At 64.7% G+C, this 112,907-nt stretch carries 110 protein-coding genes and 2 tRNA genes (1 of these 112 running past the window's edge); 45 read left to right on the top strand and 67 right to left on the bottom strand.

Translation table 11 applies throughout. The features are described 5' to 3' along the window. From rpoD to OU426_RS10390, 9 genes are all read right to left on the bottom strand, one after another. A protein-coding gene (gene rpoD / locus OU426_RS10430) for an RNA polymerase sigma factor RpoD (protein WP_267633922.1) crosses the window boundary here: on the bottom strand, positions 1 to 153 show its start. 1,836 nt of this gene lie to the left of the window's left edge; 153 of the gene's 1,989 nt are visible here — the first part of the coding sequence; it begins with the start codon at positions 151 to 153; its stop codon lies beyond the left edge, outside the window. A gap of 108 nt (positions 154 to 261) precedes the next feature. Next, positions 262 to 2,232: a DNA primase gene (gene dnaG, locus OU426_RS10425; RefSeq protein WP_267633921.1), complete on the bottom strand. Its 1,971-nt coding sequence runs from the start codon at positions 2,230 to 2,232 to the stop codon at positions 262 to 264. Positions 2,233 to 2,334: 102 nt separating this feature from the next. Continuing rightward, positions 2,335 to 2,883 (bottom strand): sarcosine oxidase subunit gamma, encoded by a 549-nt coding sequence (locus tag OU426_RS10420; RefSeq protein ID WP_267633920.1) that lies wholly within the window; start codon positions 2,881 to 2,883, stop codon positions 2,335 to 2,337. Then, positions 2,876 to 5,815 (bottom strand): sarcosine oxidase subunit alpha family protein, encoded by a 2,940-nt coding sequence (locus OU426_RS10415; RefSeq protein ID WP_267633919.1) that lies wholly within the window; start codon positions 5,813 to 5,815, stop codon positions 2,876 to 2,878. The genes OU426_RS10420 and OU426_RS10415 overlap by 8 nt, the downstream gene beginning before the upstream one ends. After that, entirely contained in the window at positions 5,812 to 6,141 is a 330-nt protein-coding gene (locus OU426_RS10410; RefSeq protein WP_267633918.1) for a sarcosine oxidase subunit delta, read from the bottom strand. The genes OU426_RS10415 and OU426_RS10410 overlap by 4 nt, the downstream gene beginning before the upstream one ends. A 12-nt stretch (positions 6,142 to 6,153) precedes the next feature. Next, a complete protein-coding gene (locus tag OU426_RS10405; protein ID WP_267633917.1) occupies positions 6,154 to 7,404 on the bottom strand; it encodes a sarcosine oxidase subunit beta family protein in 1,251 nt (416 codons plus the stop codon). Between the two features lie 177 nt (positions 7,405 to 7,581). Then, positions 7,582 to 8,976 (bottom strand): pilus assembly protein TadG-related protein, encoded by a 1,395-nt coding sequence (locus OU426_RS10400; RefSeq protein WP_267633916.1) that lies wholly within the window; start codon positions 8,974 to 8,976, stop codon positions 7,582 to 7,584. Position 8,977: 1 nt separating this feature from the next. Then, positions 8,978 to 9,379, bottom strand: a complete 402-nt coding sequence (locus OU426_RS10395) for a TadE/TadG family type IV pilus assembly protein (RefSeq protein WP_267633915.1) — start codon at positions 9,377 to 9,379, stop codon at positions 8,978 to 8,980. A 283-nt stretch (positions 9,380 to 9,662) separates the two neighbouring features. Next, positions 9,663 to 11,099: a Glu/Leu/Phe/Val family dehydrogenase gene (locus OU426_RS10390; protein ID WP_267633914.1), complete on the bottom strand. Its 1,437-nt coding sequence runs from the start codon at positions 11,097 to 11,099 to the stop codon at positions 9,663 to 9,665. Positions 11,100 to 11,534: 435 nt separating this feature from the next. Between OU426_RS10390 and OU426_RS10385 the strand changes: the two genes are divergently transcribed. Genes OU426_RS10385 through OU426_RS10375 form a run of 3 tightly spaced genes read left to right on the top strand, consistent with a single transcriptional unit; the run spans position 11,535 to position 14,531 of the window. After that, on the top strand, positions 11,535 to 13,256 hold the full coding sequence (locus tag OU426_RS10385) for a pilus assembly protein TadG-related protein (RefSeq protein ID WP_267633913.1): 1,722 nt from the start codon (positions 11,535 to 11,537) through the stop codon (positions 13,254 to 13,256). Between the two features lies 1 nt (position 13,257). Beyond that, the gene (locus OU426_RS10380) at positions 13,258 to 13,863 is read left to right on the top strand and encodes a TadE/TadG family type IV pilus assembly protein (protein WP_267633912.1); all 606 of its coding nucleotides are present in this window, start codon (positions 13,258 to 13,260) and stop codon (positions 13,861 to 13,863) included. A gap of 2 nt (positions 13,864 to 13,865) precedes the next feature. Continuing rightward, positions 13,866 to 14,531, top strand: a complete 666-nt coding sequence (locus OU426_RS10375; RefSeq protein ID WP_267633911.1) for a TadE/TadG family type IV pilus assembly protein — start codon at positions 13,866 to 13,868, stop codon at positions 14,529 to 14,531. A gap of 37 nt (positions 14,532 to 14,568) precedes the next feature. On the opposite strand, the gene OU426_RS10370 is transcribed toward OU426_RS10375, so the two are convergent. Beyond that, positions 14,569 to 15,153: a TetR/AcrR family transcriptional regulator gene (locus OU426_RS10370; RefSeq protein WP_267633910.1), complete on the bottom strand. Its 585-nt coding sequence runs from the start codon at positions 15,151 to 15,153 to the stop codon at positions 14,569 to 14,571. Positions 15,154 to 15,263: 110 nt separating this feature from the next. Here OU426_RS10370 and OU426_RS10365 point away from each other — a divergent pair, with 110 nt between their 5' ends. The 7 genes from OU426_RS10365 (at position 15,264) to OU426_RS10335 (ending at position 21,620) form a co-directional block, all read left to right on the top strand. Beyond that, entirely contained in the window at positions 15,264 to 15,515 is a 252-nt protein-coding gene (locus tag OU426_RS10365) for a hypothetical protein (RefSeq protein WP_267633909.1), read from the top strand. A 79-nt stretch (positions 15,516 to 15,594) separates the two neighbouring features. After that, positions 15,595 to 16,881, top strand: a complete 1,287-nt coding sequence (locus OU426_RS10360; protein WP_267633908.1) for a homoserine dehydrogenase — start codon at positions 15,595 to 15,597, stop codon at positions 16,879 to 16,881. A 401-nt stretch (positions 16,882 to 17,282) separates the two neighbouring features. After that, positions 17,283 to 18,248 carry a class II fructose-bisphosphatase gene (gene glpX / locus OU426_RS10355; protein WP_267633907.1) on the top strand — a complete coding sequence of 322 codons (966 nt, stop codon included), beginning with the start codon at positions 17,283 to 17,285 and terminating at the stop codon, positions 18,246 to 18,248. Then, positions 18,245 to 18,841 carry a cysteine hydrolase family protein gene (locus tag OU426_RS10350; RefSeq protein WP_267633906.1) on the top strand — a complete coding sequence of 199 codons (597 nt, stop codon included), beginning with the start codon at positions 18,245 to 18,247 and terminating at the stop codon, positions 18,839 to 18,841. Before glpX ends, OU426_RS10350 begins: the two co-directional genes overlap by 4 nt. A 13-nt stretch (positions 18,842 to 18,854) precedes the next feature. Then, the gene (locus tag OU426_RS10345) at positions 18,855 to 19,595 is read left to right on the top strand and encodes a sulfite exporter TauE/SafE family protein (RefSeq protein WP_267633905.1); all 741 of its coding nucleotides are present in this window, start codon (positions 18,855 to 18,857) and stop codon (positions 19,593 to 19,595) included. A gap of 67 nt (positions 19,596 to 19,662) precedes the next feature. Then, entirely contained in the window at positions 19,663 to 21,408 is a 1,746-nt protein-coding gene (gene recJ / locus OU426_RS10340; RefSeq protein WP_267633904.1) for a single-stranded-DNA-specific exonuclease RecJ, read from the top strand. 137 nt (positions 21,409 to 21,545) lie between these two features. Further along, a tRNA-Glu gene (locus OU426_RS10335) sits at positions 21,546 to 21,620 on the top strand. 173 nt (positions 21,621 to 21,793) lie between these two features. On the opposite strand, the gene OU426_RS10330 is transcribed toward OU426_RS10335, so the two are convergent. Continuing rightward, entirely contained in the window at positions 21,794 to 22,180 is a 387-nt protein-coding gene (locus OU426_RS10330; protein ID WP_267633903.1) for a hypothetical protein, read from the bottom strand. A gap of 357 nt (positions 22,181 to 22,537) precedes the next feature. On the opposite strand from OU426_RS10330, the gene OU426_RS10325 reads away from it, so the two are divergent. After that, complete coding sequence (locus OU426_RS10325) at positions 22,538 to 23,254, top strand: class I SAM-dependent methyltransferase (protein ID WP_267633902.1); 717 nt, start codon at positions 22,538 to 22,540, stop codon at positions 23,252 to 23,254. Between the two features lie 206 nt (positions 23,255 to 23,460). On the opposite strand, the gene OU426_RS10320 is transcribed toward OU426_RS10325, so the two are convergent. From OU426_RS10320 to hisA, 3 genes are all read right to left on the bottom strand, one after another. After that, positions 23,461 to 24,608 (bottom strand): IS3 family transposase gene (locus OU426_RS10320; RefSeq protein WP_420712589.1). Its coding sequence is split into 2 segments (ribosomal slippage): positions 23,461 to 24,333 and positions 24,336 to 24,608, totalling 1,146 coding nucleotides; the frame shifts between segments, so codons are not numbered across the junction. A 735-nt stretch (positions 24,609 to 25,343) separates the two neighbouring features. Beyond that, positions 25,344 to 25,811, bottom strand: coding sequence for a DUF2867 domain-containing protein (locus tag OU426_RS10315; RefSeq protein ID WP_267633900.1), 468 nt, complete (start codon positions 25,809 to 25,811; stop codon positions 25,344 to 25,346). 103 nt (positions 25,812 to 25,914) lie between these two features. Next, positions 25,915 to 26,634: a 1-(5-phosphoribosyl)-5-[(5-phosphoribosylamino)methylideneamino]imidazole-4-carboxamide isomerase gene (gene hisA, locus OU426_RS10310; protein ID WP_267633899.1), complete on the bottom strand. Its 720-nt coding sequence runs from the start codon at positions 26,632 to 26,634 to the stop codon at positions 25,915 to 25,917. 135 nt (positions 26,635 to 26,769) lie between these two features. On the opposite strand from hisA, the gene OU426_RS10305 reads away from it, so the two are divergent. Next, the gene (locus OU426_RS10305) at positions 26,770 to 27,165 is read left to right on the top strand and encodes a DUF2147 domain-containing protein (RefSeq protein ID WP_420712588.1); all 396 of its coding nucleotides are present in this window, start codon (positions 26,770 to 26,772) and stop codon (positions 27,163 to 27,165) included. On the opposite strand, the gene OU426_RS10300 is transcribed toward OU426_RS10305, so the two are convergent. From OU426_RS10300 to OU426_RS10245, 12 genes are all read right to left on the bottom strand, one after another. Further along, positions 27,166 to 28,077 (bottom strand): glutaminase, encoded by a 912-nt coding sequence (locus OU426_RS10300; RefSeq protein WP_267633898.1) that lies wholly within the window; start codon positions 28,075 to 28,077, stop codon positions 27,166 to 27,168. It lies immediately after the preceding gene. After that, positions 28,074 to 28,715 (bottom strand): imidazole glycerol phosphate synthase subunit HisH, encoded by a 642-nt coding sequence (gene hisH, locus OU426_RS10295; RefSeq protein ID WP_267633897.1) that lies wholly within the window; start codon positions 28,713 to 28,715, stop codon positions 28,074 to 28,076. Before hisH ends, OU426_RS10300 begins: the two co-directional genes overlap by 4 nt. Beyond that, positions 28,712 to 29,299 carry an imidazoleglycerol-phosphate dehydratase HisB gene (hisB, locus tag OU426_RS10290; protein WP_267633896.1) on the bottom strand — a complete coding sequence of 196 codons (588 nt, stop codon included), beginning with the start codon at positions 29,297 to 29,299 and terminating at the stop codon, positions 28,712 to 28,714. The genes hisH and hisB overlap by 4 nt, the downstream gene beginning before the upstream one ends. 155 nt (positions 29,300 to 29,454) lie before the next feature. Continuing rightward, positions 29,455 to 30,903 carry a mannitol dehydrogenase family protein gene (locus OU426_RS10285; protein ID WP_267633895.1) on the bottom strand — a complete coding sequence of 483 codons (1,449 nt, stop codon included), beginning with the start codon at positions 30,901 to 30,903 and terminating at the stop codon, positions 29,455 to 29,457. A gap of 1 nt (position 30,904) precedes the next feature. Beyond that, positions 30,905 to 31,672 (bottom strand): L-iditol 2-dehydrogenase, encoded by a 768-nt coding sequence (locus OU426_RS10280; RefSeq protein WP_267633894.1) that lies wholly within the window; start codon positions 31,670 to 31,672, stop codon positions 30,905 to 30,907. Beyond that, a complete protein-coding gene (locus tag OU426_RS10275) occupies positions 31,669 to 32,658 on the bottom strand; it encodes an ABC transporter ATP-binding protein (RefSeq protein ID WP_267633893.1) in 990 nt (329 codons plus the stop codon). Before OU426_RS10275 ends, OU426_RS10280 begins: the two co-directional genes overlap by 4 nt. A gap of 7 nt (positions 32,659 to 32,665) precedes the next feature. Further along, positions 32,666 to 33,496 (bottom strand): carbohydrate ABC transporter permease, encoded by an 831-nt coding sequence (locus tag OU426_RS10270; RefSeq protein WP_267633892.1) that lies wholly within the window; start codon positions 33,494 to 33,496, stop codon positions 32,666 to 32,668. Positions 33,497 to 33,508: 12 nt separating this feature from the next. Then, on the bottom strand, positions 33,509 to 34,381 hold the full coding sequence (locus tag OU426_RS10265) for a carbohydrate ABC transporter permease (RefSeq protein WP_267633891.1): 873 nt from the start codon (positions 34,379 to 34,381) through the stop codon (positions 33,509 to 33,511). 125 nt (positions 34,382 to 34,506) lie between these two features. Further along, a complete protein-coding gene (locus OU426_RS10260) occupies positions 34,507 to 35,820 on the bottom strand; it encodes an ABC transporter substrate-binding protein (RefSeq protein ID WP_267633890.1) in 1,314 nt (437 codons plus the stop codon). A gap of 107 nt (positions 35,821 to 35,927) precedes the next feature. Next, positions 35,928 to 36,875, bottom strand: a complete 948-nt coding sequence (locus OU426_RS10255; protein WP_267633889.1) for a sugar-binding transcriptional regulator — start codon at positions 36,873 to 36,875, stop codon at positions 35,928 to 35,930. After that, positions 36,872 to 37,552: an HAD family hydrolase gene (locus tag OU426_RS10250; RefSeq protein WP_267633888.1), complete on the bottom strand. Its 681-nt coding sequence runs from the start codon at positions 37,550 to 37,552 to the stop codon at positions 36,872 to 36,874. Before OU426_RS10250 ends, OU426_RS10255 begins: the two co-directional genes overlap by 4 nt. Before the next feature lie 183 nt (positions 37,553 to 37,735). Next, positions 37,736 to 37,812, bottom strand: a tRNA-Asp gene (locus OU426_RS10245). A 171-nt stretch (positions 37,813 to 37,983) separates the two neighbouring features. Here OU426_RS10245 and OU426_RS10240 point away from each other — a divergent pair. From OU426_RS10240 to OU426_RS10225, 4 genes are all read left to right on the top strand, one after another. Continuing rightward, positions 37,984 to 38,409: a Fur family transcriptional regulator gene (locus OU426_RS10240; RefSeq protein WP_267633887.1), complete on the top strand. Its 426-nt coding sequence runs from the start codon at positions 37,984 to 37,986 to the stop codon at positions 38,407 to 38,409. Between the two features lie 8 nt (positions 38,410 to 38,417). Beyond that, positions 38,418 to 39,299 carry a DMT family transporter gene (locus OU426_RS10235; RefSeq protein ID WP_267633886.1) on the top strand — a complete coding sequence of 294 codons (882 nt, stop codon included), beginning with the start codon at positions 38,418 to 38,420 and terminating at the stop codon, positions 39,297 to 39,299. A gap of 71 nt (positions 39,300 to 39,370) precedes the next feature. Then, positions 39,371 to 40,648 (top strand): phosphopyruvate hydratase, encoded by a 1,278-nt coding sequence (eno, locus tag OU426_RS10230; protein ID WP_267633885.1) that lies wholly within the window; start codon positions 39,371 to 39,373, stop codon positions 40,646 to 40,648. 5 nt (positions 40,649 to 40,653) lie between these two features. Then, positions 40,654 to 41,385 (top strand): sulfite exporter TauE/SafE family protein, encoded by a 732-nt coding sequence (locus tag OU426_RS10225; RefSeq protein WP_267633884.1) that lies wholly within the window; start codon positions 40,654 to 40,656, stop codon positions 41,383 to 41,385. Here the strand turns inward: OU426_RS10225 and OU426_RS10220 are convergent. After that, positions 41,372 to 42,460 carry an NAD(P)/FAD-dependent oxidoreductase gene (locus OU426_RS10220; protein ID WP_267633883.1) on the bottom strand — a complete coding sequence of 363 codons (1,089 nt, stop codon included), beginning with the start codon at positions 42,458 to 42,460 and terminating at the stop codon, positions 41,372 to 41,374. The two genes, OU426_RS10225 and OU426_RS10220, sit on opposite strands and share 14 nt — an antisense overlap. 162 nt (positions 42,461 to 42,622) lie before the next feature. Between OU426_RS10220 and OU426_RS10215 the strand changes: the two genes are divergently transcribed. After that, the gene (locus tag OU426_RS10215) at positions 42,623 to 43,048 is read left to right on the top strand and encodes a cupin domain-containing protein (RefSeq protein ID WP_267633882.1); all 426 of its coding nucleotides are present in this window, start codon (positions 42,623 to 42,625) and stop codon (positions 43,046 to 43,048) included. 59 nt (positions 43,049 to 43,107) lie between these two features. Then, complete coding sequence (rarD, locus tag OU426_RS10210) at positions 43,108 to 44,055, top strand: EamA family transporter RarD (RefSeq protein ID WP_267633881.1); 948 nt, start codon at positions 43,108 to 43,110, stop codon at positions 44,053 to 44,055. Here rarD and OU426_RS10205 read toward each other — a convergent pair. Further along, a complete protein-coding gene (locus OU426_RS10205) occupies positions 44,030 to 45,136 on the bottom strand; it encodes an anhydro-N-acetylmuramic acid kinase (protein ID WP_267633880.1) in 1,107 nt (368 codons plus the stop codon). The two genes, rarD and OU426_RS10205, sit on opposite strands and share 26 nt — an antisense overlap. Positions 45,137 to 45,198: 62 nt before the next feature. Here OU426_RS10205 and tyrS point away from each other — a divergent pair, with 62 nt between their 5' ends. Then, positions 45,199 to 46,449 (top strand): tyrosine--tRNA ligase, encoded by a 1,251-nt coding sequence (gene tyrS, locus OU426_RS10200; protein WP_267633879.1) that lies wholly within the window; start codon positions 45,199 to 45,201, stop codon positions 46,447 to 46,449. A gap of 70 nt (positions 46,450 to 46,519) precedes the next feature. Here the strand turns inward: tyrS and OU426_RS10195 are convergent, their stop codons facing one another. The 3 genes from OU426_RS10195 to OU426_RS10185 form a co-directional block, all read right to left on the bottom strand. Then, positions 46,520 to 47,497, bottom strand: coding sequence for a DUF3179 domain-containing protein (locus OU426_RS10195; RefSeq protein WP_420712586.1), 978 nt, complete (start codon positions 47,495 to 47,497; stop codon positions 46,520 to 46,522). An 86-nt stretch (positions 47,498 to 47,583) separates the two neighbouring features. Then, on the bottom strand, positions 47,584 to 48,198 hold the full coding sequence (locus tag OU426_RS10190; RefSeq protein ID WP_267633878.1) for a peptidylprolyl isomerase: 615 nt from the start codon (positions 48,196 to 48,198) through the stop codon (positions 47,584 to 47,586). Then, positions 48,191 to 48,697, bottom strand: coding sequence for a peptidylprolyl isomerase (locus OU426_RS10185; protein WP_267633877.1), 507 nt, complete (start codon positions 48,695 to 48,697; stop codon positions 48,191 to 48,193). Before OU426_RS10185 ends, OU426_RS10190 begins: the two co-directional genes overlap by 8 nt. A gap of 160 nt (positions 48,698 to 48,857) precedes the next feature. On the opposite strand from OU426_RS10185, the gene OU426_RS10180 reads away from it, so the two are divergent. From OU426_RS10180 to OU426_RS10150, 7 genes are all read left to right on the top strand, one after another. Continuing rightward, positions 48,858 to 50,048: a phosphoglycerate kinase gene (locus OU426_RS10180; RefSeq protein WP_267633876.1), complete on the top strand. Its 1,191-nt coding sequence runs from the start codon at positions 48,858 to 48,860 to the stop codon at positions 50,046 to 50,048. Between the two features lie 91 nt (positions 50,049 to 50,139). Continuing rightward, positions 50,140 to 50,928 (top strand): SDR family NAD(P)-dependent oxidoreductase, encoded by a 789-nt coding sequence (locus OU426_RS10175; RefSeq protein ID WP_267633875.1) that lies wholly within the window; start codon positions 50,140 to 50,142, stop codon positions 50,926 to 50,928. A gap of 177 nt (positions 50,929 to 51,105) precedes the next feature. Further along, positions 51,106 to 51,996, top strand: coding sequence for a fructose bisphosphate aldolase (locus tag OU426_RS10170; protein ID WP_267633874.1), 891 nt, complete (start codon positions 51,106 to 51,108; stop codon positions 51,994 to 51,996). A gap of 115 nt (positions 51,997 to 52,111) precedes the next feature. After that, the gene (locus tag OU426_RS10165) at positions 52,112 to 52,411 is read left to right on the top strand and encodes an FtsB family cell division protein (RefSeq protein ID WP_267634064.1); all 300 of its coding nucleotides are present in this window, start codon (positions 52,112 to 52,114) and stop codon (positions 52,409 to 52,411) included. Positions 52,412 to 52,586: 175 nt separating this feature from the next. Continuing rightward, a complete protein-coding gene (pdhA, locus tag OU426_RS10160) occupies positions 52,587 to 53,576 on the top strand; it encodes a pyruvate dehydrogenase (acetyl-transferring) E1 component subunit alpha (RefSeq protein ID WP_267633873.1) in 990 nt (329 codons plus the stop codon). Positions 53,577 to 53,591: 15 nt separating this feature from the next. Continuing rightward, positions 53,592 to 54,965: a pyruvate dehydrogenase complex E1 component subunit beta gene (locus OU426_RS10155; RefSeq protein WP_267633872.1), complete on the top strand. Its 1,374-nt coding sequence runs from the start codon at positions 53,592 to 53,594 to the stop codon at positions 54,963 to 54,965. 8 nt (positions 54,966 to 54,973) lie between these two features. Next, entirely contained in the window at positions 54,974 to 56,284 is a 1,311-nt protein-coding gene (locus OU426_RS10150) for a pyruvate dehydrogenase complex dihydrolipoamide acetyltransferase (RefSeq protein ID WP_267633871.1), read from the top strand. Between the two features lie 67 nt (positions 56,285 to 56,351). On the opposite strand, the gene cysE is transcribed toward OU426_RS10150, so the two are convergent. The 28 genes from cysE to OU426_RS10015 form a co-directional block, all read right to left on the bottom strand. Then, positions 56,352 to 57,161, bottom strand: a complete 810-nt coding sequence (gene cysE, locus OU426_RS10145) for a serine O-acetyltransferase (RefSeq protein WP_267633870.1) — start codon at positions 57,159 to 57,161, stop codon at positions 56,352 to 56,354. Then, entirely contained in the window at positions 57,154 to 57,531 is a 378-nt protein-coding gene (locus tag OU426_RS18185) for a DUF7742 family protein (RefSeq protein ID WP_506737135.1), read from the bottom strand. Before OU426_RS18185 ends, cysE begins: the two co-directional genes overlap by 8 nt. 2 nt (positions 57,532 to 57,533) lie before the next feature. Further along, on the bottom strand, positions 57,534 to 58,244 hold the full coding sequence (locus OU426_RS10140; protein ID WP_267633869.1) for a DUF2793 domain-containing protein: 711 nt from the start codon (positions 58,242 to 58,244) through the stop codon (positions 57,534 to 57,536). Next, entirely contained in the window at positions 58,237 to 62,160 is a 3,924-nt protein-coding gene (locus tag OU426_RS10135) for a baseplate multidomain protein megatron (RefSeq protein WP_267633868.1), read from the bottom strand. Before OU426_RS10135 ends, OU426_RS10140 begins: the two co-directional genes overlap by 8 nt. Next, a complete protein-coding gene (locus OU426_RS10130) occupies positions 62,161 to 62,607 on the bottom strand; it encodes a C40 family peptidase (RefSeq protein WP_267633867.1) in 447 nt (148 codons plus the stop codon). Continuing rightward, a complete protein-coding gene (locus tag OU426_RS10125; RefSeq protein WP_267633866.1) occupies positions 62,604 to 63,494 on the bottom strand; it encodes a phage/gene transfer agent baseplate hub protein in 891 nt (296 codons plus the stop codon). The genes OU426_RS10130 and OU426_RS10125 overlap by 4 nt, the downstream gene beginning before the upstream one ends. Further along, positions 63,491 to 64,123 (bottom strand): DUF2460 domain-containing protein, encoded by a 633-nt coding sequence (locus OU426_RS10120; RefSeq protein WP_267633865.1) that lies wholly within the window; start codon positions 64,121 to 64,123, stop codon positions 63,491 to 63,493. The genes OU426_RS10125 and OU426_RS10120 overlap by 4 nt, the downstream gene beginning before the upstream one ends. Positions 64,124 to 64,130: 7 nt before the next feature. After that, entirely contained in the window at positions 64,131 to 64,808 is a 678-nt protein-coding gene (locus OU426_RS10115; protein ID WP_267633864.1) for an RcGTA-type gene transfer agent tail tape measure protein, read from the bottom strand. Beyond that, a complete protein-coding gene (locus tag OU426_RS10110) occupies positions 64,795 to 65,007 on the bottom strand; it encodes a rcc01693 family protein (protein WP_267633863.1) in 213 nt (70 codons plus the stop codon). Before OU426_RS10110 ends, OU426_RS10115 begins: the two co-directional genes overlap by 14 nt. Next, positions 65,004 to 65,327 (bottom strand): gene transfer agent family protein, encoded by a 324-nt coding sequence (locus tag OU426_RS10105; RefSeq protein WP_267633862.1) that lies wholly within the window; start codon positions 65,325 to 65,327, stop codon positions 65,004 to 65,006. The genes OU426_RS10110 and OU426_RS10105 overlap by 4 nt, the downstream gene beginning before the upstream one ends. Continuing rightward, complete coding sequence (locus tag OU426_RS10100) at positions 65,327 to 65,737, bottom strand: phage major tail protein, TP901-1 family (RefSeq protein ID WP_267633861.1); 411 nt, start codon at positions 65,735 to 65,737, stop codon at positions 65,327 to 65,329. Before OU426_RS10100 ends, OU426_RS10105 begins: the two co-directional genes overlap by 1 nt. Before the next feature lie 86 nt (positions 65,738 to 65,823). Then, positions 65,824 to 66,231, bottom strand: a complete 408-nt coding sequence (locus OU426_RS10095; RefSeq protein WP_267633860.1) for a DUF3168 domain-containing protein — start codon at positions 66,229 to 66,231, stop codon at positions 65,824 to 65,826. Beyond that, on the bottom strand, positions 66,228 to 66,566 hold the full coding sequence (locus OU426_RS10090; protein ID WP_267633859.1) for a phage head closure protein: 339 nt from the start codon (positions 66,564 to 66,566) through the stop codon (positions 66,228 to 66,230). The genes OU426_RS10095 and OU426_RS10090 overlap by 4 nt, the downstream gene beginning before the upstream one ends. Then, positions 66,563 to 67,162 (bottom strand): head-tail connector protein, encoded by a 600-nt coding sequence (locus tag OU426_RS10085; protein ID WP_267633858.1) that lies wholly within the window; start codon positions 67,160 to 67,162, stop codon positions 66,563 to 66,565. The genes OU426_RS10090 and OU426_RS10085 overlap by 4 nt, the downstream gene beginning before the upstream one ends. Positions 67,163 to 67,320: 158 nt before the next feature. Then, on the bottom strand, positions 67,321 to 68,517 hold the full coding sequence (locus OU426_RS10080) for a phage major capsid protein (protein ID WP_267633857.1): 1,197 nt from the start codon (positions 68,515 to 68,517) through the stop codon (positions 67,321 to 67,323). A 37-nt stretch (positions 68,518 to 68,554) separates the two neighbouring features. Then, positions 68,555 to 69,097 carry an HK97 family phage prohead protease gene (locus OU426_RS10075; protein ID WP_267634063.1) on the bottom strand — a complete coding sequence of 181 codons (543 nt, stop codon included), beginning with the start codon at positions 69,095 to 69,097 and terminating at the stop codon, positions 68,555 to 68,557. Between the two features lie 24 nt (positions 69,098 to 69,121). Next, a complete protein-coding gene (locus tag OU426_RS10070) occupies positions 69,122 to 69,358 on the bottom strand; it encodes a GTA head formation protein, RCAP_rcc01685 family (protein WP_267633856.1) in 237 nt (78 codons plus the stop codon). Beyond that, complete coding sequence (locus OU426_RS10065; RefSeq protein ID WP_267633855.1) at positions 69,355 to 70,530, bottom strand: phage portal protein; 1,176 nt, start codon at positions 70,528 to 70,530, stop codon at positions 69,355 to 69,357. The genes OU426_RS10070 and OU426_RS10065 overlap by 4 nt, the downstream gene beginning before the upstream one ends. Positions 70,531 to 70,598: 68 nt before the next feature. Then, a complete protein-coding gene (locus OU426_RS10060; protein WP_506737136.1) occupies positions 70,599 to 71,957 on the bottom strand; it encodes a DNA-packaging protein in 1,359 nt (452 codons plus the stop codon). Continuing rightward, a complete protein-coding gene (locus OU426_RS10055) occupies positions 71,908 to 72,234 on the bottom strand; it encodes a hypothetical protein (RefSeq protein ID WP_267633853.1) in 327 nt (108 codons plus the stop codon). The genes OU426_RS10060 and OU426_RS10055 overlap by 50 nt, the downstream gene beginning before the upstream one ends. 273 nt (positions 72,235 to 72,507) lie before the next feature. Continuing rightward, positions 72,508 to 73,665 (bottom strand): endolytic transglycosylase MltG, encoded by a 1,158-nt coding sequence (gene mltG, locus OU426_RS10050; protein WP_267633852.1) that lies wholly within the window; start codon positions 73,663 to 73,665, stop codon positions 72,508 to 72,510. Continuing rightward, on the bottom strand, positions 73,665 to 74,927 hold the full coding sequence (gene fabF, locus OU426_RS10045) for a beta-ketoacyl-ACP synthase II (protein ID WP_267633851.1): 1,263 nt from the start codon (positions 74,925 to 74,927) through the stop codon (positions 73,665 to 73,667). The genes mltG and fabF overlap by 1 nt, the downstream gene beginning before the upstream one ends. 108 nt (positions 74,928 to 75,035) lie before the next feature. Continuing rightward, a complete protein-coding gene (locus OU426_RS10040) occupies positions 75,036 to 75,782 on the bottom strand; it encodes a 1-(5-phosphoribosyl)-5-[(5-phosphoribosylamino)methylideneamino]imidazole-4-carboxamide isomerase (protein ID WP_267633850.1) in 747 nt (248 codons plus the stop codon). A gap of 95 nt (positions 75,783 to 75,877) precedes the next feature. Continuing rightward, the gene (locus OU426_RS10035) at positions 75,878 to 76,264 is read right to left on the bottom strand and encodes a hypothetical protein (protein WP_267633849.1); all 387 of its coding nucleotides are present in this window, start codon (positions 76,262 to 76,264) and stop codon (positions 75,878 to 75,880) included. Next, complete coding sequence (locus tag OU426_RS10030) at positions 76,264 to 76,806, bottom strand: GNAT family N-acetyltransferase (protein ID WP_267633848.1); 543 nt, start codon at positions 76,804 to 76,806, stop codon at positions 76,264 to 76,266. Before OU426_RS10030 ends, OU426_RS10035 begins: the two co-directional genes overlap by 1 nt. Before the next feature lie 79 nt (positions 76,807 to 76,885). After that, a complete protein-coding gene (locus OU426_RS10025) occupies positions 76,886 to 77,119 on the bottom strand; it encodes an acyl carrier protein (protein ID WP_267633847.1) in 234 nt (77 codons plus the stop codon). 209 nt (positions 77,120 to 77,328) lie between these two features. Next, positions 77,329 to 79,017 carry an ABC transporter permease gene (locus OU426_RS10020; protein ID WP_267633846.1) on the bottom strand — a complete coding sequence of 563 codons (1,689 nt, stop codon included), beginning with the start codon at positions 79,015 to 79,017 and terminating at the stop codon, positions 77,329 to 77,331. A gap of 60 nt (positions 79,018 to 79,077) precedes the next feature. After that, positions 79,078 to 79,821: a cyclic nucleotide-binding domain-containing protein gene (locus tag OU426_RS10015; protein ID WP_267633845.1), complete on the bottom strand. Its 744-nt coding sequence runs from the start codon at positions 79,819 to 79,821 to the stop codon at positions 79,078 to 79,080. A 245-nt stretch (positions 79,822 to 80,066) separates the two neighbouring features. Here OU426_RS10015 and OU426_RS10010 point away from each other — a divergent pair, with 245 nt between their 5' ends. Genes OU426_RS10010 through OU426_RS09980 form a run of 7 tightly spaced genes read left to right on the top strand, consistent with a single transcriptional unit; the run spans position 80,067 to position 90,783 of the window. Beyond that, positions 80,067 to 82,790, top strand: a complete 2,724-nt coding sequence (locus tag OU426_RS10010; protein ID WP_267633844.1) for a nitrate/nitrite transporter — start codon at positions 80,067 to 80,069, stop codon at positions 82,788 to 82,790. A gap of 17 nt (positions 82,791 to 82,807) precedes the next feature. Continuing rightward, entirely contained in the window at positions 82,808 to 86,548 is a 3,741-nt protein-coding gene (locus tag OU426_RS10005; protein ID WP_267633843.1) for a nitrate reductase subunit alpha, read from the top strand. Next, on the top strand, positions 86,545 to 88,068 hold the full coding sequence (gene narH / locus OU426_RS10000; RefSeq protein WP_267633842.1) for a nitrate reductase subunit beta: 1,524 nt from the start codon (positions 86,545 to 86,547) through the stop codon (positions 88,066 to 88,068). The genes OU426_RS10005 and narH overlap by 4 nt, the downstream gene beginning before the upstream one ends. Beyond that, positions 88,065 to 88,763: a nitrate reductase molybdenum cofactor assembly chaperone gene (narJ, locus tag OU426_RS09995; RefSeq protein ID WP_267633841.1), complete on the top strand. Its 699-nt coding sequence runs from the start codon at positions 88,065 to 88,067 to the stop codon at positions 88,761 to 88,763. Before narH ends, narJ begins: the two co-directional genes overlap by 4 nt. 9 nt (positions 88,764 to 88,772) lie before the next feature. After that, on the top strand, positions 88,773 to 89,462 hold the full coding sequence (narI, locus tag OU426_RS09990; RefSeq protein WP_267633840.1) for a respiratory nitrate reductase subunit gamma: 690 nt from the start codon (positions 88,773 to 88,775) through the stop codon (positions 89,460 to 89,462). Positions 89,463 to 89,467: 5 nt separating this feature from the next. After that, positions 89,468 to 90,256, top strand: a complete 789-nt coding sequence (locus OU426_RS09985; protein ID WP_267633839.1) for a peptidylprolyl isomerase — start codon at positions 89,468 to 89,470, stop codon at positions 90,254 to 90,256. Positions 90,257 to 90,270: 14 nt separating this feature from the next. Next, a complete protein-coding gene (locus OU426_RS09980) occupies positions 90,271 to 90,783 on the top strand; it encodes a DUF2478 domain-containing protein (protein ID WP_267633838.1) in 513 nt (170 codons plus the stop codon). Positions 90,784 to 90,813: 30 nt separating this feature from the next. On the opposite strand, the gene OU426_RS09975 is transcribed toward OU426_RS09980, so the two are convergent. Continuing rightward, positions 90,814 to 91,572: a gamma-glutamyl-gamma-aminobutyrate hydrolase family protein gene (locus tag OU426_RS09975; RefSeq protein ID WP_267633837.1), complete on the bottom strand. Its 759-nt coding sequence runs from the start codon at positions 91,570 to 91,572 to the stop codon at positions 90,814 to 90,816. Positions 91,573 to 91,819: 247 nt separating this feature from the next. On the opposite strand from OU426_RS09975, the gene OU426_RS09970 reads away from it, so the two are divergent. From OU426_RS09970 to OU426_RS09940, 7 genes are all read left to right on the top strand, one after another. Next, the gene (locus OU426_RS09970) at positions 91,820 to 92,686 is read left to right on the top strand and encodes an FAD binding domain-containing protein (protein ID WP_267633836.1); all 867 of its coding nucleotides are present in this window, start codon (positions 91,820 to 91,822) and stop codon (positions 92,684 to 92,686) included. Further along, on the top strand, positions 92,683 to 93,162 hold the full coding sequence (locus tag OU426_RS09965; protein WP_267633835.1) for a (2Fe-2S)-binding protein: 480 nt from the start codon (positions 92,683 to 92,685) through the stop codon (positions 93,160 to 93,162). Before OU426_RS09970 ends, OU426_RS09965 begins: the two co-directional genes overlap by 4 nt. After that, positions 93,162 to 95,414 carry a xanthine dehydrogenase family protein molybdopterin-binding subunit gene (locus OU426_RS09960; protein ID WP_267633834.1) on the top strand — a complete coding sequence of 751 codons (2,253 nt, stop codon included), beginning with the start codon at positions 93,162 to 93,164 and terminating at the stop codon, positions 95,412 to 95,414. The genes OU426_RS09965 and OU426_RS09960 overlap by 1 nt, the downstream gene beginning before the upstream one ends. Before the next feature lies 1 nt (position 95,415). Continuing rightward, positions 95,416 to 95,661 (top strand): MoaD/ThiS family protein, encoded by a 246-nt coding sequence (locus OU426_RS09955; RefSeq protein ID WP_267633833.1) that lies wholly within the window; start codon positions 95,416 to 95,418, stop codon positions 95,659 to 95,661. A gap of 235 nt (positions 95,662 to 95,896) precedes the next feature. Then, a complete protein-coding gene (locus OU426_RS09950) occupies positions 95,897 to 96,766 on the top strand; it encodes a cyanophycinase (protein ID WP_267633832.1) in 870 nt (289 codons plus the stop codon). Between the two features lie 28 nt (positions 96,767 to 96,794). Then, the gene (gene cphA / locus OU426_RS09945; protein WP_267633831.1) at positions 96,795 to 99,599 is read left to right on the top strand and encodes a cyanophycin synthetase; all 2,805 of its coding nucleotides are present in this window, start codon (positions 96,795 to 96,797) and stop codon (positions 99,597 to 99,599) included. Between the two features lie 11 nt (positions 99,600 to 99,610). Further along, positions 99,611 to 101,356 carry a Mur ligase family protein gene (locus OU426_RS09940; RefSeq protein ID WP_267633830.1) on the top strand — a complete coding sequence of 582 codons (1,746 nt, stop codon included), beginning with the start codon at positions 99,611 to 99,613 and terminating at the stop codon, positions 101,354 to 101,356. Between the two features lie 9 nt (positions 101,357 to 101,365). Here OU426_RS09940 and OU426_RS09935 read toward each other — a convergent pair whose 3' ends face one another. The 3 genes from OU426_RS09935 to fabD all read right to left on the bottom strand — a co-directional run bounded on the left by OU426_RS09935 (position 101,366) and on the right by fabD (position 105,964). Beyond that, positions 101,366 to 104,161, bottom strand: coding sequence for a DUF4344 domain-containing metallopeptidase (locus OU426_RS09935; protein ID WP_267633829.1), 2,796 nt, complete (start codon positions 104,159 to 104,161; stop codon positions 101,366 to 101,368). 67 nt (positions 104,162 to 104,228) lie between these two features. Next, on the bottom strand, positions 104,229 to 104,966 hold the full coding sequence (gene fabG, locus OU426_RS09930) for a 3-oxoacyl-ACP reductase FabG (protein WP_267633828.1): 738 nt from the start codon (positions 104,964 to 104,966) through the stop codon (positions 104,229 to 104,231). Between the two features lie 71 nt (positions 104,967 to 105,037). Then, positions 105,038 to 105,964, bottom strand: a complete 927-nt coding sequence (gene fabD, locus OU426_RS09925) for an ACP S-malonyltransferase (RefSeq protein ID WP_267633827.1) — start codon at positions 105,962 to 105,964, stop codon at positions 105,038 to 105,040. Positions 105,965 to 106,175: 211 nt separating this feature from the next. Between fabD and OU426_RS09920 the strand changes: the two genes are divergently transcribed. Next, entirely contained in the window at positions 106,176 to 107,354 is a 1,179-nt protein-coding gene (locus OU426_RS09920; RefSeq protein ID WP_267633826.1) for a cytochrome b/b6 domain-containing protein, read from the top strand. A gap of 9 nt (positions 107,355 to 107,363) precedes the next feature. On the opposite strand, the gene OU426_RS09915 is transcribed toward OU426_RS09920, so the two are convergent. The 3 genes from OU426_RS09915 to OU426_RS09905 all read right to left on the bottom strand — a co-directional run bounded on the left by OU426_RS09915 (position 107,364) and on the right by OU426_RS09905 (position 109,847). Then, positions 107,364 to 107,876, bottom strand: coding sequence for a GNAT family protein (locus tag OU426_RS09915; protein ID WP_267633825.1), 513 nt, complete (start codon positions 107,874 to 107,876; stop codon positions 107,364 to 107,366). 96 nt (positions 107,877 to 107,972) lie between these two features. Further along, complete coding sequence (locus tag OU426_RS09910; RefSeq protein WP_267633824.1) at positions 107,973 to 108,548, bottom strand: YceI family protein; 576 nt, start codon at positions 108,546 to 108,548, stop codon at positions 107,973 to 107,975. A 147-nt stretch (positions 108,549 to 108,695) separates the two neighbouring features. Continuing rightward, positions 108,696 to 109,847 carry an acyl-CoA dehydrogenase family protein gene (locus OU426_RS09905; RefSeq protein WP_267633823.1) on the bottom strand — a complete coding sequence of 384 codons (1,152 nt, stop codon included), beginning with the start codon at positions 109,845 to 109,847 and terminating at the stop codon, positions 108,696 to 108,698. A 138-nt stretch (positions 109,848 to 109,985) separates the two neighbouring features. Here OU426_RS09905 and OU426_RS09900 point away from each other — a divergent pair, with 138 nt between their 5' ends. From OU426_RS09900 to rplI, 4 genes are all read left to right on the top strand, one after another. Then, positions 109,986 to 110,678: a winged helix-turn-helix transcriptional regulator gene (locus tag OU426_RS09900; protein WP_267633822.1), complete on the top strand. Its 693-nt coding sequence runs from the start codon at positions 109,986 to 109,988 to the stop codon at positions 110,676 to 110,678. Between the two features lie 137 nt (positions 110,679 to 110,815). Next, complete coding sequence (gene rpsF / locus OU426_RS09895) at positions 110,816 to 111,259, top strand: 30S ribosomal protein S6 (RefSeq protein WP_267633821.1); 444 nt, start codon at positions 110,816 to 110,818, stop codon at positions 111,257 to 111,259. Positions 111,260 to 111,285: 26 nt separating this feature from the next. Next, positions 111,286 to 111,513, top strand: a complete 228-nt coding sequence (rpsR, locus tag OU426_RS09890) for a 30S ribosomal protein S18 (protein WP_261494662.1) — start codon at positions 111,286 to 111,288, stop codon at positions 111,511 to 111,513. A gap of 13 nt (positions 111,514 to 111,526) precedes the next feature. Beyond that, entirely contained in the window at positions 111,527 to 112,096 is a 570-nt protein-coding gene (gene rplI, locus OU426_RS09885; RefSeq protein WP_267633817.1) for a 50S ribosomal protein L9, read from the top strand. Between the two features lie 141 nt (positions 112,097 to 112,237). Here rplI and OU426_RS09880 read toward each other — a convergent pair. Then, a partial coding sequence (locus OU426_RS09880) for an MSMEG_1061 family FMN-dependent PPOX-type flavoprotein (protein WP_267633816.1) occupies positions 112,238 to 112,907 on the bottom strand: 670 nt, incomplete at its 5' end.

Below are 112,907 nucleotides of genomic sequence, written 5' to 3'. Positions count from 1 at the left end.
GGGCGGCAGCGCCTGATTGAGCTGGTCATAGGTGATGTAGCCCCGCTCGCGCGCATCGGCGATCATCTTCTTGACCGCCGCCTGGCTCATGTCGAGCGAATGCTCGTTCTCTTCACCTTCCGGCTTCTGATCGTCGCTGTCCTTGGCGGCCATGGGCGCTCCCGTCTTCAGAGGGTGGTGATTCGGGCGGCGGCCCGAATCGCTTGTCCGGTTTGTACCGAATCGCGCGACTGATTCGAAGGGCCGCGCGTACGCTGTGTTTCAGTGTCGTTTCTTGTGCCAAACCTGATCATCGATCAGACGCTGCAATCCGGCCGAAAGGGCCGCGCGGTCCTCGCCCATGTCGCTGTCATCGTCGAGGCGCGAACGTTCGGCGCGGTGACGCGCCTCGGCGGCCTGACTGAGCCGCCAGGTAACGCCCTCATCGGCGAGGCCGGTCAGATCTTCCATCGCTTCCTCGACCTCCGCCCGGATGCCGCGCCGCGCCTCGAGCTTGGCGAATTCCTCAGCCAGGCACATGCGGGCCAGCGTATGATCCTTGGCATTGCGCACCGGCGGTGCGATCTGGACGTGGGGAAGGGAGAGCAGCTTTTCAAGATGTCCGATGGCGTCGGGCGGCAGTTTCCGGCGGAATATGTCGGGCGGGCAATGAGCCAGAAGCCCCTCATGCGCGGCATGGATCATCGCGTCGCGCAGGGCACCATGCCCCGGTCCGAACAGAGCGCACCGTTCGAGCTGGCTTTCGAATTCCACCACCAAATTGGGATGGGTGGCGCAGATCGCAAGGATGATCGCCTCGCGCAATTCCTCCTCCGCCCGCCCATCCGCCATGCGGGCCAGAAGCGAGGCACGGGTTCCGGGCAGCGGCGTCGCTGGCGGCGCAAAGCTGCCCCGCCCGCCACGGCCCATGCCCTGGCGCGGCGTGAAGCCGCGCGGTGCCGGCGCACCATGGCCGAAAAGCGTGTGGCGCAGGCGCTTGATCTCCTCGCCATAATGGGCGCGGATCGACGGGTCACCGATGCGCTTCAGGATCGCGCGCAAGTCCTTGTCGAGTGCCGCGCGGCGCTCGGGACTGTCGAGCACCTTGCCCTCGGTCTCGCGCCGCCAGAGAAGGTTCACCATCGGTTCGGCGGCGCCCAGCGCCTCCTTCATCGCCCCTGCCCCGCGCGACCGGATCAGATCGTCGGGGTCCATGCCCTCAGGCAGCGTGACGAACCTGAGGCCCTGCCCCGCCTCCATCACCGGCAGAGCAAGATCAATGAGCCGCAGCGCGGCACGGATGCCTGCCGTATCGCCGTCGAGCATCACCAGAGGCTCGGGCGAAAGCCGCCAGAGAAGGCGCAACTGATCCTCGGTGATCGCGGTGCCGAGGGGCGCCACCGCGCCCCCAAAACCGGCCTCCACAAGCGCGATCACATCCATGTAGCCTTCGGCGACAATGAGCGGCTGGCCCTTGGCGCAGGCCTCGCGCGCAGGCCCATGATTATAAAGGCTGCGGCCCTTGTCGAAGAGTTCGGTCTCGGGCGAATTCAGGTACTTGGCGCTTTCGCCCGGGTCCATCGCCCGCCCGCCGAAGGCGATGCAGCGGCCGCGCGGGTCGCGGATCGGATAGATGATGCGGTTGCGGAACGTGTCATAGGGCGCCTTACCCTTGGTCGATGGTTTCGCGAGGCCCGCATCAAGGATCAGATCGTCGGCAATCCCCTTGGCCTTCAGATGATCCCAAAGCCCCTGCCAGCCGTCGGGCGCGAATCCGATCTCGAACCGGTCGCGGCCTGCCTCGGACAGTTTCCGACCGTCGAGATAGGCGCGCGCCGCCGCACCCGCCGCCGTTTTCAGCTGCAGACGGTAGAATTTCGCCGCCTCTTCCATCACCTTCGCAAGCTCGGTCCGCCGGTCGGCCCGCTCGGCGGCCCTCGGGTCGGCCGCGGGCATCTGCATGCCTGCCTCGCGGGCCAGAACCTCGATCGCTTCCATGAAAGACAGGTTCTCGGTCTCGCGAAGGAAGGAAACCGCATCGCCCTTCTGATGGCAGCCGAAGCAGTAATAATAACCCTTCCGGTCATCGACATGGAAAGAGGCGGTCTTTTCCTGATGGAAGGGGCATGGCGCCCAGAGATCGCCCTTGGCCTGATTGGATTTCCGCTGATCCCACGTGACCTTGCGCCCGACGACGCGAGAGAGCGTCACGCGGGTGCGCAGTTCGTCGAGAAATCCGGGTGGCAGACTCATCCTCTCTCTATAGCCGCTGGCGCCGCCCTGCTAAAGCGCGCCTTTCATCTTGGCGCATATACCTCACGGGGGTGCGGGGGTGTGAACCCCCCGCTTCCGCCTTCAGAGGCTGGCGCGCGCCAGAAGGGCACGCATGACCGTTTCCAGCTCATGGATCGCAGTCGCGATCATCGAGCGGAAAAGGTAGAGGGCGAAGTTCTCCGCGCCCGTCCGGTGGAGAAGGATCGTGATATGCCCCAACGCCGTGCGTGCCGTCGCGCCTTCGGGAAAGGCGGCAAGCGACAGGTCGAGCGGCACGAGCCGCGCGAGTGCGGCCTCGACGCCCGGCCCCGAGAGGGCAAGACCCGCCCAGCCGTCGCTCTGATCCGTCTGCGCGGCAATCGGGCCAAGGCCCGCGGGCGGCGCTGCACCGATCAGGAAGGCAAGGTCCCGCCCGGCCCAGAGGATGCGCGCCTTGGCGGCCTGCTGCGAGGCGCCGGGCGCCGGGAAAGCCAGCCCGAGCCTTTCGAGCGCGTTCGAAACCGCCTCGATCTTGCCCGGATAGGGGGCGATCGCCGTGATCCGCTCCTGCGGCATGTCCGACAGGGTCAGAGAACCGATGGTGACGGGCAAAAGCTCGCCCGCGGCAGGTTTGGCGATGAGCTTAGCCACGGGCGCGTCCTCCGTCGGGGTCGAAGAAGACGGGATGGGTCACTTCGCACAGAAGGTCGATCCCGCGCAGATGGTCGACGAGGCGCACGGACTGGCCGTGCCGGGCGCGGCCGTTCTTCAGAAAACCGATCCCGAGGTGGGATTGCAACGTAGGCGACCAGCAGACCGAGGTCACATAGCCCTGATCATTCTCGCGGACCGGCGCAGCGCCCGGATCGAAGAGATGCGCGCCCGCCGTGACCGGCTTTTCCGCACCCAAGGGCTTCAGCCCGACAAGCTGCTCGCGTTCCGGCCCCGAAAGACCCGGCCGCTGGCTTGCTGCCTTGCCGATGAACTCCTTCTTTTCGCTCACCATCCCCTGAAGGCCTATGTCGAAGGCGGTGACCCGGCCATGGATTTCGGCGTGGGTGATGAAGCCCTTTTCGATCCGAAGCACATTCAGCGCCTCCATCCCGTAGGCGCATCCGCCGAAGCTTTCCGCTCGCGCCACCAGATCGCGATAGAGCGCTTCGCCATAGCGGGCGGGCACGGCAATCTCGTAGCCAAGCTCGCCCGAGAAGGAAATGCGGTAGAGCCGCGCCTGAACCCCGCCAATCTTCACCATGCCGCAAGACAGGAAGGGAAAGCTTGCCGCGTCGATCGGCTCGTCGAGCATCGAATTCAGAAGCTCGCGCGCCAAAGGCCCCGCGACCGCGAACTGCGCCCAGTGTTCGGTGACCGAAATGGCGCGCACCTGCCAGTCGGCGCAGAAGGCCTGCTGGACGAAGTCGATATGGCGCATGACCTGACCCGCAGCGGCGGTGGTGGTCGTCATCAGATAATGGTCACGCGCAAGGCAGGCGGTGGTGCCATCGTCCATCACCATCCCGTCCTCGCGCAGCATGAGCCCATAACGGACCCGTCCGGGCTTCAGCGTGGAAAAGCTGTTCGTATAGAGGAAATCGAGAAACCGGCCCGCGTCCGGCCCCTGAATGTCGATCTTGCCCAAGGTCGAGACATCGCAGATGCCCACCCTGTTCCTGACCGCGATCACCTCGCGGTCGCAGGATTGCCGCCAAGAGGTTTCGCCGGGCCTTGGGAAATAGGAGGGCCGGTACCAGAGCCCGGCCTCGATCATCGGCGCGCCGCGTTCCTGGGCGGCCTTGTGCGATGTGGTGAAGCGTTGGGGCGCAAAGCCCTTGCCCTGCCCGCCCGCGCCCATCGCGGCAATGGACACCGGCGTATAGGGCGGGCGGAAGGTGGTGGTGCCGGTTTCAGGGATTGCGCGTCCGGTCGCGTCTGCAAGGATCGCCAGCGCGGCCACATTCGAGTTCTTGCCCTGATCCGGCGCCATGCCCTGTGTGGTGTAGCGCTTCATATGTTCGACCGAGCGGAAGCCTTCCTGTGCGGACAGCTTCACATCCTTCACCGTCACATCATTGGCGAAGTCGAGCCAGGCGCGGCCTTCCGTATCAGGCACCTGCCAGTAGGCGTTGAAGTTCTGTGTGCCATTCTCCGCACGGGGCGCCTCGAGTTTCGCGGACTTGCGCCCGAGCGCCGCAAGCGCCTCCTCGGCGGCGGAAAGCCCTTCGGCCAGCGCGGCGGCGGTCGAAAAGGCGCCATTCGCGGCCCCCGCGACCATCATCCCTGGCACCATGCCCGGGCGCGGCACGAAGGCTGCGATCTCGTCCCGCCAATCGGGCCGGCCGTTCCGGTGGCAGGCAAGGTGCAGGGCCGGGTTCCAGCCGCCCGAGACGGCGAGGCAATCGGCAGCGATCTTCTCGACCGCGCCGCCCTCCGTCCGCACGCTGATCTCGCTGAGCCCCAGCCGCCCTTTCGTGCCCACGACCGCACCACCCGGGATCACCCGCCAGTCGGTCGCGGCGGGGGCATCGGCGCGTGGGTCGATGACGGCGGCGATCTCGATACCGGCGGCGGCAAGGTCGCGCGCGGTGCGGTGGGCCTGATCGTTCGCTGCGAAAAGCGCGACCTTCTGGCCCGCCGCGACGCCATAGCGGTTCAGATAGGCGCGCACCGCGCCCGCCTGCATCACGCCGGGCCGGTCGTTCATCGGGAAGGCGATCATCCGTTCCTGCGCGCCGGAGGCGAGGATCGCGCGCCTGGCGACGATCCGCCAGAAGCATTCGCGCGGCAGGTCCTTCGGCGCCCGCGCGACGTGCAGGCCCACGCGTTCCAAGGCGCCATAAGTGCCGTCATCATAGGCGCCGGTCACCGTGGTGCGGGTCATAAGGCGGACGTTCGGCAGGCTTCCCAGTTCCTCGGCAACGCCTTTCGCCCATTGGGCGCCGGGCTGACCGCCCACTTCCTCGACCTCGGCATTGAGCCGCCCGCCGGGCAGGAAATCCTCGTCCGCCAGGATCACCCGCGCCCCGGCCCGACCGGCGGCCAGTGCCGCCATCAGGCCGGCGGGCCCCGCGCCGATCACCAGCAGATCGCAGAAGGCATGGGCCTTTTCGTAATGATCCTCGTTGTGCTTGCGTGACAGGGCGCCAAGGCCCGCCGCGCGGCGGATCGCCGGTTCATAGAGCTTTTCCCAGAAGCTGCGCGGCCACATGAAGGTCTTGTAGTAAAACCCTGCGCCGAAGAAGGGCGCCATGAGGTCATTGACCGCCATCACGTCGAGCGAGAGCGAGGGCCAGCGGTTCTGGCTGCGCGCATCTAGCCCGCCGTGGATCTCGACCTGCGTGGCGCGCGCGTTAGGCACCTGTGCCGCGCCATGACCGATTGTGACAAGCGCGTTCGGCTCCTCCGACCCCGCCGACAGAAGCCCTCGCGGACGGTGGTACTTGAAGGACCGGCCGAACAGTTTCACGCCCGCCGCCAGAAGCGCCGAGGCGAGCGTATCGCCCTCGAACCCGGTATAGTCCCGCCCGTCGAAGCGGAAGCCGACAGTCTGGCCGCGGTCGATGATGCCTTTCCCGGCGAGCCTCATGCCTGCCCCTCCGCAGCCTTTCCGGCCGGTTTCCGGCGCGGCTTCTTCGCCCCGGTCTTGGACGTGCCCGACTGGTCCGCCACCAGCCGCACGGCGAAAATCTCGTGCGTGACCGTATCGCGCTCAATGCAGAGCCAGGCGGCGCAGCCCTGTTCGTGATACCAGAGATCCTCGGTCCGCCCCGCCGGGTTGTCGCGCAGATGCAGGTAATCGTCCCAGGCCTCGGGCGCCGCCTCCGCACCCGGCCGGTTGAGATAATCGCGCGCGCCGTAATAGGTGAACTCGCGTCGGTCGCGGGTGCCGCAGAGGGGACAGGTGATGCGCATCGTCTGCCTCCCTCAGTGCAGGTTATGTTGGCTGCCGGTCCCTTCCTCGTCGAGGAGGTGGCCGGTGGCGAAACGGTTCAGGCGGAAGCGGCGGGCGACTTCGTGGCTTTCGCCGGTGGCGATCAGATGGGCGAGGCACCATCCGCTGGCCGGCACCGCCTTGAACCCCCCGTAGTTCCAGCCGCAATTGAGGTAGAGCCCCTCGGTCGGCGTCCTGTCGATGATGGGCGAGCCATCGGGCGACATGTCCATGATCCCGCCCCAGGACCTGAGCACCTTCGCCTTGCCGATCATCGGCATCAGCGTCATTCCCGCCTCCATCACATGTTCGACCATCGGCAGGTTGCCCCGGGCGGCGTAGGAGGCGTAGAAATCGAGATCTCCGCCGAAGACGAGCCCGCCCTTGTCGGATTGCGAGATGTAGAAATGCCCCATCCCGAAAGATATCACATGGTCGATCACCGGCTTCAGCCCCTCGGTCACGAAGGCCTGCAATACATGGCTTTCGATCGGCAGCCGCATGCCCGCCATTGCCGCGACCTGGCTTGAGCGGCCCGCGACCACGATCGCCACCTTCTTCGCCCGGATCGCGCCGCGCGTCGTCCGGACGCCGCGCACCTTGCCGTTCTCGATATCGATCCCGGTCACTTCGCAGTTCTGGATGAGGTCGATGCCGCGCTGGTCCGCGCCGCGCGCATACCCCCAGGCCACCGCGTCATGGCGGGCAGAGCCGCCGCGCGGATGATGCAGGCCGCCGTAGATCGGAAAACGGGTCTGGTCGAAATCGAGGTAGGGCAGCAGGCGCCGCACGCCCTCGCGATCCAAGAGGATCGCATCGTCGCCCTGGTTGATCATCGCATTTCCGCGCCGGGCGAACGCGTCGCGCTGGCCGTCGGAATGGAAAAGGTTGATGAGGCCGCGCTGGGAATGCATCACATTGTAGTTCAGCTCGCCCTCGAGCTTTTCCCACAATTTCAGCGAATGGCTGTAGAATTCCTGATTGCCGGGCAGGAAGTAATTGGCCCTTACAATGGTGGTGTTGCGCCCGACATTGCCGCCGCCGAGATAGCCTTTCTCCAGGACCGCGACATTGGTGATCCCGTGGTTCTTCGCGAGGTAATAGGCGGTTGAAAGCCCATGCCCGCCGCCGCCGATGATCACCACGTCATACTCGGCCTTCGGGTCGGGCTCGCGCCAGACCGGTTTCCAGCCCCGATTGCCGAAGAGACCCTCGGTCAGGATCTTCAAACCCGAATAGCGCATTACCGCCCGTCCCCGCCCGCTGCGGGATCGCCGCGCCCCGCCTTTGGCCGATCTTGCGATGGGCGACGCGAAAGGCCAAGCGTTTTTGCGACGGAAATCTGTCGTTCCGCTCACATCGGCGCGACAAAAGCGAAACGGCCCGGACAGGATCCGGGCCGTTAGGGTGATGCGGTCGCCTCAGAGCGCGAGGCGGAAGTAATCGATCTCGAAATTATCGCCCATACCCGTGCCGCAGAAGCCGACATCAATGTTGGACGTACTGTCGATCTTGCCGCCCGAAATCAACGAAATCCCCTCGAGTCCATCGGCGTTCGCCGCAAACTGGATATCCTTGGCCGCGAGGAACTGCGACCCGTAGACGTTCAGGTTCGCGGCCGTCTTGATCCCGCCGAGGGTTACAAGATGGGCGCCGCCACCCTCTTCGCAACCATCGTCGTCGCCGAAGTTGATCGATCCGCCCGAATTTCCCGAGGGCGTCTGGATCGAGTAGGTGTCCGTACTTGTAGTCGAAAGGATCATATTCTTCAGCGTGACACCCGGCCGGACATCGACGGCACAATCGGTCAGGATCGCCAGGTTGCTAAAGACCGCGCCCGGTTCCAGATCCAGCCGCCCTTTCGATGAGCAGCTCACGATGTTCACAGCGTTAGCATTCAGGTCAGCCGGGCTGAGCACATCTTTACCTGATCCGGCCTTGGCGCCCACATCGACGGAATGGGTGGTCGAATTTGTCAGATATTGGATACCACCTGTCATCGACGTTTCAGTCTTGGCCGTCATCTCCCTGAGTTTGGTGAAATTGGCTGACCGCAGAGCATCATTGATATCCGTGATCCGGTTGATAATGCGGATCTTGTAGAACGACTCCCGCAACGCATCGACCAGACCATCGTTCTTGACAAATCCCGACGCGCTGACCTGCAGATCGTCCAGACTGGGCATCGAAACGATAGTGCCCGCTTCGAACACGTTGTTCTGGTTGATCTTGATTGAGTCGTTCGAGTGAACGCAGAAACCAGCGCCGAACCTGTTGTTCGACTGGATGTCGACTACCTGGTCGGCCACGAACCCCTCGCGCAGACAAGGCGGGCGGTAGGTCTCCATCACCGTGGCGACGTTGATGTCCCAGGCATCCAAGCCACTCATGCCGAGGAAGATTGTCCCAAGGCTGTTGTTTCTATCATGCGTACGTCCGGCCATCACGCGCACGGCGTTCACAGGCGTTGCGTGAGGGGTGAAGTGCCTTGTATCTCGGTCCCACTGTCCGAAGGTGATGTCGCTCGCCGTGATCGTCGTGGAAGCGGCCTTGGTCAGCGACAGATTGTGGTTCGCCACGGCAACAGCCTTGCTGATCGCAGCGTTGTTGCCTTCTTTGAGGCGAAGCAACAGCGCTGCATGCGCGGCAGCGTCGGCGGCGACCTGAATCTCGGACCGCGCCTTGTAGGCGTTGGCTACATCGAGCGTGAGACCAACCAGACAGCCCATCGTCAGGAAGATGAAGATGCCGTAGACCGTCATCGACCCTTCGGTTTCGGACCGGAAACGGCTGTGAGATTTGCGAAGGCTGAACATCTCAGAACTCCACATACTGCTGGGTCTTGACCTCGATGCTCTTGCCGAGCATCGGCTTGATCGCGCCCAGAACCACGAGGCTCGAGACCGGTACCGACACATCGCTGACGATGACATTGTCAACGATGGTGATCTTGCTTTTGACCCCCGTATAATCGCCAAGGCTTGATGCGATCTTGGATTCCCCTTCGCTGACCGTGGTGATCCGACCGATAGACAGTCCGCGGTTCACGTCCTCGACGACACGAATGACCCGGCTGTAGGCATGAAAAATCATTGATACGTCTACGCTGAGCGCGAGGACGTAGAAAAACATCGGCATCCAAAGCAAGGCTTCAATCGTAACGGCACCCTCTTCGTCACGCTCAAATTCGCGACGGGCGCGCAGAAAACGCAGGCCCATTTCGTTGCCCTTTCCCTAGACCCACCCCAGAACGCTGGCAGGCAGACTTCCCCCAAGAGCATTTGGGTAGCCCAGAATGTGGCAAGAATTGGGCGCAGACGTAAGCAAGGCTATAATACGCATGTCCAAGAACAAATGAACTCGTACGGACGTACATTGTGTCCAACTTCGCACAAAAGAGATGACCTCCGCCGGTCTGTCGTGGCGGAGGTCATACCTCGCGGCATTTTGACGGCGAAAACGATTCGCCTATTGGCAGTCAGCGGCGCAAGGCCTTCCGAAATCAGAGTCCCTTGGACCGATAGGTCGCCGCGACCCGGCTGATCGCCACGATATAGGCAGCGACCCTGAGATCCTCGACATCGTTGCGGCCGTGCCAGACCTCGCGCATCGACTGGTAGGCGCCGCGCATCGTATCATCGAGGCCGGAACGCACCAGCATCAGCTCGTCCGAGCCTTGCAGGAACTTCTCCTTGAAGTCGGCGGCAAGCGTCCAGCCAAGACCCTTGTCCGACGACAGCCGCTCCAATTCCTCGACGATGAGACGCGAGCGCGCCTCCTCTGCCCGGCGCTGCATGCGGCCGAAGCGGATGTGGCTGAGGTTCTTGACCCATTCGAAATAGGAGACCGTCACACCGCCGGCGTTCGCATACATGTCGGGGATGATCAGTATGCCTTTCTTGCGCAATATCTCGTCTGCGCCGAAGGTGATCGGCCCGTTCGCGGCCTCGATGATCAGGGGCGCCTTGATCCGTTCGGCATTGCCCTTGTGGATCACGCCCTCCATCGCCGCCGGAATGAGGATGTCGCATTCCTTTTCCAGCACGCTGGCGCCATCCTCGATGTAAGTCGCCTCGGGGTAGCCCTTGATCGTGCCATGCTTGGCGATCCACTGGCGCACTTCCTCGACATTGAGGCCCTTGTCGTCAACGAGCGCCCCGTCACGCTCGATGATCGCCGTGACGATCGCGCCATCTTCCTCGGTCACAAACTTCGCAGCGTGATAGCCCACGTTCCCGAGGCCCTGCACGACCACGCGCTTGCCTTCGAGGTCGCCGGACAGACGGGCGATCGCCGCGTCTTCCTTGTGGCGGAAGAATTCGCGCAGCGCATATTGCACGCCGCGCCCCGTCGCTTCGACCCGTCCCTGGATGCCGCCCGCATGCGGCGGCTTGCCGGTTACACAGGCCTTGGCATTGATGTCGGTGGTGTTCATCCGCGCGTACTGGTCGGCGATCCAGGCCATCTCGCGCTCGCCCGTGCCCATGTCGGGGGCGGGCACGTTCTGCGCGGGATGGATCAGGTCGCGCTTGATCAACTCATAAGCGAAGCGCCGGGTGATCTGTTCCAGCTCATGCTCGTCCCACTGGCGCGGGTCGATGCAGAGCCCGCCCTTTGATCCGCCGAACGGCGTTTCGACCAGAGCGCATTTGTAGGTCATCAGCGCCGCCAGCGCCTCGACCTCGTCCTGGTTGACCGAGGTGGCATAGCGGATGCCGCCTTTCACCGGTTCCATATGTTCGGAATGGACCGAGCGGTAGCCGGTGAAGGTTTCGATCTTGCCGCGCAGCCGCACGCCGAAACGCACCGTATAGGTCGAGTTGCAGACCCGGATCTTTTCCTCCAGCCCGGGGCTGAGATCCATCAGCCGCACAGCGCGGTTGAACATAAGGTCCACGGACTGGCGAAAACTGGGTTCGCCGTGGCCATTGGTCGACATGAGATCCTCCAGACTGTCGGAACCGGCGCCCGCCTCGCCGGGGCGCAGGGACAGAGCGCATCTGCTCTAAGGGCGCGCACTCTATAGTCGCTTGGTTAACGAGAAATGTCGCTTTCACAACCCCAGGCGGGGCCAATCGCGCCGGTTTGCCCGACAGAATCCTACAGTTTGACCGGGCCGGGACCGGCGCTCTGCAAGCTTTTGCGCTAACGGGCGGGCGCGTCGCGGAGTGGCCATGGCGATGCGTGAGGCGGTTATCAGGGCGAAATCCCCGCGACCAGCCGCGATTGTTCACGGGCCTTGGACTTTCCGCGTCACCGCCCGCAGTCCGCCCAATTTTCGCCACACTCGACGCGCCATGGTCGGTCCCAAATATTTCTCGTGCTGCCTGCGCCATTTTCGCGGGCAGGGTGCTGCTACGGAGAAGGAACGATCATGCCGGTTCAGGGGATGCCCGCGACGTCCGCGACGGGTTTGGTGCGCCGCGCCAGACAGTCGCTCATTCGGTACCACCGCGCGGACGAAGGGTCGATGCTGATTTTCGGCATGTTCCTGTTCGTCTCGATGCTTTTGATCGCGGGCATGGCGCTCGACCTGATGCGGTTCGAGGAACGGCGCACGAAGCTTCAGGCAACCATCGACCGCGCGGTTCTGGCCGCCGCCGACATGGACCAGACGCTTGATTGCAAGGCAGTCGTGAAGGATTGGTTCGTTAAGGCCGGGGCTGGCACGCCGAGCGATGATCAGATCACCTGCACCAAGGATGAGTTCGGCAGCGAGGTGAAGGTCACTGCCAGCACCTCGATGCCGACCTGGTTCATGAAGATGGTCGGTGTTCCGACGCTTCAGACCCCCACCGCCAGCACCGCGGAAGAGAAGATCGGCAGCGTCGAGATCTCGCTCGTGCTTGATGTGTCGGGTTCGATGAACTCGAACAACCGCCTCACCAACCTCAAACCGGCAGCGAAGTCCTTCGTCGACCAGATGTTCGAGTCGGTCGAGACCGGCAAACTGTCGATGTCGATCGTGAGCTATTCGACACAGGTCTCGCTCGGCCCCGATCTTCTTGAATATTTCTGGCACACTGCCGAGCATACGAACTCATCCTGCCTGGAGTTCGCCTCAGGCGATTTCACCAAGACGGGCGTCCAGCCCAAGTCGACGCCGATCGGCACTCCGCCCGGAGCGCTGGACCATCAATACCAACTGAATGGCCACTTCGACCCCTTCTATTCAGCGGCCAATCCGCCGCAACTGTTCAACTGCCCGGAAAACAGCGAGACCTCGCGCGCTATCCTGCCGCTCTCAGCGGATGCAAGCGCACTCAAGAACAAGATCAATGCGCTGTCCGCCAGCGGCAATACCTCGATCGATATCGGAACCAAATGGGGCGCGGCGCTGCTTGATCCGTCCATGGCGCCGGTGGTCGCCGCAATGATCGCCGATGGAAAGATCGGCGGTTCGGTGGCCGGTCGCCCATATGGCTTCACGCATGCGGACGGTTCGAAGAACAATGATGTTCTGAAAGTCCTCGTGGTCATGACCGACGGCGAAAACACAACCGAATACCGGCTGCGCGACGTTAACGGGAATGACTACGACTTCGGCCCGAGCCGGGTTTTCATGAGCGATACCAATAACTCTGGCTACAGCGGGTCAAGCTGGTACAAGCGCTTTTCGTGGTATGACCCGACGCGGTCCAGCAACAAATACTACAGCCTCTATACCGGAAGCTGGCGCTCCGAACCTTGGGGCATGCAGACCGGGGACATCTCTGGCAGTGACACGACGGTTCAGCTGACTTGGCCAGAGGTCTGGGCGTTGATGTCGCATCGCTGGCTGGCTGACAATATCGTCTATCGCGTCTATGGCTCGAGCACCGAGCGCAACAAATGGCGCACCGGCTATAGCAACTCGATCTCGACGAGCTATGTGTCTGGCAGCAAGGACTCGCTCACGCTCTCGATCTGCAGCGCGGCGAAGGACAAGGGCATCAAGGTCTATACGATCGCTTTCGAAGCGCCGACCGACGGACAGGCCCTACTGAAACAATGCGCCTCCTCTCCCGCGCATTACTACCTGACATCCGGCTCGAACATCTCGCATGTGTTCTCGGCCATCGCCAACTCGATCAACAAGCTGAGGCTGACGCACTGACATGGGACAGATATTCAGGTTCCTGACGGCGCGCGCGCGCCGCTATCAGAGAGACGAGGACGGGGCATCGACCATCCCCTTCATCATCATGGCGCCCTTCTTCATCATCCTCACGCTCTCTTCGATCGAGCTTGGCATGCTGATGGTGCGGCATGTGATGCTCGAGCGCGGGCTGGACATGTCGGTGCGCGAATTGCGGCTGGGTCTCTGGATCCCGGCGAGCGACGATGGCATGACCGACGAACAGCGTGCGGTCCTGCATCAGAAGCTGCGCGAGCGCATCTGCGCGAATGCAGCGATGATCCCCGATTGCGACAAGGTGCTCTCGGTCGAACTGCGGCCAGTCTCGAAGGAAACCTGGGCGCCCCTTGCTGGCGGTGCGACCTGTGTCGACCGGTCGGCCGACGCCCTGCCGGTCACTGAATTCAAGGTGGGTACGTCGAACGACATCATGCTGATCCGCGCCTGCGCGATCTTCGAACCGGTCTTCCCGACGGCGGGCCTCGGCGCGAGCCTGCGCGTCGCTGATCCGAACGACAAGGACGACTGGGCCTACGCGCTGGTCTCGACCACCGCCTTCGTCAACGAACCACGTCCGGGGACCTGATCATGCGCATCTTCCGTGCCCTCAAGAGCCGTCTCTCGGAATTTCACCACGATGATGAAGGGTCCGTCGTCGTTGAGGGAATTCTCATCACCAGTTTCCTGACCTGGTGGTATGTGGCGTCTTTTCAGTATTTCGACGCCTACAGGCAGAAAAACACCAACCTGAAGGCCGCCTATACGATCGCCGACATGCTGTCGCGCGAAACCGGCCCCACCAGCGACGATCCCGACGCGGCAGAGGTCAACCAGACTTATGTAAATGGCCTGAACCAGATGTTCGACTATCTGTCGAACGCGCGCGAGCCAACATGGATCCGGGTGTCGTCGGTCTATTTCGACGAGAATGACGACAAATATCATGTCGACTGGTCGTCGACCTCTGGCAGCGGCCACCCGATCATGACCACGGCCGCCATCCAGAACTACAAGAACAGCATTCCGGTTCTGCCGCGCGGTGGCAGCGTGATCCTAGTCGAGACCTTCATGGACTACGAGCCGATGTTCGCGATCGGGCTCGATGAACAGACCTTCTCGACCTTCATCACCACCGCACCGCGTTTCGCCTCCTGCCTGCCGTGGCAGACCTACGGCTGCGGCATCGACGCGAACGGGAACTGGACCAATCCGGACATTCCGGATCTGCCCGATCCCGAGCCCGACGGAACCTGATCGCTCCTACCGGTTTCATACTATCTGTCGGCGCCCCTCACCGGGCGCCGATCATGCTTTTGGCCATCGTTTCGTGAAGGGCGAGCACCTCTTCCCGGCTGAGCCGACCACTTTGCCGGTACCAAGTGTTCACCCCGTTCAGCATCGCAATGATTGCCATGGTGGCGAGCCGCACATCGGCGATTTGAAATGCCCCCAGCCCCGCCCCGTCGCGCAGAATCTGTGACAACTGGTCCTCGTAGCGGCGTCGCAGGCTTTCGATTACGGCGAAATTCGCGGGCTCGAGGTTGCGCAACTCCATGTAAGACAGAAACACCTCGTCGGCATGGTCGAGGTTATAGGCGATGTGGAAACGCACGAACTGCCGCAAGCGCGCCTCCGGCGGCCCGTCGGGCGTGCCGTAAGCGGCCAGGAGATCTTCCATATGACCGCGCAGAAGCTCGAAGAGCAGCGTCTGCTTGTCCGGCGTGTAGAGATAGAGCGCGCCGGCCTGCAGACCGACCTCGGTCGCGATCTGGCGCATGGAGACGGCAGCATAACCGTGGCGTGCAAAGAGCCTCAGGGCCGCCGCGCGGATGCGCGGGCCGGTGACTTCGGCAGAGGATCCGGTACGGCGTGCCATGGGCGTATGGTTATATGAACGCCCGTTCAATACAAGCGTCGCCATGCACCCTTGCGATGATCCGGCGCGGGACTATTGTGCAAGCCGGCGCCCGCTGCAAAGGAAGACCCGTGCGTGATAGACGGCAGATGATCCGGATCGTCCTTGTGGCTGTGACCTGCGTCAGCCTACTGGCCTGCGCCCCGCGCCCCGCCACCGAGGCGGCCGAGAGCGCCGCCGTGGCCCAGGCACCCTACCCCACGCTTCTGCCGTTCGAAAGTCTCACTCCACCGCCCCCTCCGCCGCCGGGGCTTGTGGCAGGGCTCCTCGCGGAAGGCGCGGCGCTTACGGCTGCCGCGACCGTGCAGCGGTCGCAACCCTAGTGCCATGCGGCGCGCACATGCGTTGCATGGCCGCCTGCCTTCGGCTAACACCCGCCAGACGAGGCAAAGAGGACGCAGTATGGCCGACCCGTTGAGACTTGGCATCGCAGGGCTTGGCACTGTCGGCACCGGCATCGTCCGCATCGTGCAGAGCCATGCAGCGCTTCTGGAAAGGCGCGCCGGGCGGCCCATTGTCATCTCTGCGGTTTCGGCGCGGTCGCGCACGAAGAACCGCCCCGTCGACCTGTCGGACTATGCCTGGGAGGACGATCCGGTGGCGCTTGCCCGCCGCGCTGACGTGGATGTCTTCGTCGAGGTGATGGGTGGGTCCGAAGGCCCGGCGAAGGCCGCGACCGAGGCTGCCATTGCGAGCGGCAAGGATGTGGTCACCGCCAACAAGGCACTACTGGCCCATCACGGCCAGGCTTTGGCCGAAGCCGCCGAGGCCAAGGGCCATGTCATCCGGTTCGAGGCCGCCGTCGCGGGCGGCATCCCGGTGATCAAGGCGCTGACCGAGGGGCTTGCGGGCAACGAGATCCGCCGGGTCATGGGCGTGATGAACGGCACCTGCAACTATATCCTGACCCGCATGGAAAGCGCGGGCCTGCCCTATGAGACGGTCTTCGAGGAAGCCCGGCAGCTTGGCTATCTGGAGGCCGATCCGAACCTCGACGTGGGCGGCGTCGATGCGGGCCACAAGCTGTCGCTCCTCGCCGCCATCGCTTTCGGCACCAAGGTTTCGTTCGACGCGGTGGAGCTGGAGGGGATCGGCCGGATTTCCATCGACGATATCCGCCGTGCCGCCGATATGGGCTATAAAATCAAACTGTTGGGTGTCGCCCAGATGACCGGCCGGGGGCTCGAACAGAGCATGTCGCCCTGCCTCGTGCCTGCCGACAGCCCGCTTGGCCAATTGCAGGGCGGCACCAACATGGTAGTGCTTGAGGGCGACTCTGTCGGTCAGATCGTGATGCGCGGCGCGGGTGCAGGCGAAGGGCCGACCGCTTCGGCGATCCTGGGCGATGTCATCGACATCGCGCGCGGCACGCGGCTTTCGACCTTCGGACAGCCCGCCGCCACGCTCGCCGAACCGGTCGCGGCCAAGGCCACATCGCCCGCGCCGCATTACTTGCGGATGGAGCTCGCGGACAAGCCGGGCGCGCTCGCCAAGGTGGCGACGGTCCTCGGCGACGAGGGCATCTCGATCGACCGGATGCGGCAATATGGCCATGCCGACACCTCGGCGCCGGTGCTGATCGTCACCCACAAATGTACCCGCGAGGCGATAGCGCACGCTCTGTCGCGTTTGCCCGCAACGGGGGTGATTGTGGGCGAGCCGGTGGCGATCCGGATCGAGAACGTCTGACAGGCTAACATATTGAGGACGCTGGATTAGCGCTGTCCGCCCGCCGACAGCCGGGCGTATGTCTGGACGTATGGCAGAACGTATGCCCGATCAGCACACCTTAGCGTAGCATTCGCGGCTTTAACCAAAGCGGGCGCGGCGGCGAATCGCCCGCTCCGGTCGTCGCGCAGCGCCCACAACATGTCATGCCCCGCCTGACCGTGAAGGCGGGGGCGCAGGTCGTGCGCAGACAGAGGAGCAGGCGAGGCAACGCACGCGGGCCTCCGGTCATCCGTCGCGGTGGCGCCCCGCATCGAAAAGAGGCCGCGAGCGCCGGGTGAGCGGCCCCGCCCTTTCGCCCCGCCTTGCCCGCCCCGCCTTCGGCAGGCTAGAAGAGCGGCAGAGACAGAACCGAGGGACAGATGGCCGACGTCAGGGAATTTCAGGATCGCATGCTTTCGCTGGGCCTCGCCCGCGTCAGCGAGGCTGCCGCGCATGCCTCGGCCCGCCTCATTGGGCGCGGCGACGAGAAGGCGGCCGACCAGGCGGCGGTGAACGCGATGCGCGACCAGCTGAACATGCTCGACATCAAGGGCGTCGTCGTGATCGGTGAGGGCGAGCGCGACGAGGCGCCGATGCTGTACATCGGCGAGGAGGTTGGCAGCGGGAACGGGCCGGAGGTCGATATTGCGCTTGACCCGCTGGAAGGCACCACGCTGACGGCGAAGGACATGCCGAACGCACTGACGGTGATCGCGATGGCGCCGCGCGGCACGCTGCTCCATGCGCCCGACGTCTATATGGAAAAGCTCGCCATCGGGCCGGGTTATGCCAAGGATGTCGTCAGCCTCGACATGTCGCCCGCCGAACGGGTCAGGGCGCTTGCCAAGGCCAAGGGCTGCGACACGAGCCATATCACCTGCTGCATCCTCGAACGGCCGCGCCATCAGGACCTGATCGCCGAAGTCCGCTCGACCGGCGCGGCGATCCGGCTGATCAGCGATGGCGATGTGGCGGGCGTGATCCATTGCGCCGAGGCCGAGATCACCGGCATCGACATGTATATGGGATCGGGCGGCGCGCCGGAGGGTGTGCTGGCGGCATCGGCACTGAAATGCATGGGCGGGCAGATCTGGGGCAAGCTTCTCTTCCGCAATGACGACGAGCGGGGCCGGGCGGCCAAGGCCGGGATCACCGATCTGAACCGTATCTATTCGCGCGACGAGATGGTGCGCGCCGACGTGATCTTTGCCGCGACGGGCGTCACCAACGGATCGATCGTGCAGGGCGTGAAGCGCGAGCCGGGCTTTGTCACCACCGAGACAATCCTGATGCGGTCGAAGACCGGATCGGTCCGGCGGATGATCTACCGCAATCCGGCGAAATGAACGGGGCGGCGGGCGCTTCGCCTGCGGCCCTCCTCCTCGTGGATTTCCAGCGTGCTTTCCTCGATCCGCTCTGGGGGGCACGCAACAACCCCGGCGCCGAGGCGCGGGCGGCCGACCTGCTGGCCCATTGGCGGGCGCGGGGCTGGCCGGTGATCCATGTGCGGCACGAGGGCACCGCCCCTGACAGCCTGTTCCGCCCTGGCACTGAGGCTGTTGCCTTCCTGCCGGGACTGGAGCCTCTGGCCGGCGAGGTGACCTTCACCAAAGCGGTCAACTCCGCCTTCATCGGCACCGGCCTTGAGGCCCATCTGCGCGCCGCCGGGATCGGGGATCTGGTGCTCTGCGGCCTGACGACGCCGCATTGCGTCTCGACCTCGGCGCGGATGGCGGCGAACCTCGGGTTCGGCGTCACGCTCGCCCATGATGCCTGCGCGGCCTTCGCCGCCACCGCGAACATGGGCTGGGCGGCGGGGCTTCCGGGCCCGGATGCCGAAGCTGCCCACCTTTACGCGGTCTCTCATCTGCATGGCGAGTTCGTCACGGCGCGCGCGAGCCACGAGATCATCGGGGCAGGCCCGGCGCATGTTGCCTGACGCCGGAACGGATATGTTGTCGATCGGCCTTCTGGTCGCCATCGCCTTCGCGGCAGCGCTCGCCCGCGGTTTCTCGGGGTTCGGGGCGGCGCTGATCTTCATCCCGCTCGCGAGCGCGATCCTCGGGCCCCGGTCCGCGGTGCCGTTGCTCTTGGTGGCGGACGGGGTGATGACGGCGGGCATGATCCCCGGCGCGGTCAGGCGGGCCGACCGGCGCGCGGTCCTGACGATGGCAGCGGGCGCCCTTGTGGGCGTGCCCGCCGGGGTCTGGCTTCTGAACAGCCTGCCGCCCCTCACGCTGCGCTGGGGGATCGCGGGCCTCGCTGCCCTGATGCTGGCGCTTCTCCTCTCGGGCTGGCGCTATCACGGCCGCCCGAAGCAGGTGCTGACAGTGCTGGTGGGGGCGCTTTCGGGCCTTTTCTCGGGCGCGGCGCAGATCGGCGGGCCGCCGGTCGTGGCCTACTGGCTGGGCGGCCCCTCCCCGGCGGCGGTGGTCCGGGCAAACATCATCTTCTTCTTCGCGGTCACCACGGTGTTTTCGGCGGCGGGCTATGTCTGGAACGGGCTGATCAGCTGGCAGATACTCACGCTCGCCGCGATCATCGCGCCGGTCTACGGGCTTGGCGCCTGGGCAGGCAGCCGGATGTTCGGGCTGGCAAGCGAGCGGACCTTCCGCCGCATCTGCCTATGCATGATCTTCTTCGCGACGATTGCCAGCCTGCCCGCATTTGACGGCTGGCTGCGCGGCGGCTGATGGCCGGCGTCTGCCGGGCCTGAGGTTCGGCCTTGCAAGAGCCCTGCCATTGCGGCACCCCTGCCCCATGACACATGCTTTCCTGAATGTCGAAACCTCGCTGACCGGCCGCCGCTGGGTCGGCCCGGATGCGATGGCCGACCGGCTGGCAGAGGCGATGGTGCAGGAAACGCGGCTGCCCCTGGCCCTTGCCCGCATTCTCGTCTCGCGTGGCGTGGAACCGGCAGAGGCCGCGCGCTTTCTGGAACCGCAGCTCCGCGACCTTCTGCCCGATCCGCGCGGGCTGAAGGATATGGGGGCCGCTGCCGGGCGGTTCCTGAAGGCGGTGAAGGGGCGCGAGCGGATCGCGGTCTTTGCCGATTATGACGTCGACGGCGGGGCCTCGGCGGCGCTGCTGATCACCTGGCTCAGGCATTTCGGCCTGCGCGCCACGCTCTATATCCCCGACCGGATCGACGAGGGCTATGGCCCGAACGTGCCCGCGATGGAGGCTTTGGCCGAGGCGCATGACCTGATCCTCTGCGTCGATTGCGGGACGCTGAGCCACGAGCCGGTAGCGGCGGCGAAAGCGGCCGATGTGGTGATCCTTGACCATCACCTGGGCGGTGAGACGCTGCCCGAGGCTCTGGCCGTGGTGAACCCCAACCGGCAGGACGAGGATGGATCGCTCGCCCATCTCTGCGCGGCCTCGGTCGTGTTCTTGATGCTGGTGGAGGCCAACCGGCTGTTGCGAGAGGACGGGTTGCAAGGCCCCGACCTGATGGCGATGCTCGACCTCGTGGCGCTGGCCACGGTTGCCGATGTGGCGCCCCTGACCGGGGTCAACCGGGCGCTGGTGCGGCAGGGGCTGAAGGTGCTGGCGCGGCGCGAGCGCGCGGGCCTCAGGGCGCTCGCTGACGTGGCGCGGGTGAACGAAATGCCCAATGCCTATCATCTGGGCTTCATCCTCGGGCCGCGCGTCAATGCCGGGGGCCGGATCGGCGCGGCGGATCTTGGCGCGCGCTTGTTGGCGACGGATGATCCGCGCGAGGCGGCGGCTTTGGCCGAACGTCTGGATCATCTGAACAGCGAACGGCGCGAGATCGAGAACCGGGTACGCGAGGAAGCGCTGGCGCAGGCCGAAGCACGCGGGGTGGACGGCCCCTTGGTCTGGGCGGCGGGCGAGGGCTGGCATCCGGGTGTCGTAGGCATCGTGGCCGCGCGGCTGAAGGAGGCCACGAACCGGCCTGCGGTGGTGATCGGGCTTGAAGGCGGCATCGGCAAGGGCTCTGCCCGGTCGGTTTCGGGGGTCGATCTCGGCGCGGCGGTGCAAAGGGTGGCGGCGGAGGGCCTGCTCCTGAAGGGCGGCGGTCACCGGATGGCAGCGGGCCTGACGGTCGAGGCCGGGCAGATCGAGGCGGCGATGGTGCGGTTGGGCGATCTCCTCGCCCGTCAGGGCGCGGGCGCGGGCGGCCCGCGCGATCTGCGGCTTGACGGGCTCTTGATGCCGGGCGCCGCCACGCCCGCGCTGATCGAGGAGATCGATAAAGCGGGTCCCTTCGGTCAGGGGGCCCCTGCCCCGCGTTTCGCCTTCGGCTCGGTGATCGTGACCTATCTCAAGCGCGTGGGCGAAAGCCATCTGCGCTTCGGCTTTTCGGACGGCACCGGCCCGGCGATCGAGGCGATCGCCTTCGGCGCCTTCGATGGCCCGCTCGGCCCGGCGATCGAGGCGCATGGCCGCCTGCCCCTGCATCTGGCGGGGCGGCTCGAGCTGAATGTCTGGGGCGGCCGTGCACGGGTGCAACTGCGGCTGGAGGATGCGGCGAGACCCTGATGGTCAGCCCCCCGTGTGCCGCGCCCGGCACCGCCTGAAAAATCTGCCGAAGGGCCGCAAAAAGCCCCTTGCGCAGCTTCGCCGCCTGCCATAAACACCGCCCACGCCACGCGAGAGCAGCTCGCTGCACCAAGCGCGGCCCGTTCGTCTATCGGTTAGGACACCAGGTTTTCAACCTGGGAAGAGGGGTTCGACTCCCCTACGGGCTGCCACTCACCCCGCCATTTTGGAGACATGTGACCTTAGCCGGGTATTGTCGCGCGTTATCCGTGGCTTACGCGACATGGTTCAGTCCAGAGACCGCAAACCTGCCGCGCAGACCGCGCAAATGCGCAGCGTGTCTCTGATCGCGGATTTCGTATTTCCAGTTTGGGAGTGATCCCGATCAGGCGGTGCGGAAGAGCAGGTCCTGCGCGACCCAGTCGGCCGGGATCTCGTTCTTCAGGCACCAGTCGGCCGTCAGGAAAGAAGGATGTCGGCCCTCGATGACCCGCCGCACCGAGTGCGGCGAAAGGAACGCGAACTCGACGATCTGCTGAACTCGTTTGACGGACAGCGCGTTGGTGTCGGCAATCTCCTGGAAGCACCGACCGGCCATGGCGTCAGCTAGCATCGCCTGCCCTTTGGCAATGTTGGCGATCAGCGTCTGATCCCGGGGAAGTGTATCACCATCGAGCATCAGCCGGGTCTCGACGCCGCGTCTGCGCAGGGTGATCGGCGCTTCGAAGTGCAGGCTGTCGGTGTTTATGCGATGAGGTGCGATGCCGAGCATTCGTCCCACATCCTTCCGCGACAGCGTGACCCTGAGTTGAGCGGCCCCCAGCACAACGCACTCGACCGTCGGTAAAGTCCAGAGAAACAAGGCGGGAAGCGGAATCTCGCTGCACGCCGCTACCGACGGCTGCTTTGCGGTACAATGCGGACGTTCGGTTCGCAGGCCGTCTGATGCCGGTTCACAACCGCTTCCGTTGAGACGATATTCAATTCAGTGCGCAATAACGCTAGAATTTTAGGCAAGTCCCGAGTGGCTGGTCCGGTTCAGTTCTTGGTGCACCACTGTTTCGGGCCTTGCGGCCGGCGAGACCGCTTCGGATGGCAAAGATGCCTCGTTCGCCTGGAGATGGCTGCGATGAGCGTTAAAACTCACGACTACGAAAAACAAGCCGGCGCTTTTGCCGAACTCGAGATGCAAGGCACACAGTACCTGGCGTTTCGCGACATACCCACCCTGATCGCGAAGTACGCGGGCGCAGTTGAATCTGTCCTTGATTACGGTTGCGGGGCCGGGCGCTCAACACGATTTCTGAAGCGTCTTGGATATGATGCAATCGGCGTAGACATTAGCCAAGACATGCTTGAGCAAGCTCGCTCAAAAGACGAAGTCGGTCAGTATCTTCATATACCCAGCGGGCGCTTGCCGTTCGACGCCGCCGCTTTCGATCTGATTTTTGCCAGCTACGTGTTCCTCGAAGTCTCACGGATCGAGGAGATCGAGAGAATCCTGACGGAATTGAAGCGGGTGCTCAAGAAGCATGGAATTATCATCCTGGTGACGTCCTCGACGGAGGCGACGGAGGGAAGTTGGGTTTCATTGTCCTATGCGTTTCCCGAGAACGAGAAAGCGCTTCAAAGCGGCGACACTGTGAAACTCCTGATCGAGGGCGTCGACGTCGTTTTGTATGACTACTTTTGGACCGAGGAAGACTATGTCAGAGCCGCAGAAGACGCCGGTCTGGCCCTCGCCAAGCTTCACAAGCCGCTCGGATTGCCAGACGAAGGAATTGAATGGCGCGACGAAACGAAGATGTCACCTATCGCAATATACGTCCTCAGGAATCGAGCCTAGAAGTACTAGCTGTTTGGCGTCAGCACCCTTGGGACATTTGACTTGATTTCGTAACGGAGGGTTTCAGGCTCATCGTAACCACCAAGGAGTGGAGATGAGACAGAAACTCGGAACAGTAAAGCCGACGGCGGAGTCGGTTGAGGAGGACATCCGCCTGCGCACGCGGAAGCATCATTCTAGACTTGCCCGGCTTTGGTGGAGAGCGTTTAGCTCACTTCCTGGGCCTTTCGCTCGAAGGCGATGGTGCTTAGGAAGCCGAGCGACGAATGCCGTCTGACAGGGTTATAAAACCCGTCGATGTATCTGGCGATGGCGTTTTCGGCCTGATTGCGGGTTTGCCATGCGACCGGCCAGATCAGTTCCGACTTGATGGTCTTGAAGAACGTTTCCACCATCGAGTTGTCGTAGCAGTTTCCTCGCCCACTCATGGAGATCAGGATGCCGCGTTTTCGAAGCTCGGCCTGGTAATCGACAGAGCAATACTGACTGCCGCGATCGCTGTGATGAACCAAGCCGGGCGCAGGGCTGCGGTTCGCGATGGCGCGCCGCAGAGCCTCGACGGCGAGGCCGCGCTTCAGCCGGTCACTTGTTGCCCAGCCGACGACGCGCCGCGAGTGGAGATCGAGCACGACCGCGAGGTAGAGCCATCCCTGTGCCGTCCAGATGTAGGAGATGTCAGCGCCCCATTTCCGGTCCTGTTGTTCGGCTTGGAAGTCCTGAGCGATCAGGTTTGGCGCAACTGGCCAAGCGTGCTCGCTGTCCGTGGTTCGCTTGAACCGCCGTTTCTGCCTTGCCACGAGGCCGTTCTCGCGCATCAGCCGTGCCGTGCGGTGACGCCCGATCTGATGGTCTTCATCGATCAGGTCGCGATGCATGCGCGGACTGCCATAGGTGCCGTTCGACAGGGCGAAGACCGTGCGAATGTGGGCGAGATGGACCATGTCCTGCCGCTGGCGCTGGCAGGCCGGGCGGTCGCGCCAGGCGAAGAACCCACTCTGGCTGACCTCCAGTACCCGGCACATCCTGTGAATGGGGAAGCTTGCCTTCTCCGCCTCGATGAAGGCGAAGCTCATCGACTTGCGTCTTTCGCGAAGAAGGCGGCCGCTTTTTTTAGGATGTCGCGCTCCTGCTTCAGAACCGCGTTCTCGCGTCGCAACCGCTTCAGCTCGGCATGCAGATCGACCGATGCCTCAACCGGCTCACCGACATCGCGCTCGCGACTGAGCCATCGCGTCAGTGTCGAAAGTCCGATGCCCAGATCTTCCGCGATCTCGCGCCGCGTCCGGCCGCTCGTCAGCGCCAACCGAACCGCTTCACGCCGAAACTCCGGCGTCGGTCTGTTTCCGTTTCCCATAGAACACCTCCTGGTTCCTCAGTTGGTGCTCTCCACTTTTCTCGGGCAAGTCCATTTCACAGGGGGCGGGCTTTGTGGGATCCCATCGGAATGGTCGGTCCTGGCGAAGCGGCCTTGTTCTCCCGGGTTGTCCCGCAGTGAATTCCCGGTCCAGGGGCAGGCCTCGGAGGCGGCGCCTTTCGCGGAATTGTTCACCGGTTCATCTGCAAATGGCAGTATTGAGTCGTTAGAACATGACATGAACAATGCCAGCTTCCACAGCATGCTGCGGTTCGAGGAGGCGACGACACCAAGATGTTGCCTCGACGCAACGCCTCTCCACCCAGGTCTGACTGGCCGGATCGAACGCAGCCCTTCCCAGATCGTCTGCTGGGTTCCCTGATCCGCCCGCAGTTTACCCTGATCAGGTCATTTGAATTCCCTGTTATCACGCAGAGGGAAACTGCCCCCAATGCATTGAAACGACGCGGTCAATCAGGACACAATCGCTGAAGCAGGCCCAAAACGCGCCGAATTCCTTGTGATTTCCCTGCAAACAGGGATTTGCGCGGCAGAGACGGGCTATCCCTTGGCTACCAGCACTGCCACTTTTCCCACATTCCTTCAGGAAACGGACGGTTGCGAGACCGTTGGCGAGTGGCCGGGTCGAGGCGTTCGAAGATTTCTCAGCGGCGCCGGCGCTCTGGCCAAGCGGGTCGGCGCGTTCGACAGGTTGATGGCCACAGCCGCGGGCGGCTAGGCCGTGGCACGACCGATCCGTGCCATCGCGTTTCGCACGATCAGAATATGGAACGGCATCACGCAGGCCAGATAGAGGCGACCGGCAATATTGTGCGGGCGCACCCAGGTGCCCATGCGGATCATGGTGCCGTCGCCCAGAATGCCGATGCGGAAGTTCAGGTGGCGGTCGTCGAAGCCAAGGACGATCTCGCCCGACCTCTCATGTTCGATTGGAAACAGCCCGATCCCCGCCATGTCCTCCGGCCGTTCGGTCCGGAGACCGAAGGGCCGGACGGCAAGGTTGCGCAGCTTCAGAAGCGCCGTCGCCCAGCCCGGCATGCGGAAGCCGATATCGGCTGCGTCACGGGCGGACAGCGGCGAGGCCACGGCATAGCCGTCGATGAAGTCGCCCGCCTTGAAATACTGCCAGAGCCACGCGGTTCTGGGCAGCTTTTCCTTTAAAATTCTGGGCTTTGTGGTCATCTGTTTCTCGCTCGAACGGCGTCCCCCGGAGCCAAGCCGGACCGGCCATCCGCGTCAAGCGCGAACCGGGTTGCATGGCAGGCATATTGTCGCAGGACGGCGCCTATGCCCGCAGGGCCGCGATGGCAGCGCCAAGATCGATCGCCCCATCATAAAGCGCCCGGCCCGAGATCGCGCCGGCAATCACGCCGGTGTCGCGAAGGGCGATGAGGTCGGCGAGCGAGGAGACGCCGCCGCTGGCAATGACCGGGATGGTGACGGCGCGGGCCAAGGCCTCGGTCGCTTCGATGTTCGGGCCGCCCATCGCGCCGTCGCGGTTGATGTCGGTATAGATGATGGCCGCTACTCCCGCGTCCTCGAACGAGCGGGCAAGGTCGGTGACCATCACGTCGGTTTCCTCGGCCCAGCCCTTGGTGGCAACGCGACCGTTCCGCGCGTCGATGCCAACGGCCACCTTTCCCGGGAAGGTGCGGGCGGCTTCGCGGACGAGGGCGGGGCTTTCGACGGCAACGGTGCCGAGGATGACGCGGGCGAGGCCTTTTGAGAGCCACATCTCGATCGTCGCCATGTCGCGGATACCGCCGCCAAGCTGGGCGGGGACCTTCAGGCGGGCGAGGATCGCCTCGACCGCCGCGCCGTTCACCGGCTGGCCCGCAAAGGCGCCGTTCAGATCGACGAGGTGGATCCAGTCGCAACCAGCGGCCTCGAACGCGGCGGCCTGGGCGGCGGGGTCGGTGCCGAAGACCGTGGCCTTGTCCATCTCGCCATGTACGAGTCGGACGCAATTGCCGTCCTTGAGATCGATGGCGGGGTAGAGGATCATCGCTCGTCTTCCTTTGAGGTCGCGCGCCTCTTGCCACAGGGGTTTTCCCTTGCCAAGACCGCTGCTACGCGACGTAAATCTTGCCAGAGGGCAAAGCGCCGGGAATCATCGCGGCAAAACCCTTGGGAGGACAAGATGATCAGAAAACTGGCCCTTGCGGCGGTCATGAGCTTCGCGGCAGGTGCGGCATTCGCCGACCCGGTTGAAGGTGTCTGGAAGACCAAACCGGACGACAATGGCAATTTCGGCCATGTCCAGATCGCGCCCTGCGGCGCGAAACTGTGCGGTGTGCTGATCAAGGCCTTCGACAGCGCAGGCGCCGAGGCGGCTTCGGAAAATGTCGGCAAGCAGATCGTCTGGGACATGAGCGCCAATGGCGACGGTTCCTACGGTGGCGGCAAGGTCTGGGCGCCGGACCGCGACAAGACCTACAAGTCGAAGATGTCCTTGTCTGGCGAAACGCTTTCGGTGTCGGGCTGCGTTCTGGGCGGGGCGATCTGCCGCGCCTCAGAATGGACGCGGGTGAAGTAGTCAGCCGAAGATCGACCAGCCGAGGCGGCGGGCGAGCATCTCGACCGCCTCGGTGCCGAGTTTCGAATTGCCCTGGGCATTGAGGCCCGGGGACCAGACGGCGATTGACGCCCGTCCCGGCGCGATGACCAATATTCCGCCGCCGACGCCCGACTTGCCGGGCAGGCCGACGCGGAAGGCAAAATCGCCCGAGCCGTCGTAATGGCCGCAGGTCAGCATCAGCGCGTTGATCCGCCGCACCCGGTCGGCCGAGATGAGGCGCGGCCGGGCGCCCATGAGGAAGCGGCCGGCGCGGGCGAGCTGATCGACCGTCATCTCGATGGCGCATTGGTGGAAATAGGCGCCGAGCGTCAGTTCGGGCGCATTCCTCAGATTGCCGTGGGCGCGCATGAAATGCGCGAGCGCGAAGTTGCGGTGACCAGTTTCGGTTTCAGACCGGGCGACATCGGCGTTGATATGGATCTCTTCATCACCCGCCGCCGCGCGGATGAAGGTCAAGAGTTCGCCCAGATATTCGCGGGGCGCGTGGCCCGCGAGCGCCGCGTCGGTCACCACGATGGCGCCTGCGTTGATGAACGGGTTCCGGGGAATGCCCTTTTCATGTTCAAGCTGCAGGATCGAGTTGAAAGCAAGGCCCGAGGGTTCGCGCCCGACCCGCGCCCAGAGCCGGTCGCCGTGATGGCCAAGGGCGATGGCCAGCGCGAAGACCTTGGAAATCGACTGGATCGAGAAGGGGATCGCACCGTCGCCCGCCGAATACTGGCTGCCGTCGGCTGTGACCACGGAAATGCCGAACTGGCCGGGGTCGATTTCGGCAAGTTCCGGAATATAGCCGGCGGGCGCGCCTCGGTCGGTCCGGGCCGCCATCTCGGCCCGGATCTCTTCGAGAATCGCGGGCAAGTCGTCGGTCACGGCGCCCAACTCAGGAAATTGGCGATGATCCGAAGGCCGGTCGCCTGGCTTTTCTCGGGATGGAACTGGGTGCCGAAGATATTGTCGCGCCCCACGATGGCGGTGATGTCGCCCGCGTAATCGCAATGGGCCAGCCGGTGAGCAGGGTCGGTCACGCGGAAATGGTAGGAATGGACGAAATAGGCGTGGTTCCCGGTTTCCACACCCGCAAGGCAGGGGTGGGGGTGGTCGATGACCAGATCGTTCCAGCCCATGTGCGGCACTTTCAGGCTGCGGTCGGCGGGGTCGATGCGCACGACCTCGCCACCGATCCAGCCGAAGCCTTCGGTCGGGCGGTATTCGAGACCGCGCGTCGCCAGCATCTGCATGCCGATGCAGATGCCCATGAAGGGGCGGGCCTTCCGGGTCACGGCTTCGTCGATCGCCTCGAAAAGCCCGGTGAAGCGCGAGAGCGCTTCGCGGCAGGCCGGAAAGGCACCGTCGCCGGGCAGGACGATCCGGTCCGCGCGCGCGACATCCTCGGGGCGAGAGGAGACGATCACCTGCCCGGCGCCGGTTTCGGTCGCCATCCGCTGAAAGGCTTTCTCGGCCGAGTGCAGGTTGCCGCTGTCGTAGTCGACGAGGACGGTCAGACTCACAGCGCCCCCTTGGTCGAGGGCAGCGCGTCGCCCAGACGCGGGTCGGGCTCGACCGCCATGCGCAAGCTGCGCGCGACCGACTTGAAGGCGGCTTCGGCAATGTGGTGGCTGTTCAGCCCATGGCGCTTGGTCACATGCACCGTGATGCCGCCATGCGTCGACAAGGCCTGGAAGAATTCGCGCACGAGTTCAGTGTCGAACGTGCCGATCTTCGCCGTCGGCATGTCGAGCGCCCAGACGAGGTAGGGGCGGCCGGAAAGATCCAGCGCGCAGTCTACCTGCGCATCGTCCATCGCCAGCGCAAAATGGCCGTAACGGCGGATGCCGCGCTTGTCGCCAAGCGCCTTGGCCAGCGCCTGGCCGATGGCGATGCCACAATCCTCGACCGTGTGGTGATCGTCGATATGCAGATCGCCCTTGGCCGTGACCTCGAGGTCAATCAGCGAATGGCGAGCCAGCTGATCGAGCATATGATCGAAGAAACCGATACCGGTTTCATTCCGGTACTGTCCGGTTCCGTCGAGGTTCAGGCTGACCGATATGTCGGTCTCGGCGGTCTTGCGGGCGATCGTGGCCTTGCGCATCTGGCTCTCCTTGATCCGCGGGCCTTATAGGCGCGCGCGGGCCGGACGCCAAGCGCGGAGCGTCTCAAAACCGTCGGAATGCGGCGCAACCGACACGTTTGCAACCGTGCGACCGGTCGCATTGGCGTGGTGGGCGGCAGCATTGACAGGCGCAGCTATCGGGCCTGGCCCAGATAGCGTTCCAACGATGTGCGAACGCCACCCGCCCAGACCTGATCCAGCGCCCGGGCAAAGGCCTTCGCGAAGGTCTCGTCGCGGCCAAGATCTCCGTAGATCGCCGCCATGCCGAGCCAGGCGTCGGGCCGGTCGCGCGCCGCTTTGGCGAGGTCGGTGAGTTTGGTCCAGGACGGGTCGTTCGGCGCGATGGGCGCGCCGCTGTCGGTTTCGCCGTGGCAATAACGGCACCAGAGAGCGGAGACGAGGGCGAGCCCGTCGATGGAGCCCCCCGCCGCCAGAGCGTCGCGGAGCGAGGGCAGGATGAATTTCGGCTGGCGGTTCGAGCCGTCGAGGCAGAGCCTGCGGGTGGTGTCGGCGACCTCGGGGTTCGAGAAGCGGCCACGGACGGTCCGGTAGTAGCTGCTGATGTCCGTCCCCGGCACAGGCGGGACATAAGGGACGATCTCTTCGGTTTCGACCTTGTCCAGGAAGGCCGAGACCAGCGGATCGGCCATTGCCTCATGTACAAACTCGATGTCCATCAGCGCGGCCGGATAGGCGATGGTCGCGTGCCCGCCGTTCAGGATGCGGATCTTCATCGCCTCGAACGCATGGACATGGGGGGTGAAGGTGACGCCCACTTTTTCAAGCGCCGGGCGGCCTGCGGGGAACGTATCTTCGACGACCCATTGGCGGAAGGGTTCACAAGTCACCGGCACGGGGTCGTCGAGGCCGAAATCCTGCGCCATGCCGCGTTCGCGCGGGCCGGTGGCGGGGGTGATCCGGTCGACCATGCCGTTGGGGAAGGCGACATGCGCCTCGATCCAGTCGGCAAAGGCGGGGTCCGATAGCCGGGCGAGGCCCACGACCGCCTCGCGCGTGACCGTGCCGTTGCCGGGAAGGTTGTCGCAGGACATGACGGTGAAGGCGGCAAGACCTGCGTCGCGGCGCGCCTTCAATGCGGCGATGATGGCGCCGAAGGCAGTGGCAGGATGGCCGGGACGGGCGGCATCTTGCCTGATCTCGGGCGCGTCCGGATCGAACCGGCCGGTGGCGGCGTCGATGAAATAACCGCCCTCGGTGACGGTCAGGCTGACGATGCGAATCTCGGGACGCGCCATCGCGGCGATGAGCGAGCGGTTGTCGGGCTCGACGGGCAGGAAATCCACCATTGCGCCAACCCGGCGGGCCCGGCGGCCGGAGGGGTCAAGTTCGATCACGGTCGAGAGACAGTCCTGCGACAGCATCGCCTCGCGCATCCTGGCGTCGCCCGCGCGGACGCCCGCGCCGAGGATCGCCCAGTCATGGCCTTCGCCCAGATTGAACAGGTCGTCGAGATAGACGGCCATATGGGCGCGGTGGAAATTGCCAAGCCCGATATGGACGATGCCGGGGGTCAGGCGGGACCGGTCGTAGGCCGGAAGGGAAAGGTTCGGGGCAACAGTCATCTCAGGCCATCCAGTTCCCGCCGTCGACGCCATAGCATTGCGCGACGACATAATCGGCCTCGGGCGAGGCGAGGAAGATGGCCATGCCGGTCAGGTCGGCCGCCGTTCCCATGCGGCCGAAGGGCACCGCCTCGCCCACCAGCCGTTTCTTCTCGCCGGGCGCGCGGCCCTCGTAGCGGGCAAAGAGGCTGTCGACATGGTCCCAGTGTTCGCCATCCACGACGCCGGGTGCGATGGCGTTCACGTTGATCCCGTGCTTGATGAGGTCGAGGCCTGCCGACTGGGTCAGCGAAATGACGGCGGCTTTCGTTGCGCAATAGACGCCCACAAGCGCCTCGCCACGGCGCCCGGCCTGGCTGGCCATATTGATGATCTTGCCACCGCGTCCTTGGGCGATCATCGCCTTCGCCACTGCCTGCATCATGAAGAGCGTGCCCGCGACATTGATAGAGAACAGCCGGTCATAACTGGCCCGGCTGATCTCGACGATGGGCGCCATGTCGAAGAGCGCGGCGTTGTTCACCAGAATGTCGAGGCCGCCCGTGGCCGAGACTTCGGCCATCGCCTTGTCGATGCTTTCCTGTTGGCTCACGTCGAGTTCCACCGCGTGAGCCTGCCCGCCGATCTCGGCTGCCGCGGCTCGTGCCGCGGGCAGGTTGATGTCGGCAATCCAGACCTGCGCGCCTTCCGCCGCATAGGCGGCAGCAAAGGCGCGGCCGATGCCGCGTGCGGCGCCGGTGATCAGCGCAGTCTTTCCTTGAAGTCTCATAGAGCGTTGCCGCTTTCATCGAAGCGATGGATCTTTCCGGCGGGCGCCAGGCGAATGCGGTCGCCGTGATGGGCGCCAACCTCGCCCGGGGCGCGGACGGTCAGGGTGCCGATCCCCTCGACCGCCACTTTCAGGAAGCTGTCCGATCCCAGATGTTCCGAAAGGCCGACCACCCCTTCCCACGGGCCGTCACCGACCGTGATATGTTCCGGCCGGACGCCGATCGTGTGGGCCTTGTGTTTGGCCGCCTCGGCGCCTTCGATGAAATTCATCTTCGGGCTGCCGATGAAACCGGCAACGAACTTGTTGCGGGGGTTGTTGTAAAGCTCGAGCGGCGCGCCCACCTGCTCGATCCGGCCCGCGTGCAGGACGACGATCTTGTCGGCCATCGTCATCGCCTCGACCTGATCGTGGGTCACGTAGATCATCGTCGTTTTCAGCGACTGGTGCAGTTCACTGATTTCCTGCCGCATGCCGACGCGCAGGGCGGCGTCGAGGTTCGAGAGGGGTTCGTCGAAGAGAAAGGCCGCCGGTTCGCGCACGATGGCGCGGCCGATGGCCACACGCTGGCGCTGGCCCCCGGACAGCTGGCCGGGGCGGCGGTCGAGGTAGGAGGCGAGGTTCAGGACCTTGGCCGCCCGTTCGACGCGCTTGTCCTGCTCGGCCTGATCCATCCCGGCCATTTTCAGCGGGAAGGCGATGTTCTTCCTGACGGTCATATGCGGGTAAAGCGCGTAGCTTTGGAACACCATCGCGAGGCCGCGCTTGGCGGGCGGCAGGGCGGTGGCGTCCTTGCCGTCGATCTCGATGGTTCCCGAGGTCGTGTCCTCAAGCCCGGCAATGAGCCGCAGCAAAGTGGACTTGCCGCAGCCCGAAGGGCCGACGAAGACGACGAATTCGCCATCATTGATCGTCAGGTCGATACTCGGGATGACGTGGACATCGCCGAAGGACTTGCGGACTTTGGTCAGTTCTATCTTGCCCATGTCTTCCTCACTTCACCGCGCCGAAGGTCAGGCCGCGGACGAGTTGCTTCTGGCTGAACCAGCCAAGGATCAGGATCGGCATGATGGCCATGGCCGAGGCCGCCGAGAGTTTTGCGTAGAAAAGGCCCTGAGGCGCCGAGAAAGAGGCGATGAAGGCCGAGAGGGGTGCGGCCTTGGTCGTCGTCAGGACGATGGTCCAGAAAGCCTCGTTCCAGGCGAGGATAATGTTGAGAAGCATGGTCGAGGCGATGCCGGGGATCGCCATCGGCGTCAGGACATAGAGGATCTCGTTCCAGAGGCTGGCGCCATCCATGCGCGCGGCTTCGAGGATCTCGCCGGGGATTTCCTTGAAGTATGTGTAGAGCATCCAGATGATGATCGGCAGGTTCATCAGCATCAGCGCGATGACCAGACCGATCTTGGTGTCGATCAGACCCGTCCAGAGGAAGATCAGATAGAGCGGGATCATGACGGCAACGGCCGGCATCATCTTGGTGGACAGCATCCACATCAGAAGGTCCTTGGTGCGCTTGCCGGGCACGAAGGCCATGGCCCAGGCCGAAGGGATCGCGATGACGAGCCCCAGAAGGGTGGAGCCGACCGAAATCACGACCGAATTCCAGAAGAACCGCGGGTAGTCGGACCGCGCCCAGACCTCGGCATAATTCTCCAGCGTCCAGTCGGCGGTGAAGAGCTGCGGCGGGCTTGCGACGGCGGAGACTTCGGTCTTGAACGACGTGAGGATCATCCAGAGGACCGGGAAGAAGATGATCAGCGCAACGGACCAGGCAGCGAGGGTGGTCAGGAATTTGCGGCGGGGGGAAACGGCACGTGCCATCGGTTTTCTCCTTCACGCGTCGAGGTTGCGGCCGATGCCGCGCATCAGGAAGTAGGCCACGATATTGGCAAGGATCACCGCGATGATGCCGCCGGCTGCCGCGCGCCCGATGTCCTTGGCGGCGATCGCCTGCTTGAAGATCATGTAGGGCAGCGTGGTCGAGGCAGATCCTGGGCCACCTTGAGTGGTCGTGAAGATCTCGCCGAAGATTCCCAGCAGGAAGATCGTCTGGATCAGGATCACGACGGTGATCGCCCGTGTCATATGTGGCAGAATGATATAGCGGAACCGGCTGAAGGCGCTGGCGCCGTCCATCTCGGCCGCCTCAAGTTGTTCGGAGGAGAGGGACTGCAGCGCGGTGAGAAGAATGAGCGTCGCAAAGGGCAGCCATTCCCAGGACACGATAAAGATGACCGAGGCCATCGGATAGTTTTCCATGAAGAGGATGGGCTTCATGCCAAGCCCCAGCGCCAGCGAGGCGAGCATCCCGTTCTGGGGGTGCATGAACAGGTTTTCCCAGATCGAGGCCGCGACGGGCGGCATCACGAAGAAGGGCGAGATGACCAGAATGCGCAGCGGGCCCTGACCCCAGACCGGCTGGTCAATGAGAAGCGCGATGAGCGTGCCGAGAACGATGGTGATGATCAGAACGCCGCCGACCAGCAGGAGCGTGTTCGAGATCGCCAGCCAGAATTCGGGAGAATTGACGAACCAGCTGTAGTTGCGGAACCCGACCCAGCCGGTCCGGTCCGGCGAGATCAACCGATAGAGCCGGAACGAATAGTAGATGGCCATCGCGAGCGGGATGATCATCCAGATGAACAGGACGGTCACGGAGGGTGCGACCATAAGACGTGCCGCAAAACGTGAGGATTGCGTTGCCACGGGATGTCTCCGATTCAAGAATTGCGCTGATCCGGCCGCAGGGTACCTACCGGGCAAGCTCTGCCGCAAACGCTGATTTTGCGAGGAGCGAGGGCCCCGGCCCGAGGACGGGCCGGGGCCTGATCTTACTTGATGTAGCCAGATGCGGTCATTTCATCCAAGGCCAGGGCCTGAGCCTCGGCCAGGGCATCATCGACCGATTTCTGCCCGGCCAGAGCCGCCGAGAAGATCTCACCCACGCTGGTTGCAAGACCGGCGAACTCGGGGATCGCGACGAACTGCACGCCGGTGTAGGGAACCGGCTTCACCGTCGGGTTGGTCGGGTCAGCCGCGTTGATCGAGTCGATGGTCATCTTCGCGAACGGCAGGGCCGCATAGTCCGGGTTCGAATAAAGCGAGGTCCGGGTGCCGGGAGGAGCTGCGCCCCAGCCTTCCTTGGAGGCGACAAGCGCGATGTAGTCCTTGTTGGTCGCCCAGTTGATGAAGGTCTTGGCCGCGTCCTTGGCATCCGACGAGGCCGGGATCGCCAGTGACCAGGCCCAGAGCCAGTTCGCCCGTTTGCCGAGGCCCGCGTCAGGTGCCAGAGCGAAGCCGACCTTGTCGGCAAACTCTGACTGTTTGGGATCGGTCAGCGCGCCCGCCGAGACGGTGGCGTCCATGCGCATCGCGCATTTGCCCTGCAGGGACAGCGTCAGGTTTTCGTTATAGCCGTTGTTCGACGCGCCGGGCGGGCCGTACTTGGTCAGCATCTCGACATAGTCGGTCATCACGGCTTTCCATTCCGGCTGGTCGAACTGGGGCACCCAGTTTTCGTCGAACCAGCGCGCGCCATAGCTGTTGGCCATGGTGGTCAGGAACGCCATGTTTTCACCCCAGCCGGCCTTGCCGCGCAGGCAGATGCCGTAGATGCCGTTGGCCTGATCGGTCATCGCGGCCGCGGCGGCCTTGATGTCGTCCCAGGTGGGCGCGTCCGGGATAGTGATGCCGGCCTTCTCGGCCAGGTCCTTGCGGTAGTTCACGAAGGACGATTCCCCATAGAAGGGCGAGGCATAGAGGTTGCCGTCCACCGTCAGGCCGCCACGGATCGGCGGCAGGAGATCGTCGACATCAAAGTCGGCGGGCATGTCGTTCAGGCTTTCCAGCCAGCCCTGCTTGCCCCAGATCGGAACTTCGTAGGTGCCGATGGTGATCACGTCATACTGACCGCCGCCGGTGGCGATGTCGGTCGTGACGTTCTGGCGCAGGACGTTTTCTTCCAGCGTCACCCACTCGACCTTGATGTCGGGGTGCTTGGCATAGAAATCGTCCATCAACCCCTGCATGCGCACCATGTCGCCATTGTTCACGGTGGCAACGGTGATGGTGGTTTCCGCCGCGGCTGCCGTGCAAATGGCGCCAACGGCACAGGCGCCGAGAAGCGCCCGGATTGAGACAGTCATGATATCCTCCCTAAGAATGAGCATTTGCCCATTACATGAGTAATTATTCATGTTAGCGGACGTCAGGTCAATCGGGAAAATGCGAGCAAACTCAGGGGTGCCCGGTGTCAGACCTGGGAGAGAAGCGCGCTCGCGGTCGGCTCGTCGGTCACGAGACAGTTGACGATTCGGCCCGTGAGCGCGGCGCGGATCGCCGAGACTTTTGTCGGCCCGGCCGCCACGGCGATGACCGGCCCGGCGCGGCCCGGCTCGACCCGGACCCCGCCCACAAGCGCCGAAATGGGCGTCTCGATATAGCGCCCGTCGCGATCAAAGACGCCGCCGACGATCTCGCCCGCCGCGCCCTTGGCCTGCATGTCCTGAAGCTGGGCACGGGTCACGAACCCGTCCTTGTAGAGCGGCGCATCCTCGCCCATCTGGCCGACGCCGACGAAGACCACATCGGCCTCTTGCGCGAGTGTCGCGACGGTCTGGACAGGCCGGAGCGCGTGGAACATGGCGCGTTCCTGAGGCGTTTCGGAAATCAGCGGCACGGGCATCGGATAATGCGGCGCGTGCAGTTTGTCGGCCAGACGCATGATCACGTCGTAGAAAGAGGCCGAACCATCGGGGGCGATATTGCCGATGAGCGAGACGATCTTGTGGCGCTCGTTCGGCTGGGTGGCGATCTCGGCGACCATGGCGCTGAGCGCCCGGCCGGTGCCGAAGGCGATGGTCAGGCTTTCGGGGCGTGCCAGATAGCTTTCCAGAAGCGAGGCCGCCGCCCCTGCCGTTGCCCGCGCCGGATCGGCGCCTTGCCCGAGATCGGGCGCGACGCGGGCCTGCTGCAGGCCGTAGGTGCGGATAAGGCCCGCCTCTAGTTCGAGACAGCGGCCGATCTTGTGATCGAGCCGTACTTTCACCAGCCCCTCGGCCATCGCCTTGCTGACAAGCCGCTGCGCGCGCTGGCGCGACACGCCGAGTTCCGCCGCGATCTGATCCTGCGTCATGCCCGCGACATGAGACAGCCAGCCCGCGCGGGCCGCCTCGTCAAGCAATGTCGGTTCGCCTGTCATGCCGCCGGTTCGCCTTTCGCCAGATCCGGTGCAATCTGAAAGAAGTTCGCGAATGACACAAGTCTGCGGTGCGGGCGGGCGCCGTCCGGCTCGTCCGGCGTGTCGGGGCCGAGGTGGCTGGCGCCGACGAACCGCCAGACCGTCATGCCGGCCGCGAGCCCGGCGCGGATGCCGGTCAGGCTGTCCTCGATCACCAGGGTACGGGCGGGATCGGCCCCCATCGCGGCGGCGGCATGCAGGAAAAGATCGGGTTCAGGCTTGCCGCGCGCGACCTGCGAGGAGGTGAAGAGCCGCTCGCCCACCAGACCGCGAAGCCCGACAAGGTCAAGCGACATGTCGGCCCGGCGCGGGCTGGACGAGGTGGCGACACAGAAGGGAACGCCGATCCGTTCCAGCACCCCGCGGACATGCGGCACGATCCTTAGCCCGCCCCGGAAGGCATCGAGCAGGTTCTCACGGTAGCTCGCCTCGAAAGTCTCGGGCAGGTCCACCCCGAATTCCGCCCGGATCTGACGGATCACCGTCGGATAGCTGCGGCCGAGGAAATGGCGCGTGACATAATCCATGTCGATCACCAGCCCGAGCTTCGCCAGCTCGGCGATCAGCATGCGCGCGCTGATGATCTCGCTGTCGATCAGCACACCGTCGCAATCGAAGATCACCAGCGAAAAGGTCATCCAGTCACCCCGATTTGGCCCAGCGGTGGGCGTGCGCGGCCCTACGCGCGCACTATGGGGCGGCTGACACCGGTCATCAATGGTCGGCCGAAACAGGTGCGGCCGGAAGGCAAGGCGCGATCCTCGGTCGATGAACGCGCCCCGAAAAACCAAAAGCCCCCGTTGCCGGGGGCTTTAGAAAAGTGGCGCGGTGGACGGGGCTCGAACCCGCGACCCCCGGCGTGACAGGCCGGTACTCTAACCAACTGAGCTACCACCGCGCATCGGGCGATCCGGGCCGGGGCCCGAAGCGTGGGGGGTGACATAGGGCCATGGGCGGGCGGCGTCAAGCGGGCTCTGGCGGCGGGTGAGAGGAAATTTGGCGAAGCTCTTCGGGCGGCTGCTTTCATCGCCGGTGCAAATCGACTAAGGCGGAGGCGAAGAGGATGCGCATGGGCCAGACCGCCGCAAAAACGATCACCGAACGCTGCGAGGCACGGGGCCTGCGGATGACCGGCCCGCGCCGGGTGATCGCGCGTGTTCTGGAAGAATCGCCTGACCATCCGGATGCCGATGTGCTTTACGCCCGCGCGACCGCGATCGATCCGCGCATCTCGCTTGCGACCGTCTACCGGACGGTGAAACTGTTCGACGAAGCAGGCATCCTCGACAAGGTCGAGTTCGGCGACGGGCGGGCGCGCTACGAGGACGCCGAGCGCAAGCACCACGACCATCTGATCGATACCGAAACCGGCAAGGTCATCGAATTCGTCGAGCCCGAAATCGAAGCGCTGCAAGAGCGAATCGCGGCAAGGCTCGGCTACCGGCTGACCGGCCACCGGCTGGAGCTGTTCGGCACCCGCCTGAAGAAGGACTGAAGGCGGACATGACGGACGGCAATCTGCGCGGCATCCTGCTGGTGCTTTATGCGATGGCGATCTTCGCCGTCGAGGATGCGTTGATGAAGCATCTTTCCGCCGCGATGCCGGTCGGGCAGCTTCTGTTGATCATCGGGTTCGGCGGCATGGCGGTCTTTGCGCTGGCCGCCGGGCCGCGTGGCCGCGCGGGCCTCTGGGCGGCGCTTGGCAACCGCGCGGTCCTCTGGCGGTCGCTGGCAGAGGCGGTCTCGGCCCTCACTTTCGTCACCGCCCTGTCGCTGATCCCGCTGTCGACCGTCGCGGCAGTCTTTCAGGCGACGCCCTTGGCCGTCACGGCGGGCGCGGCGCTGTTCCTGGGCGAAACCGTGGGCTGGCGGCGCTGGACGGCAGTCGCGGTCGGCTTCGCCGGCGTTCTGATGATCATCCGGCCGGGGCTCGAAGGGTTCCGCCCCGAGGCGGGGCTCGTGCTGATCACGGTCTTTTCCATCGCGCTCCGCGATCTGGTAACGCGGGCGGTGCCTGCGAGCCTGTCGTCGCAGGTGGTTTCCTTCCACGGCTTCCTCGGCGTGGTGGCGGCCGGGCTGATCCTGATTGCGGCCGGCCAGCGCCCGGCGATGCCGGACGGGGCGGGCATTGCGCTTCTGGTGCTGACGCTTTTCTGTGCGACGACAGGGTATCTGGCCATAGTCGCCTCGATGCGGGCGGCTGAGGCTTCGGCGCTGATGCCCTTCCGCTATGCGCGGCTGATCTTCTCGCTCGCCATCGGCGTCCTCTTCTTCGCCGAGCGGCCTGACGGGCTGACACTTGCCGGGGCGGCGCTGATCCTTGCCGCCGCCTTCTACACCTATCTGCGCGAGCGGGCGCGAAAACGGGTTACCGCGGGCGCGTGAGGGCCTTTCCCTTAGGGAGATGACGGCGTAAAGGACGCGCGAGAGCATCTCCCCCGCGAAAGGACCGGCCCATGAGCACGATCATCGACATCCATGCCCGCGAAATTCTCGACAGCCGGGGCAACCCGACGGTGGAAGTGGACGTGACGCTGGAGGATGGCACGCTTGGCCGCGCCGCCGTGCCCTCGGGCGCCTCGACCGGCGCGCATGAGGCGGTCGAAAAGCGCGACGGCGACAAGAAGCGCTTCCTCGGCAAGGGCGTCCTGGAGGCGGTTGCGGCCGTCAACGGCGAGATCGCGGAAAACCTCGTGGGCGAGGATGCGACCGAACAGGTGGCGATCGACCGGCTGATGATCGAGCTGGACGGCACGGCGAACAAGGGCCGTCTGGGGGCGAATGCGATCCTCGGCGTGTCGCTGGCGGTCGCGAAGGCCGCCGCCGATTTCACCAGCCAGCCCCTGTACCGCTATGTCGGCGGCACTTCGGCCCGCGTGCTGCCGGTGCCGATGATGAACATCATCAACGGCGGCGAACATGCCGACAATCCGATCGACATCCAGGAGTTCATGATCATGCCGGTCGGCGCGGAAAACATCCGCGAGGCGGTGCGGATGGGCTCGGAAGTCTTCCACACGCTGAAGAAGGAACTGTCGGCGGCGGGCCTGTCGACCGGCATCGGCGACGAGGGCGGGTTCGCGCCCAACCTCTCGTCCACCCGCGATGCGCTCGACTTCATCCTCAAGGCCATCGAGAAGGCGGGCTACAGACCCGGCGAGGACATGTACCTTGCGCTCGACTGCGCCTCGACCGAATATTTCAAGGGCGGCAAGTACGAGATGAAGGGTGAGGGCAAGAGCCTGACCTCGGCGGAGAATGCCGAGTACCTTGCCAAGCTTTGCGCGGACTATCCGATCATCTCGATCGAGGACGGGATGAGCGAGGACGACTGGGACGGTTGGAAGATCCTGACCGACATGCTCGGCGGCAAGGTGCAGCTGGTGGGCGATGACCTGTTCGTCACCAATCCCAAGCGTCTGGCCGAAGGGATCAAGAAGGGTGTCGCCAACTCGATGCTGGTGAAGGTCAACCAGATCGGGTCCCTGACCGAGACGCTGCAGGCTGTCGATATGGCCCACCGCGCGCGCTACACCAACGTCATGTCGCACCGGTCGGGCGAGACAGAGGATGCGACCATCGCCGATCTGGCGGTCGCCACCAACTGCGGACAGATCAAGACCGGCTCGCTTGCCCGGTCGGACCGGCTGGCGAAGTACAACCAGCTGATCCGGATCGAGGAAATGCTGGGCGAGACGGCGGAATTCGCGGGCCGTTCCATCCTGAAGGTATAAGGTCGATGCTGCCCCTCGCCGATCTTCTGATGATCGGCGGGGCAGCTTTTTTCGCGGCGCTTGTCGGCGGGGTAACCGGCTATGGCACGGGGCTTCTGCTGCCGCCAGTTCTGGTGCCGCTGATCTGGGCAGAGGCGGTGGTTCCGGTGATCGGCCTGTCTGCGCTTTTCACCAATGCGAGCCGGGTGGCGGCCAATCGGCCGGACCTTGACCCTGAGCTTTTGCGCCGGATCGCGCCGGTCGCGCTGCCTGCGACGCTTCTGGGTGCCTATGGGTTCACGCTTCTGTCCGGGCGTGGGGCCGCGATGCTGATCGGGGTGATGCTGATCCTCATGGTCCCGCTGCGGACGCTCGCGCGGCGGCGGGGGCTGGTTCTTTCGGGGCGCGGTCTGACAGCGGCATCGGCGGGATATGGCGTGGTGAATGGCGGCACGTCGGGGTCGGGTGTGCTGCTATTGACGCTGCTGATGGCGGCGGGGCTGACCGGGCCGCAGGTGATCGCCACCGATGCGGCGATTTCCTTCCTGCTCGGGCTTGGCAAATCGGCGATGTTCGCGGCGCGCGGCGCGCTTGATCTCAGGCTTGCGGGGCTCGCCTTGGTGATCGGCCTGACGGCGATCCCGGCGACCTTCCTTGCGAAGCGCCTTTCCTATCGCCTGCCCGGCCACTGGCATCTGCGCGTCCTCGATGGCGCCGTGCTGCTGGGCGGGCTTCTCCTGATCTTCAGAGCGGGCTGAGAAGTCTGTCCGACCGGAAGGGCGCGAGAAGGGCATGGGCGCCCTGCCCTGTCAGTTCATCCGCCAGAGATGCGGTGACGAGGGGCGCCAGAGTGACACCGGAATGCAGGACCGCAAGCGCGAGACCGGGGCGGACGGTTATGGGGCCGACGACGGGGAGGCCGTCGCCCGGGACCGGACGGTCGGCATGGAGGATGGCGGCGGGCTGGAGGTTTGCGCCGGGCAGGAGGCGCGAGAGGCGGGCAAGCGTGGCGCGGGCGAGGTCGCCGGGGCTTTCCGTCACCGCCTCGGTCTTGTCGGACTGGTGGCTGGCGGAAGCGGGCGCGAGGAGCGCGCCGGTCGCGTCCTGCCGGACCTCCTGATCGGGGCTGGCGAGGATATGGTTGACGAGCGGTGGCAAGGGCCGCGTCCGCAGGATGAGACCGGGACGGGAGAGCATCGGCAGATGCAGGCCTGCGCTGGCAAGAAGCGCGGGCGTCGCGTTGCCTATGGCAAGGATCGTCTGGTCTGCCTCGATGCGGCCCATGGGTGTGGCGGCGCCGGTGACGCGGTCGCCGTCCGTCATGAGCCTGAGCGCCGGACAACCCGACCAGACCTCGGCGCCAAGGGCCGCGGCCGCGTCGAGCAGGTGATGGGTCAGATGGGCCGCATCGACCGCGCCTTCGGCGGGGAAATGCAGCGCCCGGGCGGGGGGTTGGCCCAGGGCGGGTTCGCGCGCGGCGATCTCGCGCGCCGAGAGTTCATTGAGGTCATAGCCGAGGCGAGTGAGCGTCGCGGCGGTTTGGTCGAAAGCCTCGCCCGTCTCCTCCCACCAGAGGGTGCCGGTCCAAAGGTGGCCGCTATCTGGAAGGTCACGCTCAAGACGCCGGTGCGCCGCCATCGCGGCATGGCGCAGGTGGAAGTGATCCTCGTTGAGAAAGAAGCTCGCATTGATCCAGCCGAAGGACCGGCCAGAGGCTGCATTCGCCGGAAGGCCCGCATCGAGGATGGTGACCTGCGCCTTGCGGCGGGCAAGCTCGAAGCCAAGCGACGCGCCGATCAGCCCGGCGCCGAGGATGAGGAAGCGGTTTGTCATTGGCCAATGCTGGCATTGCCCCACGAAAAAGGGAAGTGCGGCGGCGAACGCCCGGCGCCCGGCGGGGGGAGCCGATTTCCTGCAAAGAAATCGGACCGAAATCCTTGAAGGATTTCGGCTGCGGGCGGTAAGTTTGGTCCTGTCCCAACCGAGAGGAGTGCCATGACCGCTGACGAGATCATCGCGGCGCTTGGGCTGGCGCCACATCCCGAAGGCGGCTGGTACCGGCAGACCTGGGTGGCGGCGGCACCGGAGGGCGAGCGGCCGGCGGGGACTTGTATCTATTTCCTTCTGAAGGCGGGCGAGCGGAGCCACTGGCACAGGGTCGATGCGGCGGAGATCTGGCATTTCCATGCGGGTGCGGCCCTGATCCTGTCCGTTGCCGCCAGCGATGCGGGGCCCGCGGTTGAGGTAGGGCTCGGGCCAAACCTCGCGGCGGGCGAGCGGCCGCAGGCGATCGTGCCCTTGGGTCACTGGCAGGCGGCGCGGACAACGGGTGACTGGACGCTCGTCAGTTGCACCGTCTCGCCGGGTTTTCGGTTCGAGGGGTTCGAGCTGGCGCCGCCGGGGTTCGACATCCCGCGCTGAATGTATCCCTTACAAGTTCCGGGGTGGCGCAGCCGCGCGGCGGAGCGTAGGAGGCTGGTATGACCGAGACGAATGCCCCAACAGCCCCCCTGCCCCAATCCGGGCCCCAGAACGAGGATTCGCTGCGCGGCTTCCTTTTCGCGCTGGCGGCCTACCTGCTCTGGGGCTTCCTGCCCCTCTACATGAAGGCTATGGCCCATATCCCGACGCTGGAGGTTCTGGCGCATCGGGTGATCTGGTCTGTGCCAGTGGCGCTGCTGATCCTTCTGTGGCTTGGCCGGACGGCAGACCTTAAGACTGCACTGAGAACACCCCGGATGCTTGGCATGGCGGCGGTGACGGCTGGACTCATTTCGATCAACTGGGGCATCTACGTCTGGGCGGTCCAAACCGGGCATGCGCTTGATGCCGCACTTGGCTATTACATCAACCCGCTCTTCAGTGTGTTCCTAGGCGCGGTCCTTTTGGGCGAACGGCTGGATGGACTGCAGAAGCTCGCGATCCTTCTGGCCACGCTGGCGGTTGGGGTTCTGACCTGGGAGGCGGGGCGGCTGCCATTGGTGGCGCTCAGTCTGACGCTGACCTGGGGTATCTATGCCTATTTCAAGAAATCGCTGCCAATCGGCCCCAATCAGGGCTTCGCGCTGGAAGTGATCCTGCTTCTGCCGCTCGCGCTAGGTTATGTCATTTGGCGAGTGGCGAGCGGTGCGCCGGTGGCCTTTGGCGGCACGGTATCTGATACCGCGCTTCTAGCGGGCTGTGGCATCGTCACGGCGGTGCCCTTGATGGTCTATGCCAATGGCGCGAAGCTTCTAAGGCTCTCGACCATCGGCATCATGCAATATATCGCGCCGACGATGATCTTCCTGACCGCCGTGTTCTTGTTCGGCGAGCCGTTCGGGCGCGGCAAGGCGATTGCCTTTCCGATGATCTGGCTAGCTCTGGCGATCTATTCCACCGCGCTGATCCGGCAGGCGGGCGTCAGGCGGGCACGGTCGGGCGGCTGATCTGGCCGCCGCCGACCGCGACGCGGGCGCCGGTGGTTTCCGGGCAGGAGGTCGGCAGACCATTGAGCACCCGGACCGCGAGATAGCCGAAGGCCTGCGCTTCCAGCATGTCGCCGTTGAGGCCCGCCGCCTCGACCGGCTTGACCGGACAGGGCAGCCGCTCGGCCAGCATCTTCATCAGCGTCCTGTTGTGGCGGCCGCCGCCACAGACGAGCACCGCCTCGGGCGGGCTTGGAAACTGGGAAAAGCCCGCCGCCACGGCGGCGGCGGCGCAGGCGGTCAGCGTTGCGACGGCGTTCGGGATGGTGCGGGTGCGGACCGATTTGAGGAGGCTGTGAAAGTCGTTCCGGTCAAGCGATTTCGGCGGGACTTTGAGGAAATAGGGATGGGTGAGGAAGGTGCGCACGATCCGGGCATCCACCCTGCCCTTCGCGGCCAAAGCGCCCGCCTCGTCGCGTTCCTTTCCGAGGCGCAGGCGCATGTAGTCGTTGATCGGGGCGTTCGCGGGGCCGGTGTCGAAGGCGACACAGGCGCCCGGTTTCTCCGGCTCCGCGATCCGGGGATCGACCCAGGTGACATTGCCGACGCCGCCGAGATTGAGAAAGACCACCGGCCTTTCGGCGCCGGTGAGGCGGGCGAGCGCATGGTGGAAGAAAGGGGCAAGCGGCGCCCCCTGCCCGCCGAGGCCTACGTCGGCCGAGCGGAAATCCCAGATGACGGGCAGGCCCAAAGCCTCGGCCAGCATCGCGCCGTCGCCCGCCTGATGCGTGCCGCGCCGGGCCGGGTCATGGGCGAGCGTCTGGCCGTGGAAACCTATGAGATCGGCCCCGGTAAAGCGGGCGAGCAATTCCGCATGGGCGGTCTCGACCACTTCCGCCGCCTCGGCCACCCCTGCCTCGCCCGACCAGCGGCCGAGGGCGGCGCGCAAGCTCGCACGCTCGGCCTCGGTATAGGGGCGGTAAGCGGTCTGGCCGAACTCGAAAATCTCGCGCCCGTCGGTCCGGATCATGGCCGCATCGACCCCGTCGAGCGAGGTCCCTGACATCGTGCCCAAGGCCCAAAGCGCCCGCCCCTTCATCATCCCTTTCCTCGCGCCCAAGGCGCCGGTATACCGCCACTGTCAACAGAATGGACGATCGGACGATGACCTACCACCCGAAATCGGATTTCATGCGCGTGATGATCGAGCGCGGCTTTCTGGCCGACTGCACCGATTATCAGGGGCTGGACGAGGCTTTGGTGAAGGGCGTCGTGCCGGCCTATATCGGCTTTGACGCGACGGCGAAGTCTTTGCATGTCGGATCGCTCATCCAGATCATGATGCTGAGATGGCTGCAGAAGACCGGGCACAAGCCGCTTGTTCTGATGGGAGGCGGGACGACCAAGGTGGGCGATCCCTCGTTCCGCGCCGAAGAGCGCCCCTTGCTGACGCCCGCGCAGATCGACGACAATATTGCGGGGATCAAGCAGGTCTTCTCGGCCTATGTGACCTTTGGCGACGGCGCGTCGGACGCGCTGATGCTGAACAATGCCGAATGGCTGGACGCACTCAACTACCTCGACTTCCTGCGCGACATCGGGCGGCATTTCTCGGTCAACCGGATGCTGTCGTTCGAAAGCGTGAAATCGCGGCTGGACCGCGAGCAGTCGCTCAGCTTCCTTGAATTCAACTACATGATCCTGCAGGCCTATGATTTCCTTGAGCTGAACCGGCGCTATGGCTGCCTGTTGCAGATGGGCGGCTCGGACCAGTGGGGCAATATCGTCAACGGGATCGACCTGACGCGCCGGGTGCTCGACCGGGAAATCTATGGCCTGACCTCGCATCTGCTGACCACGTCGGATGGCAAGAAGATGGGCAAGTCGCAGTCGGGGGCGGTGTGGCTCAACCCCGACATGTTCTCACCTTACGAATTCTGGCAGTACTGGCGGAACACGACGGATGCCGATGTGGGCCGGTTCCTGAAGCTTTACACCGAACTGCCCATCGCGGAATGCGACCGGCTGGGGGCGCTTGGCGGGTCCGAGATCAATGCGGCCAAGATCGTTCTGGCCAATGAGGTGACGAAGCTTGCCCATGGCGCCGAGGCAGCGGCGGCGGCCGAAGCCACCGCGCGCGAGGTGTTCGAGAAGGGCGGCGTGGGCGATGACCTGCCGACGCTGCGGGTCAGCGCCGAGGAGGCGGCGGAGGGGCTGGGGATCGTCCAGCTGTTCGTGCGCGCAGGTCTTGCGGCCTCTGGCAAGGATGCGAAACGGCTGATCCAGGAGGGCGGTGCGCGGCTGAACGACGAACCGGTCACGGACGCGGGCCTCAGGCTTGGGGCGAGCCATCTGGCGGAGCCCCTGAAACTGACGGCGGGCCGCAAGCGCCATGCTTTGGTGGTGATGGACTGACCGGGGCCGAAGGGCGCCGAAATCTTGCAAAGATTTCGGTCCGGATTTCGTGACGAAATCCGACGCCCGCCTAGGGCCCGAGCATCCATTCGCCGTCCGGGTGGAAGGCGTGGAAGGCAAAGGCGAAGGGCAGATCGTGGACGAGGTCGCGGCCGGTCGCGGCAGCGGTGACGCGCACGCTGCCCACGTCGCGCCCCTCGCCGATCGACACCGCGTCGAGCGCCGAGGCCTGACCTGCCGTCCAGGAGAGGGTGACACCTGCCTCGGTCAGGGTTCCGGCCACCACCACCCGTTCCAGCGGCCAGGCGCGGTTGCCGACCCGCACCACGCGGGCAAGCGACGCGATACCGTGTGGCGGGTCCTCGCCCGTATAGAGGAAGGGGCGCGCGGCGCTGTCATAGCCCACGTAAGGATTGCTGCCATAGGCGCGCGACCAGTCGGGCTCATCCATCACCAGCCCGTCCGGATGGGCGCGGCGAAAATCGCCCCAGCTTTCCATGCGGGCGGGCAGTTGCGTCAGGCGCCTGCCGGCCATCTGCCCGACGATCCCCTCGCCCAGCGCCTGCTGCCACCAGCTTTCGGTCTCGCGGTCGTACATGATCATGTCGGAATGCCTGAGAAGGCCCGAGACGCCGAAACTGTAGGTCCGCCCGCCGAGGCGGCGGTCGAAGATCATGCCCGTGTTGCAGAGCGGGCAGAAGGTGACGGCGACGGGCATGTCGCCCACCTGATCGTTCACGATTTCATGCCAGATCAGATAGCGGATCGGCCAGGCGCGCGGCGCCTCGCCCGGATGCACGAGCGTCATCACCGGCTCTGCCTCGGCCAGACGCGTCTCGTCCGCGACCGCAATCATCTGCGGTGCGTCGATCGCCGGAATGCCGTCCTTGGGCGGACCGCCGGACAGGATCTCGTCAAGATCGATGGTCGTCTGGCTGAAATCGGTCGCGGGCCAGAGCGCGCGCCAGCGCGCTTCGTCGCCAGCGGCCGGCGGTGCCATCAGGAACGGCGCAAGCGCCAGACAGAGGGCGAACGGGAAGCGGATCATCGGCGGCCTTCCTCCGGCGGCCAGACTGCCGGAAGAGGTGGCGGGAGGCCAATCAAAAGGCCGCCGATCACCGGATTATGAACGGCCTATTCGGTGACCGAAACCCGCGCCATCACGTCGGGCTTGTCGGTGACCGCGCCGCCGAGGTTGACCTCGCCGCGCTTGATCTTGTCCACGACCTCCATCCCCGAGATCACATGGCCGATCACGGTATATTCGCCGTTCAGATGCGGGGCGGAGCCGAACATGATGAAGAATTGCGAATTGGCGCTGTCGGGCGAATTGGTGCGCGCCATGCCGACCACGCCTCGTTCGAACTGCACTTTGGAGAATTCTGCCGGAAGATCAGGAAGATCGGAATTGCCCATGCCCGCCTGCGATGTATCCCCGCCGGAGCGGCCATATTGCACATCGCCGGTCTGGGCCATGAAGCCGTCGATCACCCGATGAAAGACCACACCATTGTAGAGCCCGCCCTTGGCAAGCTCGACCACCTGTGCGACGTTTCTCGGCGCAAGCTCGGGCTGAAGGTCGACGACGACCGTGCCGTTCGCCTGACCGGCAACCTCGATCACCAGGTTCGGCCCCGGGCCGTCCGCGTCGCTGACGGAGCTTTGTGAAAGTTGCCCGAAGAGCCACCAGGCGGCGGCTATGGAAGCGAGTGCGGCAAGTCCTCCGGTCATGAAGATACGGTCAGACATCCGCCGCCACCTTGACCGAAACCATCCGGTCGGGGTTCACCGGCGGTTCGCCACGAGTGATCTTGTCGACATGTTCCATGCCCGAGATCACGCGGCCATAGACGGTGTACTGTCCGTTCAGGAAATGGTTGTCCTTGAAGTTGATGAAGAACTGGCTGTTGGCCGAGTTCGGGTTCATCGAGCGCGCGGCGCCAAGCGTGCCGCGGTCATGGGGAAGCTTGGAAAACTCCGCCGGAAGGTCGGGCAGGTCCGAACCGCCGGTCCCGGCGCGGCCGGGGTTCCAGCCCGCTTCCATATTCGCGTGCTGCACGTCGCCCGTCTGGGCCATGAAACCGTCGATCACCCGGTGGAAGGCCACATTGTCATACTTCCCCGCGCGGGCGAGTTCCTTCATCCGTTCGGCGTGCTTGGGCGCCACGTCTTTCAGAAGCTCGATGACGACGGGGCCGTCCTTCAGCGTGATGATGATCGTGTTCTCGGGATCCTTGATGTCGGCCATGATCGCCTCCTTAATTCATTCGCGCGGGAACCTAGGGCTTGACGGCGAGCAAGAAAAGCGAAAAGCGGCCAGAAAGGCGGGGCTCGGCAGAGATCGGTTGATCTGAGCCGGGCGCGGCTGCGAGACTGGCCGTGCGGCAGGTGGCGGGAAAGGACGGATCATGGGGTTCAAGACGATCGACGACATGGATGTCGCGGGCAAGGTCGCGCTGGTGCGGGTAGATATCAACGTGCCGGTGGAAGCGGGCGTGGTGACCGATGCGACGCGGATCGAGAAGATCGTGCCCACGGTCAAGGACCTGATCGCCAAGGGGGCGAGCGTGGTGCTTCTGGCCCATTTCGGCCGCCCCAAGGGCAAGGTTGTGCCCGAGATGAGCCTGCGCGTCACCCTGCCCGCCCTCGAAAAGGCGCTAGGACTGCCGGTGGCCTTCGCCGAGGATTGCGTGGGTGGCCCGGCCAAGAAGGCGGTGGCGGCCCTGCCCAAGGGCGGCGTGCTGCTTCTGGAGAACACCCGCTTCCATGAGGGCGAGGAAAAGAACGACCCCGCCCTTGCCGCCGGAATGGCGGCGCTCGGCCATATCTATGTGAACGATGCGTTTTCGGCCGCGCACCGGGCCCATGCCTCGACCGAGGGGATAGCAAGGCTTCTGCCCGCCTGTGCGGGGCGGCTGATGGCGGCGGAGCTGAAGGCGCTGAATGCAGCGCTTGGCGAGCCGGAGCGGCCGGTGGCGGCGGTGGTGGGCGGTGCGAAGGTGTCGACCAAGCTCGACCTTCTGGGCAACCTGATCGAAAAGGTCGATCATCTGGTGATCGGCGGCGGCATGGCCAACACGTTCCTTGTGGCCAAGGGCGTGCAGGTCGGCACCTCGCTGGCCGAGCACGAGATGGCCGATACCGCGAGCGCGATCCTTGCCAAGGCCGAGGAAACCGGCTGCGCCATCCATCTGCCGATCGATCTGGTGGTGGCGCGCGAATTCAAGGCGGGCGCGGATCACGAGGTGGTGCCGGTCTCGCACTGTCCGCCGGATGCGATGATCCTCGATGCCGGGCCCTCGACGGTTGCGGTGCTGGACACGGTATTTCAGTCGTGCCGGACGCTGATCTGGAACGGACCACTGGGCGCGTTCGAACTGCAGCCGTTCGACGCGGCCACCAATGCCGCGGCGGCGAAGGTGGCGGAGCTGACGCGGGCGGGCAAGCTCGTCTCGGTCGCGGGGGGCGGCGATACGGTCGCGGCGCTGAACAAGGCGGGCGCGGCTGAGGATTTCACCTTCATCTCGACGGCCGGGGGCGCTTTCCTCGAATGGATGGAAGGCAAGGACCTGCCCGGTGTTGCCGCATTGATGGACTGAAACGGGCCGCGCCTGCCGTGACGGTAGGGAAGGCTTGCAAGCGTGCACGAATGTCCTACCTTCGGGGAACGCGCGGACAGAGGAGGTCACGATGGCGGCTGGCAGTGGCCTGAAGGGCTGGACCCTGATCACCGGGGCCTCCGAAGGGCTGGGACGGGAGTTCGCGATCATCGCCGCCGCCGAGGGGCGCGACCTGATCCTTGCCGCCCGGCAGGAGGCGAAGATGGAGGCGCTGGCCGAAGAGCTGCGCGCCAAGCACAAGATCGCGATCGAGGTCATTCCGACCGATCTGGCCGATCCCGACGCGGTGGAGCTTTTGTGGCGCAAGGCCTCGTCCCGGCGGCGGATCGACGTTCTGGTGAACAATGCGGGCCTTGGCTACAACGGGCCCTTCGGCGGCGAGGATTTCATCCGCGAGGAAATCTCGATCCTTGTGAATGCCCTCGCGCCCACGATCCTGATGAAATATGCGATCCCGCATATGCAGGCGGCCGGTGGCGGGCGGATCCTGAATGTCGCCTCGACGGCGGCCTTCATGCCGGGGCCGAACATGGCGGTCTATCATGCGACGAAGGCCTATCTTCTGTCGCTGAGCGAGGCGGTGGCGGAGGAATTGCGCGGCGGGACGGTGAAAATCTCAGTCCTCTGCCCTGGCCCGACGGCGACCAATTTCCAGAAGGACGCGAAGATGGAGGAAGTGACGCTGTTCAAGCGCGCCCCGGTCCAGTCGGCGCGGGCGGTCGCGAAAGCGGGCTGGCGGGCGATGAAGCGCGGCAAGCGGGTGAAGGTGACGGGGCTGTCGAACAAGTTCTTTGCCTTTGCCCCACGCTTCGCGCCCCGCTGGCTGACGACGCGCATTGCCGCGAAATTCCTGAAATAGCGGGCTTTGGAGCGTTTCCCGGCGGGGCCTGTCCGGCGGATTGCGGCCGAATTGGCGCCGGGCGGGAACCGCATCGCGGCTGTTAGCGCCACCAGATTTGCAAGCCCGCCTGCCCTGTCCTAAGAGCGGAGGAAAGGGTGGCGCTTCCTGCCGCCCGTGAAGCGGACGGAGAGAGAGATGGCACGTCAGAGCCAGGCCGAACAGATGCGCAAGGGCAAGGGGTTCATCGCCGCGCTCGACCAGAGCGGCGGGTCGACGCCCAAGGCGCTGAAGCTTTATGGCGTGCCGGAAAGCGCCTATGCGGGCGATGCGGAAATGTTCGCGCTGATCCATCAGATGCGGGCGCGGATCGCCCAGTCGCGGGCCTTCGACGGCAGCCGGGTGATCGGGGCGATCCTGTTCGAGCGGACCATGGATGGCGAGATCGGCGGCAAGCCCGCCGCCGATTACCTCTGGCTGGAAAAGCAGGTCGTGCCGTTCCTGAAGGTCGACAAGGGTCTGGAGGACGAGGCCCACGGCGTGAAGATGATGAAGCCGATCGGCGGGCTGGATGCGCTGTTGAAGCGCGCGCTGGACAAGGGGATTTTCGGCACCAAGATGCGCTCGGTCGTCGATGCGGCGAATGCCAAGGGGATTGCGGCGAACGTCGCCCAGCAGTTCGAGGTGGGCGCGCAGATCCTTGACGCGGGGCTCATGCCGATCATCGAGCCGGAAGTGACGATCTCGATCGCCGACAAGGCCGAGGCGGAAGAGCTGCTGAAGGCCGAGATACTGCGCCAGCTGGACCAGCTGCCCGAGGGCCGCGAAGTGATGCTGAAGCTGACGCTGCCCACGGTCGAGGGCCATTACCGGGCGCTGATCGACCATCCGAAGGTCATGCGCGTCGTGGCGCTGTCTGGCGGCTATTCGCGCGACGAGGCCAACCGCATCCTGGCCCGCAACCCCGGCATGATCGCGAGTTTCTCGCGGGCGCTGACCGAGGGGCTTTCGGCCCAGCAGGACGATGCGACTTTCGACCGGGCGTTGGATGCGGCGGTGCAGGGCATTTACGACGCCTCGATCACCTGAGCCAAAGGGCTGAAATTTCGGCGGGAATCCCCCGGGGGGGATTCCCTTCGCGAATCGGATATGCCATGATTCGCCCATGACCGCCCGTGAGAGGCGGCATGGAGTGCATGGGCAGATGCTGGCGACATTGAAACCTGCGGTGGGCATGGCCACCCTTGCCGGGCTGTTCCTGGCGACGGCGGCCTATTTCACCTTCGCCGCCGTGCAGGGCGATTACGGCGTGGTGAAGCGCGTGCAGATCAGTGCCGAGAAGCAGGAACTGACGGCCGAGCGCGACCGGCTGAAGGCCGAGGCCGCGCGGATGGAAAACCTCACGCGGCGCCTCTCGGACGATTACCTCGACCTCGACCTTCTGGACGAGCGGGCCCGCAACGTGCTGGGCTATGTCCGCTCCGACGAGCTGGTCATCCAGTAAGAGAAAGCCCGATCCGGAAGGAAACCGAAATCTTTCAAAGATTTCGGACCGGATTTCGTGCCGAAATCCGGCACCTTCCCTTCCCCGGGGGAAGTTTTTGCTCGCAATGCGAGGGCAATTGCGCTATATATAGTTTAACGTTGAACTATCTTACCGCCAGCGGGAGGTCGCCAGGATGGCAGCGCGTAAAAGTTCCGAAAAATCAAACGTCTCCAGGGATGAGCTTCTCAAATATTACCGCGAGATGCTGCTGATCCGGCGATTCGAGGAAAAGGCGGGCCAGCTCTATGGCATGGGCCTGATCGGCGGTTTCTGCCATCTCTACATCGGGCAGGAAGCGGTGGTGGTGGGGCTTGAGGCCTGCACCAAGGAGGGCGACAAGCGCCTGACCTCCTACCGCGACCATGGCCATATGCTGGCCTGCGGCATGGAAGCCCGCGGCGTGATGGCCGAACTGACGGGCCGCATCGGCGGCTATTCCAAGGGCAAGGGCGGCTCGATGCACATGTTCAGCCGCGAGAAGCATTTCTACGGCGGCCATGGCATCGTCGGCGCACAGGTGCCCTTGGGCGCGGGCCTTGCCATGTCGGACTGGTACAAGGGCAATGACAATGTGACCTTCGTCTATTTCGGCGACGGGGCGGCGAACCAGGGCCAGGTCTACGAGACCTACAATATGGCCGAGCTCTGGGGCCTGCCGGTGGTGTTCGTGATCGAGAACAACCAATATGCGATGGGCACCTCGATGAAGCGCGCGACCAAATCGACGACGCTGTTCGGCCGCGGCACGGCTTACGGCATTCCGGGCGAACAGGTCGACGGAATGGATGTGCTGGCCGTCAAGACCGCGGGCGAGAAGGCGGTGGCGCACTGCCGGGCGGGGAAAGGCCCCTATATCCTCGAGATGATGACCTACCGCTATCGCGGCCACTCGATGTCGGACCCGGCGAAATACCGGACCCGCGAGGAGGTGGAGAAGATCAAGCAGGAGAAGGACGCGATCGACCATGTGCGCGACCTTCTGGTCGGCGCGGGTCACGCGAGCGAGGACGATCTGAAGGCGATCGACAAGGAGATCAAGGCGATCGTCAACGACAGTGCCGATTTCGCCAAGGAAAGCCCCGAGCCGCCGCTGAGCGAGCTCTGGACCGATATCTACGCCTGAGGGGGGACAAGAGAGATGGCAACCGAAATTCTGATGCCGGCCCTGTCGCCCACGATGGAAGAGGGCACGCTGGCGAAATGGCTGGTCAAGGAAGGCGATGCGGTCAAGTCCGGCCAGATCATCGCCGAGATCGAGACCGACAAGGCGACGATGGAGTTCGAAGCGGTCGATGAAGGAACCGTGGGCAAGATCCTCGTGGCCGAGGGAACGCAAGGGGTGAAGGTCAATACGCCCATCGCGGTTCTTGTCGAAGAGGGTGAGGCCGTTCCGGCGGCCGGTACTGCCCCAGCGCCCGCTGCGGCCCCGAGTGCGGCACCGGTGGAGGCGGCGTCCTCCGCGCCTGCGGTCGCGGCGGCGCCGGTTGCTGTCGTTTCCAACGCCTCGCCCGACTGGGCCGAAGGCACGGCGATGAAGACGATGACGGTGCGCGAGGCGCTGCGCGAGGCGATGGCCGAAGAGATGCGCGCCAATGGCAATGTCTTCCTCATGGGCGAGGAGGTCGGCGAATATCAAGGCGCCTACAAGATTTCCCAGGGGCTTCTGGACGAGTTTGGGCCGAAGCGGGTGATCGACACGCCGATCACCGAGATCGGTTTTGCGGGCATCGGCGTCGGCGCGGCCTGGGGCGGGTTGAGCCCCATCGTCGAGTTCATGACCTTCAACTTCGCCATGCAGGCGATCGACCATATCATCAACTCGGCCGCCAAGACGAATTACATGTCGGGCGGCCAGCTTCCCTGCCCCATCGTCTTCCGCGGCCCGAATGGCGCTGCGGCGCGGGTGGCAGCACAGCACAGTCAGGATTACGCCGCCTGGTATGCGGCGATCCCGGGCTTGCGGGTCGTGATGCCCTATTCGGCGGCCGATGCGAAAGGCCTTCTGAAAAGCGCGATCCGCGATCCAAACCCGGTCGTGTTCCTTGAAAACGAGATTCTTTACGGTCGGTCGTTCGAAGTGCCGGACCTGCCCGATTTCACCATTCCCTTCGGCAAGGCGCGCATCTGGCGCGAGGGCTCTGACGTCACCCTCGTGTCGTTCGGCATCGGCATGGCGCATGCGCTGGAAGCGGCCGATCAGCTGGCCAAGGACGGGATCAGCGCCGAGGTCATCGACCTTCGGACACTGCGCCCCATCGATTATGACACGGTGCTGGCATCGGTGATGAAGACCAACCGCTGCGTCACGGTCGAGGAAGGCTTCCCCGTCGGTTCGATCGGGAACCATCTGTCGGCGGTGATCATGGAGCGGGCGTTCGACCATCTCGACGCGCCGGTCGTGAACTGCACCGGCAAGGACGTGCCGATGCCCTATGCGGCGAACCTTGAGAAGCTGGCGTTGATCACGCCCGCCGAGATCGTGTCCGCCGTCAAATCCGTCTGCTACCGGTGAGGTGACCCATGGCAATCGAAATTCTCATGCCCGCGCTCTCGCCCACGATGGAAGAGGGCACTTTGGCCAAATGGCTGAAGAAGGAAGGCGATACGGTCAAGTCGGGTGACATCATCGCCGAGATCGAGACCGACAAGGCGACGATGGAATTCGAAGCGGTCGATGAAGGCACGCTTGGCAAGATCCTGATTGCCGAAGGCACGCAGGGCGTGAAAGTGAATACGCCGATTGCGGTGCTGGTCGAGGAGGGCGAGGCGGTTCCGGCCGCTTCCGCCCCTGCCGCCGCGCCCGTTGCGGCTGCCCCGGCCGCCGCTCCGGTTGCCGCCGTCGCACCGGCTGCGGTCGCTGCGGCACCTGCGCCCGCAGCCCCGGTCAAGGCCGGCGCCCGCGTGATCGCCTCGCCGCTTGCGCGGCGGCTGGCCAAGGAAAAGGGCGTCGATCTGACTGCCATCGCAGGCAGCGGCCCGCACGGGCGGATCATCAAGGCCGATGTCGAGAAAGCGGTTCCGGGCGCCAAACCGGCTGCTGCTCCCGCTGCAACTGCTGCCCCGGCGCCAGCCGCCGCTGTACCTGCGGCGATGCCGACCGGCCCTGCGACCGCGACGGTCCTCAAGATGTACGAGGGCCGCACCTTCACAGAAGTGACGCTCGACGGAATGCGCCGCACGATCGCCGCGCGCCTGACCGAGGCCAAGCAGACGATCCCGCATTTCTACCTGCGGCGTGAGGTGCAGCTGGATGCGCTGATGGCTTTCCGCGAACAGCTGAACAAGGGGCTGGAAGCGCGCGGCGTGAAACTGTCGGTCAACGACTTCGTCATCAAGGCCTGCGCGGTGGCGCTGCAGGCGGTGCCGGACGCCAATGCCGTCTGGGCGGGGGACCGGATCCTGAAGCTGAAACCCTCGGACGTGGCCGTCGCGGTCGCGGTCGAAGGCGGGCTTTTCACGCCGGTTCTGAAGGATGCCGAGGCGAAAAGCCTTTCGGCTTTGTCGGCCGAGATGAAAGACCTCGCCACCCGCGCCAAGACCAAGAAGCTCGCGCCGCACGAATATCAGGGCGGCAGCTTCGCCATCTCGAACCTAGGCATGTTCGGCGTGGATAATTTCGACGCGGTGATCAACCCGCCGCATGGTGCGATCCTTGCCGTTGGTGCGGGAGTGAAGAAGCCGGTTGTGAAGGCGGATGGAACGATCGGCGTGGCGACCGTCATGTCGATGACGCTCTCGGTCGATCATCGGGTGATCGACGGCGCGCTCGGGGCGGAGCTTCTGAAGCAGATCGTGAACAATCTGGAAAATCCGATCGCGATGCTGGCCTGATCGAAGAAATGCAAAATGGCCGGGGCGCGCGAATGCCCCGGCCTTTTTCTTTCGCTCAGGCTGAAGATCAGCCCTCGTCGTCGAAATTCTGATCCATCGTCAGCGAGGGCTGTGAACAGCCCGCTTCACCGACGATCCTCGCCGGAACGCCTGCGACCGTCTTGCAGGAAGGGACATCGTGAAGAACCACGGATCCTGCGGCGACGCGCGAGCAATCGCCCACGTGAATATTTCCAAGGATCTTGGCCCCCGCCCCGATCAGCACGCCGTTGCCGATCTTGGGATGGCGATCACCGTCTTCCTTGCCGGTCCCGCCCAGCGTCACCGAATGCAGCATCGAGACATTGTCGCCCACCACCGCTGTCTCGCCAATGACGATCGAATGGGCATGGTCGATCATGATCCCTTTGCCGACGCGGGCATTGGGATGGATGTCGACGCCGAAGACCTCGCTCACCCGCATCTGCACGAAGAGCGCCAGGTCGCGGCGCCCAGTGGTCCAGAGCCAATGGCCGATCCGGTAAGCCTGGATCGCCTGATAGCCTTTGAAGAAGAGGATGGGCTGGAGGAAGCGATGGCAGGCCGGGTCGCGGTCATAGACCGCCACGCAATCCGCGCGCGCCGCTTGCCCAAGTTCCGGCGCCGAGGCATAGGCCGTATCGGCGATCTCGCGCAAGAGCTGCTCGCTCATCTCGCCCGAGGCGAGTTTCAGCGAGAACCGGTAGCCGAGGGCGCGTTCCAATGTCGGATGGTGAAGGATACCGGTGTGGAAGAACCCGCCGAGCAGTGGTTCGTCCCGCACCGCGGCGCGGGCTTCTTCGCAGACATGGGTCCAGACCGGATCGACCTGCGCGACTTTTGCAGCAACTTCAGCCATCTGCATCTCCCTGACTTCTGCGCCTCAGGGTAGCAGATAAGGTGCGGGGAGAAAACGGCAAGCGGGCGGCTGGCCATTTCACATTTTGGCGGGTGCGCCATTCCAGAATGCCATGGCGGACCGCCAGCAAGGCCGCGCAATAGAGAGCGTCGTCCTTGTCTGGCGGAGCGCTGATGTCGCCGCCAACAAGAGCTGACGCCAATCCACCGTTTCCCCAGCGCGGATGAAGGCGACCCGTGCGCTTCCGATGCAGATCAGCGGCCTTCACCTGATCCATGTGGAACTGTAGTACCGTGGGCCAGCCGACCGGCGCACTCGCCAAGAGAGCCAGAGCAAGAAGATCCACATCACTCGAGGTAATCGCGCGCATGCTCAGAGGTCGGGCAGACCGATCTCGAAATAATGGACGGCAATGCGAACACTTCCCCCTGCAAAACTCCCCCCCGTCGCATCAAGCTGCATTGGCGTCGCGGAATAGAAGGCCGTCGGCTGACCGAGGACGCCGCGCGCGAAAGCGTTGGCCGTGGTTCCAAGGCCCGACCCGTATCGGCCGACAGCACCGGGATTTCCAAGCTGCCAGCTGGTCAGCGTGCCGGTAATTGTGGCCAAGACGCGCGCGGTCGCGCCGAGAACGACCGCGTTCGGCGGGATCAGGTTCGCCGTCGTCGAGAGGGTTCCCGCAGTCACCGTATGGTCGATCTCCGCAACCTTCGCGAGCATTCCGGCATTGTTGGACGAAAGCGTGAGCATGCCGGCCCGCCAAACCGTCCCGTCATGAATAGCCTGAATACCCTCGTCGAGCAGCAGGGCGCGCCAGCCGCGCTTGGGTGAGACGAAATCCCAGCCGCCGTTTCGCCCGACCGCCAGCGCCCCGTCCTGCCCCGACCATTCGTTGACCGCGCCCGCCGGAACCGACCAGACAAGACCGTCACCGATCACGACAGGTGGAACCGCAAGCGTCCGCGACTGGATGGTGAGCTGCACGAGTCCGTCGAGCCGCGACAGCGCCTCGTTCATTGTTACATGCTTTTGGGCCTGTGCAGCCTGCAGCAGCGGAAGGCCAAGTTGCGCAGTGTCAGTCATTGATCGTGATCTCCGTGAAAGGCCCGGGCCCGAATGCGTCGGACAATTGAGCGACAAGAAGCCTGAAGGTCTGTCCGCTGGTTCCGTCGGCCGTCCGCATAGAGCCCGAGTAGATCCAGTCGGGGCTGCCAAGCGTCACCTCGCGAACCATCGCGCTGCCGAGCACCACACGCAGCAGATATCGCTCGCGCAGCTCGCCCAACGGCACGTCATAGGCGGACCAGCTGTCGCCATCGATCCGCGTCCGCCGGATCCAGTCGACCGCATAGTCGCCGAGAGATGATCGACGCGCCCGCAAGTGACAGGGCGAAAGCGGTCGAAGACCTATCCCGGAGAAAGCCTCCGCGACATGCACGTAGGAGGGGTCAGTATAGGGGCGCTTTGCCGCGCCGATCCGGTAGTGCCTGAGAAGGTCGCGCTCTGCGATCGAAATCGACAGCTGCTTCGGCGCCCCGTTCATTAGCACGACCCGGCTGCCTGGAGGCCAACCGCCGCCAACTGCGGTATCGGTGCCCGCCTGCCCACGAAGCCGCATCGACAGATCATACGTGTCGGGTGCTACTAGAACCGCGTCGCGGAACTGCAGAAGCTCCCAATTGCCGGCGCTCCCGTCGCCGATCGCTAGAAGATTGGCGCCGTTGAAAAGCTGATCACCAGTTACCGACGCGGGCGCACCGCCGGTTACCCTGACCCTGAGCGCCGGACCGCGATCCCACACGCCATGATGAGCTGGATCGAGCGTTGATAGCGTTTCACCGATGACGGATCGTGCACTGATCTGCCTGTTTAGCCGGTAACCCGCGTCCAGATCCGATGAATAGACCGCGACCGCGCCGGGCCAAGGCGTGGCCGTGACAGCGACATGCGGCTGATGTTCCACCTCGTTGCCGGACATCAGCGGCAGATCGAGAATGGAGAACGTGACCGGGACCGGCGGAACGAACGCTCGAGGCGTTACCCGCGCCTCGGGTTCATCGGAAGGCAGATAGACCGCCGGTTCCACCCGGACGGCCTCGACTGCTATAGCGCCGGCGCGTTCGATCCGGTCGATCCGGTAGGCGCCGCTTGTGCCATCGGTCAGTTGGACGACATCACCGGTGCCGATATCTCCGAGCGACGGCGGCAGCGCGAATTTCGCCCCGTCTCGCGCGACACGCGCCTCAATCAGCCAGCGCTCGACCATTCGTCGCGCTTCCGGCTGGGTGAGCGAGAGGTTCACCTCTGACTGCGATACGCTTGTCGTCTCTTCGTCGGGAAAGATCGCCTCGACCGCCCGCGCCTCATAATCGGCTTCGGCCTCGACGAAAGACAGCCGCACCCGCCCGGCGACCTCCGCCTCCATCGCTCTCATGGTCTCGACAAAGCCTGACAGGTCGTCGGTCGTAGCAAGACCGTCTTCTCCGACCACATGGTCGGGTCGCCCGTCCCGCATCCGGAAAACGAGTGTCCCGTCGCGCTCAAGTGCCTCGAAGCCATAAGCAATCATCAAGGGCTGTATCGCCTGCCGCGCGGTGCTGACGTCCGGAACCGCATAACCACGGACAAGACCATATAGACCCGACACGTCGAACGCGGTCAGACCGGCACGACCGCATATCTCTGCGACCACACTGGACAGGGGCTGCACCGTGGTACGTCCGCTCACCCAATGGCCGCGACGATAGTTCGGGCCGTCCGACCAAGCGGTATCGTTGCCTGGAAACTGCGGGAAGGGCCGCGCGTCCCAGCACCAGACATGCGCACGATCCATGTCGACCATGGACGCGCCGTACACGCCGGAAATCGGATTATTTACGGGATCCGCCCAGAAATCGATCATCGCGCGCAGATATTGCATCTGGATCAGATCGTCGCGCCGCCCATTCGAATGCACTGGCAGCACAGATTCCGATGATTTGGGATCAAGGAACTTGTTCGGTTCGTTCGTGCCCTTGTCGATCGCCGCACAGCCATATTCTGTGAACCAGATCGGCTTCGAGCCCGGCACCCAATCCGTCGCAACTGCCTGGCGGACGCCATTCAGCCGATTGTGGTGCGCATTCTCCCACCAGCCACGAATATCTTTGACCCGCCAGACCCAGGGTTCGCCATACGCTCCATCGGTGATCGGGGTCCGGCGCTGCGCTGCGCGCTCCTCCGGCGATCCATAATACCAATCGTAATATTCGCCGCCCGCGACATTCGCCTTCAGATAGTCGATGTCGTAGATGGACCCCCAACTCTCATCCGTATGCCCCTCCTCGTCGCGCCAGTCTGACAGCGGCAGGTAATTGTCGATGCCGATGAAATTTATGTTCGGGTCGGACCAGAGCGCATCGAGTTGGAAGTAGAGATTGCCCTGACCGTCGTCGTAACTCCCATATTCCGACCAGTCAGCGGCATAGGAGATCTTCACCGAAGGCCCGAGGATCGATCGTACGTCCGCAGCAAGCGATCTTAGCTCGTCCACCGTCGGGAAGCTGTCAGACGCGCCGCGGATCTGTGTCAGACCGCGCAGTTCCGATCCGATGCAAAAGGCCTCGACCCCGCCCGCCGCTGCGCAGAGCTTCGCGCAATGCAGGATGAACCGGCGGTAGGACCATTCGTTCGGGCCGATGTAGCTTATCGTGCTGCCGGAACTGGAAAAGTTGCCCGGTGCGGCGGCACCGAAGAAGCTTTCAACCTCGGCAGTGGCGGCGGCGGTCCGGTCCGGCGTCCCGGCGCGCCCCGGCGCAACCGACAGGGTGATCCGCCCACGCCAGGGCAACGCCGGTTGATCGCGCGCACCCGTCCAAGGGTCAGGCAGGCCGTTACCCGCGAGCTGATCCATCAGCACGAACGGGTAGAACATCACCTCCTTGCCCGACGCATGAATAGCCTGAATCGCCTCGACCACCGACGCGTCCGAAGGTGTCCCGCCATAGGCCGGACGCCCCGAAATCCGCACCACCTCTTCGGCCTCCGAACGGTCGATCCCGCCCGCGCGCCAGGCCAGCGGCACACCATCGACGCTTGCATCCTCGACCTTGGGCTTGATCGTGCATTGCCCTGCCCGGAGGTCGCTACCGAACCAGCTGACGACCAATGACACTGACTGGCACGCCGGCAGCTCGACGCCAAGCGTCCGGAGCGAAACCGCCATGTCAGTCCCGCCCGCCGGGCTGTGGATATTGGCCGACACATTCTGGCCAAGCGCGCGCGGATAGTGGACAGGCGTCGTCGCAAGTGCATATTCCCCGGTGCCGGGAATAAGTGCCACCCCCTTGATCCCGCGCGAAAGATCGGGCGCCTTGTCGATCAATGGCCCCTGGGCTTGCCGGAAGACCTCGAAGGAGAACTGCGGCACCCGGTTGCCATAGGGCGCAAGTTCCAGATCCTCGAACACCACATAGGCCGTGCCGCGATAGGCGGGCACCTGCCCCGCTCCTTCAATCGCCTCGATCTTGGGGTCGGGAAGTTGTGTCTCGCTGCCGGTGTAGACGCGCATGTTCAGGCTGCCCGGCGCGATCTCTACCCCATCGGCCCAGACGCGATTCACCGCAGCGATTTCGCCTTCGCATAACGCAAGCGCAAGGCTGACCGAGTAACTATATTCCTTAACAGTGGTCGAAGGCTGCGGCGCGCCCTTACCCCCACCGGTTTCAGTCGTCGTCGTCTTCTCCAGAAAGCGCGAGGCCCAGATCACCTGCCCCGCAACGCGCATCCGACCCCAGACCTGACCGACCGGCGCGCCCTCGCTTGCACCGCTCAATCGGAAGCGGTCGATCTTTCCGGTTTCGACAGTTTGTGAACCGGGGCCCATCAGCCGCTGATCGATCGCCCGCCCAATGGTCGCGCCGATCACCCGGCCGATCACCGCGCCTGACAGCCCAAAGATGGTGCCGCCAAAGCCCGCGCCAATCGAGGCGCCGGCAGCCGACAGTAAGATCGTCGCCATTCATCTTTCTCCCTCGGGGAAGGTAAAACGCGCCACGATCCGGCGCGCCCAGGGGGCGGAAAGCGGGCTTTCGACGACCGCATGCCCGCTATATGCATGGATGAAACCCGGCCCATCCGACCCGCGGCTAAGGATGCCCAGATGCTTGGCCACCCCGCCATCTCGCATGCGGAAAAGCGCGACCTGCCCCGGAAGCACATCCGCACCATTTGCGACGGGAAGCAAATGCCTCAAGGCCGCGGCCCAAAGCAGTTCCTCCCCACTCGGCTCGGACCAGTCTGCCGTATAGGCCGGCGGCAGTTCCGGCTCGCACCCGTAAAGGTCTCGCCAAACCCCACGGACCAGCCCCAGACAATCCGCACCTGCGCCGCGTGCCGATGCCTGATGGCGATAGGGCGTCCCGATCCATTTCCGCGCCGCCAGAACAGCACGTTCGCCTACCTTCATCCGTTCAGGCTCCCGCCATCGTTCAGGCTCCCGCTCGTCGGGAAAGACATGAGCCAGTCCTCACCCGGTATGTCCGGAAAGCCTCGGAAATTTAGAAAATTCGCGAATTTCAGCCGGCAGGTATCTTCGCGCTTGTTGCAGCCCGCCTCGATCCTGACCTGATCGCCCGCTTCCGGTGAAAGCCCGAAAGCCTGCCACACTTCCACCACCCGCGACCCGTCTACGCCAAGGCGATCGTTCTTCACTACGCCGACCAGGCCCGCAGCCTGCCCGCCCAAAACGACCAAGCGCCCCTTTTCGAAGAAACGATCCTCATATCCCGTAAAGGACGCGAATTTGAATATCCGCGCACCCGTTACGACCTCGACCGGACGTTCATCGCTGTATCCGGGCTGGTTCAGATCGAATCCGCAACGCGCGTCACCCAAGATGGCCGAGCAGTGCCCGTGATAGATACGCCCCTGCGGCTGATTGAGCCTCTCTGACAGGCCGCGCAACTCTGCCGTAAACGACCCGCCTGACCGGTTGACCTCGCCGATGGTACCCGTGAATTCACGCGCCCGCACCGCAACATCCGCCCAGTTGACGATCCAGGCCGTCACCTCGGCGCCATCATAGCGACCGGCAAGAATATCCTCTTCGGTGATCGCGTCCGACCGGAGCGCACCAAACGCCTCGCTGTTATCGACCGACAGGCCGGTGCCCATCTGCAGCGCCCGCGCCGTCAGTCCGGTGTCCGCGCGATAAGTCACACCGCCAAAACTCAGATCGCGGTCATGGTCGGTAAAGCCAAACGTCAGGCCATCCCTGCGCCTCAGCGCGAAGCAGCGCGCAATCGTGGTCGAACCACTGGCAAGATGGGTTTTGAGTGCATCCGGATAACTCAAAGCCGCACCTCCACCACCGGCACATGCGGCACATCCCCCGCCTGGAACGAGGCGACTGAGACCTGGATCCGGTCAACATCGAAGCGCACCGGCACATCAAATTCGAACCCCGCCGTCACCTGCTCGCTGACGGCGGGCGGCGTGGCGAAGGTCACGACCCCGCTCGCGTAATCGACTGTGTACTGCAGGCTTTCCTTCACCTCGTCGCCCTGCAGCCCGACACGCACCGTCCCGACGACGGGTTTGGTGATCCGCCGCACCTGCGCCGACGGGCCGGACGAATAGGTTTTGCTCAGCTGGAAATCGGTCACAACCCCGTCGCCGACGCCGATCAACTGATCCTCGTATCCAACCGCAACGGAAGACCGGCAGCTCTTGTAGTCCGCCCAATCCTTCCAGCGGAAGGCATGTAGCTGCCCCTGCCGCGCTTCGAAAAAGGCGATCAGCTCCTCGATATCATCGAGGCTCCTCAGCGACACACCCGCATCATAGCGCCGCCGTGCCTCGGCCCAGGGGGTGTTGCGTTCTTCGAAGCCGTTGGTCAGCGTCACCACCTCCGTGCGCCGCTCCGGCCCGCCGACCGACCCGAATGACAGGTTCGCCGGAAATCTGACTTCATGAAAGGCCATGCGTCCCTCACCTGTTTCTGTCGCCACGCGCAAGCGCCCGCGCCATCTGAGCCGCGATCTGGCTCTGGCTTCGCTCGAAACCCTTCACGTCCGGTGTGGTGACATTCACCGTCACATTCACGGGCCGTCCCCCGCCTGCCGTCTGCACGCCAAGACGCCCGTCGGCACCACGCGCCAAGGGCATGATCGCCTCCGGCCCCGCCTCGCCCATCAGCCCGCGCCCGTTCCGCATCGTAAACACGGTCGGACTCGACACCACGCCGCCCCGCGCGAAGGGCATCACCCGACCCTGCGCAAACCCGGCCCCGTTCGCGAACGGGAAAAGGCCCGACAGCATGTTGTTCATTCCGGTCGCAATCGCCCCACCCACCGCAGTCTGGATCGGCCGCATCGCGACATTGTAGACATTGTCGATGATCGACTGGCCGAGGCTCTTTAGCGCATCCGACAGTTTCATCCCATCGAAGATCACGCCGTCAAACGCACTCCTCAAGCCCCGCCCGATCCCCAGCGACAGGGTATTCACCTCGCGAGAGGTGAAGATTATGCTGTCCTTCATCCGCACGAGTTCGCTGTCAAAGGCGGCGGCCACAGCCTGCGCACCGCCAAGCGACTGCTCCAGCGCCTGTACCTGCGCCTGAAACCCGTCGATACCATCCGTCCCGAACGGTCTATCTTCCGCCATCACCATCCTCCTTTCGTCCATCCGGCCAGGCTGCGATCAGCGCCTCAAGCCGGCTGCGCCCCATGGGCTTCACCGCGCCCGGATCGCCGAGCATCAGCGCCAGCTCTGCGGGTGTCAGTCGCCAGAACTCCTCGGGTCGAAGGCGCAACCCCTGCATCCCCGCCCGCATCAGGCCGGGCCAGTCGAGCCCAGCCCTCATGCCTCCGCCTCTGGCAAGGTGAAGGCGCGCGCCAGCAGCTCTGCCGCGATCCTGATTGCTGCGAGCGGCCCGCCACCGATCTCGGCACCGCTCAGGTCGGCGGCGCTGCCGCGCCATCCTCCGCCCCTCAGTCCTGCCAGCAGCACGGCGATCACGTCACGGGTGGAAAAGCGCCCGCTTTCGAACCTTTCAACGAGATCGAGAAGCGAGCCCGTTACCAAACCCGCCTCCAACTCCGCCAGCGCGCCCAGTGTCAGCTTTGCAACCAATGGCGCCCCGTTCAGAACAACCTCGACCTCGCCCGCCCAGGGGTTCGCCATCAGATTGCCGTGAAGCTCAGGACACCGGCTGAGGCGAGCGACAGCTCGTAGGTCGCCTCGCCGTTATAGCTACCTGCGTATTCGATCGCGGTGATCTGAAAAGGCCCTTCGACGATGCCGAAATCCGGGATGATCACCTGAAAGACCTCGACCGTGCCCGCGAAGAAAATCTGCCGCGCCCGATCGTCGGTATTGGCGTCAACGAACACGCCGGAACCGGAAACGCTTGCCGAACGCACCCCCGCGCCCGACAGAAGCTCGCGCCAGCCGCCCTGACTTTCCAGGCTCGTCACATCGACCGTTTCCGCATTGAAACTGATCCGCGTCGCGCGAAGCCCGGCGACCGTCGCGAAATTCGCGCCACCGAGATCGAGCTTTATCAACAGGTCCTTGCCGTTTTGGGCCACCATGTCCATTCTCCGAATTGTGAAGGAAAGAGGCGGCAGGACCCCGCCTTGAACCGTTCATTGGTTCGATTTATGATATTTTTTCGCGCCTAGTCCTCGATGCGCGCCCGGAAGACCAGGTCGATCCGGCGCACATCCGCGTCCTCGACCCGCCGCGCCCGCGCCCGAAGGAACCAGAGCCCGACAAGATGCCCGCGCGCCAGTACCAGCGTCGCGCCGGTCAGCGCATCCGACACGGCCGCAGCGACCGCCTTTGCGTTCTGAAATCCCGCCGCATCGGTCACCACGGAAATGGTGAACTCATGCTGCGCGCCGCCTTCGGTTTGGCTGGACGCATCCTTAGCCACCTCTGGCCCGATCGACACATAGGTGCCCGCCGTATTGCCCGGCGGCACGGAATCGTAGATCGCGCCAGCGACCAGCGCATACAGCGGACTATCCGCCACCAGCCGCTGATAGATCGCCGCCTGCAAGGCGGCGGCCGCACCGTAGCTCATGACAGCACCTCTTCGTTGGCGTAGCAGGTCAGATAGTGCCCGCGCAGATCCGCCTCGGCCACAGCCGTGATCCGGTAGACCCGCCCACCCTCGCTGAAGCGCTGTTCGGGTCGTGGCCGTGAAGGTGCGCCTTCCGGTGCCCCCCTGACCGTGATCCGGTAGGTAACCTGCGACACGGTGACGGATTCCCCCGCCCTCTCGCGCCCGGTCACCGGCTCCACCGCCGCCCAGAGCGTGCCGCGCGCCGTCCAGATCAGAGAAAAGCCGCCCGCACCGTCCGACACCCTGACAGCCTCTTCCAGCGTCAGCCTGCGATTGAGACGCGGCGTCGTCATGCCTCACCCCCGCCCAAGACTCGCACTGTGCGCCAACGTTCGATCAGCGCCATCACCCCGAAGGGCAGCGCGGTCGCCCGGTCGCCCACCTCATGCCGGTTCTCGTGGTAGTGCGCGGCCAACAGGAAGACCGCCTGCGCCAGATCGACCGGCACATCGGCCCAGGCGGGGCCGAACCCTGCGGTGAAGGCGATCTCCACCGTTCCGTCGGTCGGGATCGACGGCAGCGACCCGCCAACACCCGCGATCTTCGGCCGGTGCGCGTCGCGAACCAGCCGATAGGCGGTGCCGGGAAGCACGGTCGGTGCACCGGCTGCGTCCTTCAGCGTAAGCGAGGCGATCAGTGTCACCGGCGCGACCGGCAGCGCCTCGGCCGACGCCCCGCGCCAGCCGTCCAGCACCCACAGGAAATCCCGCGCCAAAAGCGCCTTGCCGATCCGCCCCTCGATCGCGGCGATCGCCGCGCGCAGATAGGTCTCGGCCAGGGCATCCTGCACCCCGTCGTCGGCAAACCCGCTGCCCAGACGCAGATGGTCCTTGAACGCCTGTACCGGCAGCGCCGATCCGGGCACCACACTCGTCTCTGTCAGCATCATCAGGGTTTTCTCCGAATTCCAGGCCCCGCCCGTGGGCGCGGGACCCCGCCTTGCGGCCAGGGACCCACATTGCTCGGACGGAGGGAGCAGCTAGACAATGCGGGCCGGGGCCCGCGCCCGGGGGTACGGCCAAAAGGGGCCGCCCCCATTCGGCGTGATCAGGTGGTCGCGAACTTCAGAAGCTTGATCGCGTTGAAGTCTGTGACATCGCCGCCCACGCGCTTGGTCGCGTAGAACAGCACGTTCGGCTTGGTCGAGAACGGATCGCGCAGGATGCGCAGGTCCGGGCGTTCCGCCACCGTATAGCCCGCATGGAAATCGCCGAAGGCGATCGCATAGGCATTGGCGCCGATGTCAGGCATGTCCTCGGCGATCAGTACCGGATAGCCCATCAGACGCGACGGCTCGCCCAGCGCCAGCCCGTCCGACCACATGAAGCGGCCATCGGCATCCTTCATCTTGCGCACCGCACCTGCGGTCTTCGAATTCATCAGGAACGTGCCGTTCGCCCGATATTCGGCGCCAAGCGCATAGACCAGATCGACGATCGAGTCCGACGCATTGGTCGCCGCGAAATCGCCTGCCGCGCCCGTCGGGATATAGCCGAGCTGTCCCCAGGCCCAGGAAACGTTGGTGATCTTGTTGTAGTTCAGGATACCCTTCGGCTTGTCGATCCCGTCGCCGTTGATAAAGGCCGCCGCCTCGGCGCGGGCGAACTTGTTGGCGATCCGCTCGGAAAGCCAGCCCTCGACGTCGAAAGCCGCGTCATCCAGCAGGCGCTGGCTGATCTTCGGCATCGCCGCAAGCTCGTGCAGCTTGATCGAGATGCGCTCGATGGTCGGCGTCGCGGTTTCAGCGAAGGCGGCAAGTTCCGTTGCCCAGCCCGAACCAAGGTCGGTGCGGTCGATCACCACATCGAAGGATCCGCTTTCGACATTCACCACATTGGCGACGGCGCGTACCGACACGGTCGAACGCAGCACGCCCTGGATACGTTCGGCCATCTCGGGATTGATGAGGTAGCCGCCGTCGGCGCTCACCGCCGTGTTCATCGCCTTGCCTTCCAGGCTCAGGCCGCGCAGGCCGTCATCCTCGCCATGGCGGACATAGGCCGCGAAGGCTTTCTGATGCGGCGCGTCCGTATCGGCTGTGACAGACAGCGCCGGACGCCCGGCGGCATAAGTTTTGCGATCCAGCATGGTCAGTCGCTCTTCCTGTTGTTGAAGCTTCGATTTCAGTTCGTCCTGAAAGCCTTTGAACTCGCTGACAAAACCAGCGATCGCGGCCTTCACTTCCTGGGCCGGAGCGTCGGACACGCCTTCCCCGGCCCGAGATTTCACCTCGGTCTTCGTCATACCCATCACCTTCGTCAGGGGTTGCGTTCAGCGGGCCCTAGCGGCCCGCCAGCCTCCGGCGCGCGTCGGCAAAGACCGCCGCCAGGTCTTTCAGGTCGGCCACCAGCGCGTCCGCGCCCTTCGCGCCGATCCTCGCCTCGGGAAGCATCGGGAAGGTGACAAGCGACACTTCCCACAGCTCCACCTCACGCAGGAGCCTCTGCCCCTTCGCGTCCTTCTCGGCCCTCACCGTGCGATAGCCGATCGACAGGCCGTCTATCGCCCCCGCCGCGATCAGCGCCGCCGCCTCGCGGCCCTTCTCCACGTCCGACAGAAGCCGCCCGAGCACCCGCAGGCCCTTGCCATCCTCGCGGATCTCGTCCCAGACGCCGATCGGCTGCGCGGGGTCGTGCTGCCACAGCATCTTGACCTGCCGCCCCTCGGCCTTCAGCCGGGCAAGCGACCGGCCATAGGCGCCTGCCACCACGACGTCTCCACCTTGATCGCCCACGCCGAACAGCGAGGCGTAACCCTCGATCCGCACACCGCCTTCGACCGTCACCGCCTCGCCGAGGCGCGCGAACTTGGTCTCTAGCCCCATCCATTCCGTCTGCATTCCCGCCCCCTATTTCGGAGTAAACTCAAGGATCGACTGCGCCGCCTGGGCAAGCATCACGCCCACCACGCCGAAAACGGTCATCCAAAGCCGCTTCTCGACGCCGCCGATCATCGCCTCGATCCGTTCAAGCCGCCGCTCGACCGTCTCGAACTGCAACGACATGATCTTCTCGGTCGCCTCGAACCGGTGCTCATGCGCGCATTCGAATGGCTCTTTGAGGTAACGCGACCCCGCCCCGCTCATGCATCGCCCTCGTCGCTCAAGCGCGGCAGGCCAAGGATCGCGCGCTTCTCGGCATCGGTCAGGAAACTCGCCGCCCCCACGCGCGCCCACTGTTGGTCGCGCTCGACCGCAAGTGCAGGAACCTGATCGAGGTCGGGCTTCATCTCCACCCGCTCCCCCAGATGCGTCGACAGCCAGTAGGCCACCGCCGCCGTCACCCGCGTCGCCAAAGGCAGAACCGTCAGCCGGTAGAAGGCGCGGTTCGCCTCCTGATAATTCGCGTAAGTCGCATCCCCCGGAATGCCCAAGAGCATCGGCGGCACCCCGAAGGCCGTCGCGATCTCGCGCGCCGCCGCCTCCTTGGTCTTCTGGAATTCCATGTCCGACGGGCTGAACCCCATCGGCTTCCAGTCAAGCCCGCCTTCCAGAAGCATCGGACGCCCGGCGTTGCGCGCGCCCTGATGATGCATTTCCATCTCGCCGATCAGCCGGTCATACTGGTCGGGCGACAATTGCCCCTGCCCGTCCACGCCCTTGTAGACAATCGCGCCGGATGGCCGCGCGGCATTGTCCAGAAGCGCTTTAGACCAGCTCGATGCCGAATTATGGACATCGATCGCCACCGCCGCCGCCTGCAAGGGCGACAGGCCATAATGGTCGTCCTGCGGATGGAAGGCCTTGATATGGCAGATGGGATCGACCGGCCCCCGCATGTCGAACCGATGCTTGCGGCCCGAGACCGTATAGTCATAGGCCACCGGCCAGCCATCCGCCCCCGGCACCAGGCTCATCCGGTCAGAGCGCAGCACATGCAGCTCGACCGGCAACCCCTGATCGCCCACCGCCTCCACATAGCCATTCCCGGTCAGAAGGATCTGGCCGTAAAGCGCCTCGAACAGCTCCGCCCGCCCCTGCCCCGGATTGGGACGGCTGATCAGATCCTGCAGCGGATGGATGTCGAACCGCCGCTCCTGATCCTGACAGACGAGCGGCAAGGCCGCCGCCGCCTCGGCGATCAGCTTCACCGCCCGGAACCCGACCGGATTGCCGGAAAAGCCGGTCTTCGTCAGACTCACCACATCGCGCGGGCTCCAGGCCACGCGTCCCGACGACCCCCAGGCGATCACCCGGCCGGTGGCCGAGGCCTTGGCCTCGGGCGCACCCGTGCCGCGGCGGAAAATGTTCCAACCCATGCCCAACTCCATGTTCCTGCTTGTCGCCCCGGCGCCGATCCCGGCGCACGCGGTGGAAATGACGGCGATCAGATCGCCCGCACCTGCGGGCGAAGCGCCCCGAACCGCGCCGCATCGATCATCAGATCGGTCAGCGCCCACACGAGCGCATCGACGCGGTCGGGACTGCCCTTGCCCTGATAGCCCTGCCGGGTGACCAGACACATCTGGTCCTCCAGCACGCCAAGATGCCGCCCCGGCCCCGTCGCATGCCCGACGCGGCCCTGTTCATACAGCGCCGCGACCGGCTCGGCCCGCGCCACCTTGTTGGTACTGGCCGACACCTTCCTGACCGGCAGGAACGGATCGACCGCCCTCAGCACATCCTCTACCAGCGCACCGCCCTGATTGACCTCGGCCACCACGCGCGAGGCGCCATGCCGGTGATAGGCCGACACCACGGCCTCCGCCCATTTCTGCGGGCTGCCGCCGGTAACTGTCGCATCCTCCAGCACCCAGGCTCGCCAGTCCTTCGGCGGCCCCTCGGTCACCGCTCCAACCACCACGATCCCGCATTCGTCCGACCCGGGCTTTCCGGCAACCGACGGATCGACCCCGACCACGATCCGGCTGAAACTCTCCGGCGGTTCAGCCCGCGCCGTCTCGATCATCTCGGTCGTCCAGAGCGCGCCCTCGAAATCCTCCAGAAGCACCCCGTCCAGTTCCTGCCGGCCCAGCCGCGTTCCGTCATAGCGCGCCCGGATCTCCTCAAGGAACGAGGCGGCCAGATAGGCCTTGTTCGCCTCGGTCGGCGCATGGGTCACGACCGTCGAAGGGTTCTTCAGGATCGTTTTCAGAACCCCCACATTCTTCGGCGTCGTCGTCACCACCTGCCGGGGATGGCTGCCGAGCCTCAGGGCAAACTGCAACATGTCCCAGGTCTCCTGCCCCTTTTTCCATTTCGCCAGTTCGTCCACCCAGGCCGCATCGAATTGCGGACCCCGCAGGCTCTCCGGTTCATGCGCCGAGAAAACATATGCCATCGCTCCGTTAGGCCAGACGAGCCGCCGCCGCCCCGCCTCCCAGACCGGGCGCCGGTCGGGCGGCGAACAGGCAAGGATGCCGCTCGGCCCGAAAACCATCACCTCGCGCACCTGATCGATCGTCTCGCCGACCAGCGCGACCGACTTCGCCCGACCCGGGTCCAGGGGCCGCGATCCCTCGACCTGCGCCCTCACCCATTCGGCGCCCGCCCTTGTCTTGCCCGCGCCGCGTCCGCCCATGATCACCCAGGTCCGCCAGGCGCCTTCCGGCGCCATCTGGTGCGGCAGGGCCCAGAATTCGAAGAGCCAGGGCAGCGCCATCAGCGCCTCGTCGGACAGTTCGCCCAGAAAGCTCTCAACCGTCTCCGGCGTCGCGGAGGCGAGCCAGGCGGCTGCCGATCTCAGCTCGGGCCGCGTCGAGGTCGAGGGCGTAATCGTAGGCGATTCCTTCGTGCTGCTTGCTGAGTTTGGCAACCTTTGACCTTTCCTCTAACACCAGGAGAAGCAGTTGGCGCATCTCCCGTACCGCCTGCGTGGCCGATTTGGCCTCGATCTCGCCGGCCTGGATCTTCAGGATCGCGGCGTGAACATCCGCGACGACCATGTCATAAAGCGCCTGCGTGGCCTGAGCGGGGCCTTGCGGCTCCGGCTCCGGGTCCCCGGCGGTAAATCTCACTGTCATTCAGCCCCGCGCCTAGCTAGTGCCTGTCCGCACGAGCGAAACGAAAGAGCGGCGTCTGGGGTCACCCCCGCGCCGCTCGCCCATTTCTTCTAGCATGCCCGAAGGTATAACTTGGACCGGGCGCCAAGTCAAGATGAAAATCGAATGATATCAAAATGTTATGCGAACGACGCCGTAACGATTTGTTAAGGCGCCCTCATCGTCGCGCTTCGTGCGCTCTTCGTTCCGCCCGACGAGAAGCGAAGCGCCCGAGGAGGCGGGCGCCCCGATATCTCAGTTCCCCTGCCCCTGCTGCGCCTCGATCTCGCGCCATTTGGCGACGTTCTTGTTATGCTCGGCAAGCGTTTCGGCAAACACATGGCCCCCGGTGCCATCGGCCACAAAGAACAGGAACTTGCTCTCTTCCGGATGCAGCGCCGCCTCGATCGCCGCGCGCCCCGGGTTGGCGATCGGCCCGGGCGGCAGCCCGTCGATGACGTAGGTATTGTAGGGCGTGTTCGACCTGAGCTCGCTCTGCCTCAACCCGCGCCCCAGCACGCCCTGCCCCTTCGTCAGACCGTAGATCACCGTCGGATCGGTCTGAAGCTTCATCCCGTCCCGCAGGCGGTTCAGGAACACGCTCGCCACCAATGGCCGCTCTGCCGCCACGCCGGTTTCCTTCTCGACAATCGAGGCCATGGTCAGCGCCTCTTCCGGCGTCTTGTAGGGCAGCCCCTCGGCGCGGCCCTCCCAAAGCTCCGCCAGCGCCGTCGCCTGGTCGGCCTGCATCTCTGCCAACAGCGCCGCGCGGTCGTCTCCCTTCGTCACCTCATACTGCTGCGGCGAGAGCATGCCCTCCGCAGGGATCTCCTTCACCTCGCCGGTAAGGAAATCCGCGCGCGACAGCGTATCGACCACCTGCCAGCTCGTGACCCCTTCCGCGACGGTGATCTTCAGCCGCACATCGGGATCCTCAGCGAACCGGGCATAGTCGGCCGGCACGCCGTCCGCCACTGGATCGAATTTCAACACCTCGACCAGCTTCTGGCTTTCGGGGTCCAGCTCGCTCACCCGCACATCGGCGCCGTTGACCCCGATCCGGTAGTTGATCTCCGTCCCGCAGGTCGACTGGCCGGTCCCGGTGATCGTCTCGACGATCCCCGCCATCGGCGCACCGGCCTTGATCAGATAGGATCCCGCCTTCAGCGCGCCAGTCCGGCCGGAATAATCCGCGCCCACCTTGAAGATATAGGGATGCGCCACTGCGCCCCGATCTGCCAGCGTCTGCGCAACCGAGCGGAAGCTCGCCCCGCGTTCAACCTTCAGGCAGATTGCCTGCGCCAGCGGCCCCGGCCCGAGATATTGGTTGCGAGACCACCCCAGCAGCGCCGCCAGCGCGACCAACGCCACGACCAAAAGTGTCAGCGCATTCGCAGCGACATGCTTCCACATCAGGCGCCGACCCGGCCCAAGACCAGCGAGGCATTGGTGCCGCCAAAGCCGAACGAGTTCGACAGGGCCACATCGATCACCCGCTTGACCGCCTTTTTCGGCGCGAGGTCAAGCTTCGGCTCCACCGCCGGATTGTCGAGGTTGATGGTCGGCGGCGCGATCTGATCGCGCAGCGCCAGCACGCAGAAGATCGCCTCGACCGCGCCCGCAGCCCCCAGAAGGTGTCCGATGGCCGATTTCGTCGACGACATGGTCGCCTTGGCCGCCGCATTGCCCAATAGCCGCTCGACCGCGCCCAGCTCGATCGTGTCGGCCATCGTCGATGTGCCATGCGCGTTGATATAGTCGATCCGGTCAGGCGTGATCCCGGCGCGCTTCAGGGCCGCCGACATCGAGCGGAAACCGCCATCGCCATCCTCGGACGGCGCGGTGATGTGATAGGCATCGCCCGACAGCCCATAGCCCAGCACCTCGGCATAGATCTTCGCGCCGCGCGCCTTGGCATGCTCATATTCTTCCAGCACGACGCAGCCCGCGCCCTCGCCCATCACGAACCCGTCGCGATCCGCATCATAGGGGCGCGAGGCTTTGGTCGGATCGTCGGCGCGCTTGGTCGACAGTGCCTTGCAGGCGTTGAACCCTGCGATGCCGATCTCGCTGATCGGGCTTTCAGCGCCACCCGCGACCATCACGTCGGCATCCCCCCACTGGATCAGCCGCGCCGCATCGCCGATGGCATGCGCCCCGGTCGAACAGGCGGTGACAACCGCATGGTTCGGCCCCTTGAACCCGTAGCGGATCGAAACCTGCCCCGAGATGAGGTTGATCAGCGCGCCCGGGATGAAGAAGGGCGACACCCTCTTCGGCCCCTTTTCCTTGATCAGGACCGCTGTCTCGGCAATCGAACTCAAGCCGCCGATCCCCGATCCGATCATCACGCCGGTGCGCAGACGACTTTCCTCATCCTCTGGCATCCAGCCCGCATCCTCGACCGCCTGCTGGGCGGCGGCCATACCGTAGAGGATGAAGTCGTCGACCTTGCGGCGGTCCTTCGGTTCCATGAACTGATCGGGATTGAACGTCCCGTGCGACCCGTCGCCGAAAGGGATTTCGCAGGCATAAGCCGTCACCACGTTCGACGTATCGAATCGCGTGATCAGCCCCGCACCCGACTGGCCCGCGATCAGCCGCTTCCAGGTCTCCTCCACACCGCAGGCAAGCGGCGTGACCATTCCAAGACCCGTGACAACCACCCGACGCATGGCGCCTCCTCATGCCCTGTTGTTTGCCGTCTGATAGCAGCCCGCCAAAGCCCACGCAACCGAACCGCCGGTCCACAGGCGGCTCCACGCTTCCACCCACGGACCCTGTCAGATGAAGGCCGCCACGTGCTCCCGCCCCGGCCGCGCTTCCCTCAGCGCCTCGGCCAGATCGACGGTGCGGTTGAACAGAGCGCGCCCGACGATGGCGCCCGCGACCTTGTCCAACAGCCTCAGCCGCGCGATGTCATCGAGCGTGCGGACAACGCCGCTCGCAATCACCGGCACTTTCGCCACGTCGGCGATTGCCGAAATGACCCCGTAGGTCGCGTCAGACGTCTCGCGCAGGTCGGCACCGATATCAGTTGCGATGATCGCCGCAAAGGGCGTGTCTCGGAAGCTCTCGATATAGCCCTCGGGGCTGTAGGCGCTCTGGCTCTTCCAGCCTTCGATCATCACATGATCGCGCCAGACATCGACCGCCAGCACGATCTGGTCGGCATGACGCTCCGCCAGTTCCCGCACCAGATGCGGGTTCTGCGCCGCAAGCGTGCCGACCACGATCCGCCCGGCCCCGAGGTCGATCCATTCCTCGATCCGGTCGCGCGAGCGGAAACCGCCGCCCAACTGCACCGGCAGGCCCGCCTCATGGATGATCCGCTTCACCAGATCGCGGTTGCGAGAGCCACCGCCCACTGCATCGAAATCGGTGACATGGATCCATTCGGCCCCGGCATGGGCGAATTCCTTGGCCTTTTCGACCGGATCGACATGCCAGATCAGCGGCTCCTCGATCCGCCCCTTCGGCAGGCTCACACAGCGTCCGTCCTTGAGTTCGATCGTGGGATAGAGAATCATCGCCTTCCCTCCTTGGCAAATGTCCGATCGCGGCCCAACACCGCGAAGGCAGACTCTGCCCGCGCAGGCCTCAGTCTATACCGAAGGACGAAGTTTCAAAGGGCCTTGTTGCGGCGACCGATGGCCAAGCCCAGAAGCACTTGCGCCAGCACACAGACCGCGGCCAACGTCGCGATCCAGCCGAAATACCAAAGCCTGCCGGCGACCATATCCTCGGCATAACTCGCCGCGAAACGCGTCTTTCCCCAGTGCGCAGCCGCCGCTGCCGCCAGCAAGATCACCGCCGACAACCAGACAGTCGTCCCCAGCCGCATCCCGAGCCCTGCCATCCCAACGCCGATTGCAGCCCCAAGAACCGCGCCCATCAGCGTGACCTTCACCGACCAGAACGGATGCGCGCCCAGCGCCTCCGTCACGCCCAGTATCCCGGCCCCGGCGGTCAGGATCGCGGCAAGGACAAGCACCAGAACCTGACGCGCCATCACGCTGCCTTCCGGCCCGCGGGCTCGCGCTCGAGGAGCACAACGCGATCGCCCAAGTCCTCTGTCTCGCGAAACGGCCGGTAGCCCATGCGCTCTGCGATCCGGAAAGAGGCCCCATGCCCCACCTCGATCATCGCGCAGGTCCGGCCCGCGAAAGGTTGGCGGTCGAACCAGCTGTGCGCCGCCGCGACCGCCTCCGGGCCGTAGCCCTGCCCGTGCGAGGATGTCGTCATCACCCAGCCCGCCTCCGGGCTCCGGTCGAAATCATCTCCCAGGCCGCGCATCGCCGTGAAGAACCCGGTCTGGCCGATCAGCGCGCCATCCGCCTTGCGCTCGATCGCCCACTGACCGAACCCCTCATGCACCCAGTTCCCGGCCATCTTCAGAAAGACGCCCCAGCTTTCCGACACCGACCGGGGTTTCTTGCCGATGAAACGCATCACCTCCGGCTCCTGCCAGATCGCGGCGAAGACCTCGAAATCCTCGCGCCGGAACCCTCGCAGGATCAAGCGTTCCGTTTCGACAACCGGTATGGACAGCAAAGGACCGATCCTTTCGCAATAGCACAAACGAAAACGGCACCCGCGAAGGGTGCCGTTTCACTCAGCGTTCGTCCACCGATCAGGCGGCGGCCGAGATGAACTTCACCGCGTCGCCGAAGGTCTGGATGGTTTCGGCGGCATCATCCGGAATCTCGATCCCGAACTCTTCCTCGAAGGCCATCACGAGTTCCACGGTGTCGAGGCTGTCAGCGCCGAGATCGTCGATGAACGAGGCGCCTTCAGTCACCTTGTCCGCTTCGACGCCGAGGTGCTCGACCACAATCTTCTTCACGCGATCAGCGATGTCGCTCATGTTCTTTCCTCTTCTGTCGGGGATCGAGGCCCCGTTGGTTTCTTGCTCTTGCCGAACGGCCCGGCCTCGCTTTCACAAAGCCGCCGGACGGCGCGCCAATGGCCCACCCCCGGCAAGTTCGCGCCGCCTATAGCACAGTCTAGACCTGAGGCAAACGCTTTCGCAACTGGTGACAAGCGGTGCGGCGCGACATTCGGCGGCCTGCCAGCTCAGCGGCGCCCGGCGATATTCGCGCGGGCCAGCAGCGCGACCGCGCAAAGGCCGACCGAGATGATCAGAAGCGCTGCGGGCGCTGCCCCAGATATGTTCTCAAGGCTCGCTTTCTCATGCGTGCGCGTCGCAAGCGTGTTGAAGTTGAAGGGCCTCAGAAGCAGCGTCGCCGGAAGTTCCTTCACGCAATCGACGAAGACCAGAAGCAGCGCGGTCCCGACTGACCCCTTCATCAGCGGCAGATAGACATCGCGCAAGGTGCCGCCTTCGCTCCGCCCCAGCGACCGCGCCGCCATCGGCAGCGATGGCGACACCCGGCCGAAGGCCGCATCGACCGCGCCCTGCGCGATGGCGAAGAAACGCACCGAATAGGCGAAGATCACCGCAGCGGCAGAGCCGGTGAGCAATAGCCCGGGATCACGGCCGGTGAGTGCCAGCACCAGATCTGCGATCCGATGATCAAGCGCCGCAAGAGGCAGCAGGATGCCGACCGCCAGGACCGCGCCGGGCGCCGCATAGCCGATCGTGGTCAAGGGCAGCAGATAACGCGGGCCGCGCCCCCGCGCGAGGCGCACGCCGTAAACCATGAAAAGCGCCGCTGCGACCGTCAGAAACGCCGCGAGCCCCCCCACCATCAGCGTGTTGCCAAACGCCCGCGCCAGCCCCTTGTCGGCCCATGAAGCCGGGCTTGCAATCGCATGCGACAGCATCACCCCAACCGGCAGCGCAAAACCGACCGCGAAGGGCACAAGGCAAAGCCCCGTCGCGCCCCAGGCCGCCAGCCCCTCCAGCGCCTGCGGCGTCACCGGCCGGCGCTGCCGCGCCGTGGCGTGAAAGCGCAACCTTGCTCGGCCCATCCGCTCCAGCGCCATCAGGGTCAGGATCACCGCGAGGATCAGGCAGGCGATCTGCGCCGCACCGCCGACATTACCGGCCTCAAGCCAGGTCGAGAAGATCCCCGTGGTCAGCGTCTGCACGGAAAAGAAGCTCATCACCCCATATTCGTTCACCGTCTCCATCATCACGATGGCGGTCCCGGCGGCGATGGCAGGGCGCGCCAGCGGCAGCCCGACGCGCAGCGCCAGCGACAGGGGCCCTGCCCCCAGCGCGCGCGCCACCTCATAGCTGCCGCCCGGCTGTTCGCGGAAGGCCGCGCGTGCGAGCATGTAGACGTAAGGGTAAAGCGCCGCCGCCATCACCACGATCGCCATGCCGGGCGACCGGACCTCGGGAAACCAGTAGTCCCGCGCCGACTGCCAGCCGAAAAGATGCCTGAGCCCCGTCTGCACCGGGCCGGAATATTCGAGGAAATCGACGACGACATAGCCGCCGACATAGGCGGGCACCGCCAGCGGCAGGAGGAGAAGCCACTCTAGCAACCGCGACAACGGGAACCGGTACATCGTGACCAGCCAGGCCGCTCCTGCGCCCACGGCTGCGGCAAGCGCCCCGGTCCCGAGCGCCAGAATGACCGTCATGCGGACATAGCGCGGCAGGGTCGTCGCCATCAGATGCGGCCAGATATTCTCGGTCGGATGCAGCGCGGTCCAGACCACCGACAGGATCGGCACCAGGACCAAACCCGCGATCAGGGCCGCGCCCAAAGACCAGACGAGCGGCGCGGCATAACCGCCCCCACCGGGCACACGCCGGATAGCACTCTCCGCCTGAGCGTTTTGGTCGGTCATTCCCGCCGCTTAGTGGATTGACCCGGGTCTGTCCAGCGAACCATCGCGAGCAAGAGCCGCTTAGCTCGCCTCCGGCAAAGGCAGGCTGACGCCTGCAGCCGAAGCGTCGGGATCGGGCCCGTCGAGCAGAAGCGACAGACCTGCAAGTGCCTCAAGTCGCACGCGGTCGGTAATGATCACCCGCTGGCCATCGATCTTGCAGCCGTCCGCCGCCAGCGATTTGAAGGCGCGCGACAGATTCTCGGGCGTCATGCCCATGTACGAGGCAATGAGCCTTTTCTCGACCGGCAGCGTGAACCCTGGCGCATCGCCGATCAGGCGCGATTGCCGCAACAGATAGGCGGCGATCCGTTCGCGGGTGTTTCTCAGTTTGAGATTCTTGGTGTGCCGCACCAGCCCGCGGTAGCAACCGGCGAGATCCTGCATCGCGTTCAACGCGAACCGGCTGTCGGTGGCTACGGCCGCGCGCACATTCTCCGACGGCACCAGCAACAACCGCGACCGTTGCAGCGTGCGCGCCGACATCAGATAGGGCGCATCGCGCACGCAGGCGGCCAGGATGAAGGTCGACACCGGCCTTACCACAGCCATCGTGGCCTCGCGCCCCTGTGTCGAGGCAAAAAGCTCCACCATCCCCTCAACCACAACATGCAGGAAATCGGCCGGGGCCCCTTCACTGACGACCGTGACATGTGGCGGGATCTGCTGATCATAAGCGGCGCGCATCAGATCCTGAAACGTCTCGTCAGCAATGCCAGCAAACAGCGGCAGGCGGCGAATGTCTTGATGAAGGATATGCGGCACGACTCGATCAACTCCGGTTTCTTATGTCCTATTTTCCGCACCATGCTTGATTATTGTCAATCCATCTCTTGATAAATGTCGCCCCACCACCTGGCACCGCTTGGGTCGCCGCCATGCACCAGTCAAATCCCGTCGGTTTCTCGAACGCGCGTCGAGAGACTTGATCTGAATCAAGCCATTTGCCGCTTGCCCGTCCCATGCCCCTTCCCAATCGGGGCAAATCCCCGTTGGAGACGGAGATCAAGATGCTGCAAGGCACGACCGTATCGAAGGGCGAACAGAACCGCGCCCTTTTCCTCAGCACGATCGCCTTCACCGCCTGTTTCGCGGTCTGGACGATCTTTTCCATCATCGGAGTGGCCATCAAGAAAGAGCTTGGGCTGAACGAGTTCGAGTTCGGCCTTCTGGTCGCAACCCCCATCCTCACCGGCTCGCTCACGCGCCTCTTCCTCGGCGTCTGGACCGAGAAATATGGCGGGCGGATCGTCTTTTCGCTGCAGATGATCCTCACGGGCCTCGCCACCTGGGCGCTGACCTGGGCCGACAGCTACGTGATGTATCTGATCGCGGCCCTCGGCGTCGGCCTTGCCGGCGGGTCGTTCATCATCGGCGTGGCCTATGTCTCGCGCTGGTACGACGCGGGCAAGCAGGGCACGGCGCTCGGCATCTTTGGCGCGGGCAACGTGGGCGCCGCGGTGACCAAGTTCGTCGCGCCCTTCGTGATGGTGGCCTATGGCTGGCACGGCGTCGCCCATGTCTGGGCGGCGGGCATTGCCTTGATGGGTGTCCTCTTCTTCCTCTTCGCGAAGGACGACCCCGAACTGATCGCGCGCAGGGCCAAAGGCGTGAAGGCGCCGTCGCTCGCCCAGCAGTTCGCGCCCCTGAAGAACCTGCAGGTCTGGCGCTTCTCGCTTTACTATTTCTTCGTGTTCGGCGCTTTCGTCGCGCTGGCGCTGTGGATGCCGCACTACCTGATCGACGTCTACGGCGTCGACGTGAAGACGGCCGGCATGTCGGCGGCGGCCTTCTCGCTGTCTGCCTCGGTCTTCCGCGCCTATGGCGGGCATCTGTCCGACCGGTTCGGCGCACGGGCGGTGATGTACTGGTGCTTCGGCTTCAGCCTGATCTTCCTCTTCATGCTGTCCTATCCGCCGACCGACTATGTCATTCAGGGCAAGGACGGCCCGATCACCTTCTCGACCAACATGGGGCTTTGGCCGTTCGTCGCGATCCTCTTCGCGCTTGGCTTCTTCATGTCGCTCGGCAAGGCCGCCGTCTACAAACACATCCCGGTCTACTATCCCCACCATGTGGGCTCAGTCGGCGGCCTCGTCGGCATGATCGGGGGCCTGGGCGGCTTCGTCCTGCCGATCATGTTCGGCGCGCTTCTCGACATCACCGGCATCTACACCAGCTGCTTCGCGCTTCTTTTCCTGCTCGTCGCGATGGCGCTTGGCTGGATGCACATGTCGATCCGCGCGATGGAACGGGCCGCGCATGGCGAGATGCTGGATCAGCTGCCAAGCCTGCCCGAGATGCAGGACGTGCATGTCCCCGGCAAGACCGTCATGCCGCGCACGCTTCAAGACTGGCAGCCCGAGGACAAGGATTTCTGGGCCAGCCAGGGCCGCAAGGTCGCCCGGCGGAACCTGTGGCTGTCGATCCCGGCGCTTCTTCTGGCCTTCTCGGTCTGGATGGTCTGGTCGATGGTTGTCGCGAAACTTCCCGCGATTGGCTTCAACTTCACACCCGGCCAGCTTTTCTGGCTGGCGGCGCTCCCCGGCCTTTCCGGCGCGACCTTGAGGATCTTCTACAGTTTCATGGTGCCGATTTTCGGCGGGCGTCTCTGGACGACCTTGTCAACGGCTTCGCTGCTCCTGCCCGCGATGGGCATCGGCTATGCCGTGCAAAACCCTGAAACGCCCTATCTGATCTTCATGGTCCTGGCGCTTCTCTGCGGGCTCGGCGGCGGCAACTTCGCCTCGTCGATGGCCAACATCGCCTACTTCTTCCCCAAGGCGGAAAAGGGCAATGCGCTGGCGCTGAACGCGGGCCTCGGCAACCTCGGCGTGTCGGTCATGCAGTTCCTGGTGCCGATCGTCATCGTCTCTGGTGTCTTCGGCGCGATGGGCGGCGAGGCCCAGACACTGACCGACGGCAGCCAACTCTGGATCCAGAATGCGGGCTTCATCTGGGTGCCCTTCATCGCCGTCGCCACCATCGCGGCCTGGCTCGGCATGAATGACATCGCCGATGCGAAAGCCTCGTTCCGCGAACAGGCGGTGATCCTCGGGCGCTTCCACAACTGGATCATGTGCATCCTCTACACCGGCACCTTCGGATCGTTCATCGGCTATTCGGCGGGCTTCCCGCTGCTGACAAAGCTGATGTTCCCGGATGTGAACGCGCTGCAATACGTGTTCCTCGGGCCGCTGGTGGGCGCGCTCTCACGCGCCGGAACCGGTTGGATCTCGGACAGGTTCGGCGGCGGGCGGGTGACCTTCTGGACCTTCCTCGGCATGATCGTGGCAGTCTTCGGCGTCATCACCTTCCTGCCCCATGACGGCACGGGTGGCAGCTTCCAGGGCTTCTTCGCCTGCTTCCTCGCGCTCTTCTTCCTGACGGGCGTGGGCAATGCCTCGACCTTCCAGATGATCCCCGCGATCATGGGGCGCGAGATCCCGCGCCTGATGCCGGGCCTCGACGCCACCGCCACCCGCCGCCAGGCGGAACGCGAAAGTGCGGCCATCATCGCCTTCACCTCGGCCATCGCCGCCTATGGCGCCTTCTTCATCCCGAAAGCCTACGGCACCTCGATCGCCGTCACGGGCGGGCCGGTCGCCGCACTCTGGGGGTTCCTGGGCTTCTACGTCCTCTGCGTGGTGCTGACCTGGGTCTACTACACGCGCCCTGGCGGGCTTCTGCATGACATCGAGCGTGGCCGCACTCCGGCCACCGCCAACGCCTGAACGAAAAGGGTAAGGCCATGAGCCAGCTTCTCGACAAACTGAATTTCTTCAAGAGCCTGCGCAAGGACACGTTCGCAGGCGGCCATGGCCAGACCATCGTGGAAAACCGCGACTGGGAGGAGACCTACCGCTCGCGCTGGCGCCATGACAAGATCGTGCGCTCGACCCACGGGGTAAACTGCACCGGGTCATGTTCCTGGAAGATCTATGTGAAATCCGGGATCGTGACCTGGGAAACCCAGCAGACCGACTATCCCCGCACCCGGCCCGACCTGCCAAACCACGAGCCGCGGGGCTGCGCGCGGGGGGCGTCCTACAGCTGGTATCTCTACTCGGCCAACCGGGTGAAGAACCCGCTAGTACGCGGACGGCTGATGAAGCTCTGGCGGCAGCGCCGGGCGACGATGAGCCCGATCGAGGCCTGGACCTCGATCCAGCAAGACCCAGCCGCGCGAGCCTCCTACACGAAGAAGCGCGGCTTGGGCGGTTTCGTCCGCGCCACCTGGGATGAAGCGACCGAGATCGTCGCGGCCGCGAACGCCTATACCGCCAAGACCTACGGCCCCGACCGCGTCTTCGGCTTCTCGCCGATCCCGGCCATGTCGATGGTCAGCTACGCCGCGGGCTCGCGCTACCTCAGCCTTCTCGGCGGCACCTGCATGTCCTTCTACGACTGGTACTGCGACTTGCCGCCCGCCTCGCCCATGACGTGGGGCGAGCAGACCGACGTGCCGGAATCGGCCGACTGGTATAACGCGGGCTTCCTGATCCTTTGGGGCTCGAACGTGCCCCAGACCCGCACGCCCGACGCGCATTTCTACACCGAGGCGCGCTATCGCGGCACGAAATCCGCCGTCGTCTGCCCCGACTATTCCGAGGCCGCCAAGTTCGGCGACATCTGGCTGAATGCCAAGCAAGGCACCGATGCGGCGCTCGCCATCGCCATGGGTCATGTGATCCTGCGCGAATATCACCTCGACCGGCAGGTCGACTATTTCGAGGATTACACCCGCAAATACAGCGACTTCCCGATGCTGGTGCGCCTTGAAAAGCAGGGCGACCGCTATGTGCCGGGCCGGATGCTGCGCGCCGCCGATTTCGACGGCAGCCTGGGCGAGGCGAACAACCCCGACTGGAAGACCGTGGCCATCGCGGAGAAGGGCGGAAAGGTTGTCGCGCCAAACGGCTCGATCGGCTTCCGCTGGGGTGAGCAGGGCAAGTGGAACCTCGAAGAACAGGCCGCTGGCAAGGACACGCGTCTGAAAACCACGCTGATCCTCGACGGCGACAACGACGGTACGCTGCCGGTCGACTTCCCGTACTTCGGCGGTCAGGCGACCACGCAATGGGCGGCCTGCGACTTCCCGGACGTGCTGACCCGCAATATTCCAGTGAAGAAGCTGAAGCTTGTGGATGGCGAAGCCGCCGTCTGCACGGTCTTTGACCTTTTTGCCGCGAACTACGGGCTTGATCGTGGCCTCGGCGGTGACTGGGTGACGAAGGACTATGACGCCGACATGCCTGGCACCCCCGCCTGGGCGGAACGGATTACCGGCGTCAAGCGCGACAAGATCATCCAGGTCGCGCGCGAATTCGCGACGAATGCCGAAAAGACGAACGGCAAATCGATGATCATCATCGGCGCCGCGATGAACCACTGGTACCACATGGACATGAACTACCGTGGCGTCATCAACATGCTGGTGATGTGCGGTTGCGTGGGCCAGTCGGGCGGCGGCTGGGCGCATTATGTGGGGCAGGAAAAGCTGCGACCACAAACCGGCTGGACGGCCTTGGCCTTCGCGCTCGACTGGGCGCGCCCGCCACGGCATATGAACTCGACCTCGGCCTGGTACGCGCACACCGACCAGTGGCGGTATGAGACGGTGTCGTCGGCCGAAATCCTGTCACCGACCGCGCCTGCGGGCGATTACAAGGACCTTTCCCTCATCGACTACAACATCCGCGCCGAACGGATGGGTTGGCTGCCCTCTGCCCCGCAGCTCAGGACCAACCCGCTGCAAGTGGGCGCCGCCGCAAAGGCTGAAGGGATCGAGGCCAAGGACTATGTGGCCCGCGAACTGAAATCCGGTGCGCTGGAAATGTCGGCTGAGGACCCTGATGCCCCGGAAAACTGGCCGCGCAACCTGTTCGTCTGGCGCTCGAACCTGCTGGGTTCGTCCGGCAAGGGGCATGAGTACTTCCTCAAGCACCTTCTGGGCACCGACCATGGCGTCCTTGGCAAAGACCTTGGCCAGGAAGGCCGCCAGAAGCCCGTCGAGGCGCGCTGGCACGACAAGGCGCCGGAAGGCAAGCTTGACCTTCTGGTGACGATCGACTTCCGCATGTCGACGACCGCCGTCTACGCCGACATCGTCCTGCCGACCGCGAGTTGGTACGAGAAGGACGACCTCAACACCTCAGACATGCACCCGTTCATCCACCCGCTGCAGGCGGCGGTCGATCCGGCTTACGAGTCGAAAAGCGACTGGGAAATCTTCAAGGCGATTGCCAAGAAATTCTCAGACGTCGTCCCCGGCTATCTCGGCACCGAGACCGACGTGGTGCAGCTGCCCCTGCAGCATGACAGCGCGATGGAAGTGGCCCAGCCGCATGTGAGGGACTGGAAGAAGGGCGAATGCGACCTGATCCCCGGCAAGACCGCGCCCGCTTACATCGCGGTCGAGCGGGATTATCCGAACCTTTACAAGCGCTTCACGGCACTCGGGCCGCTGATGGAAAAGGTCGGCAACGGCGGCAAGGGCATAGCCTGGGACACCAAAACGGAGGTCCATCACCTGAAGGCCCTGAACGGCACCCACCACGAAGAGGGCGCGACGAAGGGCATGGCGAAGATCGAGACCGCGATCGACGCGGCCGAAGTGATCCTGATGCTCGCGCCCGAGACGAACGGCGAGGTGGCCGTGAAGGCCTGGAATGCGCTGTCGAAGGCGACGGGCCGGGAGCACGCGCATCTGGCCGAAGTGAAGGAAGACGAAAAGATCCGCTTCCGCGACATCGCCGCCCAGCCACGCAAGATCATCTCGTCGCCCACATGGTCGGGGATCGAAAGCGAGGAGGTCTGCTACAACGCCGGCTGGACCAACGTTCATGAGCTGATCCCGTGGCGGACGCTGACCGGGCGCCAGCAGCTTTATCAGGACCACGAATGGATGCTCGCCTTCGGCGAATTCTTCCTGACATGGCGGCCGCCGGTCGACCTGAAAACCATCTCGGCCGACGCGACCAAGGCGCTGAAGTCGGGCGAGAAACACGTCGTCCTGAACTTCATAACCCCGCACCAGAAATGGGGGATCCACTCGACCTATTCGGACAACCTGCTGATGCTGACGCTGAACCGGGGCGGGCCGGTCGTCTGGCTATCGGAACATGATGCGAAGACCGCAGGTATCGTCGACAACGACTGGGTCGAGGTCTTCAACTCGAACGGCGTCCTGACCGCCCGCGCGGTCGTCAGCCAGCGCATGAAGGATGGAACGCTCTTCATGTATCACGCGCAGGAAAAGATCGTGAATACCCCCGGCAGCCAGATCACCGGCAAGCGCGGCGGCATTCACAATTCGGTCACGCGGGCGGTCCTGAAGCCCACCCACATGATCGGCGGCTATGCCCAGCAGAGCTACGGCTTCAACTACTACGGCACCGTGGGCTGCAACCGCGACGAAATGGTCGTCGTACGCAAGATGAACAATGTGGACTGGCTCGACCGTCCCGCCAAAGTGGAGGCCGCCGAATGAAGGTCCGCGCACAAATCGGCATGGTGCTGAACCTCGACAAATGCATCGGGTGTCACACCTGCTCTGTCACCTGCAAAAACGTCTGGACCTCGCGCGAAGGCGTCGAATACGCCTGGTTCAACAATGTCGAGACGAAGCCCGGGATCGGCTATCCGAAGGACTGGGAGAACCAGAAGCACTGGAAAGGCGGCTGGGAACGCACCGCGTCCGGCGGGCTGCAACCCAAGCAGGGCGGCAAATGGCGCATCCTTGCCAATATCTTCGCCAATCCCAACCTGCCCGAGATCGACGATTTCTACGAGCCGTTCGACTTCGACCACGACCATCTGAAATCGGCCCCCGAGATGGAGGCTTTCCCCACCGCCCGCCCGCGTTCGAAGATCAGCGGCGAACGGATGGAAAAGATCGAATGGGGTCCGAACTGGGAGGAAATCCTCGGCGGCGAATTCGCTAAACGCTCGCAGGACTACAATTTCGAAGGCGTTCAGAAAGCCATCTACGGCGAATACGAAAACACCTTCATGATGTATCTGCCGCGGCTTTGCGAACATTGCCTCAACCCGGCCTGTGTCGCCTCCTGTCCTTCGGGCGCGATCTACAAGCGCGAGGATGACGGCGTCGTCCTGATCGACCAGGAAAAATGCCGGGGCTGGCGGATGTGCGTCTCGGGCTGCCCCTACAAGAAGATTTATTACAACTGGTCTTCCGGCAAATCCGAGAAATGCACGCTTTGCTATCCGCGTCTGGAATCCGGCCAGCCTACCGTCTGTTCGGAAACCTGCGTGGGCCGCATCCGCTATCTGGGCGTCATGCTCTACGACGCCGACAAGATCGCCGAGGCGGCCTCCGTCGAAGGCGAAAAGGACCTTTATGACGCACAGTTGGGCGTCTTCCTCGACCCCAACGATCCCGCTGTGATCGCGGCCGCCCGCAAGGAAGGCGTGCCCGAGGACTGGATCAAGGGCGCGCAGAACTCGCCGATCTGGAAGATGGCGATGGAGTGGAAGATCGCCTTCCCGCTCCACCCGGAATACCGCACGCTGCCGATGGTCTGGTACGTGCCGCCGCTCTCGCCCATCCAGAACGCGGCGCAGGCGGGCCAGATCGCCGCACAGGACGACATGCCCGACGTGCGGTCCCTGCGCATCCCGGTCCGATACCTTGCCAACATGCTGACAGCGGGTGACGAGGCGCCAGTGGTGACGGCCCTCGAACGGATGCTCGCCATGCGCTCCTACATGCGGTCGAAGACGGTCGACGGTGTCATCAACCTCGGCGTCGCCAACCGTGTCGGCCTGACACCCCATCAGATCGACGAGATGTACCAGCTTATGGCGATCGCCAACTACGAGGACCGGTTCGTCATCCCGACGACCCACCGCGAACTGGTCGAACAGGCCTATGACCTGAAGGGCGGCTGCGGCTTCACCGATGGTAACGGCTGTTCCGGCGGGACGTCCGGCAAATCCCTCTTCGGCGGCGGCAAGAAGTTCCGCTCGCCCACGGAGTTCATCGCATGAAAACCTTCAAGGCACTTTCCCTCCTGCTTTCCTATCCTGAGCTCGACCTTCAGGCCGCGATCCCTGCGATCCGTGCGACTTTGAAGGACGAGGGGCTTCTCGGCCCCCATCGCATGGGCCATCTGGAACCTCTGCTGGCGTCGCTTGCCGGTGACGACATCTACGACCTGCAGGAACGCTATGTCCTCCTCTTCGACCGCTCGCGCAGCCTCTCGCTAAATCTCTTTGAACATATCCACGGCGAAAGCCGCGACCGGGGTGGCGCGATGGTCGATTTGTTGGAAACCTACCGGGCGGGCGGCTTTGACCTCGACGGGCCGGAACTGCCGGACCACCTGCCAGTGCTGCTGGAGTTCCTCTCGACCCGTGCGCTCGAGGAAGCCCAAGGCATTCTCGCCGACGCGGGCCATATCCTTGTGGCCCTTGCCGAACGCCTGACCCGTCGCCAGTCGGTCTATGCAGGCGTCCTTGAAGCGTTGGTGGCGCTGGTCGAGGCCCGCGCCGACACCGAAGAGGCGACAGCACTCCTGGCCGAACCCGAGGACGATCCGATGGACCTCGCCCAACTCGACAAGGTCTGGGAAGAGGCACAGGTCTCCTTCGCGCCTGACCCGAACGCCGGCTGCCCCGTCAGCCGCGATATCCTGGCCCGGATGGACCTTCCCGTCCGCGCCGCAGCCACCGCTGCCGAATAGGAGCCTTCGATGCACCATTTTCTCTACGGGATTTACCCCTATATCGCGCTCTCCGTGATGGTGATCGCCTCGATCGCCCGCTATGACCGCGACCCTTTCACCTGGAAATCGAAGTCGAGCCAGCTTCTCCGGCGCCGCAGCTTCGTCATCGGCTCCGTCCTCTTCCATGTCGGCGTGCTTTTGATCTTCGCGGGCCATTTCGTCGGCCTTCTGACACCGATCTGGATCTTCGACGCGCTCGGCATTCCCCATGGCGCCAAACAACTCCTCGCAATGATCGCAGGTGGCGTAGCGGGCGTGATGGCACTGCTCGGTGGCTTCATCCTTCTGGTCCGCCGCCTCTTCGATCCGCGCATCGCCGCCAATTCGACCTTTGCCGATACCGGCATCATGATCCTGCTGGTGGCGCAGCTCCTTCTGGGCGTCGGGTCGATCTTTGTCTCGGTCCAGCATCTCGACGGGTATGAAATGGTGAAATTCATGTCCTGGGCCCAAGGCATCTTCACCTTCGACCCCAAGGCGGCAAGCTACATCGCCGACGTGAACTGGATCTTCAAAGCGCACATCGCACTTGGCCTCACGATCTTCCTCCTCTTCCCCTTCACCCGTCTCGTCCACATCGTCTCGGCCCCCGTGCGCTTCCTCTGGCGCCCGGGCTATCAGATCGTGCGGACACGCAAAGAGACACCGGCGGAGTAAGTCAGATGAAACCGCTTCTTGCAGAGATCACCGTGAACGGCGAACGCATCGCGCCCGAGGCCATCGCAGCCGAAGCCCAGATGCATCCCGCGCCCCATGGCAAGCCGGGGCTTGCCTGGCGGGCGGCCGCACGGGCGCTGACCATACGGTCGCTTCTTTTGCAGGAGGCCCGGCGGCAGGGGCTCACCCCCCTGCCCCGCGAGGTGGCGCCGGGCCAGCGCGAGACGGAGGAGGAAGCACTGGTCCGCGCCGTCCTTGAGGCACATGTCGAACCCGCGCCGGTGACGGACACCGATCTTGAGGCCGAATACCGGGCACGGCCCGACCGGTTCCGCGCACCCGCGCTCTATGAGGCTGCGCATATCCTTCTGCCAGTCGGCGAAGGGAACGAGGCGGCCGTGAAGGCCGAGGCCGAAGCGCTTCTGTCAGATCTTACCCGCACACCCGCCGCTTTCGCGGAGATGGCCCGCGCGCGGTCAGCCTGTTCTTCTGCTCCGAACGGTGGCCTTCTTGGCCAGATATCAACCGGCGACACGGTGCCCGAGTTCGAATCCGCCCTCGCCCGGATGGTGCCCGGAACCATTGGCCCTGAACCCGTCCGAAGTGCTTATGGCTGGCACATCGTCCGTCTCGACGCCAAGGCCGAAGGCGCCGTCCTGCCGTTCGAGCGGATCGCGGGCGCCCTGCGCCGCGCGATGGAGGAACGCGCCTGGGCGCGCGCTGCGCGTGCCTACACCGAAGGTCTGATTGCGGGCGCCGCAATCGATGGTATCACTTTCGAAACCGCCGCCTGAAAGGCAGGAACAAGATGTCACTGGCCTATGTAACCCTGCCCGGCCGCGGCGAGACCGACGCCTTCCTGCGCGCCGCCGCCGATCATCTCGCTGGCCGGGGCCTGAAGGTTGCGGGAACCGTGCAGACGAACAGCGAACGCGCCTGCACACATCATTGCGACATGGATGTGCGCGTCCTGCCCGACGGGCCGGTGATCCGCATCAATCAGGACCTCGGGCCGGGGTCCACCGGCTGCCGTCTCGACCCCGGCGCGCTGGAGGCGGCGGTGGCGGAAGTCGCGCCACGGCTGGCGGGGGCGGACATTCTGATCCTCAACAAGTTCGGCAAGCATGAGGCCGAGGGCCGCGGCTTCCGCACCCTGATCGGCGAGGCCATAGCTGAGGGAATTCCGGTTGTCATTGGCGTGAATGCCCTGAACCTGCCCGCCTTCCTCGCCTTCGCCGAGGGCTGCGCCGATCCCCTTTCGGGTGATCTGGCGGCACTGGACCGCTGGCTCTCGGGTCTTGAGGCACTGGCCGCAGAGTAGGATTGCGTCATATTTCGCCGGAAAGGACGGTCAGGCCCGTCCCGCAGCGAAAACACGGGCGGCTTCGCCGAACGCCTCGAACAGCGGGCGCGAGACCGGGTCGTTCGCGGCGTTCCATTCCGGGTGCCACTGCACAGACAGCGTGAAGCCCGGCGCGTCGCGGACGTACAGCGCCTCGGGCGTGCCGTCGGGCGCCCAGCCCGCGATCTCGATCCGCTGGCCGGGCGTCTTGACGCCCTGACCGTGGAGCGTGTTGGTCATCACCTCCTCGGCCCCGAAAAGATGCTCGAACGGGCTGCCCTTGGCGAAGCGTACCGCATGGCGGAGGGCGAATTTTTCCTCAAGCGTGCCATCGGGCGGCATCCTGTGATTCATCCGCCCCGGCAGATCTCGAATTTCGGGGTGGAGCGTGCCGCCGAAGGCGACATTCACCTCCTGAAAGCCCCGGCAGATGCCAAGGAAGGGCTGTCCGCGCTCAACGCAGGCACGCACCAGCGGCAGGGTAATTGCATCGCGCGACCGATCAAAGGCGCCATGCGCCTCGGTCGCCGCCTCGCCATATTCCTCGGGGTGGACGTTCGGCCGCCCGCCTGTCAGCAGGAACCCGTCGCAGACCTCCAGCAGCTCGTCGACTGACACGAAGCGCGGATCGGACGGGATGAGAAGCGGCAGGCACTGCGCCACCTCCGCCACGGCGGCGGAATTGCTTAAGCCACCGGCATGAACCGGGTAGTCGTTGATGAAATTCATGTTGCCGATAATGCCGACAACAGGCCGAACTGCTGGCATGTCACCCTTCCTTGCGCGGAAGATATCCCTTGGCCGCGGGAGTTGGAAGCCCGCGCGCGAGCGGCCATCTGTGCGCCGGTGCAGGGAGAGGCAGCCTTGCCACCCGCGATGGCGGCGCCGCGCCTGTTGAACGATTCACCAGTTGCAGTTTGCGCCGGTTTCAAAGAGTTTGATCAAGGACGGTTCTGCGGCGAGCTCGTCGCGGGACCATAGAACAGTCAGACCGCCACCCCGATCAGGAGGCAGCATGCGCTACCACACGCCCACCAGTTTTCAGGAGGCCTCGCGCCTCGCCGCAGCGTCGGGGGGGCTCTTGCGTTACCTCGCAGGCGGCACCGATGTGCTCGTGCAGATGCGCGCGGGCATGGTTCAGCCCGACGAACTGATCGATCTGAAACATATCCCGGGCGTCTTCGACATATCGCGCACCGCAGACGGCGGCTGGCGCATCGGCGTGGCTGTGCCGGGCCGGGCCCTCGGCGCGCATGAGGCGCTCTGCCGCGACTGGCCCGGCGTGGTCGAGGGGATGAACCTCGTGGGCTCCACGCAAGTGCAGGGCCGGGCGACGCTGGTCGGCAATCTCTGCAACGGCTCACCCGCCGCCGACAGCGTGCCGGGGCTGGTCGCGGCCGGGGCGACGGTGACCGTCACCGGCCCGGACAGCAGCCGCGAGATGCCTGTCGAGGCGATCCCGACCGCGCCGGGGCGGACGGCGTTGAAGAAGGGCGAACTGATTTCAGCCGTCACTCTGCCTCCGCGCGGGCCGCGTGGCGGCGACGCCTATCTGCGCTTCATCCCCCGCACCGAGATGGATATCGCGGTCGTTGGCGCCGCGGTGAACCTCACGCTCGACGGCGACCGTATCGCCACGGCGCGCGTCGCACTCGGGGCCGTTGCGCCCACAGTGCTGCTGGTCGAGGAGGCCGCAAAGGCGATCATCGGCAGCACGCTGGACGACGCGGCCCTCGACCGGCTCGCGGCAGCATCAAGCGCGGCGGCAAAACCGATCTCGGACAAGCGCGGCACGGTCGAATTCCGTGTCGATGTGGCAGGCGTGCTCGCGCGGCGCGCGGCTCAGATCGCCTATGATCGGGCGAAAGGAACAGGCAAATGAAGAAGGTTCACGTCACCACCAATGTCAACGGCGATCAGGTGGAGTTTCTCGCCGATCCGCGCGAAACGCTCCTTGACTGCCTGAGGAACCACCTCGACCTGACCGGCACCAAGGAAGGCTGCGGCACCGGCGATTGCGGCGCCTGTTCGGTCACGCTCGATGGCACGCTCGTCTGTTCCTGCCTCGTCCTGGGCGTCGAAGCCGAGGGCAAGAAAATCGAAACCATCGAAGGCATGGCAAGCGACGGCGAGCTTCATCCCCTGCAGCGCAAGTTCATCGAGCATGCGGCTTTGCAATGCGGCTTCTGCACGCCCGGCATCCTTGTCGCGGCGAAATCGCTTCTGGATACGAACCCGGACCCGAGCGAAAGCGAGATACGATTCTGGCTCGCGGGCAATCTGTGCCGCTGCACGGGTTATGACAAGATCGTCCGCGCGGTTCAGGATGCGGCAGCGGAAATGAGGGGGGCGGCGTGATGGCGAAGGACGAGATCACCAAGGGTTACAGACTGGTCGGCACCCGTCCGAACCGGCCCGACGGGCTCGACAAGGTCACCGGGCGCGCGCGTTATGGCGCGGATTTCTCGCTGCCCGGCATGCTCTGGGCGGCGGTCGTACGCTCGCCGCACGCACATGCGAAGATCAAGCGGATAGATGCGTCGAAAGCGCTGGCGCTCGACGGCGTGAAGGCGGTCGTGACCCGCGCCGACCTGCCGACGGGACTGGAAGGCGAAGACCTGAACCTGCAGGAAAACACGCTGGCCGGTGAAAAGGCGCTTTACGACGGCCATGCGGTGGCGGCTGTCGCCGCGACATCGCAGCTTCTGGCGCAAGATGCCGCGCGCCTGATCGAAGTTGAGTATGAAGTCCTGCCCCACGTCACCGACGTCGACGAGGCGATGAAGCCGGGCGCGCCGGTGATCCGCGAGGGCGCGGCCGATTATTCGGTGCCGGAAGGCATGCACCCGAACGTGGTGCGACATATGGAATTCGGCCATGGCGATGTCGAGGCGGGCTTTGCCGCCGCGGATATCGTCCGCGAAGGCACCTACAAGACCGAAGCCACCCATCAGGGCTATATCGAACCTCATGCCTGCGTCGGTCAGATGGGCGAGGACGGGCGCGGCGAGATGTGGGTCTGCACCCAAGGTCACTGGTACATCCGTCGCATGAGCGCCGCCGTTCTGGGGATCGAGGCCGCGAACCTGCGGGTGACGCCATCGGAAATCGGCGGCGGTTTCGGCGGCAAGACCACGATCTTCATGGAACCGCTGACGCTTGCCCTGTCGAAAAAGGCGGGCGGGCGCCCGGTGAAACTGGTGATGTCGCGGGCCGAGGTGCTGCGTGCCACCGGGCCGACCGCCTCTGCCTCGATGGACGTCAAGATCGGCATGAAGAAGGATGGCACCGTCACCGCCGGTCAGGTGATGTTCCGCATGCAGGGCGGCGCCTTTGTCGGGATGTCGCCCATTGGCGAGGCCCTGCCCTGCGCCTTTGCCTGCTATGACATCCCGGCCCTGAAGCACGAGGCGGTCGAGGTGCTGGCGAACCGTCCGAAGGCCGCCGCCTACCGCGCGCCCGGATCGCCCATGGCGGCCTTCGCCGTCGAAAGCCTGATGGACGAGATGTGCCGCGAGTTGCATCTCGACCCGATCGAGGTGCGGCTGAAGAACGCCGCGAAGGAAGGCACGAAGTCGAGCTACGGCCCCATCTACAACCGCATCGGTCTGGTCGAGACGCTGGAAGCGGCGAAGGCCCATCCGAACTACGCGATCCGTCTGGGCCCGAACCAGGGCCGCGGCGTTGCCTCGGGCTTCTGGTTCAACCATGGCGGCGAAACCTCGGTCAGTCTCGCCATCGGCGAGGACGGGACGGTTCAGGTCTCGATCGGTACGCCCGACATCGGCGGCAGCCGCGCCTCGATCGCGCTGATGACGGCCGAAACGATTGGCATTCCCTATGAGAATGTCCGGGTGAACGTGGTCGAAACCGGCGCGCTTGGCGTCAATGAGCCGACGCATGGCAGCCGCGCGACCTTCGCGAGCGGCAAGGCAGCGGTCGAGGCGGCACGGCAAGCGATCGCCGAGATGTGCCGCCGGGCAGCGGCGGAATGGGAGATTGAGCCCGAGGCCGTCGAATGGAAGGACGGCGCGGCCCAGCCCGCAGGGCCGAACGCGGGCAAGTTCCCTCCCATGACCATCGCCGAGATCGGCGCGAAGATGGGCGGTACCGGCGGACCGATCTCGGGCCACCATGAGACCAACGCCGGTGGCGTGGGGGCAAGCTTCGGCACCCATGTCGTCGATGTCGAGGTCGATCCCGAAACCGGTCGGACGACGGTTCTGCGCTATCTCGTGGTGCAGGATGCGGGCACCGCGATCCACCCCGCCTATGTCGAGGGTCAGTATCAGGGTGGCGCCGCGCAGGGCATCGGCTGGGCCTTGAACGAGGAATATGTCTATGGCTCCGACGGGCGGCTCCAGAATACCGTCTTCCTCGATTACCGTATTCCCGTCGCCTCGGACCTGCCGATGATCGACACGGTGATCGTCGAAGTGCCCAATCCCGGCCACCCTTACGGCGTGCGCGGTGTTGGCGAAACCGGCATCACGCCACCCCTGCCCGCGCTTGCCGCCGCCATCGCAGAGGCAACCGGCGCGCGTCTCCGCAGCCTGCCGATGTCGCCGCCGAAAGTGCTGGCGGCGATCAAGGCCAAGCGGCAGGCGTAAGGTGGCGCGCGTCCATCTCTGGTCGAGCCTGAGGCGCTTCGCCGACGGGCAAGAGATGGTCGAGGTCGAGGCTGCGACCGTGGGCCAGATGTTCGACGCGCTGGCCCGCGCTTACCCTGGCCTCGCGCCCGCCATTGCCGCCGGTCTCTCGGTCGCGGTCGACGGCGAGGTCATCGCCAACAGCCGCAGTGCGCCTGTCCGGCCCGACAGCGAGGTCTTTCTGCTGCAGCGCCTGAAAGGCGGCTGAGACCGGACGGGGGGGCTCGTCGATGCACCTCGTGCACTCCTCGCGGGTCCGGCGCCCGACTCGAGCATGAAATGCTCGAGGAGGCGCCGTGGCTTCGCCGAGCGCAAAACACTTGCGGCGGCCGAATTGCTCGGCCAGACTATACCCATCGGGGGGCGGAGCGACCTTTGGGTCACGGCCGCGATCGGGGGGAAAGTCAACCTGCCATCTGGCACCGCTGGGGTCGTCCCGTAACATGTGTCCTGCGCCTGTGCTGAAAGAGAGCCCCCGCGGTTTCATCATCCCGATCGGCGGGGGCGAGGATCGCGTCCGGGAACGCCACATCCATCGCCGGTTCGTCGAGCTTTCGGGTGGCAAGGGCGCCGATATTGTGGTGATCCCGACCGCGTCCGAACTGGAAACCACTGGCGCCGACTATAATCGCATCTTCAAGTCCTTGGGCGCCTCGGCGGTGGATTTCCTGCCGATCACCAAGCGCGCCGACTGCGACAATCCGCGCTATGTCGACATGCTCGACAGTGCCACCGGCATCTTCCTCACCGGCGGCAACCAGCTCCGCCTCTCCACCATCCTCGGCGGCACGGGCATCGCCCAGAAAATCCGCCGCCGGAATGCCGCCGGCATCGCCGTCGCGGGCACGTCGGCCGGCGCCTCGATCATGTCGGAGCATATGATCGCGGGTGGCGAGAGCAATTCCGCCCCCGTCGTCGGCGCCGTCAGCCTCGCGCCCGGCCTCGGCCTGACGAATGCCGTGATCATCGACCAGCATTTCACCGAGAGGAACCGCCTCGGCCGCCTCCTGACCGCGTCTTCCTACAACCCGTTTCTTATCGGCCTCGGCATCGACGAGGATACCGCCGCCTTCATCGGTCCCGACGGCCTGTTCGAGGTCGTGGGGTCCGGCACCGTCACCGTCGTCGACGCCTCGGGCCTGACGCATTCCTCGATGTGGGACGCCGCGCCCGGTCAGTCTCTGTCGCTTCTCGGTCTCAAGGTCCATGTGCTCGGCGAAGGCTGCCGCTATGACCTTGTCGGCCGCCATGCCTATCCGCCGGATGACACGGCGGGCTTCTGCTCGTTACAGAACAAATCCAAGACCGGCTGACCAAGGCCGTCAACAGGGGGGAACCGCTATGAAGATCGTCTCGACGAACGTCTTTGTCGGTCCGAATGTCTGGGCGGGGTTCCCGGTCATTCGCCATGTCGTCGATCTGGGCGTCTTGGAGGACTGGCCGTCGGCAAAGATCGGCGATGCCTGGATCGAAGGTTTGGTCGAAGCCCTGCCGGGCCTGCGCGACCATGGCTGCTCCTACCGCGAACCCGGCGGCTTCATCCGGCGCCTGCGCGAGGGCGAGGGAACCTGGCTTGGCCATGTGGCTGAGCATGTGGCGCTGGAGATCCAAGGGGTTGCGGGATCGGACGTCACCTTCGGCCGCACCCGCTCGACCGGCGAGCCGGGGCGCTACAACCTCGTCTATGAATATCGCCAGCGCGACGTGGGGCTCGATGCGGGCGCGCTCGCCATCCGGCTCCTCATGCATCTTCTGCCCGAGGCGCTGAAAGCCAAGGTCGACTATGACTTCGACCCGGAGTTTGATTTCGCGGCAGAGCTGAAAAGCTTCGTCCTTTCGGCCCAGCGCCGCGAATTCGGCCCTTCGACCGGATCACTCGTCAAGGCGGCGGAAGAGCGTGACATTCCCTGGATCCGGCTCAACAACAATTCGCTCGTCCAGTTCGGCCACGGCAAGTTCCAGCAGCGCATTCAGGCCACGATCACCAGTCAGACCAAGCATATCGCGGTCGAGATTTCCTGTGACAAGGAAGACACGCACAATATGCTGAACGACCTCGGCCTGCCGGTACCGCAACAGCGCCTCGTCTATTCGCCGCGCGACGCGGTCCGGGCGGCGAAGCGCATCGGCTATCCTGTGGTGGTCAAGCCCCTCGACGGCAACCATGGCCGCGGTGTGTCGATCAACCTGACCGAAGATGCACAGGTCGAGGTGGCTTTCGGCGAGGCGAAGGCGCAGTCGAAAAGCCGGGGCATCCTGGTCGAGCAGTTCATCACCGGCATGGATCACCGGATGCTGGTGGTGAACGGTGAACTGGTCGCGGTGGCCAAGCGCGTACCCGGCCATGTGGTGGGCGACGGCAAGCACACGATTGCCGAACTGATCGACATCGTGAACTCTGACCCGCGCCGGGGCATAGGCCATGAAAAGGTGCTGACAAATCTGGAACTCGACAGCCAGGCCGAACGCCTGATGGAGGCTGCGGGCCACACCGCGCAGACGGTGCTGCCGGCGGGCGAGACCTTCTATCTGCGCTCGACCGCGAACCTCTCGACCGGTGGTACGGCCATCGACATGACCGATGTCTGCCACCCCGACAACAAGGATATGGCCGAACGCACGATCAAGGCTGTTGGTCTTGATGTGGGCGGGGTCGATTTCCTGACGGCCGACATCACCAAGAGCTACAAGGATGTGGGCGGCGCCATCGTCGAGGTGAATGCCGCGCCCGGATTCCGCATGCATGTGGCGCCTTCGGAAGGCAAGCCGCGCGACGTGTCGGGCAAGGTGATGGACATGCTCTTCCCCAAGGGCACACAGTCGCGCATCCCGATCGGCGCGATCACCGGCACGAACGGCAAGACCACCACAAGCCGGATGCTCGCCCATATCATGAAATCCTCGGGCAAGATCGTGGGCCTCACCTCGACCGACGGGGTCTATGTCGACGGCAAGCTGACCGTGAAGGGCGACATGACCGGCCCCGCCTCGGCGCAGATGGTGCTGCGCGACCCATCCGTCGATTTCGCGGTGATGGAAACCGCGCGGGGGGGCCTTGTCCGGTCCGGCCTCGGTTATCAGCGCTGCGATGTCTCTGCCTGCCTCAACGTGACCTCCGACCATCTGGGCATGGGCGGCATCAACACGCTGGATGAGCTGGCGGTCGTCAAGCGTGTGGTGGTGGAAACCGCAACCGACACGGTGGTTCTGAACGCCGACGACAAATATTGCCTCAGGATGGCGGATTTCTCGCACGCCACTCACATCTGCTATGTGACGACCAATTCAGATCATCCGTTGGTCAAGGAACATATCCGCGCGGGCGGGCGGGCCGTGGTGCTGGAAAAAGCCATGAACGGCGACATGATCACGATCTATGCGAACGGCCTGCACATGCCGGTCCTCTGGTCGCACCTGATCCCCGCAACGCTTGAGGGCAAGGCGCTCTACAATGTTCAGAATGCGATGTTTGCCTGCGCAATGGCCCATGCCTTCGGGTTGGATCTTGACAATATCCGACATGGGCTCAGAACCTTCGACACCTCATTCTTCCAGGTGCCGGGCCGGACGAACGTCTATGACGAACATCCGTTCAAGGTCATCCTCGATTACGGCCACAACGCCGCCGCGATTGCCGCGATGGCAAGCCTGTCGGACCGGCTGGATGTGAAGGGCCGCCGCCTGATCGTCGCCGCCATGCCCGGCGACCGGCGCGACGAGGATATCCGCGCGGCTGCGCGCGAGCTTGCGGGCCATTTCGACCATTATTTCCTGAAACCCGACGATGACCGGCGCGGCCGGGGCGAGATGGAAGTGCCCGGGATGCTGCGCGAGGAACTTCTGAAGGCAGGTGTCGAGGATGACCGCATCTCGCTCATGCCAAGCGAGATGCAGGCAATCGACACCGCACTTGCCGCGGCACAGGCGGGCGACCTTCTGGTGGTGCTCGCTGATGAACTCGCGCGGTCCTGGAAGCAGATCATCTATTTCAAAAAGGCCGAGCGCGAAGCACTTCTGCAGGCCAAGCCCAAACGGCCCGAGCCTAAGCAGGCGGGGTTCGAAGAGCTGATTTCCGAAGGCGACCAGCTGATCCGCGACGAACGCGGCGTCAGGCTCGCGCGTGTCGAAACCGAAGAAGCCGATTGACGGAACTCTCGGTGATACGATCAGAGGAACTGCAGGAGGCACTGGTCCTCCCGATTCCGGAGCACCCGGGGCTGATGCTTGACGGCTGCCGCAGACTTCTCGGCCCCAACCTTTACGGGTCGGAGCCGGGGGCGGTCGGCGACTGTCTGGTCACCTGCCACGATCCGGCGGAGGTCCTCTCGCTCTGGTCGGGTCATGTACGCCATTTCCTCGATCCTCTCGGTCTTCCGCAGTCCGGCCTTCGACTGCGCCCGTTCGACGGTGGCGGCAGCCTCTATTTTCCGGCCCCGGTCGACCAGCTCTTCACGGCCGCCTATGTGATCGAGGCCGCATGGTACCTGACCGCGACCGGCCTTCTCGGCCTCCCCGCGATGGCGCCTGAGGCGCTTGCCACCGAGCTGATCCGCATCAGCGGAATGGAACGGTCTACCGCCCTCACCACGCTGACCGCGGAGGCGGCCCGGCGCGGCATCGACCGGCTGCTCGATGACGATGCGCTGACGCTGGGCCATGGTACCGGATCCGCGACCTGGGCCTCGGACGCGCTGCCCGCCGCCCCGGACTGGGCGCGCCTGCACGACATCCCTCTCGCGCTCGTCACCGGCACTAACGGCAAGACGACGACCACCCGCCTGATCGCCGCTATGGGCGCAGCCGCGGGCAAGGTCTCGGGCCTTTCCTCGACCGAATTCGTGAAAGTCGGCGACGAAGTGCTTGATCGCGGTGACTATTCCGGTCCGGCAGGCGCGCGCCTTCTTCTGCGCGACAAGCGGCTGGAAATCGGGGTTCTCGAGGTCGCACGCGGCGGCATCCTCCGGCGCGGCCTGCCCGTCACCCGCGCCCGCGCCGCCGTTGTCACCAATGTCGCCGCCGACCATCTCGGCCAGTACGGCATCACCACCGTGCCGGAACTGGCGCAGGTCAAGCTTTCGGTCCACCGCGCCCTCGCCCCGGGCGGGCAGCTGATCCTCAATGCCGACGACCCTATGGTGGTCACCACCGCGAGCTTGCTTGATACCCGGCCGGTCTGGTTCTCACTGAGCGCGGAAAATCCACTGATCAGCCATGCGCGGGCAGAAGCCCGCCCCTGTGGCTGGCTTGCGGATGGTATGGTTCACCTCTCCGACGGCACCGAAGAGACCGCGCTTGTCGCGGCCGCAGATGTGCCGCTCACCCTCGGGGGTGCTGCCCGCTACAATATCGAGAATGCGCTTGCCGCAGCCCTTGCCGCCCGCGCGCTCGGCCTCGCTGACACGGCGATCCGCAAGGTGCTGACCAGCTTCCGCAGCGACCCGACCGACAATCCCGGCCGCGCCAACGAATTCACGGTGAACGGCGCGCGGGTCTTCGTCGATTTCGCGCATAATCCGCATTCCATCGCCGCGATCACCTCGGCCCTGGCCGCCCTTCCCGCCAAGCGCCGCTTCGCACTGATCAGCCATGCGGGCGACCGGTCGGACGAGGATATCGCCGCCCTGACGCGCGGCCTCTTCGCGCTTCGCCCCGATACGGTCGTGGCCGCCGAAAACCCGAAATATCTGCGCGGCCGGGCACCGGGCGAAGTCCCCGCCCTGATCCGCCGCGCCTGCCAAGACTGCGGTCTGACCGAAGACCAGATCCTGCCCGCGGCCAGCCCCGCCGACGGCGCGGGCAAGATCGTCGCCCGGCTTCAACCGGGCGATCTCGCGCTGCTGCTCGTCCATGACGAACGGGCCGCGATCTTCGATCTGCTGCGCGCACAGGCGGGCGCCGCCTGACGCCGCGCGCTATTTCGGCGGATAGAGCGGCAGGCCGTTCGCCGTCCAGGCCTCGATCCCGCCCCGATACCAAAGCGCGTTCCAGCCGATCGCTCCGGCCCGCAGCGCCGCATTATAGGCCGACCGATCCTGCACGCCCGAACCGAAGAAGACCACCGGCAACTGGTTGTTCCCGCCGGTCTGGTCGCGCAGGAACTCGTCGATCATCTTCTGGAAATTGTCGCGCAGGCTGCCGTCGCGGCCAGCGTCCGTGACCACAATCGCATTGGGCAGGCTGTCGCCCCGCCCGTTGGTATCGATCAGTAGCATGCCGCCGCCGCCATTGATCATGCCCGCAAGATCCTCGGTCGTGAGAACCTGAGCGAACGGGTTCGACACCGGTGTCGCGCCCCGGTAGGGCGCGAGGAACAGTTCGCGCGTCTCCGGCACGCCCATGTCCTGCAACTCATCAAAGGCTGGCGCCGCCGGGGCAGCCCCACCCCCGCCGCCGAACGGATTGGCGCCGCCCGAGGTTGCGCCGTTGCCGCCGAAGGGATTGGTGCCACCCGACCCACCCGATCCGCCACCAGCGAACGGGTTGTTCCCACCACCGGCTGGCGCGGGCGCCGATGCTTTCTCCGCGCCGTTCACCGTGCCCATCTCGATGTCCGAGATCATCACGATGATATATTCGACAAGATTGTAGCACATGGTGATCGTGCCCTCGCGCGGATCATACCAGGCGTTCAACTCGTCGCAGTCGCGATAGATCACCTCGATCGGGCGCGGCAGCACGAAATCGGCCGACAGCCCGTCGACATAGCCCTGGAAGGTGCCGCTGTCGCCGATGATGGCCTTGACCATGTCACCCACCCGCGTGCGCGAGGGCTCGAACCGAGCGGTGATGGCAGCGCCCGGCGCGTCGGCGGGCTGCAGACCTTCCGGGTGGGTGGCCGACACACGGGTATGGGGGGCAAGGATCGTCCGCCAGGCGCGGTTCTGCTTGGTGAATTCCTCCTCGCAGCGGTAAAGCGTGCGCTCGTCCATCCCCACCTGCTGGGCGATCGGCGCGAAGAGATCGGGATTACCGCCGTACATCACGCAGAACGTGTTGCGGAAGCGTTTCAGGTCGGCGGTATGTTCATCCTGCCAGGGCACATCAGCTCCGCCGCTCTGCGCCTGGACCATGCCCGAGTAATACCATTGCAGGGCGGCATAAAGCGCCATGTCCTCGTTCAATTTCGTTGCGTCCGCGCTCGGCCCTTCCAGCGCCGCGGGCGAGGAGATGCGCAGGGCCGAGAAGATATCGACCGCGTCCTCTTCCGGCCCGGTCGAGGGGATCTGCAATTCGCCGATCAGCGCATGACCAAACTCGTGCAGGAAGATGCCCGTCATCACACCGAGATAGGTCGAGGTGATCCGCCCGCTATCGCCGTCAAACATCGGCAGCGGCCCAGTAAGGCCACCTTGCGCGCCGCCACCGGAACCGCTGCCGCCACCCTGCGCGGGCGCGCCTCCGCTCTGCCCCAGACCATTGGTGATGGTGAAACCGCCCAGATAGAACCGGCCCCGCTCGTACGCCAGAACCCCGATATCGGCCCCGAAGGCCGAATTGTTCTCGACCTGACCCACGACCTGCCCGTTCACCAAAAACTGCGCAACGCCGGGCAGTTCCAGCAGCTCGACCACGTCAGAGCCATCATGTTTGGCGACCCCCTTCAGGCGACCGATCTCGTTTGCCTTGCCGTCCGCACCGAAACACAGCATCAGCGCGTCGCCCGCACCGGTGATCTCGCCCAGGCACGAGGTCTTGGCTTGCCGGTTCTCGGCAATGATGCCCACGGCGGAATAGGGCATGTCTTCGATCCGCTGACCGTCCAACGGCGCGATCGCGACATTGATGCGCGCCGAGCGACCGTCATTGCCGACCGGCCCCGCCGGCACGGCAAAATAGTTCTCGCTGGAGGCGACGGTCGCATTTTCCATCACCAGCCAGTCATCCTTGAGGTAAAGATCCCAGCCATCGCGCTTCTGCGAATTTGAGATCGTCGCGGCAAGCGGACCCATGATCGAGTCCAGCGTCGGTGCGCCTCCGCCAGCGGTCGCGCCGCCCGAGGCACCACCACCCTGCGCGCCGCCGCCAGCCGCGCCACCTTTCGGTGGCAACCCGCCCCCACCGCCGCCGCCCCCCGCAGTGGCGTCGCCCACCACATTGCCATTCGCATCCAGTAGCGAGACGCGGAAATCAGCGATGCCGAACGTGCCTCGGTCGTACGCCATGATACCGATCTCGGAGCCGAGGGCGGCAGACCCTTTCAGATCGCCGATCGTCTGGCCGTTCAGGTAGAACCGCGCGCCACCTGGCACATCCACCATCTCGATTACATCGCTGCCGTCGAGCTTGGCGGCATTCGGGACCGTCGCGATTTCCTGATACTGCTTATCGACCACGCAGAAGAGACTAGCCGAGGCAGAGGCGGTAACCTCCATCAGGCACAAGCTGCCTGCGGGCTGATTGCGCACAAGGATGCCGACCGATGCGGTATTTTCCTGCGACGAAAGCGAGACGTTGACCGATGTCAGGCGGCCATTCTCTGGCGCGGGCCCGAGCGCGACGGTCAGCGCCTGTTCGGAATTGTCAGCCTGCGTGTTACGCAGAACGAACCAGTCGCCCTCGGCACCGGCCTGCCAATCCCTCAGCAACTGCTGGCCAAGCGCACCGCCAAGCGGGCCGATCAGATTTTCATAGTCCGCCCGCGCGGGCGATGACATCTGGAAAAGCGCGGCCAATAGAACCGCAACTGCTGCGAGGGGGCGCAAGCACATCTCCGTCTCCGTAACTCAAGCCACAGACAAATTTAGCAGGCCGCCCGCCCCCTTGGGCAGCCCGGTTTCACAGCATTGCCATACCGCCGTTCACATGCAAGACTGCTCCGGTTACGTAAGCCGCTTCGTTGCTGGCAAGATACAGCACCGCCGCCGCGACCTCGTCCGCCTCCCCCATGCGCCCGGCCGGAACCTGCACGAGAATGGTGTTCTTCTGATCGTCGTTCAGCTTTTCGGTCATTGCCGTGGTTATGAAACCGGGCGCCACGCAATTGACCGTGATATTGCGGCTCGCCACTTCCTTGGCGAGCGATTTCGACATGCCTTCAAGCCCCGCCTTCGAGGCCGCGTAATTCGCCTGACCCGGGTTGCCCTCCAGCCCTACGACCGAGGATATATTCACGATCCGCCCCCAGCGCGCCTTCATCATGCCGCGCAGAACCCCGCGGCAGAGGCGGAAGGATGCGGTCAGGTTCACGTCAAGGACTGAAGCCCATTCCTCGTCCGACATGCGCATGAAGAGATTGTCGCGGGTGATGCCCGCATTGTTCACCAGGATGTCGACCCCGCCCATCGCTTCCGCCGCCGCCTTGGGCAACGCCTCGACCGAGGCGGGATCGGCAAGGTTGCAGGTTAGCACATGGACACGCTTGCCAAGCTCCGCCGCCAGGTCATTGAGCGGCCCCTCGCGCGTTCCGGACAGCGCCACTGTCGCCCCCGCCTGATGCAGTGCCCGCGCGATCGCGCCGCCGATGCCGCCCGAAGCGCCGGTCACCAGCGCCGTCTTACCCGTCAGATCGAACATCTCGCCCTCATTTCTTCACTGTGGTCCAAATATCCCGGGTGGGGTCGGGGGAGGGCAGCGCCCTCCCCGCCTCAGGCCGAAAGGCCCGCGATATCTTCCGGCGCGCCGACCGCCTTGCAGACCGCCTCTTTCGCGATGCGCCGGATCATGCCCGACAAAGCCTTGCCGGCGCCGACCTCCCAGAAATCCGTCACGCCCTGAGCCGCCATCCACTCGACCGACTCGCGCCAGCGGACCGAGCCGGTTACCTGGCGGACCAGAAGATCGCGGATCACGCTCGCGTCCGCATTGGCAGAGGCCAGTACATTGGCGACGACCGGAACGACGGGCGCCTTGACCTCGACCGAGGCCAGCGCCTCGGCCATCCGGTCGGCGGCGGGTTGCATCAGCGCGCAGTGGAAGGGGGCGGAGACCGGCAGCAGGATCGCGCGTTTGGCGCCTTTCGCCTTGGCGATCTCCAGCGCGCGCTCGACCGCGCCCTTGTGGCCCGAAACCACGACCTGCGCGGGATCATTGTCATTGGCGGCCTGACAGACCTCGCCCTGTGCGGCCTCTTTCGCCACCGCGTCGGCCGCAGCGAAATCCAGGCCGAGCAGGGCGGCCATCGCGCCCACACCCACCGGCACTGCGGCCTGCATCGCCTGCCCGCGGATGCGCAGAAGCTTTGCCGTATCCGACAGGCTGATCGCACCCGCCGCGCACAGCGCCGAATATTCCCCCAGCGAATGGCCAGCGACAAAGGCAGCGTCCGTCACCGCATGACCTTCCGCTTCCAGCGCCCGCAGGGCAGCAATGGAGGTGGCCATCAGCGCGGGCTGGGCGTTCTGGGTCAGCGTGAGCGTATCTTGTTCACCTTCCCAGATCAGGGCCGAAAGCCTCTCGCCCAGCGCCTCGTCAACTTCGTCGAAGACCGCGCGCGCGGCCGGATAGGCATCGGCCAGCGCACGCCCCATGCCGATCACCTGTGCCCCCTGCCCCGGAAATACGAATGCCTTCATCTCACTCCCCTCGGTCACCGACGACTTCCGGCCCTATCATGGCCGTTTCCGCCCCATACCCCGCATCGCCTCGCGCTGCAACGCGCCGATTGCCGCGCGCCGCCCCCGGGTTGCGCCGCACAGGACCTGTGCAACTGACGCCTTCCGCCGACCGTGCCCACGGCCTATCTTCGCCCTGCCCCCCCGGATATCCAGCATCGGAAGCGCAAACATGTCCCTGTCCAATACCGTCCGTTCCTATGGCAGCGCCGCCCGTTTGCTGCACTGGACTGTGGCGCTCCTCATCCTCGTGAACATCCCGCTTGCCTTGTGGGCGGAGGGATTGCCGCGCACATCGGACGCCGACGCGGCGCTTCTGGCGCGCGTCTATTCGGCTCACAAGACCATCGGCGTCATCGTTTTCGCGCTCGCGCTCGTCCGCGTCTTCTGGGCGCTGACGCAACCAAAACCCGCCCCCATTCACCCCGCGCGACGGCTTGAGACCTTTGCCGCCGAGGCCGTCCACTGGTCGCTCTATGCCGCGATCCTCATCCTGCCGCTCTCGGGCTGGATCGGCCATGCGGCTTCGACCGGCTTCGCGCCGATCCTCTGGCCCTTCGGTCAATCGCTGCCCTTCGTGCCGAAATCTGAAAACCTTGCCCATCTCGCGGGCGCGGTCCATGGCGTTGCCTCGAAACTCCTGATCCTGTCGATCCTCCTTCACGTGGCAGGCGCGGTGAAACACGTGCTGATCGACCGCGACGGCACACTCGCACGGATGATCACCGGCCGTGCGGCCGGGGACGGCCGGACCGAACCGAGCCACCGCCCAGCGCTCCTGTCGCTCGCGCTCTGGGGTGCGCTGATCGCCGCGGTACTGACCTTCGCGCCGCCATCGCGCAACGAGGGCGCGGCTACCGTCGCTACGGCCGAAGGCGGCAACTGGAGCGTGGCCGACAGCACGATCACCTTCACCGTCCGCCAGATGGGTCAGGAGGTCACCGGCAGTTTCGCAGGCTGGACCGCCCGGATCAGCTATGATGAGGGCAGCCGCACTGGCGACACCGATGTGACGATCCCGCTTGAGGGCATGACGCTCGGCGCCGTCACCGAACAGGCGGCAGGACCGGAATTCTTCGATCGCGCCACCTTCCCCGAAGCGCGCTTCAAGGCCACCATCGCCGACGAGGCGGGCAGTCTCACCGCACGCGGCACGCTGTCCTTGCGCGGCAAGGAGTTGCCGGTCGCCCTGCCTTTCACGCTGACCATCGACGGCGACACGGCCACAGCGGCTGGCACGGTCACGCTCGACCGCCGCGATTTCGGCATGGGGCCAAGTTATCCGGACGAAAGCACCGTGGGCTTCGCGGTCCGGGTCGATATCGCGCTGACCGCGCAGCGGGGCGATTGACCCGCGCGGCTAGAGCGTATCGAGACGGAACTTGCGGAAACGTTCGCCTTCATAGTCGATCTGGCCGGTCTCGACCGCGCCGAGCCGCGCCAGCGCGCCAAGATGGCGGCGTGAGGGCGGCAGGAGGAAGGTGACGAACGGTATGCGCGCGTCATCCCGCGCGAAGGCCAGCGCCTTGCGCGCGATCGGCATGCCGAGGCCGAAGGCGTCGGGGCGCAGCACCAGGCCGAAGTCCCATTCGTCGCCCTCCTTCTGGAACCCGCCCCAGCCGACATAGCGCCCGTCAGCAAGGAACGCCCAGTGGCCGAGCCCGTCGCGCTGCCAGCACGCCTCTTTCGCCGCGACGAACCCAGCGACGGTTTCCAGCGTCCAGGGTTCGGTCAGCAGCGGCATGTGTTCCGCCATCCGCGGATCGGACATGTGATCGAGGATCACCTCGGGCGCAACGCTGGGCAACCTGACAAAATCAATCTCCGCCCCGGGGCGTTTCGCAACGGCGGTTTGCGTCGATGTCATATTCATTCAGACCTCCGGAACGGTTCGGGACGATGGGCGAAAAGACGATGGGCCGCCGCAGCAAAGCGACAGCCCGCGCTCAAGGAATAACAGGATTGGCCGTCAGCCGTCGACCTTGCCCGCCTCGACCGAGATACTGACCTCGACCTCATCCGCAACGAAAGGCGCGAACATGCCGAGGCCATAGTCAGACCGCAAGACTTTGGTCGTGGCCGTGAAGCCGAGCCAGGGCTTGCCCTCCATCGGATGGTCGCCCGCCTGGGTCAGGACCGCGTCGAGAACAACGGGCTTCGTCACCCCGTTCAGCGTCAGGTCGCCGGTAATCTTGGCGCTCTTCTCGCCGGTGACCTCGATGGCGGTCGAGGTGAAGCTCACCATCTCGCCCTCGGCTGCGTCGAAGAAATCGGGCGACATGAAATGATCGAACCGCGCCTGCCAGCCGGTGAGCATCGTCTTGACCGGGAAGCTGACAGCGACGCTCGACCCCGAGGGATCAGCCGCATCATAGGCGATCTCGCCTTCGAAGCCCGAGAACATGCCATAGTTCGTCGAATAACCGAGGTGGTTGTAGGAAAACAGGATCTGGCTGTGGCCGGGGTCGAGCCGATAGGTTTCGGCCGCGCCGAAGGCGGCGGAGGCGGACAGGCCAAGAGCGGCGGCAAGTGCAAGGATTCGCATTGGAAATCTCCGGTGTGAAGTCATTGAACACCGATTAGGCGATCTCCAGCACTGCCGACAATTCGGCACACCCCCACACGAGATGTTCGCGAGCAAACACCTAACACGGGCGGACCGGCGATGTTCCGCGCAGTCCGCCCGGCTGTTTCAGTAGATCTTTTCGACCGGATCGCCCAAGGTCAGCGCGCCAGTATAAAGCCGCTGCACGTCGCGCCGCATCGGGTGATAGCGCGCGCCCTGCACGTCGCGGAAGCGCCGTTCAAGGCCGGTGGCACGGTAGAAGCCCTGTCCCGCCGCCACCTCCATTGCCAGCTCGACGGTGCGGATCGCGTTTTGCTCGACCAGCTGGCGGCCGATCATCACCTCGCTGACGCTTTCCGCGCCGGGGGCCATCGTCTCGGCGGTCATGACCATGTGCCGGTGCGCCATCTGCGCGGCCCTAAGCGTCGTCTCCATCTCGCCCACCAGCCGCGGCTGGCGTGCCTCGCCCCTGCGCTTCTGCGCAAGGCCAAGCGCGATGTCGCGGGCGCTTTCGGCGACGCCGAGGTAGGCGCCGTAGATCAGCGGGAAGGCCAGCGTCGCGATGATCTGGAACAGCGGATGCCATTCGCCGGTCGGGCGTTTCAGCGCCACCTTGTCGTCGGGCAGGAAGAAGTCGGTGATCTCGACATCGTCCGATCCGGTGCCGCGCATGCCCATCGTATGCCATGTGTCCAGACGCTTGACCTCGGGCGATGCCATCGGCAGGCCGAAATGCAGGATGCCCTCATCCGAAATCGCGGTCGTCATCAGGATATTTCCGACCGGCCCGCCCGAGACAAAGGGCTTGCGCGCCGTGATGCGCCAGCCGCCCTCGGCCTTCTCCGCCCGGCCCGAGCCGCCGATCCAGTCGCCGCCGCCCGAAGACAGAAGCACGATGTTCTTCTCGGCCACCATCTTCAGAAGCGGTTCGACCTTCGGCACCGCGGGCGGCTGGTGGCGCCAGCGCCAGGCGGGGATCACCACCTGGTGGGTGTGCATGGAAAAGGCGAGCGCGGTCGAGCCGCAGCCATGCGCGAGCCGGCGCACGACATCGGCCATTTCGCCCACCTCGGCGCCGAGGCCGCCCAGTTCCTTCGGCACGGCCGCCGAGATCAACCCTTCGGCCTTCAGCTTTTCATAATTCTCGGCGACGAAGCTCTCGTCGCGGTCATGCGCCTCGGCCCGCGATGCGCAGTCCCGAGCCAGCCGGTCGGCTTTTTCGGCCAAGGTCTCGTGACCCATCGCCTGATCCTCCCGTTGCACTACTGCCATTGTCATTGCCATTACTCCCTTATGCGGCAAACTGATAGCGGCAGCATCTGCCTCACCCTCCATTCTCTCAAGTTCAGGAACTGTACCGGTGCTTTGTCACTGGCCCGGCTAGTGCTATGATCGCCGAAAGCCGTGGAGGGGTGGATGAGCGATCGAGGGGGCTACGGGCAGTTCTGTCCGGTGTCGATGGCTGCGGAGCTGGTCTGCACGCGATGGACCGCATTGATATTGCGGGAATTTCTATGCGGATCGACCCGGTTCAACGATATCCGCCGGGGGGTGCCGAAAATGTCGCCCGCACTCTTGTCGAAGCGGCTGAAAGAGCTGGAAGAGGCAGGCGTCATCGCCAGCGTCGATCTCGGGACGGGCGGCAGCGAATACCGGCTGACGCCGATGGGCCGGGATCTGGAGCCCTTGATCGTCGGGCTCGGCCAATGGGGCCATCGCTGGATCGAATCCCGGCTTTCCCTGAAGAATCTCGACCCATCGCTGTTGATGTGGGACATGCGGCGCAACCTGAAACCGAAGCCCCTGCCCGCGCGGCGCTGCACGATTCAGTTTCTGTATCCAGAACTTGTCGAGGGTGACCGTCACTGGTGGCTGGTTGTCGACAACGGCGAGGTCGACATGTGCAAGATCGACCCGGGCTTCGATGTCGATCTGCTGATCACCGGATCGCTCAGATCGATGACCTCGGTCTGGATGGGGATCACCTCCTTTGGCGAGGAACGGACGGCCGGGCGGCTGATGATCGACGGCGACAAGGCACTGGCCCGGTCGATCAACAACTGGCTGGGCCTGAGCACCTTTGCCCCTTTATCGCGCCAGGTTGCCTGACGCGACCCTTGCGCCCAACGGCCAAATCTGTATAAGGCCCCATCCTTCCGCCAATCACTTCAACCGGCGAAGCCTCTCCTAACGGGTCGCGGAAGGTCAGACCCGCCCGTGAAGCCGCCCGAGACGAAAGGAATGCCATGCCGCTTTACGAGCATGTGCTGATCGCGCGTCAGGACCTGTCCAACGCGCAGGCCGAAGGCCTCATCGAACATTTCTCCACGGTCCTCTCGGACAACGGCGGCAAGGTCGTCGGCACCGAATACTGGGGCGTGAAGACCATGGCCTACAAGATCAACAAGAACCGCAAGGGTCACTATGCCTTCTTCCGGACCGACGCGCCCGCCACGGCCGTGCAGGAGATGGAGCGTCTGGCACGTCTGCATGACGACGTAATGCGCGTGATGTCGATCAAGGTCGACGCGCATGAGGATGGCCCCTCGGTACAGATGCAGAAGCGCGACGAGCGCGAGCGCGGCGACCGCGAAGGCGGCGACCGCCCCCGCTTTGACCGCGGTGATCGTGGTGGCGACCGCGGTGGCGATCGTGGCGGCGAACGCCGCTCGTTCGGCGACCGTCGCTGAGCCCGGCTTGTTGAAAGGATAAAACCATGGCGAACAAACCCTTCTTCCGCCGCCGCAAGGTCTGCCCGTTCTCGGGCGAGAATGCGCCGAAGATTGACTACAAGGACGTGCGTCTGCTGCAGCGCTATATCTCCGAGCGCGGCAAGATCGTGCCCGCCCGCATCACCGCCGTCTCGGCCAAGAAGCAGCGCGAACTGGCCCAGGCCATCAAGCGCGCCCGCTTCCTCGCCCTGCTGCCCTATGCCGTGAAATAAGGAGCGACCCGATATGCAAGTCATCCTTCTTGAACGCGTGGCCAAGCTTGGCCAGATGGGCGAAGTCGTCAAAGTGAAAGACGGCTATGCCCGCAACTTCCTGCTTCCCCAGGGCAAGGCGCTGCGCGCCTCGGACGCCAACATCAAGTCGTTCGAAGCCCAGAAGGCCCAGCTCGAGGCCCGCAACCTCGAAACCAAGAAAGAGGCCGCAAGCCTCGCCGAGAAGCTCGACGGCCAGAAGTTCGTCGTGATCCGCTCGGCCTCGGACGCCGGTGCGCTCTACGGTTCGGTCACGCCGCGTGACGCCGCCGAAGCCGCAACCGACGCCGGTTTCTCGCTCGATCGCAAGCAGGTCGTGCTGATCCAGCCGATCAAGGAACTGGGTCTCCACGACGTCCGCGTCGTGCTGCACCCCGAAGTCTCGGCCACGATCACGATGAACGTCGCCCGCTCGGCCGAAGAAGCCGAACTGCAGGCCTCTGGCAAATCGGTGCGCGAACTCGCCGCCGAAGCCGAAGCCGCGGCGGACTTTGAGATTGCGGAACTCTTCGACGAGATGGGTTCGGCTGCGAACGACGAATAATCCTCGACAAGACGAGGGACGGAAAGCCGCGCCGGGGCAACCCGGCGCGGTTTTTCTTTGGGGGTGGTGCGAGAACGTGTTGGTCCGGATTGAGTCCAATTTGACCGAACTAGAATCGAGGTGAAACGACTGGCACGACGCTCAATAAAGCCGAGCGGCTTCATCGTTGCTGTGATCCTGTTGGACCTCGTCAACTGTTTGTTTTCTATCAACCGTCGCGATAACCCATTCTGCAAGACTTGGAGCCGACCTGCGTTCTGGCCAACTATCCGACTGCCACAGGCGCGAACGGATCATGGATTTTGAACAGTGCATGAAAGCCTCTTCTACATCGACGACCAGAGCAAGAAGTGGCTCTTTTCCGTTGACGGCATGACGCCTGCTGATTGACGTATCCCGCACAATACGCGCCTTACCAGCAACACGCAGGGTATCTCCGTGTCCGGGTACGATGAAAAGCAAAGCAACATTCTGATCTTCAATGAGGTTTTGGAAACCGTCGACCCGGTGATTGCCAAGACGATCGGGAATAATCAGTGTCTTGTCGTCGTAGACTTCGACAAAACCTGCCGGGTCCCCTTTCGGGGAAACGTCAATCAAGCCGCCGGACGATTTTGTCGCTACGACAACGAAAGAAGAAAGTCCGATAAAATCGCGAGCGACGTCGTTGAGCCGATCACTAACCTTGAGAAAGGTGTTCACGAACCCATCGGTAGGAAGGAGCTCGCGAAGCCTAGGGTCAGGACCCATTGATCTGCTTGAGGCTGCCGCTGCTGCGTGATTCAAGGCCCCGAACTGACGGGGGTGATGA

This window comes from Frigidibacter sp. RF13 (assembly GCF_026626305.1).
In the GTDB taxonomy this organism is placed as follows: domain Bacteria; phylum Pseudomonadota; class Alphaproteobacteria; order Rhodobacterales; family Rhodobacteraceae; genus TMP-24.
This window is presented reverse-complemented; position numbering and strand designations above follow the sequence as displayed.

Coding starts and splice junctions, on each gene's coding strand:
- dnaG (WP_267633921.1), bottom strand. CDS start 2,232: ATGAGTCTGCCACCCGGATTTCTCGACGAACTGCGCACCCGCGTGACG.
- OU426_RS10415 (WP_267633919.1), bottom strand. CDS start 5,815: ATGAGGCTCGCCGGGAAAGGCATCATCGACCGCGGCCAGACTGTCGGC.
- OU426_RS10410 (WP_267633918.1), bottom strand. CDS start 6,141: ATGCGCATCACCTGTCCCCTCTGCGGCACCCGCGACCGACGCGAGTTC.
- OU426_RS10405 (WP_267633917.1), bottom strand. CDS start 7,404: ATGCGCTATTCGGGTTTGAAGATCCTGACCGAGGGTCTCTTCGGCAAT.
- OU426_RS10400 (WP_267633916.1), bottom strand. CDS start 8,976: ATGTTCAGCCTTCGCAAATCTCACAGCCGTTTCCGGTCCGAAACCGAA.
- OU426_RS10395 (WP_267633915.1), bottom strand. CDS start 9,379: ATGGGCCTGCGTTTTCTGCGCGCCCGTCGCGAATTTGAGCGTGACGAA.
- OU426_RS10390 (WP_267633914.1), bottom strand. CDS start 11,099: ATGTCGACCAATGGCCACGGCGAACCCAGTTTTCGCCAGTCCGTGGAC.
- OU426_RS10385 (WP_267633913.1), top strand. CDS start 11,535: ATGCCGGTTCAGGGGATGCCCGCGACGTCCGCGACGGGTTTGGTGCGC.
- OU426_RS10380 (WP_267633912.1), top strand. CDS start 13,258: ATGGGACAGATATTCAGGTTCCTGACGGCGCGCGCGCGCCGCTATCAG.
- OU426_RS10375 (WP_267633911.1), top strand. CDS start 13,866: ATGCGCATCTTCCGTGCCCTCAAGAGCCGTCTCTCGGAATTTCACCAC.
- OU426_RS10370 (WP_267633910.1), bottom strand. CDS start 15,153: ATGGCACGCCGTACCGGATCCTCTGCCGAAGTCACCGGCCCGCGCATC.
- OU426_RS10360 (WP_267633908.1), top strand. CDS start 15,595: ATGGCCGACCCGTTGAGACTTGGCATCGCAGGGCTTGGCACTGTCGGC.
- glpX (WP_267633907.1), top strand. CDS start 17,283: ATGGCCGACGTCAGGGAATTTCAGGATCGCATGCTTTCGCTGGGCCTC.
- OU426_RS10350 (WP_267633906.1), top strand. CDS start 18,245: ATGAACGGGGCGGCGGGCGCTTCGCCTGCGGCCCTCCTCCTCGTGGAT.
- OU426_RS10345 (WP_267633905.1), top strand. CDS start 18,855: ATGTTGTCGATCGGCCTTCTGGTCGCCATCGCCTTCGCGGCAGCGCTC.
- recJ (WP_267633904.1), top strand. CDS start 19,663: ATGACACATGCTTTCCTGAATGTCGAAACCTCGCTGACCGGCCGCCGC.
- OU426_RS10330 (WP_267633903.1), bottom strand. CDS start 22,180: ATGCTCGGCATCGCACCTCATCGCATAAACACCGACAGCCTGCACTTC.
- OU426_RS10325 (WP_267633902.1), top strand. CDS start 22,538: ATGAGCGTTAAAACTCACGACTACGAAAAACAAGCCGGCGCTTTTGCC.
- OU426_RS10315 (WP_267633900.1), bottom strand. CDS start 25,811: ATGACCACAAAGCCCAGAATTTTAAAGGAAAAGCTGCCCAGAACCGCG.
- hisA (WP_267633899.1), bottom strand. CDS start 26,634: ATGATCCTCTACCCCGCCATCGATCTCAAGGACGGCAATTGCGTCCGA.
- OU426_RS10305 (WP_420712588.1), top strand. CDS start 26,770: ATGATCAGAAAACTGGCCCTTGCGGCGGTCATGAGCTTCGCGGCAGGT.
- hisB (WP_267633896.1), bottom strand. CDS start 29,299: ATGCGCAAGGCCACGATCGCCCGCAAGACCGCCGAGACCGACATATCG.
- OU426_RS10285 (WP_267633895.1), bottom strand. CDS start 30,903: ATGACTGTTGCCCCGAACCTTTCCCTTCCGGCCTACGACCGGTCCCGC.
- OU426_RS10280 (WP_267633894.1), bottom strand. CDS start 31,672: ATGAGACTTCAAGGAAAGACTGCGCTGATCACCGGCGCCGCACGCGGC.
- OU426_RS10275 (WP_267633893.1), bottom strand. CDS start 32,658: ATGGGCAAGATAGAACTGACCAAAGTCCGCAAGTCCTTCGGCGATGTC.
- OU426_RS10270 (WP_267633892.1), bottom strand. CDS start 33,496: ATGGCACGTGCCGTTTCCCCCCGCCGCAAATTCCTGACCACCCTCGCT.
- OU426_RS10260 (WP_267633890.1), bottom strand. CDS start 35,820: ATGACTGTCTCAATCCGGGCGCTTCTCGGCGCCTGTGCCGTTGGCGCC.
- OU426_RS10255 (WP_267633889.1), bottom strand. CDS start 36,875: ATGACAGGCGAACCGACATTGCTTGACGAGGCGGCCCGCGCGGGCTGG.
- OU426_RS10250 (WP_267633888.1), bottom strand. CDS start 37,552: ATGACCTTTTCGCTGGTGATCTTCGATTGCGACGGTGTGCTGATCGAC.
- OU426_RS10240 (WP_267633887.1), top strand. CDS start 37,984: ATGGGCCAGACCGCCGCAAAAACGATCACCGAACGCTGCGAGGCACGG.
- OU426_RS10235 (WP_267633886.1), top strand. CDS start 38,418: ATGACGGACGGCAATCTGCGCGGCATCCTGCTGGTGCTTTATGCGATG.
- eno (WP_267633885.1), top strand. CDS start 39,371: ATGAGCACGATCATCGACATCCATGCCCGCGAAATTCTCGACAGCCGG.
- OU426_RS10225 (WP_267633884.1), top strand. CDS start 40,654: ATGCTGCCCCTCGCCGATCTTCTGATGATCGGCGGGGCAGCTTTTTTC.
- OU426_RS10220 (WP_267633883.1), bottom strand. CDS start 42,460: ATGACAAACCGCTTCCTCATCCTCGGCGCCGGGCTGATCGGCGCGTCG.
- OU426_RS10215 (WP_267633882.1), top strand. CDS start 42,623: ATGACCGCTGACGAGATCATCGCGGCGCTTGGGCTGGCGCCACATCCC.
- rarD (WP_267633881.1), top strand. CDS start 43,108: ATGACCGAGACGAATGCCCCAACAGCCCCCCTGCCCCAATCCGGGCCC.
- OU426_RS10205 (WP_267633880.1), bottom strand. CDS start 45,136: ATGATGAAGGGGCGGGCGCTTTGGGCCTTGGGCACGATGTCAGGGACC.
- tyrS (WP_267633879.1), top strand. CDS start 45,199: ATGACCTACCACCCGAAATCGGATTTCATGCGCGTGATGATCGAGCGC.
- OU426_RS10195 (WP_420712586.1), bottom strand. CDS start 47,497: ATGATCCGCTTCCCGTTCGCCCTCTGTCTGGCGCTTGCGCCGTTCCTG.
- OU426_RS10190 (WP_267633878.1), bottom strand. CDS start 48,198: ATGTCTGACCGTATCTTCATGACCGGAGGACTTGCCGCACTCGCTTCC.
- OU426_RS10185 (WP_267633877.1), bottom strand. CDS start 48,697: ATGGCCGACATCAAGGATCCCGAGAACACGATCATCATCACGCTGAAG.
- OU426_RS10180 (WP_267633876.1), top strand. CDS start 48,858: ATGGGGTTCAAGACGATCGACGACATGGATGTCGCGGGCAAGGTCGCG.
- OU426_RS10175 (WP_267633875.1), top strand. CDS start 50,140: ATGGCGGCTGGCAGTGGCCTGAAGGGCTGGACCCTGATCACCGGGGCC.
- OU426_RS10170 (WP_267633874.1), top strand. CDS start 51,106: ATGGCACGTCAGAGCCAGGCCGAACAGATGCGCAAGGGCAAGGGGTTC.
- OU426_RS10165 (WP_267634064.1), top strand. CDS start 52,112: ATGCTGGCGACATTGAAACCTGCGGTGGGCATGGCCACCCTTGCCGGG.
- pdhA (WP_267633873.1), top strand. CDS start 52,587: ATGGCAGCGCGTAAAAGTTCCGAAAAATCAAACGTCTCCAGGGATGAG.
- OU426_RS10155 (WP_267633872.1), top strand. CDS start 53,592: ATGGCAACCGAAATTCTGATGCCGGCCCTGTCGCCCACGATGGAAGAG.
- OU426_RS10150 (WP_267633871.1), top strand. CDS start 54,974: ATGGCAATCGAAATTCTCATGCCCGCGCTCTCGCCCACGATGGAAGAG.
- cysE (WP_267633870.1), bottom strand. CDS start 57,161: ATGGCTGAAGTTGCTGCAAAAGTCGCGCAGGTCGATCCGGTCTGGACC.
- OU426_RS18185 (WP_506737135.1), bottom strand. CDS start 57,531: ATGCGCGCGATTACCTCGAGTGATGTGGATCTTCTTGCTCTGGCTCTC.
- OU426_RS10140 (WP_267633869.1), bottom strand. CDS start 58,244: ATGACTGACACTGCGCAACTTGGCCTTCCGCTGCTGCAGGCTGCACAG.
- OU426_RS10135 (WP_267633868.1), bottom strand. CDS start 62,160: ATGGCGACGATCTTACTGTCGGCTGCCGGCGCCTCGATTGGCGCGGGC.
- OU426_RS10130 (WP_267633867.1), bottom strand. CDS start 62,607: ATGAAGGTAGGCGAACGTGCTGTTCTGGCGGCGCGGAAATGGATCGGG.
- OU426_RS10120 (WP_267633865.1), bottom strand. CDS start 64,123: ATGGCCTTTCATGAAGTCAGATTTCCGGCGAACCTGTCATTCGGGTCG.
- OU426_RS10115 (WP_267633864.1), bottom strand. CDS start 64,808: ATGGCGGAAGATAGACCGTTCGGGACGGATGGTATCGACGGGTTTCAG.
- OU426_RS10110 (WP_267633863.1), bottom strand. CDS start 65,007: ATGAGGGCTGGGCTCGACTGGCCCGGCCTGATGCGGGCGGGGATGCAG.
- OU426_RS10105 (WP_267633862.1), bottom strand. CDS start 65,327: ATGGCGAACCCCTGGGCGGGCGAGGTCGAGGTTGTTCTGAACGGGGCG.
- OU426_RS10100 (WP_267633861.1), bottom strand. CDS start 65,737: ATGGTGGCCCAAAACGGCAAGGACCTGTTGATAAAGCTCGATCTCGGT.
- OU426_RS10095 (WP_267633860.1), bottom strand. CDS start 66,231: ATGAGCTACGGTGCGGCCGCCGCCTTGCAGGCGGCGATCTATCAGCGG.
- OU426_RS10090 (WP_267633859.1), bottom strand. CDS start 66,566: ATGACGACGCCGCGTCTCAATCGCAGGCTGACGCTGGAAGAGGCTGTC.
- OU426_RS10085 (WP_267633858.1), bottom strand. CDS start 67,162: ATGATGCTGACAGAGACGAGTGTGGTGCCCGGATCGGCGCTGCCGGTA.
- OU426_RS10080 (WP_267633857.1), bottom strand. CDS start 68,517: ATGACGAAGACCGAGGTGAAATCTCGGGCCGGGGAAGGCGTGTCCGAC.
- OU426_RS10075 (WP_267634063.1), bottom strand. CDS start 69,097: ATGGGGCTAGAGACCAAGTTCGCGCGCCTCGGCGAGGCGGTGACGGTC.
- OU426_RS10070 (WP_267633856.1), bottom strand. CDS start 69,358: ATGAGCGGGGCGGGGTCGCGTTACCTCAAAGAGCCATTCGAATGCGCG.
- OU426_RS10065 (WP_267633855.1), bottom strand. CDS start 70,530: ATGGGTTGGAACATTTTCCGCCGCGGCACGGGTGCGCCCGAGGCCAAG.
- OU426_RS10055 (WP_267633853.1), bottom strand. CDS start 72,234: ATGACAGTGAGATTTACCGCCGGGGACCCGGAGCCGGAGCCGCAAGGC.
- mltG (WP_267633852.1), bottom strand. CDS start 73,665: ATGTGGAAGCATGTCGCTGCGAATGCGCTGACACTTTTGGTCGTGGCG.
- fabF (WP_267633851.1), bottom strand. CDS start 74,927: ATGCGTCGGGTGGTTGTCACGGGTCTTGGAATGGTCACGCCGCTTGCC.
- OU426_RS10040 (WP_267633850.1), bottom strand. CDS start 75,782: ATGATTCTCTATCCCACGATCGAACTCAAGGACGGACGCTGTGTGAGC.
- OU426_RS10035 (WP_267633849.1), bottom strand. CDS start 76,264: ATGGCGCGTCAGGTTCTGGTGCTTGTCCTTGCCGCGATCCTGACCGCC.
- OU426_RS10025 (WP_267633847.1), bottom strand. CDS start 77,119: ATGAGCGACATCGCTGATCGCGTGAAGAAGATTGTGGTCGAGCACCTC.
- OU426_RS10020 (WP_267633846.1), bottom strand. CDS start 79,017: ATGACCGACCAAAACGCTCAGGCGGAGAGTGCTATCCGGCGTGTGCCC.
- OU426_RS10010 (WP_267633844.1), top strand. CDS start 80,067: ATGCTGCAAGGCACGACCGTATCGAAGGGCGAACAGAACCGCGCCCTT.
- OU426_RS10005 (WP_267633843.1), top strand. CDS start 82,808: ATGAGCCAGCTTCTCGACAAACTGAATTTCTTCAAGAGCCTGCGCAAG.
- narH (WP_267633842.1), top strand. CDS start 86,545: ATGAAGGTCCGCGCACAAATCGGCATGGTGCTGAACCTCGACAAATGC.
- narJ (WP_267633841.1), top strand. CDS start 88,065: ATGAAAACCTTCAAGGCACTTTCCCTCCTGCTTTCCTATCCTGAGCTC.
- narI (WP_267633840.1), top strand. CDS start 88,773: ATGCACCATTTTCTCTACGGGATTTACCCCTATATCGCGCTCTCCGTG.
- OU426_RS09985 (WP_267633839.1), top strand. CDS start 89,468: ATGAAACCGCTTCTTGCAGAGATCACCGTGAACGGCGAACGCATCGCG.
- OU426_RS09980 (WP_267633838.1), top strand. CDS start 90,271: ATGTCACTGGCCTATGTAACCCTGCCCGGCCGCGGCGAGACCGACGCC.
- OU426_RS09975 (WP_267633837.1), bottom strand. CDS start 91,572: ATGCCAGCAGTTCGGCCTGTTGTCGGCATTATCGGCAACATGAATTTC.
- OU426_RS09970 (WP_267633836.1), top strand. CDS start 91,820: ATGCGCTACCACACGCCCACCAGTTTTCAGGAGGCCTCGCGCCTCGCC.
- OU426_RS09965 (WP_267633835.1), top strand. CDS start 92,683: ATGAAGAAGGTTCACGTCACCACCAATGTCAACGGCGATCAGGTGGAG.
- OU426_RS09960 (WP_267633834.1), top strand. CDS start 93,162: ATGGCGAAGGACGAGATCACCAAGGGTTACAGACTGGTCGGCACCCGT.
- OU426_RS09950 (WP_267633832.1), top strand. CDS start 95,897: ATGTGTCCTGCGCCTGTGCTGAAAGAGAGCCCCCGCGGTTTCATCATC.
- cphA (WP_267633831.1), top strand. CDS start 96,795: ATGAAGATCGTCTCGACGAACGTCTTTGTCGGTCCGAATGTCTGGGCG.
- OU426_RS09935 (WP_267633829.1), bottom strand. CDS start 104,161: ATGTGCTTGCGCCCCCTCGCAGCAGTTGCGGTTCTATTGGCCGCGCTT.
- fabG (WP_267633828.1), bottom strand. CDS start 104,966: ATGTTCGATCTGACGGGTAAGACGGCGCTGGTGACCGGCGCTTCGGGC.
- fabD (WP_267633827.1), bottom strand. CDS start 105,964: ATGAAGGCATTCGTATTTCCGGGGCAGGGGGCACAGGTGATCGGCATG.
- OU426_RS09920 (WP_267633826.1), top strand. CDS start 106,176: ATGTCCCTGTCCAATACCGTCCGTTCCTATGGCAGCGCCGCCCGTTTG.
- OU426_RS09915 (WP_267633825.1), bottom strand. CDS start 107,876: ATGAATATGACATCGACGCAAACCGCCGTTGCGAAACGCCCCGGGGCG.
- OU426_RS09910 (WP_267633824.1), bottom strand. CDS start 108,548: ATGCGAATCCTTGCACTTGCCGCCGCTCTTGGCCTGTCCGCCTCCGCC.
- OU426_RS09905 (WP_267633823.1), bottom strand. CDS start 109,847: ATGACAATGGCAGTAGTGCAACGGGAGGATCAGGCGATGGGTCACGAG.
- OU426_RS09900 (WP_267633822.1), top strand. CDS start 109,986: ATGAGCGATCGAGGGGGCTACGGGCAGTTCTGTCCGGTGTCGATGGCT.
- rpsF (WP_267633821.1), top strand. CDS start 110,816: ATGCCGCTTTACGAGCATGTGCTGATCGCGCGTCAGGACCTGTCCAAC.
- rpsR (WP_261494662.1), top strand. CDS start 111,286: ATGGCGAACAAACCCTTCTTCCGCCGCCGCAAGGTCTGCCCGTTCTCG.
- rplI (WP_267633817.1), top strand. CDS start 111,527: ATGCAAGTCATCCTTCTTGAACGCGTGGCCAAGCTTGGCCAGATGGGC.